Source organism: Opitutia bacterium ISCC 52 (assembly GCA_014529675.2).
Lineage (GTDB): Bacteria > Verrucomicrobiota > Verrucomicrobiia > Opitutales > UBA2995 > UBA2995.
The window spans coordinates 922,745-1,038,087 of sequence record CP076040.1 but is presented as its reverse complement, the minus strand read 5'-3'; the positions used below and the strand labels follow the sequence as shown (position 1 = coordinate 1,038,087).

Annotated in this window: 100 protein-coding genes and 1 pseudogene (2 of these 101 running past the window's edge); 43 read left to right on the top strand and 58 right to left on the bottom strand. The window is 49.8% G+C overall.

Going from position 1 to position 115,343, the window contains the following annotated elements:
• A protein-coding gene (locus tag GA003_04485) for a mandelate racemase/muconate lactonizing enzyme family protein (protein QXD29239.1) crosses the window boundary here: on the bottom strand, nucleotides 1-1,037 show its 5' portion. 205 nt of this gene lie to the left of the window's left edge; the window shows 1,037 of its 1,242 coding nt (coding positions 1-1,037); its start codon is at nucleotides 1,035-1,037; the stop codon falls past the left edge of the window.
• 151 nt (nucleotides 1,038-1,188) lie between these two features.
• Here GA003_04485 and GA003_04480 point away from each other — a divergent pair, with 151 nt between their 5' ends.
• On the top strand, nucleotides 1,189-1,602 hold the full coding sequence (locus GA003_04480; GenBank protein QXD29238.1) for a hypothetical protein: 414 nt from the start codon (nucleotides 1,189-1,191) through the stop codon (nucleotides 1,600-1,602).
• A 39-nt stretch (nucleotides 1,603-1,641) separates the two neighbouring features.
• On the opposite strand, the gene GA003_04475 is transcribed toward GA003_04480, so the two are convergent.
• A complete protein-coding gene (locus GA003_04475) occupies nucleotides 1,642-2,502 on the bottom strand; it encodes a bile acid:sodium symporter family protein (protein ID QXD29237.1) in 861 nt (286 codons plus the stop codon).
• Between the two features lie 195 nt (nucleotides 2,503-2,697).
• The gene (locus GA003_04470; protein ID QXD29236.1) at nucleotides 2,698-3,090 is read right to left on the bottom strand and encodes a hypothetical protein; all 393 of its coding nucleotides are present in this window, start codon (nucleotides 3,088-3,090) and stop codon (nucleotides 2,698-2,700) included.
• A gap of 135 nt (nucleotides 3,091-3,225) precedes the next feature.
• On the opposite strand from GA003_04470, the gene GA003_04465 reads away from it, so the two are divergent.
• Nucleotides 3,226-4,545, top strand: coding sequence for a sulfatase (locus tag GA003_04465; protein QXD29235.1), 1,320 nt, complete (start codon nucleotides 3,226-3,228; stop codon nucleotides 4,543-4,545).
• Nucleotides 4,546-4,572: 27 nt separating this feature from the next.
• Here the strand turns inward: GA003_04465 and GA003_04460 are convergent, their stop codons facing one another.
• On the bottom strand, nucleotides 4,573-5,769 hold the full coding sequence (locus GA003_04460) for an MFS transporter (protein QXD29234.1): 1,197 nt from the start codon (nucleotides 5,767-5,769) through the stop codon (nucleotides 4,573-4,575).
• 139 nt (nucleotides 5,770-5,908) lie between these two features.
• Between GA003_04460 and GA003_04455 the strand changes: the two genes are divergently transcribed.
• Both GA003_04455 and GA003_04450 read left to right on the top strand, forming a co-directional pair.
• On the top strand, nucleotides 5,909-6,442 hold the full coding sequence (locus tag GA003_04455; GenBank protein ID QXD29233.1) for a sigma-70 family RNA polymerase sigma factor: 534 nt from the start codon (nucleotides 5,909-5,911) through the stop codon (nucleotides 6,440-6,442).
• A gap of 6 nt (nucleotides 6,443-6,448) precedes the next feature.
• Nucleotides 6,449-7,993, top strand: a complete 1,545-nt coding sequence (locus GA003_04450; GenBank protein ID QXD29232.1) for a FecR domain-containing protein — start codon at nucleotides 6,449-6,451, stop codon at nucleotides 7,991-7,993.
• Nucleotides 7,994-8,240: 247 nt separating this feature from the next.
• On the opposite strand, the gene GA003_04445 is transcribed toward GA003_04450, so the two are convergent.
• From GA003_04445 to GA003_04430, 4 genes are all read right to left on the bottom strand, one after another.
• The gene (locus tag GA003_04445; GenBank protein ID QXD29231.1) at nucleotides 8,241-9,314 is read right to left on the bottom strand and encodes a LacI family transcriptional regulator; all 1,074 of its coding nucleotides are present in this window, start codon (nucleotides 9,312-9,314) and stop codon (nucleotides 8,241-8,243) included.
• 140 nt (nucleotides 9,315-9,454) lie between these two features.
• A complete protein-coding gene (locus GA003_04440; protein ID QXD29230.1) occupies nucleotides 9,455-10,738 on the bottom strand; it encodes a Gfo/Idh/MocA family oxidoreductase in 1,284 nt (427 codons plus the stop codon).
• 398 nt (nucleotides 10,739-11,136) lie between these two features.
• Nucleotides 11,137-12,624 (bottom strand): DUF1501 domain-containing protein, encoded by a 1,488-nt coding sequence (locus tag GA003_04435; GenBank protein QXD29229.1) that lies wholly within the window; start codon nucleotides 12,622-12,624, stop codon nucleotides 11,137-11,139.
• Nucleotides 12,624-15,500, bottom strand: coding sequence for a PSD1 and planctomycete cytochrome C domain-containing protein (locus GA003_04430; GenBank protein ID QXD29228.1), 2,877 nt, complete (start codon nucleotides 15,498-15,500; stop codon nucleotides 12,624-12,626). Before GA003_04430 ends, GA003_04435 begins: the two co-directional genes overlap by 1 nt.
• Before the next feature lie 336 nt (nucleotides 15,501-15,836).
• Here GA003_04430 and GA003_04425 point away from each other — a divergent pair, with 336 nt between their 5' ends.
• Entirely contained in the window at nucleotides 15,837-16,187 is a 351-nt protein-coding gene (locus GA003_04425) for a hypothetical protein (GenBank protein ID QXD29227.1), read from the top strand.
• A 124-nt stretch (nucleotides 16,188-16,311) separates the two neighbouring features.
• Entirely contained in the window at nucleotides 16,312-16,917 is a 606-nt protein-coding gene (locus GA003_04420) for an arylesterase (GenBank protein ID QXD29226.1), read from the top strand.
• Between the two features lie 76 nt (nucleotides 16,918-16,993).
• Here GA003_04420 and GA003_04415 read toward each other — a convergent pair whose 3' ends face one another.
• The 7 genes from GA003_04415 to GA003_04385 all read right to left on the bottom strand — a co-directional run bounded on the left by GA003_04415 (nucleotide 16,994) and on the right by GA003_04385 (nucleotide 28,538).
• Nucleotides 16,994-18,499, bottom strand: coding sequence for a sulfatase (locus GA003_04415; GenBank protein QXD29225.1), 1,506 nt, complete (start codon nucleotides 18,497-18,499; stop codon nucleotides 16,994-16,996).
• Between the two features lie 166 nt (nucleotides 18,500-18,665).
• Nucleotides 18,666-20,429 (bottom strand): Na+:solute symporter, encoded by a 1,764-nt coding sequence (locus GA003_04410; protein QXD29224.1) that lies wholly within the window; start codon nucleotides 20,427-20,429, stop codon nucleotides 18,666-18,668.
• A gap of 117 nt (nucleotides 20,430-20,546) precedes the next feature.
• Complete coding sequence (locus tag GA003_04405; protein QXD29223.1) at nucleotides 20,547-21,713, bottom strand: mandelate racemase/muconate lactonizing enzyme family protein; 1,167 nt, start codon at nucleotides 21,711-21,713, stop codon at nucleotides 20,547-20,549.
• The gene (locus GA003_04400; GenBank protein ID QXD29222.1) at nucleotides 21,710-22,639 is read right to left on the bottom strand and encodes a dihydrodipicolinate synthase family protein; all 930 of its coding nucleotides are present in this window, start codon (nucleotides 22,637-22,639) and stop codon (nucleotides 21,710-21,712) included. Before GA003_04400 ends, GA003_04405 begins: the two co-directional genes overlap by 4 nt.
• 50 nt (nucleotides 22,640-22,689) lie before the next feature.
• Entirely contained in the window at nucleotides 22,690-23,964 is a 1,275-nt protein-coding gene (locus tag GA003_04395) for a mandelate racemase/muconate lactonizing enzyme family protein (GenBank protein ID QXD29221.1), read from the bottom strand.
• A 165-nt stretch (nucleotides 23,965-24,129) separates the two neighbouring features.
• Nucleotides 24,130-27,372, bottom strand: coding sequence for a hypothetical protein (locus GA003_04390; protein ID QXD29220.1), 3,243 nt, complete (start codon nucleotides 27,370-27,372; stop codon nucleotides 24,130-24,132).
• A gap of 380 nt (nucleotides 27,373-27,752) precedes the next feature.
• Entirely contained in the window at nucleotides 27,753-28,538 is a 786-nt protein-coding gene (locus GA003_04385; GenBank protein QXD29219.1) for an SDR family oxidoreductase, read from the bottom strand.
• Nucleotides 28,539-28,680: 142 nt separating this feature from the next.
• Here GA003_04385 and GA003_04380 point away from each other — a divergent pair, with 142 nt between their 5' ends.
• From GA003_04380 to GA003_04365, 4 genes are read left to right on the top strand one after another with little or no spacing between them, the layout of a single operon-like run.
• Nucleotides 28,681-30,141 carry a sulfatase-like hydrolase/transferase gene (locus GA003_04380; GenBank protein QXD29218.1) on the top strand — a complete coding sequence of 487 codons (1,461 nt, stop codon included), beginning with the start codon at nucleotides 28,681-28,683 and terminating at the stop codon, nucleotides 30,139-30,141.
• Nucleotides 30,142-30,143: 2 nt separating this feature from the next.
• Nucleotides 30,144-31,127, top strand: coding sequence for a tripartite tricarboxylate transporter substrate binding protein (locus GA003_04375; GenBank protein ID QXD29217.1), 984 nt, complete (start codon nucleotides 30,144-30,146; stop codon nucleotides 31,125-31,127).
• 9 nt (nucleotides 31,128-31,136) lie between these two features.
• Complete coding sequence (locus tag GA003_04370; protein QXD29216.1) at nucleotides 31,137-32,654, top strand: tripartite tricarboxylate transporter permease; 1,518 nt, start codon at nucleotides 31,137-31,139, stop codon at nucleotides 32,652-32,654.
• Nucleotides 32,647-33,114 carry a tripartite tricarboxylate transporter TctB family protein gene (locus GA003_04365; GenBank protein ID QXD29215.1) on the top strand — a complete coding sequence of 156 codons (468 nt, stop codon included), beginning with the start codon at nucleotides 32,647-32,649 and terminating at the stop codon, nucleotides 33,112-33,114. The genes GA003_04370 and GA003_04365 overlap by 8 nt, the downstream gene beginning before the upstream one ends.
• 157 nt (nucleotides 33,115-33,271) lie before the next feature.
• On the opposite strand, the gene GA003_04360 is transcribed toward GA003_04365, so the two are convergent.
• On the bottom strand, nucleotides 33,272-34,090 hold the full coding sequence (locus GA003_04360) for a sugar phosphate isomerase/epimerase (protein ID QXD29214.1): 819 nt from the start codon (nucleotides 34,088-34,090) through the stop codon (nucleotides 33,272-33,274).
• A 102-nt stretch (nucleotides 34,091-34,192) separates the two neighbouring features.
• On the opposite strand from GA003_04360, the gene GA003_04355 reads away from it, so the two are divergent.
• A complete protein-coding gene (locus tag GA003_04355; protein QXD29213.1) occupies nucleotides 34,193-34,501 on the top strand; it encodes a hypothetical protein in 309 nt (102 codons plus the stop codon).
• A gap of 12 nt (nucleotides 34,502-34,513) precedes the next feature.
• Here the strand turns inward: GA003_04355 and GA003_04350 are convergent, their stop codons facing one another.
• Both GA003_04350 and GA003_04345 read right to left on the bottom strand, forming a co-directional pair.
• Nucleotides 34,514-35,914 (bottom strand): sulfatase, encoded by a 1,401-nt coding sequence (locus tag GA003_04350; GenBank protein QXD29212.1) that lies wholly within the window; start codon nucleotides 35,912-35,914, stop codon nucleotides 34,514-34,516.
• 60 nt (nucleotides 35,915-35,974) lie between these two features.
• Nucleotides 35,975-36,973, bottom strand: coding sequence for a hypothetical protein (locus tag GA003_04345; GenBank protein QXD29211.1), 999 nt, complete (start codon nucleotides 36,971-36,973; stop codon nucleotides 35,975-35,977).
• A 443-nt stretch (nucleotides 36,974-37,416) separates the two neighbouring features.
• Between GA003_04345 and GA003_04340 the strand changes: the two genes are divergently transcribed.
• A complete protein-coding gene (locus GA003_04340) occupies nucleotides 37,417-38,235 on the top strand; it encodes a DUF4159 domain-containing protein (protein ID QXD30338.1) in 819 nt (272 codons plus the stop codon).
• A gap of 262 nt (nucleotides 38,236-38,497) precedes the next feature.
• Here GA003_04340 and GA003_04335 read toward each other — a convergent pair whose 3' ends face one another.
• The 3 genes from GA003_04335 to GA003_04325 are packed head-to-tail and all read right to left on the bottom strand — an operon-like array spanning nucleotide 38,498 to nucleotide 40,419.
• Complete coding sequence (locus GA003_04335; protein ID QXD29210.1) at nucleotides 38,498-38,914, bottom strand: hypothetical protein; 417 nt, start codon at nucleotides 38,912-38,914, stop codon at nucleotides 38,498-38,500.
• A 39-nt stretch (nucleotides 38,915-38,953) separates the two neighbouring features.
• On the bottom strand, nucleotides 38,954-39,178 hold the full coding sequence (locus GA003_04330) for a hypothetical protein (GenBank protein ID QXD29209.1): 225 nt from the start codon (nucleotides 39,176-39,178) through the stop codon (nucleotides 38,954-38,956).
• 59 nt (nucleotides 39,179-39,237) lie between these two features.
• Complete coding sequence (locus GA003_04325) at nucleotides 39,238-40,419, bottom strand: aldo/keto reductase (protein QXD29208.1); 1,182 nt, start codon at nucleotides 40,417-40,419, stop codon at nucleotides 39,238-39,240.
• Nucleotides 40,420-40,552: 133 nt separating this feature from the next.
• Between GA003_04325 and GA003_04320 the strand changes: the two genes are divergently transcribed.
• The gene (locus GA003_04320) at nucleotides 40,553-41,755 is read left to right on the top strand and encodes a DUF1343 domain-containing protein (GenBank protein QXD29207.1); all 1,203 of its coding nucleotides are present in this window, start codon (nucleotides 40,553-40,555) and stop codon (nucleotides 41,753-41,755) included.
• On the opposite strand, the gene GA003_04315 is transcribed toward GA003_04320, so the two are convergent.
• Nucleotides 41,752-42,162, bottom strand: a complete 411-nt coding sequence (locus GA003_04315) for a cupin domain-containing protein (GenBank protein ID QXD29206.1) — start codon at nucleotides 42,160-42,162, stop codon at nucleotides 41,752-41,754. The two genes, GA003_04320 and GA003_04315, sit on opposite strands and share 4 nt — an antisense overlap.
• Nucleotides 42,163-42,322: 160 nt before the next feature.
• On the opposite strand from GA003_04315, the gene GA003_04310 reads away from it, so the two are divergent.
• From GA003_04310 to GA003_04270, 9 genes are all read left to right on the top strand, one after another.
• Nucleotides 42,323-45,061, top strand: coding sequence for a DUF1592 domain-containing protein (locus GA003_04310; GenBank protein QXD29205.1), 2,739 nt, complete (start codon nucleotides 42,323-42,325; stop codon nucleotides 45,059-45,061).
• Nucleotides 45,054-46,358 carry a DUF1552 domain-containing protein gene (locus tag GA003_04305; protein ID QXD29204.1) on the top strand — a complete coding sequence of 435 codons (1,305 nt, stop codon included), beginning with the start codon at nucleotides 45,054-45,056 and terminating at the stop codon, nucleotides 46,356-46,358. The genes GA003_04310 and GA003_04305 overlap by 8 nt, the downstream gene beginning before the upstream one ends.
• Nucleotides 46,359-46,954: 596 nt before the next feature.
• Nucleotides 46,955-47,653, top strand: coding sequence for a DUF2167 domain-containing protein (locus tag GA003_04300; protein QXD30337.1), 699 nt, complete (start codon nucleotides 46,955-46,957; stop codon nucleotides 47,651-47,653).
• Between the two features lie 26 nt (nucleotides 47,654-47,679).
• A complete protein-coding gene (locus GA003_04295) occupies nucleotides 47,680-48,744 on the top strand; it encodes a hypothetical protein (GenBank protein QXD29203.1) in 1,065 nt (354 codons plus the stop codon).
• Nucleotides 48,680-50,359, top strand: a complete 1,680-nt coding sequence (locus GA003_04290; protein QXD29202.1) for an arylsulfatase — start codon at nucleotides 48,680-48,682, stop codon at nucleotides 50,357-50,359. Before GA003_04295 ends, GA003_04290 begins: the two co-directional genes overlap by 65 nt.
• A gap of 32 nt (nucleotides 50,360-50,391) precedes the next feature.
• Nucleotides 50,392-51,861 carry a family 10 glycosylhydrolase gene (locus GA003_04285; GenBank protein QXD29201.1) on the top strand — a complete coding sequence of 490 codons (1,470 nt, stop codon included), beginning with the start codon at nucleotides 50,392-50,394 and terminating at the stop codon, nucleotides 51,859-51,861.
• Nucleotides 51,862-51,906: 45 nt separating this feature from the next.
• The gene (locus tag GA003_04280) at nucleotides 51,907-52,710 is read left to right on the top strand and encodes a sugar phosphate isomerase/epimerase (protein QXD29200.1); all 804 of its coding nucleotides are present in this window, start codon (nucleotides 51,907-51,909) and stop codon (nucleotides 52,708-52,710) included.
• Nucleotides 52,711-52,793: 83 nt separating this feature from the next.
• A complete protein-coding gene (locus GA003_04275) occupies nucleotides 52,794-53,174 on the top strand; it encodes a hypothetical protein (GenBank protein QXD29199.1) in 381 nt (126 codons plus the stop codon).
• 50 nt (nucleotides 53,175-53,224) lie between these two features.
• Nucleotides 53,225-54,190 carry a hypothetical protein gene (locus GA003_04270; GenBank protein QXD29198.1) on the top strand — a complete coding sequence of 322 codons (966 nt, stop codon included), beginning with the start codon at nucleotides 53,225-53,227 and terminating at the stop codon, nucleotides 54,188-54,190.
• On the opposite strand, the gene GA003_04265 is transcribed toward GA003_04270, so the two are convergent.
• Both GA003_04265 and GA003_04260 read right to left on the bottom strand, forming a co-directional pair.
• Nucleotides 54,173-56,290, bottom strand: coding sequence for a ferritin-like domain-containing protein (locus GA003_04265; protein ID QXD29197.1), 2,118 nt, complete (start codon nucleotides 56,288-56,290; stop codon nucleotides 54,173-54,175). The genes GA003_04270 and GA003_04265 overlap by 18 nt on opposite strands.
• Before the next feature lie 6 nt (nucleotides 56,291-56,296).
• A complete protein-coding gene (locus GA003_04260; GenBank protein QXD29196.1) occupies nucleotides 56,297-57,538 on the bottom strand; it encodes an FAD-dependent oxidoreductase in 1,242 nt (413 codons plus the stop codon).
• A gap of 33 nt (nucleotides 57,539-57,571) precedes the next feature.
• On the opposite strand from GA003_04260, the gene GA003_04255 reads away from it, so the two are divergent.
• Both GA003_04255 and GA003_04250 read left to right on the top strand, forming a co-directional pair.
• Nucleotides 57,572-57,892 (top strand): hypothetical protein, encoded by a 321-nt coding sequence (locus GA003_04255; protein ID QXD29195.1) that lies wholly within the window; start codon nucleotides 57,572-57,574, stop codon nucleotides 57,890-57,892.
• A gap of 191 nt (nucleotides 57,893-58,083) precedes the next feature.
• Entirely contained in the window at nucleotides 58,084-58,674 is a 591-nt protein-coding gene (locus GA003_04250; GenBank protein ID QXD29194.1) for a hypothetical protein, read from the top strand.
• Nucleotides 58,675-58,711: 37 nt separating this feature from the next.
• Here GA003_04250 and GA003_04245 read toward each other — a convergent pair whose 3' ends face one another.
• Both GA003_04245 and GA003_04240 read right to left on the bottom strand, forming a co-directional pair.
• The gene (locus GA003_04245; protein ID QXD29193.1) at nucleotides 58,712-59,620 is read right to left on the bottom strand and encodes an aldo/keto reductase; all 909 of its coding nucleotides are present in this window, start codon (nucleotides 59,618-59,620) and stop codon (nucleotides 58,712-58,714) included.
• Nucleotides 59,621-59,711: 91 nt separating this feature from the next.
• The gene (locus GA003_04240) at nucleotides 59,712-60,638 is read right to left on the bottom strand and encodes a ThuA domain-containing protein (GenBank protein ID QXD29192.1); all 927 of its coding nucleotides are present in this window, start codon (nucleotides 60,636-60,638) and stop codon (nucleotides 59,712-59,714) included.
• Nucleotides 60,639-60,840: 202 nt separating this feature from the next.
• Here GA003_04240 and GA003_04235 point away from each other — a divergent pair, with 202 nt between their 5' ends.
• Nucleotides 60,841-61,221, top strand: a complete 381-nt coding sequence (locus GA003_04235) for an STAS/SEC14 domain-containing protein (protein ID QXD29191.1) — start codon at nucleotides 60,841-60,843, stop codon at nucleotides 61,219-61,221.
• Between the two features lie 20 nt (nucleotides 61,222-61,241).
• Here GA003_04235 and GA003_04230 read toward each other — a convergent pair whose 3' ends face one another.
• From GA003_04230 to GA003_04220, 3 genes are all read right to left on the bottom strand, one after another.
• Nucleotides 61,242-62,534: a hypothetical protein gene (locus GA003_04230; protein ID QXD29190.1), complete on the bottom strand. Its 1,293-nt coding sequence runs from the start codon at nucleotides 62,532-62,534 to the stop codon at nucleotides 61,242-61,244.
• A gap of 231 nt (nucleotides 62,535-62,765) precedes the next feature.
• Entirely contained in the window at nucleotides 62,766-64,238 is a 1,473-nt protein-coding gene (locus GA003_04225; GenBank protein QXD29189.1) for a PQQ-dependent sugar dehydrogenase, read from the bottom strand.
• A 131-nt stretch (nucleotides 64,239-64,369) separates the two neighbouring features.
• Nucleotides 64,370-65,293 (bottom strand): ABC transporter substrate-binding protein, encoded by a 924-nt coding sequence (locus tag GA003_04220; protein QXD29188.1) that lies wholly within the window; start codon nucleotides 65,291-65,293, stop codon nucleotides 64,370-64,372.
• A 280-nt stretch (nucleotides 65,294-65,573) separates the two neighbouring features.
• Here GA003_04220 and GA003_04215 point away from each other — a divergent pair, with 280 nt between their 5' ends.
• Complete coding sequence (locus GA003_04215; GenBank protein QXD29187.1) at nucleotides 65,574-66,371, top strand: DUF1853 family protein; 798 nt, start codon at nucleotides 65,574-65,576, stop codon at nucleotides 66,369-66,371.
• Nucleotides 66,372-66,455: 84 nt separating this feature from the next.
• Here GA003_04215 and GA003_04210 read toward each other — a convergent pair whose 3' ends face one another.
• Both GA003_04210 and GA003_04205 read right to left on the bottom strand, forming a co-directional pair.
• Nucleotides 66,456-67,205 (bottom strand): hypothetical protein, encoded by a 750-nt coding sequence (locus tag GA003_04210; GenBank protein QXD29186.1) that lies wholly within the window; start codon nucleotides 67,203-67,205, stop codon nucleotides 66,456-66,458.
• A gap of 40 nt (nucleotides 67,206-67,245) precedes the next feature.
• Nucleotides 67,246-68,091: a GntR family transcriptional regulator gene (locus GA003_04205; GenBank protein QXD29185.1), complete on the bottom strand. Its 846-nt coding sequence runs from the start codon at nucleotides 68,089-68,091 to the stop codon at nucleotides 67,246-67,248.
• A gap of 331 nt (nucleotides 68,092-68,422) precedes the next feature.
• Here GA003_04205 and GA003_04200 point away from each other — a divergent pair, with 331 nt between their 5' ends.
• Together GA003_04200 and GA003_04195 are read left to right on the top strand one after the other, a co-directional pair.
• Entirely contained in the window at nucleotides 68,423-68,692 is a 270-nt protein-coding gene (locus tag GA003_04200) for a CDGSH iron-sulfur domain-containing protein (GenBank protein QXD29184.1), read from the top strand.
• 53 nt (nucleotides 68,693-68,745) lie between these two features.
• Complete coding sequence (locus GA003_04195) at nucleotides 68,746-69,597, top strand: 5'-methylthioadenosine/S-adenosylhomocysteine nucleosidase (GenBank protein ID QXD29183.1); 852 nt, start codon at nucleotides 68,746-68,748, stop codon at nucleotides 69,595-69,597.
• 93 nt (nucleotides 69,598-69,690) lie between these two features.
• Here GA003_04195 and GA003_04190 read toward each other — a convergent pair whose 3' ends face one another.
• On the bottom strand, nucleotides 69,691-69,852 hold the full coding sequence (locus GA003_04190; GenBank protein QXD29182.1) for a Rieske 2Fe-2S domain-containing protein: 162 nt from the start codon (nucleotides 69,850-69,852) through the stop codon (nucleotides 69,691-69,693).
• A 100-nt stretch (nucleotides 69,853-69,952) separates the two neighbouring features.
• Nucleotides 69,953-70,879, bottom strand: a pseudogene (locus GA003_04185) (amidohydrolase).
• Between the two features lie 208 nt (nucleotides 70,880-71,087).
• Between GA003_04185 and GA003_04180 the strand changes: the two are divergent.
• The gene (locus tag GA003_04180) at nucleotides 71,088-71,375 is read left to right on the top strand and encodes a hypothetical protein (protein ID QXD29181.1); all 288 of its coding nucleotides are present in this window, start codon (nucleotides 71,088-71,090) and stop codon (nucleotides 71,373-71,375) included.
• Between the two features lie 84 nt (nucleotides 71,376-71,459).
• Here the strand turns inward: GA003_04180 and GA003_04175 are convergent, their stop codons facing one another.
• The 3 genes from GA003_04175 to GA003_04165 all read right to left on the bottom strand — a co-directional run bounded on the left by GA003_04175 (nucleotide 71,460) and on the right by GA003_04165 (nucleotide 74,286).
• On the bottom strand, nucleotides 71,460-71,654 hold the full coding sequence (locus GA003_04175) for a hypothetical protein (GenBank protein QXD29180.1): 195 nt from the start codon (nucleotides 71,652-71,654) through the stop codon (nucleotides 71,460-71,462).
• A gap of 150 nt (nucleotides 71,655-71,804) precedes the next feature.
• The gene (locus GA003_04170) at nucleotides 71,805-73,313 is read right to left on the bottom strand and encodes an arylsulfatase (GenBank protein ID QXD29179.1); all 1,509 of its coding nucleotides are present in this window, start codon (nucleotides 73,311-73,313) and stop codon (nucleotides 71,805-71,807) included.
• Nucleotides 73,314-73,467: 154 nt separating this feature from the next.
• A complete protein-coding gene (locus tag GA003_04165) occupies nucleotides 73,468-74,286 on the bottom strand; it encodes a hypothetical protein (protein QXD29178.1) in 819 nt (272 codons plus the stop codon).
• 340 nt (nucleotides 74,287-74,626) lie between these two features.
• Here GA003_04165 and GA003_04160 point away from each other — a divergent pair, with 340 nt between their 5' ends.
• Both GA003_04160 and GA003_04155 read left to right on the top strand, forming a co-directional pair.
• Nucleotides 74,627-74,791 carry a hypothetical protein gene (locus GA003_04160; GenBank protein ID QXD29177.1) on the top strand — a complete coding sequence of 55 codons (165 nt, stop codon included), beginning with the start codon at nucleotides 74,627-74,629 and terminating at the stop codon, nucleotides 74,789-74,791.
• A gap of 214 nt (nucleotides 74,792-75,005) precedes the next feature.
• Nucleotides 75,006-76,340, top strand: a complete 1,335-nt coding sequence (locus GA003_04155) for a Gfo/Idh/MocA family oxidoreductase (protein ID QXD30336.1) — start codon at nucleotides 75,006-75,008, stop codon at nucleotides 76,338-76,340.
• 51 nt (nucleotides 76,341-76,391) lie between these two features.
• Here the strand turns inward: GA003_04155 and GA003_04150 are convergent, their stop codons facing one another.
• From GA003_04150 to GA003_04130, 5 genes are all read right to left on the bottom strand, one after another.
• A complete protein-coding gene (locus GA003_04150) occupies nucleotides 76,392-77,186 on the bottom strand; it encodes a phytanoyl-CoA dioxygenase family protein (GenBank protein ID QXD29176.1) in 795 nt (264 codons plus the stop codon).
• Nucleotides 77,187-77,427: 241 nt separating this feature from the next.
• Nucleotides 77,428-78,795: a sulfatase-like hydrolase/transferase gene (locus GA003_04145; GenBank protein QXD29175.1), complete on the bottom strand. Its 1,368-nt coding sequence runs from the start codon at nucleotides 78,793-78,795 to the stop codon at nucleotides 77,428-77,430.
• A gap of 565 nt (nucleotides 78,796-79,360) precedes the next feature.
• On the bottom strand, nucleotides 79,361-79,582 hold the full coding sequence (locus GA003_04140; protein QXD29174.1) for a hypothetical protein: 222 nt from the start codon (nucleotides 79,580-79,582) through the stop codon (nucleotides 79,361-79,363).
• Between the two features lie 312 nt (nucleotides 79,583-79,894).
• A complete protein-coding gene (gene arfB / locus GA003_04135; GenBank protein QXD30335.1) occupies nucleotides 79,895-80,311 on the bottom strand; it encodes an aminoacyl-tRNA hydrolase in 417 nt (138 codons plus the stop codon).
• Between the two features lie 14 nt (nucleotides 80,312-80,325).
• Nucleotides 80,326-81,066, bottom strand: coding sequence for a glycosyltransferase (locus GA003_04130; GenBank protein QXD29173.1), 741 nt, complete (start codon nucleotides 81,064-81,066; stop codon nucleotides 80,326-80,328).
• A gap of 43 nt (nucleotides 81,067-81,109) precedes the next feature.
• Between GA003_04130 and GA003_04125 the strand changes: the two genes are divergently transcribed.
• On the top strand, nucleotides 81,110-82,456 hold the full coding sequence (locus tag GA003_04125; protein QXD29172.1) for a sodium/solute symporter: 1,347 nt from the start codon (nucleotides 81,110-81,112) through the stop codon (nucleotides 82,454-82,456).
• A gap of 437 nt (nucleotides 82,457-82,893) precedes the next feature.
• Here GA003_04125 and GA003_04120 read toward each other — a convergent pair whose 3' ends face one another.
• The 3 genes from GA003_04120 to GA003_04110 form a co-directional block, all read right to left on the bottom strand.
• Nucleotides 82,894-86,298, bottom strand: a complete 3,405-nt coding sequence (locus GA003_04120; GenBank protein QXD29171.1) for a Plug domain-containing protein — start codon at nucleotides 86,296-86,298, stop codon at nucleotides 82,894-82,896.
• A gap of 292 nt (nucleotides 86,299-86,590) precedes the next feature.
• Nucleotides 86,591-87,577 carry a Gfo/Idh/MocA family oxidoreductase gene (locus GA003_04115; GenBank protein QXD29170.1) on the bottom strand — a complete coding sequence of 329 codons (987 nt, stop codon included), beginning with the start codon at nucleotides 87,575-87,577 and terminating at the stop codon, nucleotides 86,591-86,593.
• 87 nt (nucleotides 87,578-87,664) lie between these two features.
• Nucleotides 87,665-88,027: a hypothetical protein gene (locus GA003_04110; protein QXD29169.1), complete on the bottom strand. Its 363-nt coding sequence runs from the start codon at nucleotides 88,025-88,027 to the stop codon at nucleotides 87,665-87,667.
• Nucleotides 88,028-88,070: 43 nt separating this feature from the next.
• On the opposite strand from GA003_04110, the gene GA003_04105 reads away from it, so the two are divergent.
• The 5 genes from GA003_04105 (at nucleotide 88,071) to GA003_04085 (ending at nucleotide 97,004) form a co-directional block, all read left to right on the top strand.
• Entirely contained in the window at nucleotides 88,071-89,060 is a 990-nt protein-coding gene (locus tag GA003_04105) for a Gfo/Idh/MocA family oxidoreductase (protein ID QXD29168.1), read from the top strand.
• 494 nt (nucleotides 89,061-89,554) lie between these two features.
• The gene (locus GA003_04100) at nucleotides 89,555-92,539 is read left to right on the top strand and encodes a hypothetical protein (protein QXD29167.1); all 2,985 of its coding nucleotides are present in this window, start codon (nucleotides 89,555-89,557) and stop codon (nucleotides 92,537-92,539) included.
• 72 nt (nucleotides 92,540-92,611) lie between these two features.
• On the top strand, nucleotides 92,612-94,231 hold the full coding sequence (locus GA003_04095) for a PrsW family intramembrane metalloprotease (protein ID QXD29166.1): 1,620 nt from the start codon (nucleotides 92,612-92,614) through the stop codon (nucleotides 94,229-94,231).
• Nucleotides 94,232-94,351: 120 nt separating this feature from the next.
• Nucleotides 94,352-95,812 carry a Na+/H+ antiporter NhaC gene (gene nhaC, locus GA003_04090; GenBank protein ID QXD29165.1) on the top strand — a complete coding sequence of 487 codons (1,461 nt, stop codon included), beginning with the start codon at nucleotides 94,352-94,354 and terminating at the stop codon, nucleotides 95,810-95,812.
• On the top strand, nucleotides 95,796-97,004 hold the full coding sequence (locus GA003_04085; protein ID QXD29164.1) for a hypothetical protein: 1,209 nt from the start codon (nucleotides 95,796-95,798) through the stop codon (nucleotides 97,002-97,004). The genes nhaC and GA003_04085 overlap by 17 nt, the downstream gene beginning before the upstream one ends.
• A gap of 13 nt (nucleotides 97,005-97,017) precedes the next feature.
• On the opposite strand, the gene GA003_04080 is transcribed toward GA003_04085, so the two are convergent.
• The 3 genes from GA003_04080 to GA003_04070 are packed head-to-tail and all read right to left on the bottom strand — an operon-like array spanning nucleotide 97,018 to nucleotide 98,964.
• A complete protein-coding gene (locus GA003_04080; GenBank protein ID QXD29163.1) occupies nucleotides 97,018-97,410 on the bottom strand; it encodes a hypothetical protein in 393 nt (130 codons plus the stop codon).
• Complete coding sequence (locus GA003_04075; protein ID QXD29162.1) at nucleotides 97,337-97,705, bottom strand: DUF1080 domain-containing protein; 369 nt, start codon at nucleotides 97,703-97,705, stop codon at nucleotides 97,337-97,339. Before GA003_04075 ends, GA003_04080 begins: the two co-directional genes overlap by 74 nt.
• On the bottom strand, nucleotides 97,702-98,964 hold the full coding sequence (locus tag GA003_04070) for a hypothetical protein (GenBank protein ID QXD29161.1): 1,263 nt from the start codon (nucleotides 98,962-98,964) through the stop codon (nucleotides 97,702-97,704). Before GA003_04070 ends, GA003_04075 begins: the two co-directional genes overlap by 4 nt.
• 246 nt (nucleotides 98,965-99,210) lie before the next feature.
• Between GA003_04070 and GA003_04065 the strand changes: the two genes are divergently transcribed.
• The 3 genes from GA003_04065 (at nucleotide 99,211) to csiD (ending at nucleotide 104,256) form a co-directional block, all read left to right on the top strand.
• Nucleotides 99,211-100,479, top strand: a complete 1,269-nt coding sequence (locus tag GA003_04065; GenBank protein QXD29160.1) for a DUF1552 domain-containing protein — start codon at nucleotides 99,211-99,213, stop codon at nucleotides 100,477-100,479.
• Between the two features lie 22 nt (nucleotides 100,480-100,501).
• A complete protein-coding gene (locus GA003_04060; protein QXD29159.1) occupies nucleotides 100,502-102,910 on the top strand; it encodes a DUF1592 domain-containing protein in 2,409 nt (802 codons plus the stop codon).
• 431 nt (nucleotides 102,911-103,341) lie between these two features.
• Nucleotides 103,342-104,256: a carbon starvation induced protein CsiD gene (gene csiD, locus GA003_04055; protein ID QXD29158.1), complete on the top strand. Its 915-nt coding sequence runs from the start codon at nucleotides 103,342-103,344 to the stop codon at nucleotides 104,254-104,256.
• 271 nt (nucleotides 104,257-104,527) lie between these two features.
• Here the strand turns inward: csiD and GA003_04050 are convergent, their stop codons facing one another.
• The 7 genes from GA003_04050 to GA003_04020 all read right to left on the bottom strand — a co-directional run bounded on the left by GA003_04050 (nucleotide 104,528) and on the right by GA003_04020 (nucleotide 109,048).
• Nucleotides 104,528-105,028 (bottom strand): hypothetical protein, encoded by a 501-nt coding sequence (locus tag GA003_04050; protein ID QXD30497.1) that lies wholly within the window; start codon nucleotides 105,026-105,028, stop codon nucleotides 104,528-104,530.
• On the bottom strand, nucleotides 104,980-105,795 hold the full coding sequence (locus tag GA003_04045) for a hypothetical protein (GenBank protein ID QXD29157.1): 816 nt from the start codon (nucleotides 105,793-105,795) through the stop codon (nucleotides 104,980-104,982). Before GA003_04045 ends, GA003_04050 begins: the two co-directional genes overlap by 49 nt.
• 218 nt (nucleotides 105,796-106,013) lie before the next feature.
• The gene (locus GA003_04040) at nucleotides 106,014-107,330 is read right to left on the bottom strand and encodes a Gfo/Idh/MocA family oxidoreductase (protein ID QXD29156.1); all 1,317 of its coding nucleotides are present in this window, start codon (nucleotides 107,328-107,330) and stop codon (nucleotides 106,014-106,016) included.
• A gap of 54 nt (nucleotides 107,331-107,384) precedes the next feature.
• On the bottom strand, nucleotides 107,385-107,954 hold the full coding sequence (locus GA003_04035; GenBank protein QXD29155.1) for a hypothetical protein: 570 nt from the start codon (nucleotides 107,952-107,954) through the stop codon (nucleotides 107,385-107,387).
• Between the two features lie 42 nt (nucleotides 107,955-107,996).
• On the bottom strand, nucleotides 107,997-108,272 hold the full coding sequence (locus tag GA003_04030; GenBank protein QXD29154.1) for a hypothetical protein: 276 nt from the start codon (nucleotides 108,270-108,272) through the stop codon (nucleotides 107,997-107,999).
• A 69-nt stretch (nucleotides 108,273-108,341) separates the two neighbouring features.
• On the bottom strand, nucleotides 108,342-108,605 hold the full coding sequence (locus GA003_04025) for a hypothetical protein (protein QXD29153.1): 264 nt from the start codon (nucleotides 108,603-108,605) through the stop codon (nucleotides 108,342-108,344).
• A 92-nt stretch (nucleotides 108,606-108,697) separates the two neighbouring features.
• Nucleotides 108,698-109,048, bottom strand: a complete 351-nt coding sequence (locus GA003_04020) for a tetratricopeptide repeat protein (protein ID QXD29152.1) — start codon at nucleotides 109,046-109,048, stop codon at nucleotides 108,698-108,700.
• Between the two features lie 227 nt (nucleotides 109,049-109,275).
• Here GA003_04020 and GA003_04015 point away from each other — a divergent pair, with 227 nt between their 5' ends.
• The 3 genes from GA003_04015 to GA003_04005 all read left to right on the top strand — a co-directional run bounded on the left by GA003_04015 (nucleotide 109,276) and on the right by GA003_04005 (nucleotide 112,777).
• Entirely contained in the window at nucleotides 109,276-109,707 is a 432-nt protein-coding gene (locus tag GA003_04015) for a hypothetical protein (protein QXD29151.1), read from the top strand.
• Nucleotides 109,708-110,084: 377 nt separating this feature from the next.
• A complete protein-coding gene (locus GA003_04010) occupies nucleotides 110,085-111,314 on the top strand; it encodes a PQQ-binding-like beta-propeller repeat protein (protein QXD29150.1) in 1,230 nt (409 codons plus the stop codon).
• 122 nt (nucleotides 111,315-111,436) lie between these two features.
• Nucleotides 111,437-112,777 (top strand): phosphotriesterase, encoded by a 1,341-nt coding sequence (locus GA003_04005; GenBank protein QXD29149.1) that lies wholly within the window; start codon nucleotides 111,437-111,439, stop codon nucleotides 112,775-112,777.
• A 3-nt stretch (nucleotides 112,778-112,780) separates the two neighbouring features.
• Here the strand turns inward: GA003_04005 and GA003_04000 are convergent, their stop codons facing one another.
• The 4 genes from GA003_04000 to GA003_03985 all read right to left on the bottom strand — a co-directional run.
• The gene (locus GA003_04000) at nucleotides 112,781-113,500 is read right to left on the bottom strand and encodes an NnrS family protein (protein ID QXD29148.1); all 720 of its coding nucleotides are present in this window, start codon (nucleotides 113,498-113,500) and stop codon (nucleotides 112,781-112,783) included.
• Nucleotides 113,476-113,901, bottom strand: a complete 426-nt coding sequence (locus GA003_03995; protein ID QXD29147.1) for an NnrS family protein — start codon at nucleotides 113,899-113,901, stop codon at nucleotides 113,476-113,478. The genes GA003_04000 and GA003_03995 overlap by 25 nt, the downstream gene beginning before the upstream one ends.
• A 189-nt stretch (nucleotides 113,902-114,090) precedes the next feature.
• Nucleotides 114,091-115,254 carry a zinc-binding dehydrogenase gene (locus GA003_03990; GenBank protein QXD29146.1) on the bottom strand — a complete coding sequence of 388 codons (1,164 nt, stop codon included), beginning with the start codon at nucleotides 115,252-115,254 and terminating at the stop codon, nucleotides 114,091-114,093.
• 59 nt (nucleotides 115,255-115,313) lie between these two features.
• Nucleotides 115,314-115,343, bottom strand: the end of a protein-coding gene (locus GA003_03985) for a hypothetical protein (protein QXD29145.1). The gene runs 1,098 nt beyond the window's last position; 30 of the gene's 1,128 nt are visible here — the last part of the coding sequence; its start codon lies beyond the right edge, outside the window — the gene reads right to left on this strand; it ends in the stop codon at nucleotides 115,314-115,316.

Below are 115,343 nucleotides of genomic sequence, written 5' to 3'. Positions count from 1 at the left end.
AGCTCGGCCATGACAAATCCAGAGGACGAGGCCAATACATGCACCAAGGCCGCCGTGGAAATCGGGCCGGTGAAGTGAGGAATAATTCCTACATAATGGGTCTCACATAGGGCAGCGATTTTCTTCATCTCGGTAATACCACCCACGTTGGGTAAGGTCACCCTGGAATGATCAATAAGGTTTTCTTCAACCAGTTCGTTCAGATCCCAACGATCCCCAAAGTGCTCACCTACAGCAATAGGCACGTTGATGCGGTCACGCAGAGCGCGGTAGACCCCTGGATTCTCAGAGCGCACCAGATCCTCTACAAACACCGGTTTCAAATGCTCAATCATCCGAGCCATGGTCACTGCCTCGGCGGTATCAAAACGGGTATGAAAGTCTGTGCACCACTGTCCCTTTTCCCCGACCCCTTCCCGCACCTCTTCGTAGAAGCGCAAATTTTCGTCGAGGAACTTATGTGAATCATAGACCTCGCCGTCTGAGACGGTGCCAACTCGATAAGCATAGAAGCCAGCTTCCATGCAGGCCCGTGCGGTTTCCTTCGTAGAACCTTGGCTTGGGAAGCCTGTTGAGTAACAAGGAATGTGTTTTCGCGTTAGACCTCCGAGGAGTTCCCATACCGGCACTTTCAAATACTTCCCTTTAATATCCCAGAGGGCCATGTCGAGTGCCCCTCCAGCATGCAGTCGCTCACGTCCAGACGGATAAAAATACTGTCGATACACCTTCTGCCACAGGTGCTCAATGCGGAATGGATCTTCTCCAATGAGCATCTCCGCACAATTCTGCGTCATCTCCAGCGCACCGCCTTCACCAATACCCGAAATCCCCGCATCGGTCTCAACCACCACAATGTCACGGGCCTGTGCGAAAGTCGGTTTGGTGTAGTTCGGATCCTTATAGTGACGGATCTTAGTGATCTTAATCCCCGAAGAGATATCGGCATTCAGTGTGTGGCGCCCGGCAAGTAACGCACCCGCACCAAGCAAGCTATTTTTGAGGAAGTTTCTACGAGAATAATTGGGTGTAGGCATACATCTATGATCGACGTTGCTTCAGCCCCGACAAGCCAAAAGCCGAAAATCAAGAATAAGATTCCCTCTTGAATTGAATACAGGAGCACTTCAGATTCATTTTGGTTCCCTCCTGCTAGTATTCATCCTTCTTGGAAACAAACGAAATGAAATGAAATTATTCGAGAAACTGTTCAACAAAGACAAAAGCGCATCGAGCAGAGACGGTCTTTCCCAGGATGAACGCGAGGCAATCATTGATCTGCTCATCCTAGGGGCTTATACCGACAACCGATTGAGTTTGAGGGAGGAAAAAGCATTTGAGGCGTTAACCGAAACTTTGAGCTGGGAGTCAGAGACGGAGTTGTCGGATTTCATGAAGGACGCGATCGCGAAAGTAAGAAGTGTCCGGAGTAATCCATCCGCCAAAGAGGATCTACTAATTAAAGTCAAAGAACGACTCAACTCACTCACATCAGTTAAGAAAGCACTCAACCTGCTAAACAAGGTATTCATCTCCGATGGCAGGAGTTACGATGAAGCCAATTTCTATAGAGAAGTGGAAAGCCTGCTCAAAAAGAAATAAGCCCCGGGAAGGTCGGCTGGCTTGCTTTGGGGCTAATCTCTAACGAGCTATTCTTTGACGCCACAGAACGAATGGCACAGTAACGACATACATCACGATGCTATAAACCACCGACGGTAAGGTGGTCGGTGGCAGCAGCTCGGTTGCATTTAAGGCAATGAGTGCACCCACGGCAATTCCCAACGTACCATTCTGAACACCCGATTCGATTGAGATGGTCGACGCATCCTTGGAGTCCAGTTTCATTAAAGAGCTACTGATCAGGCCGAGAGCCAGCATGACCATATTTAGTAGCACCAAGGCCGGACCAAGCGTCGGAAGGTTTCCATAAAAAACATCCCAGTTTTTGACCAGCGCTGCCAAGATAATGAAGACGAAGAGCACATTCGCAGTTCGGGAAACACCTCGGGAGATTTTTTCGACCAACGCAGGTTTGATTGCCGTCAGGAGCATCCCGAGCAACACCGGCACGGCTGTAATGAGGAACATCGTGAAACCCAGTTTGGTGATGTTCACCTCTGCCCCATCCACGCCCATAAAGTGACCGACCGACAGAGCTACCAGAATCGGCACGGTGATCACAGATGCCAGACTGACAACGGCCGTCAATGAAATCGACAACGGTGTGTTTCCCTTGGCTATTTTGGTCAGCACATTGGAAGTTACTCCTCCCGGGCAAAAGGAAATGATCATAATCCCTACCGCTATTTCCGCGGTAAAGCCAAACACCTTGATAAGTCCAAACGCGATGAGCGGCAGCAATACCAGTTGATTGGTTATTCCAGTCGCAAATGTTTTGGGATAGGTGAGTACCCGGGCAAAGTCCAGTTTACGCAGGCCAAGGCCGAGCGAAAACATGATGAAGGCGAGAATGAGTGGAAGGAGTATTTGAACAATCATGGAGACGATGAGGAAACAAGATTAGACGGTTCGAAGCGTCAAGGGAGGATCAAATCCTTAACAAAGCATGCACTGCCAAAAAGTAACCATCCAGCTTCTTCGACTCCATCCTTCAGCTTTTGCAGAATTCCTTGACCATTACCACCTGGACTGAATGCGATCAAGATAGGAGGCGGAGGTGGCGTACCAAATTTCTCACAAATCCCAGTCGCGAGCCGGGATCGCGTCGGTGGAATTCTCGGGACCTTGTGGCGACGTCGGCGTGTTCCGGTAGGTGTACCACACATAGTATTTGCCATCGTGAAGAATGATTTTGGAGGGATCCCGTCGGGTAATCTTTCTATCACCTCCATTGTAATCAAACCCTTTCAACTCAGTGTATTTGAACTGGGTATAGAGCTCATTGTCTTCCGGTCGAGGCGCCAAATAGGCATCGTAGTTCCGTTCCATCGCCGCACTCAACGGATGGTCCGGTTTTGTATTGGGCATGTTCTGCGGAAAGGCAGGTCCTGCACTTCTCAGACTGATCCAAGGTCCGAGCGCCAATAAACAGATAAACAGGAGGAGACTGATTGGGGTATTCTTCATGAGCTGAATCGTTCTTCTACAAATACCCGAAAAAGGCAAAAAGTTAACAAGTGACTTTCCAAAAGAGGAAGAAAGTTTGAGCCTCAAGGACTGAACCTTGCCAGAAGTACTTTGATGGAATAAGTCTGATTACATATGAAACTCCGTCTACTTCTCGCTCTCCTATTCCTCAGCGCATCCTATCTCGGTGCTGCCGAAAGACCCAACATCATCCTCATCTTCGTCGACGACCTTGGTTACGGCGATCTGTCTTGCTACGGCAACGAAAGTATCAAGACCCCGAACATCGATCAGCTCGCCTCTGAAGGTCAGCGATGGACCACCTTTTACGCCTCGGGTCCCGCTTGTGTTACAAGCCGCACCGGATTGATGAGTGGGCGTCACTCTGCCCTCCTGGGTGAAGAGCCGCTCAGTAAGGATCGCTCGATTCTTCTGCCTGCAATGCTGAAACGTCAAGGTTATGCTACGGCCATCCTGGGAAAGTGGCACCTGGCTGGCTACCCCAAGGATTTTACCCAATCCCCTATGCATCCACTCGAATGCGGCTTTGATTACCACTATGGAACTCCGGGGTCTAACGATGCTCCCGGACCACCTAAGCAAACGCTCGAAGCCTTCAATAACGCGACCTCTACTACTTGGAAGATTCCGCTGATTCGCGGTCGCGATGTCGTTGAGCATCCTGCCGACCAATCGCTGTTTACACAGCGCTATACTAAAGAAGCCGTTCAGTGGATCGAAGATAAGAAAGATGAATCCTTCTTTCTCTACCTCGCCCACAACATGCCTCACATACCGATTTTCGCTTCAAAAAACTTCCAAAATAAAAGCGACGCAGGTATTTTCGGTGATGTGGTCGAAGAAATCGACTGGTCCGTTGGCGAAGTAAGAAAAGCAGTTAAAGCAGCAGGTATCGAAGATAATACCCTCATCATTTTCACAAGCGACAATGGACCCTGGACGGTCTTCGGCCCACGACATGGAGGAACGGCCAAACCCCTACGTGGTGAAAAAGGAACTTCCTGGGAAGGGGGTTACCGGGTACCGGGCATCTTTCATTGGCCGGGGAAGATCAAGCCTGGAACGGTTGATGGCATAGCAGCGAACCTCGATCTCTATGCTACCTTCGCCACCTTGACTGGCGCACAATCCCTGCCTGAAGAAAAACCCGGTTGGATGTCCACCGACTTAACGCCGGCTCTGCTAGAAGGAAAACCCAGCCCGCGCACGACCTGGTTCTACAACCCGGACGTTTATCGTTCAGGTAGTTTTAAAATCCATCGCACGACCAGGCAACCCACTAATCCCCATACTCGGGAGCGGTCACCTATAGACCGTCACGACCCGCCGCTACTTTACAACTTGGACGAGGACATTGGAGAACTGAACAACATTGCTGGAAGACATCCCGAAGTCGTGAGGCGATTGCTCAGCGAATTGAAGGCTGTTCAATAGTTCCAAAGATCAGCAGGTCTGACGCCTTTAGCCTGCTCTGTGTTTTTCAGCAGACTGAAATTTAGCATCCTTTATAGGTAGATGAATGATAGCTGCCGCGAATCCAAGAATGATAGCTCCGATCCAAACGAGATTATAGGAGCCTGAGGCATCGTAAATACGACCACCCAGCCATACTCCTAAAAAGCTTCCCAGCTGATGACTGAAGAAGACGATTCCGTACAAGGACGACAGGTGCCTTGAACCGAATATTTGAGCCACTGTTCCGCTCGTCAAAGGAACGGTCGCGAGCCATACGAAACCGATAAAGCAGGCGAAAATAAGGGCAGTGGCGTTGGTAACGGGAACGATAAGAAAACAACAGATGATTAATGCTCGGATTCCGTATAGGATGCTTAACAAATATTTTTTCCTGTACCGGTCACCCAGCCGGCCAAAAAGATAGGAACCACCCATATTGAATAGCCCAATAAGGGAGAGCGCAGTGGCAGCAATCATTTTGGGTAAGCCATGATCGGCCAGATAGGCCGGCAAATGAGTTGCGATGAATGCGACATGAAACCCACAGACAAAAAACCCAATATTGAGCAACAGGTAGCCCGAGTGAGTACAGGCATTCCGCAAAGATTTCCCAAGAGGTTCGGTATTTGACGGATCCGTATTCGAAAGAGTGCTACCGGATGGGTAACCAAGCGCGAAAAGTCCAATTATTCCGACCAAGACAGCTGCGTACCAGAGAGTCGATTCCCACCCAACAGCATTGATGAGCCATTGCATGCCAGGCACCACAGCGAACGTGCCAAACGATCCAGCTGCAGTAACAATCCCAAAGGCAGTGCTCCTTCGCTCGGCAGGGACTACTCTGGCAACCGCTCCCAACACAACCACATAGGAAGTTCCACTCAGAGCCAGTCCGACAAGCACTCCCATTCCAAAATACAAAGTAAACACCGATGAAGCCGCTGAGAGGATCGCAAATCCAGCCGCATACAAGACAGCACCTCCCACAACCACCCAACGAGGACCGATTTTGTCGGCGAGCATTCCGGCAAATGGCAATCCAAACAGGATGTTCTGAACTGCGATTGCCAAGCTGAAGGTTCCACGACCTGTTGAAAGCGACTCAGAGATAGGCTGAAGAAAAAGTCCAAGCGATTGACGAGCCCCCATACCAACACCTACGGACACAGCGCTGATAAGGATGATATAAAAAGCTCGAGACATGAGGATCGAAAAAGTGAGAGGACGAAGACTAAATGACAACTCCAATGTCTCAACCGTTGCCAAGCCCTAAAGGCCCCCAAGCAGGGTGTTGATGTCTATGTAACCCTATGGGAGAGTTCTGGAGTAATTAGTTAACACCATGGCCGAAGACAATACAGTGCAGCCTTTCCCGGACGACCAATTCATCCGTGCTTTTACCGAATCGCAATCCGCTTTGCGGGGCTTTTGTGCGGCCTCTATTAGCAATCATGAAGACGCCCGAGATGTGTTCCAGAAAGTCTGTTTGGTCTTGTGGAAAAAGGTAGGCGACTGGGATCCAAATACACCGTTTCTCAAATGGGCCTTTGCCGTGGCACGCTTTGAAATCCTGGCCTACGTGCGCGACAAGAGCCGTGACCGCCTGGTATTCGACGACGATGTGGTACTAGCGATGACCAATACCACTGAAAAGCTCTCGGCTAAACAAATTGATCGGCGCGATGCACTCGAACAATGCCTGACTAAACTCAAGCCCGATCACCGGGAAGCACTCACTGCTCATTACGCCAAAGGCTACAATTTCCAGGAAATCGCTGAGCAGCAAAACCGAGGCCTCAGCGCTATAAAAGTCATGATGATGCGTCTGCGCCAATCCCTGGGCAAATGCATCGAAAATCAATTAGCCGCCAGCTAACATCCCATGAGCAACGAACCACATTCTAAATCCAACAGCGACAAGCAGCTCAATCGTATCGCTGAGTTACTCATAGCTGCACGAGAAGGCAGCCGTTTCAATGATAGACACCGTACAGAGCTAAACGACCTTCTGCGCGAAAACGAAGACCATCGTGCATTCGCATCCCAGTTCCTGCTGGACGGCGAAACACTACAGGATCTCCTGGCCACGGAAGAAATTTCTGCCCTGACTTCCGGGCAAAGCCACACGGCGGCTGCAGCGAAACCCCGCTGGTATCAAATGCCAGTTCTTCAAGTGGCGGCTGCCATCGTCCTCATTGCCACCGTATTGTTCGCCTGGAACGGCCGGTCACCTGTCGCCGTTATCCAGGATGAAGCCAATGCGGTATTCGCAGAAGATACCACGCCCAAAGATGGAATCTTAAAAAGCCAAGCCTACTCTTTGATGCGTGGCATGATTTCCGTCGAATTTCGGAACGGCGTTTCCATGACGGTGAAGGCGCCGGCCGACTTTGAGATCGTGGATGCATTCCGCGTGCGATTAAGCCGAGGCAGCATTCGCGCGTTTGCCCCCGATAGTGGCCACGGCTTCGTCATCGAAACGCCCGATGTAGATATCCAGGATCTGGGTACAGAGTTCGGAGTATCGGTAGATGGATCATCCGGAGACAGTGAAGTGCACGTTTTTGATGGAGAAGTAAACGTGAATAAACACCGTGCCAAGGAAACCATCGCTTCACTCGAGGTGGGAGATTCGGCCAAGATCCATGATGGGCAAATCAATCCCAGCGAAGCACCAGCCCAGGATGTGTACCTGACTCCCGCAGACGTCAGCTACAATCGTTGGCTCTCGATGAGTAACGAGCTTCGAAACGACGAAGACGCCCTGCTCTACTTCTCTTTCAATTCCGCCAATGACAGTCAAACGACCCTCAAGGATGAATCCGCACACAGCCCATCCATCCACGGCACCATCGAAGGGGCCCGCTGGGTGACCGGTCGCTGGCCGGGCAAGCGCGCCTTATTATTTGACCAAGCGAATGACGCCGTTGAAATCAATATCCCAGGAGAGCTCAGACAATTTACCTTCGGTGCCTGGGTAAATGTGGATCGATTGGATGCACCAGTCACCTCAATTTTAAATTCGATGGATTACAAGGAAGGCTCTCTACACCTACAGATTTCCCGCAGCGGCGATACCCTCATTCCGGCAGTCTTTCCCCGTGTTCGCAAAGAAAAGACAGGTGCGTCCATTCCTACTGGTCAATGGGTTCTCCTCACTGCCGTCATCGATGTAGAAAACAAGGTGGGCCGTACGTGGATAAACGGACAACGAGCGGTTACGGGACGCTTTGATGAATCGACTTTCGTAACACCAGGTAATAGCCTACTGGGCTCATACCGAACAGAACTTCACGGTGAACGGACCAAAGAGTTTCGTGGTCGCATGGACGAAGTCTTTCTTCTGAATCGCACCCTGACTCAGGGTGAAATCCGCCGCATCTATAAACATGGACGGCCGAATGCTCAATTAGAGACCGACGCTTAATCGACAATCTCATCGTCTGGGCAGATCGCATGGAGGAATTGAGCAAAAGGAGGACCATGATCCGAAATGGAATGAGGCTCCTCTATTCGATTTAATCAACTGCAAGGATGTGGAAATGCGGGATAACCTCGATGAATGAAATCGGGGGTTTTAGGAATAACAAGGTAGGGATGGACCGCCGGACCGCCTGTTTCCCTAAAACTGATTAACGGACGCCTAGGCGATGAGTCCCTACCCATGGAGAACGTCACTTCACCAGTGTCACAGCGCCGTCCGAGTCGTGATAGGTTGCAGCTCGTATACGCACATCCAATGTTCGGCCTACCCGACGTAAGGTCGATCCTGTCTGATAGTGACTGTCGACTAAAACAACTTTCGGAGAATTCGGGATCCCTTTGGTATTCAAAGCTAAATCTGAGAGCACAAGCTTGAAGGCCTCACGCCCCACGACCTCATGCCGGTGATCAACACCTGATGCATCGTCCGGGCCCTTGGCTGTGTCGAGTGCAGCAAATCCAAGATCTTCGGAAATCTTGTACCCCAACTGGACTATAATATTGTATACCGAGCCGTCGCTAATGACTACATCCGGCTCATACTCTTTCATCCAGCTTTGTATGTTTTCAGGAGAAATTTCACTCTTAGGGAGAATGGGAATACGACGAGACTCTTCGATGAGGGATGTGTAATAAAGGAAAGAAGAGGCAAACAACTTATGCCCAATACCACCTCGAGGATATGTCATGACAAATCCGATACGTTTATATCCGAGACGACAGGCCTGCTCAATGAGTTCATCCATCATCTGCAAATAATTAGTGCAGGCTCTATTCACCATCGGATCGATAATGCTGTATCCGGCGGTTGAGATACAAAAGGTCTCGATGTCCAGATCCAAGGTTCCAACTCCACTCACCCAAGGCATCGCGATGACACCCTGGATCCCGCGAGAGATAAGAATATTCCTTAATCGCTTTGGGCTAGCTTTCAATTCCGGCAGATAAAACACATCCAACTCGTAACCACTATCGTGAGCCTGAGCCTCCATGCCACTCATCAATTTATGAGGGACGGGATAGGTAGTGAGTTGTGCTTTGGTAATTTCCGGAATCAATACCGCCAACTTGGAAAATTTGCGATCGGTGCGATTAGTCCGCAGGTGCTCCATCAACTCGGAAATGCGACCGTCTTTTACATAGCCCATGCGTTCCGCGATCTGAGTGATCTCGTCACGACGCTTTTTAGAGACTTTGGGACTGTTACGAAGGGCCAACGACACCGCGGAGACTGAGACACCCGCCTCCTTGGCGATATCGCGCATGCTTAATTTGTAGTTAGGGTTCGCCACAACTGATGGGGTAATACATCTAGAATTCAACGATTGCCTGTGTATGCCGATAGGTATTTAAGTCAACAGTTGACTGAAAATGGGAGTAATCTAAGACAAAGCAGTATCTGCAATTAGACCCAGGATCCGCGGCGTTTGCGGTATCGCAACTTATTGGCCTCGGAATCGTTGAACACTTCCTTATCCGGATCCCACTTCAGTGATCGACCCAATTCCATGGCGATGGCGCCAATATGCATGGAATTGCTTAATTTATGAAGGGCATGTGCAGAGTAGTTAGCCGGTTTTCCGTAGCGAATGATATCGAGAAAGTTTCGGTGCTCTGTGGGCGGCATTGGCCAGATCTTATTTTTAGACGGATCGTATTTTTTGCGATAGATATTCAAGTCACTCGCTTTGAGTTGTCCCTTCCAGCCTTCATTACCTACCCACCCTTTACTACCAACAAACCGTATAGAGGGCTTGTCAGACTTCACATGCATGGTCACCCCATTGGCGTAGGTGTAGTTGATCTCATAGGTCTGCGGAACGGAGTTTATCGAATCAGGTGGAATCGTCCCCCAACCCGAAACTTCAACCGGACCAGAATCCTCAGCGAAATTCGCCACCTGTGCCGTATCCATTAAGTGGGCACCCCAATCAGTTAACGAGCCTCCGGAAAAATCACGAATTTGACGCCAGGATTGAGCATCGGTTATACCAGGCCTGTACTCACGTTCTAGAGCGGGGCCCAGCCATAGATCGAAGTCCAGTCCGTCAGGGACCGGTGCCGGATCGAGGATGGGGAAAATGGGTTTTATAGGGAGACCCACACTGATGTAGCGCAGCTCACCAATCGCACCATTGCGAACGGCCTCAGCCATTTTGTGATAGTGGGTTACGGACCGATCTTCTAAACCCGTCGCAAAGACGGCATCATGATTCTTAACTGCCTTCAACAGTTCCTGTCCTTCACCAATCGTCAGGGTGGGTTTTTCGCAAAAGACCTTCTTCCCTGCCCTGATTCCCAAAATAGCCATCGTTACATGCCAATGGTCAGGTGCGGAAATAACGACCCCATCAATATCCTTGTCAGCCAGTAGGTCACGGAAATCAGAATAGGTCTTACAAGCCGTATCTCCGTTATGCTTGTCGACGATCTCTTTGGCCGCATGGAGGCGATCTTTCATTACATCGCAGATAGCCACTGCTCGGCAGTCGTCCTCCTGCAAGAAAGATGGTAGGTTGTAACTACTCCCATGTCCCCCCACTCCAATAAAACCCAGCGTGATTTTGTTCGAAGGAGCATCACTGCCAAACAAACGAGGCGAAACCACAAGCGGCGCGGCACTTGCAGCGAGCATGGACTTTAGAAAGGAACGACGAGGAGGCGTAGACGAAATCTTTGGGGCATTCATGATTAATAGAAAACTAAAGAGACAAATCGGAAAGAGGTCGAACCTTGATCATCAAAATCTATCTGACAGCCACGCTTGTCCCAAAACAGTAAGATAGCGAAAGTTCAGTGAGGATCCCAGCAGCTATTCAATACAACTGAAAAGGCAGGGCTCGATTGCCAGGCGAGTCGAAATCTAACCACTCCTAAAGAAAACAACTTGAACATAAGATAATGAAGGAAACGAAGAAATAATAAGCTAACTTGGATAGGTAGGGCCATCGCGTCCTCGCGATGCCGATTAAAATCTATAAAACAAAATGACTGTTCCGATCAGAAAATAAACTGCATTTACGTAACCCATTTTCATCGTCAAATAGCCCTGTGCTAACTTGGTTGCCTTCTGGCCCGATTTCCGACTCAGGCAATCAGATCATGGATGACCCGCGCATCTTTGACCCCCGTCAATCGACGATTCAATCCCTGGAAAGGAAAGTTGAGCTTCTTGTGCTCATAGCCGAGTAGATGAAGCATCGTAGCATGATAGTCTTCCAAAGGAACCGGATTCACGGCAGGACTGTAACCTACTTCATCGGTTTCACCATAGGTGATTCCTGGCTTAACTCCACCGCCAGCCATCCAAGCCGTAAAGGCGCCCGGATTGTGGTCACGTCCCACTAATTTCATTTCTACTCCACCGCGATTTTCACGCATGGGTGTTCGGCCAAACTCACCACTCCATACGACAAGCGTATCCTCAAGAAGTCCTCTGGCTTTTAGATCCTTTATCAAGGCAGCCATGGGTTGATCCATCTCGCGGCATTTGTCCTGAAATCCTCCATTGAGGGCTTCGGCCATGCCAGCTCCATGCGAGTCCCAACCCCAATCGAAAAGTTGGACATAGCGCACACCCCGTTCGACCAGTCGTCGGGCTAAGAGGCAGTTGTTGGCAAAACTCTCTTTGCCCGGCTCCGTGCCATAAAGCTCATGCACGTGGGCCGGTTCTTTCTCGATGTCCATGGAGTCCGGCACTGCCATTTGCATGCGAAAGGCCATCTCGTATTGAGCAATTCGGGTCAGGGTTTCCGGGTCGCCAAAATCTTCGTGCGTTTGCTCATTGAGCGTTTTCAGCGTATCCAAGGCAGACCTACGCACATCGCGAGAGATAGCCTCAGGATTGGCAACATTCAGCACGGGATCCCCAAACGAACGGCATTGCACCCCTTGATAAACAGAGGGCAGAAAACCAGAGCCCCAAAGCGCTTTACCCACACGAGGAATACGACCACCCGAAAGCAGCACGACAAAACCCGGAAGATCTGCGTTCTCTGTACCTAATCCCCACGTCGTCCAGGCACCAATAGATGGATGACCGATACGAGGTTGCCCGGAGTGAACCATCAGTTGAGCCGGTCCATGGTTAAACTGGTCCGTTTGCAGGGTCTTGATAAAACTCACATCATCGACCACTTCCGAAAAGTGCGGCAGCCGATCGGACACCCAGGCTCCCGAATCTCCATATTGCTGGAATGGGAACTGTGGGCCTAACATGTTGGGCGTGCCTTGAATGAAGGCGAAGTTCTTCCCGTCGAGGAACGATTGCGGGCAAGCCTGTCCGTCGAGTCGTTGCAAATCGGGTTTGTAGTCAAACAGCTCCAACTGACTCGGAGCACCAATCATATGAAGGTAAATAACACGCTTGGCCTTTCCCGGGAAATGCGGTTCCAGGGCGCTCAATGGATTCGATGGATCGTGGTGAGGCATCGAAGTTCCACCCGAGGCAGCTTGAGCCTGCCCAGCTAGAAACATAGCCCCAAGGCCCGTGGTGCACTGAGATAGAAACTGGCGGCGGGTTTGGCGTTTCAGAGAACGCAACCGGGCTTCATCAACTAGGGTTTCCAGATTCATTAGAAAGTAAGGGTTTCATCGAGATTGAGAAGCACTTGCGCGACCACTGTCCAGGCAGTTTCACCAGACTTCATATTCACCTCTTCATACAGTTGAGTCAATGCCGACAAACGTGCCTCGTTAGCAGCCCGTCCAGTGACCAGGCGGTAGCCCTGCGATAGCCCCAGCTCCGGAGCGTCAGAGAAACTGGACTCAAGCTTATGGCCTAGCGCTTCGGCGCATTCGACGAAAGTCTCGTCGTTCAGCGTCACCAGTGCTTGGAGCGGAGTATTAGAGGTTAGGCGACGGGGATTACAAAATTCACGCGACGGCGCGTCGAAAGAAGCAAAGCTCGGAAACGGAATGCTTCGTTTGATATAGGTGTAGATCGAACGGCGGTAACGGTCTTCTTTTCCACGCTCAGGCGTCTCCCACAAATCCCTGGAAAGAAACGGACGCCACACACCTTCCGGCAGTGGAGGATGAACCGGAGGACCTCCTAACTTGGGTGAAAGTAAACCACTCACGGCCAGGGCCTGGTCACGCACCATCTCAGCCGTTAGCCGGAGACGGGGTCCGCGAGCCAGGAGACGATTGTCAGGATCGCGAGCAACCAGATCGGGAGTGACACGGGAGGATTGTTGAAACGCATGACTGAGAACCATTTCCCGGAGAATGGCTTTAACACTCCAATCATGGTTCTTCTGAAAACGAACTGCCAGATAATCAAGCAATTCAGGATGGGTGGGTTTCTCTCCCGACGAACCAAAGTCTTCAAGCGTAGGCACTATCCCAACTCCATACAATTGCTCCCAGAGTCGGTTCACAAACACCCTTGATGTGAGTGGATGATTATCTGAGACCCACCACTCCGCCATGGAAAGTCGGTCCAGGGATTTGGGCGCTCGCGCCACTTTGGTGAGCGAATCCGGAAGCGCAGCAAATATCTGATCGCCCTTCTCCATCGCATTCCCTCGTTCAAAAATGTGAGTGGGACGGGCGAGCTCTTCAGGACGGTTGGCCATGATCGGGACCGTCGTTCCTGGAATATCATTAAGCCGATCCACTGCCTGGATCATTTCGCGCTGCAGCTTATACTCCTTGCTCTTCCAACTGCCAAAGCGGGTCCAACGCTTATCGGAGCTACTCGCCAGGTTCCCCCGCTGGATCGACATGGGATGGCTACCATGCCCTGTCTTATTACAATGAATGTGCAAGGAAACCGTATCACCCTTTTTAAGCTCCAGGGGCTGTTCCGGAACCAGGACCAGTTTGCGCGCATAGTGAATGCGTGAATCTGCTCCCCAACCGGCTCCGTTTTTACCAATCAACTTCATTGGCTCCGTCGGCATGTATGGCACATCGGGTACACTCCACTTAAAACAGAAATCCGTTACCGAACCATCCTCGCCAATGATCTTTGCAACTACGTCCTCGACAAGAAACCCCCACTCCGGGCTGTGGACAGCATTCTCAGGATCGTAGGGCAGCACCGTAAGCTGGAAGGCCGTGACGGGTTTCTCTCCGAAGCTAGCCTGGGGCACTTCAATGATGGTATGGGTTTTAGTCGCGACGGTACCTACGGTTTGGAATTCGTCGTGTATTGATTTTTCGACTACTTCGTAGGCGGTGTTATTATTCGCCTTAACAGAAAGCTGTTTCAGCCCCTGCCATTTGGTTTTGTCGCGCAAGCTGATACCGCGATCCCAAATACCCTCCTTAAGATTCAGGATCTGGTTGCGCAAGGCCATAACCTCTTCGTAGCGATCCCGCTCTTCAGGCACTTTCACAAACGGCTCGTCTTTCTGAAGATCCGAGTCCGCCGTGTTGTTATAGAAATCCATGAAGCTGTAGTAGTCAGCATTACGCAGAGGATCATAAGGATGATCGTGGCATTGGGCGCAGGCGAAGGTGACGGAGCCCCAGGTCTGCCAGGTCGTGTTGATACGATCGACAATGGCCTCGACGCGAAAAACCTCATCGTCAGTTCCGCCTTCATCATTCGTCTGGGTATTGCGCTGACAAGCGGTCGCGATCAGATCGTCCAAGCTCGGCTTGGGCAATAAATCGCCGGCGAGTTGTTTGATGGTAAATTGATCAAAAGGCAGATCGTCATTGAAAGCCTTCACCACCCAATCACGGTAGGCCCAAATGGTGCGTTTCTGGTCCTGCCCTAGCCCCCCCGAATCAGCATAACGCACCAGGTCCAACCACATCGTGGCCCAACGCTCACCAAAGGCGGGGCGACTCATCAAATCATCCACGGCATCTTCGACAGCCTGCTCCGGATCACTGGCGTAATCCCTCTCAAATACTTCCAGCTCCATCAGCTCAGGTGGCAAGCCGTTAAGACTTAGACTCAGGCGACGCAGCAAACGCCCGGGTGATTCAAGCGGACTTGGCTCCAGTCCTTCTTCTTCGAGCCTGCGAAACAGAAAGTGATCTAAGTCACCTTGAGCTTTGTCATCATATGCCGTTTCAGGAACCGGAGGTTTTCTGGGACGTTCAAACGCCCAGTGCTCACTCCACTTGGCTCCTTGTTCAATCCACTGTTTGATCAAGGCTACTTCATCGGCCGACAAAGACTCATGCTCATCGGGCGGCGGCATATGATCATCCTCATCATCCGTCGTGATCCGGAAAAACAATTCTGATTCTTCTAGGTTCCCCGGAACCACCACGGTGTAATCAGACTTCCCTTTGAAGTTAACCACCCGGTCTTCGTAGACAAAAGAAACATTGCCAGCGGCCTTCACACCTCCATGGCACTCCGTGCAATTCGCATTGAGTATCGGCCGAATGTCCCGGGCAAAATCAACCTGGCCGAATAAAGCCGGAGATACCGCAACCGAAACCACGGCTACAAGGATTGGAATAACTCTAGGGATAGACGTCATTTTGAGAACAAAACTAGATGGATCATCCAAACGGAATCATCAATCAAATAACCCCAGCATTCAAACAATTCCCTCATCAGAAGCCGAGGAGAATTCCCTTCAATTCCCCAAAGGACCGAATAACAGAAATAATCGATTGTTAACCTGTCTTTGGATCAGGAGCATTCAGGAACCCCTATTTTGCCTGAAATCCCGGATTAAATATCTCCCCCTTTTTCACCTTGCTCCGCCTGTATCCCCGGTGATTATTGGAGTTCCCTCAATGAATCCCCTCTTTGTTACCCTCCATCTCATCTTTGTTATCCGGCAAATAGTGCAGGATATTAGTACTTCTAGATGAAAAGTAATTCAGCCATAGCCCTCATCATCGGCTGCCTGATTTTCTCAGGTTGCAGCCAGTCGAAGCGTCCGCCAATAGACCTTTCGCCTGTTGATGGGATTCTTGAAGTCATTTCAGAGAACACTGAATCGGATCATCACAGGTCCAATGACAAGCTTGGTGACATTGAGATGGCTCCTACGGAATGGATAGAAATAAGAGTTATAAGTCCTGCTGAGTACTCAGGCGATGAATACAAAGCTTTCAGATTCAAGGGCGAGAAGGATCAGGAGATTTACTGGACCAATGTTGGAACTAGATTTGAATTTACGATGTTCCGCCAAGCATTAGAAGAAGAGAGAAAATAATTTCACTCTGCAGCAATCCAAACCTTCAGGAAGTTGAACAATGAATAGATCTAACCAGTCAGTTGGCCAATTCGCGAGCACCAGAGGTGCCGACGATTAGCACTATCGGCGTTCGATAAGACAGATGAAATCAGCAATCGCAGTTTTTGTAATTACAGGGCTCCTACTCCTACTGGGATGTTCTGGCGGCGCAGTTATAGAAAAAGTAGATCCAGACACTAAGATCATCGCGGTAGGTGATAGTCTCACAGCAGGGCTTGGCGTCAGTGAGAACGAAAGCTATCCAGCTGAATTATCCAAACTACTTAATTGTGAAATCACCAATTTTGGAGTTAACGGAGAAGACACTACAGCGGCATTACAACGTCTTCCAGCGATCTTGAAGAAAACAACACCAAATCTAGTCCTGCTGTGCTATGGCGGAAACGATATGCTTCAGAAGCAACCCAGAGAAAGAACCAAAAAGAATCTCGATGCGATGATCCAACTCATTAAGGAGACAGGAGCCGATATCGTTCTCATTGGAGTCCCACAACGAGGACTTACCTTATCCGTTCCAGATTTGTACGAAGATCTCGCTGACGAATATCGATTGCCCTTGGAGCAAAAATCAATCAGATCGATTCTTCGGAAGCCCTCGCTTAAAAGCGACATGATCCACCCCAATGCCGCAGGTTATAAACTCATGGCCGACAGCCTACATGAGCTCATTCTGAAATCCTCATCATAGGGGATAAAATATCAGTCGGTTTTTGAGACTATGATTTGCTTATAGATAGAAATCAGGGCGTAAAGCAGGCATTTGCCTACTTCCCTTCCCTAACCCATTGTTTGTAGAGCTCGGTGTGCTGCCGGTATTTTTCGCGCGTGTCCTTATTACCCGTGATACTCATTTGGTGCTCGGTTTCCATGACGTAGACTTCCGGTGACTCGGGTCCGGGATCGCCGGTACGTTCGACCCAATCATCCAAGTGGGCGCGGTGCGTCTTTAACACATCGGCAAACTTTGGATCTTCAGCCAGGTTTACGATCTGCCAGTTATCATCCTGGTATAAGAAAAGTTCTTCCGGAGGACGCGTCGGAGAGAAGAGCAGTTTCTCTGACAACGTGCTTAAGCTTCCTGCTTCATGCAGCTCACGTAGACGTTGGATGATAAACTTAGCTTCCTTGTACTGACTCGGCAACAGGTGGGGTCGTACAGGATAGAAGTGCTTGATATAAAGGTAACGATCGGTGCGAACGGACCTGACCCAATCCGCCGCTTCACCACAACGATCACGGGCTCCAAATACGGCCTTCTTCGCCACATGGTTGGATGCCAAGATATCCTGCCCTTCCATCCATTTTGGAATATCAATACCGGCGGCAGCCAATGACACAGCAGCCACATCAATGTGCTCTACCAGATCGGTACGTTTTGCACCCGCATCGATTCCAGGCCCACGAATAATGAGTGGAATGTGTGTTCCCTCATCATAAAGAAACTGCTTTCCGCGGGCGTGACTGATTCCGTGATCGGTAAAGAATATGACCAAGGTATTTTCAAGTAACTCCTCTTGTCTTAAACGATCCATCACACGACCGACATGCCAATCCGTGATGCGAACACTATCGAGGTAGGTGGACCAATCGCGCAGGATACCAGGATCACGCGGATAGTATGGAGGTAGCTGGACTCGATCCGGATCGGTGGCGCCTCCGAAATGTTTGTTCATCCGCTCGACCGTTTCCCAGTTCTTTGCCTCTGAGTCACCGCGGATCTTTCCACCGTTTAACTGAACCTGCATGAAGAACGGTTGATCGTCTCCACGCCCCGCCCAGTCGTTGCTGTCATACATGTCCAAATCGAAGTCGAAATTGTAATCCATCTTCCCCAGGCCATGGGTCGATGATGGCTCGCCGCGATGATCGAGCCCAGGGACTCCACTTCCAATACACGTCCAATAGCCAGCGTCTTTAAACAGCTCGGGAACTGGCCGCACGCCTTTGGGCAACTTAATGCGGTGCTCTCCTTGACCACTACGATGGTGATGAGCTCCAATCGAGTTTTGATACATGCCGGTGATCATGGCCGAGCGGAAAGTCGAACAGACGGAGGACGTGGCGTAGGCACGAGTAAACAAAACACCCTCGGAAGCTAACTGATCAACCTCAAGTGTTTCGATGGTGGTCTCACCATAGCATCCGAAGTTGGCGGACATGTCGTCGATGACGATCCAGAGGATGTTGGGACGTTCACCCGCGTGAGCGAGAGAAGTCCAGAGGCTGGCGAAAACCAGAGTGAAGGTGAGTCGTATTTTTGTTGGTGTCATGGGACTAGTAATAAAGGTTTCGGGTGTCAGGTGTCAGAAGAGGTAGGGCTCGATCGCCGAGCGATCGGGGCGTTACCGAGGAGCACTTTGCGACGACACCTCAACAAGCGTAGCGCAGTTTCGATCGAAGTGACACCAACATAACAAGCCCCTCCTACAGCTAGACTCAATCTACTCCGACAGTGCCGTCCTCAGCCTTTTGATCGGCCTTACTCAAAAAGTAAAAAAGCACACCCGCAATGCCCAACAGCACTAAAGTGAGGGTTAGCAAAATGGCTGCTTCGGCCCCGTTGAAGATGGCCAGACTAGCCATGAGCACGGCAATAACGACTAAGGAGATGGCCACCATCTTTCCGGGCAAGGTGTAAACCTGAGCAGCTGGTTGTTCATGGAAATCCTGCTTGGCTTTCTCGGCCCGTGCCCATCCAGGATATTCCTGTTTCGAAAATAATTCAAAGAAGAGCAGAATGATAAAGGGTAACAGGATGCCAACAATCAGGTCGGCGGTTCCTTTGTTTGCCTGTGCCCAATCAAGACTAGGGAGTAGCAATGGAAGTAGAAAAGACTCGTAGAGAGACCAGTTCGGCAGGAATCCATCTGATGGATGGCCGAACTTGAAAACGAAGGATACGGCAAAGCAGATACCGGTTGTTATCCATACCGCTTTGAGTGGGAGCTTTTTGGAAAACAGTCCCCATACGGTTGGCAAAAACAACGGCACATAAAGCAGTTTGTTTATATCGATAATGAAATCCGTGTAGCCGTACTTGGGAATCATCAAGGCACCGGCCATGACAAAAAATCCCAAGAGAATGGTGACTACGCGACCGACAAAAACCAGGCGTTTCTCAGAGGCATCCTTGATGAAGAATCGATGGAACGCTTCGGTAAAGGCTCCTGCATACACATTCAAACGCGTGGTCGCCATACTGGCTGTTGCTGAAGCCATTGCCGCAACCATCAAACCGAGCATACCCGCTGGAAGCACATACTTACAGGCCAGGATGTAGGCCTGCTCAGTATCAACGCCGGGCTGGATCACGCGGTAAAGCAGCGGCGGAATCATCCAGAATATAGGACTGACCAAGTAAAGCCCCCCAATAAGGTAGGCTGCTTTCTTCGCATCCTTCTCCGTAGGCACACAGACCCAACGCTGTACAAAGGCCCAATCACCCGCAAAAATGAAGAAGTTAATGATCATCCATCCGATCAAGAACCACCAGGAATATTGTGCGGCGACAGGAGCCAAAAACCCATCGGGAGCTTGCTCAACAAAGGAGCCGAATCCACCGACCTTTATCAAAATGAGTGGCACTACAAAAATCACTGACACCGTCAGAATGACGAACTGCAGCACATCAGTCATCAATACGGCCCACAAACCACCCACGAAGGTGATGATGATGACAATCAAACAGATCGCGATCGAGGTAAGCGGCACGGACAAATGTCCGGTTGCTGGGTCGGCGAGAAAATGGCCCGCCGGCAAAGGCATCAATGCAGTGACAATTTTTGACAAGGCATAGACCGCACCTCCGGTACTGAACAAGGTGAGGGATCCCTTAAACCAGGTATAAAATTGAACAATCGATCCTCCGTAACGTATCTGCAAAAATTCGGACGCAGAATCTACTCCCGCCCTTCTCCAGACTCCGGCCAACAGCCAACCCGTCAAAAGCGCAGATACACCATAGCATAGGTTAATGGCAATGGCGACGACCCCGTACTTATAAGCGATACCGCCCCACACGACGAAAGTGCCGGCCGAGAACATGGTCATAAACGCAGACAGTCCAGAGACCCACCACGGTGATTGACCTCCAGCAGCAAACATCTCCTTGGAGTTTTTCATCTTGCCCGCGAAGACCGCGCCTGCACCCACGATGCCAAGAACGTAGAGAATGATGACGATATAATCTACAGTTTGCATGAATCTATGGGGTGGTGTTAGTTTGCGAACGAAACTGTAGGAGGGGGTTTATCCCCCGATTGTTCGAATATCTACCAAGCGATCGGGGGATAAACCCCCTCCTACAGTTAATCTGCATCAGGCGGGCTCTAGTTGAGAAATCAATGCTTCCGTGGGCTCAATCCCGATTCCAGGTGAGTCAGCTACGGTATAGGCTCCTTCCGAACACTCAAGACCTTCAGTAATCAGGCCGGTGTTTCGATTGAAAATGGAATGTTGAAATTCATGGCCGATCAATCCCTCCATGGCCAAACCTGTTTGCAAACTGGCCGCGAGAAAAATCCCGGAACCAATGGTCGCGTGCGGCAATAGTGGAATCCCTCTCGAATGGGCTTCTCGAGCCATACGAGCAAACTCGGTGATACCGGTGTGCCCCATTTCAGGTTGAACGATGTGGACTGCATTTAAGTCGAATCGGTAATTCGCATCGTAAAGCGTTCGCCATTCCTCGCCCACCGCAATCGGAGTATCAACCGATTGGGCTATCTTAGCCAGGCCAGGCATGTCTTCAGTCACGATGGGAGCCTCAGCAAACCATAGGTCGTAAGGTTCCATGGCCTGAATGTTTTCAATGGCACTTTCCGGAGTATGAGCCCAATGCATGTCGCATGAGATCTTGGCATCCGCTCCGAGTGCGGCTCTCAATTCGGACATTTCCTTCACATTGCCATCATCCGCCACAGTAGCAGCGAACTTAAAACTGTTGTATCCTTTGGCCTGCCATTCCAAAGAGAAGGCCACGCGTTCTTCCAAGGTCGGTTTTGGCAAGCCAGAGACATAACAGGGAACGGTATCGTGCAATCGTCCTCCCAATAAATCGGCAACCGATTTGCCAGCCTCTTTGCCCGCAGCATCATAGAGCGCGATGTCTACAGCGGCCAACGCGTCTAAATAAAAACCGCCGCTGTATCCACGGACTCGCATCAAATCATAAAGAAAATCATGAATCTCAGCCGCCTCATAAGGATCTCGCCCAACTACAAAGTCAGCAAGCAGGTCAGAAATAATTTCTGTCGTCGCCCGTGGAGCTACGAGGCCGTAGGTTTCTCCCCAGCCAACCGCGCCTGATTCTGTTTCAACACGAACCAGAACGGTTCTATCCTTATCCAGGTAAACGGTTTTGTTTCCTTTGCGAACGAAGTAGCCTTTTTCATTTTTCTCCTCCCCTTTACGCAAAGCCCCTAGATAGGGAGTATCACGACCAATGGTAAGAATGAAGGGCTCTACTTTGACGACCCGGCTCATACTTCCACCGTGGTCAAAGGCGCTATTTCAAAAAGTTCAGACAAGGAATCCAACTGTGCTGAAAGTTCTTCGTCATCGAAAGCATCAAAATCCGGCAGGGATGCACGGACATCGCTGTTGTTAAAAATGCCACGCCGCATCAACACGTATTTGGTAAGTCGCATGCGGTATAGAAATTGGATAATTAGAAGCGGTAAGGACTTCTGGTATAATAGCCGAGCACCGTTTTCATCGCCTGAATGATAAGCGTTCCACATTTTCACATGTAAATCGGTAATCTCCGCAGCGGGCATCGCCCCAAGCGCACCGCGATTCATCTCATCAATCAGGTAACGAGCACCCCCTCCACCAATCACTCCGACCAAATGATCCGGAGCCGCATTCTGAATGGCGCTGATCCGAGGTCCAGATGGCAACGCTTCTTCCTTCACGTAGCGAATGGCTGGGCAAGCAGCTACAATTTGGCTGAGCTCAGTGGCTTCCATTCCGGCACCCACGGGAGCCGGCGCATTCTGCAAAATAATATCTACACCTGGAGCCAACTCTATCACCGATTGGATAAAAGCCAAAGCCCCCTCCACATCACCTGAGTACTGTTTGGGGATTAACACCATAGCAGCCACAACACCTAACTCATGAGCCTTGCGGATGTTGGCTCCGATGAATTCAGGATCTCCATGTCCGCCCCCGCAAATGATAGGTAGCCGGTTGTCGTTCACTTGGCTAATTGTTTTTAGCAGAAGCTGCTGCTCTTCCGAAGAGAGGTGATCAAATTCACTGGCTACTCCTGGAAAAACCAAGGCACTTGCTCCGGCGTCGATACAGAATTGAGTAACACGTTTCATTGCGGCGACATCTACCTTCCCCTCATCATCAAAGGGAGTTGGAAGGACCGGAAAGATGCCCTGTAATTTTGATAAATTCATATGCAAATGCTTACCTGTAAAATGGAAATAATGAGTGTACAATAGATGTATTAACCAACAATTATCTTCCCCAGTTCTTTTTCGTTAAATTCAATTCCCAGTCCTGGTTTCTCCGGCACGTATGCATAACCTGGCTCGAAGCGGATGGGTTCTTCTAAGAGTACATTGCCACGAGATCCGCCGATATCGGTCGCATCGTGGATATTTCCACCCTCCATAATTACGGCGTTGGGGGTAGCTACAGCTAAGTGAATAGAAGCTGCCACGTAGGGAGGCATGCCGATGCTTACATGAGGTGACCAAAGCACACCAAACGTCTCAGCCATGTCGGCGATACGTTTGCATTCTGTGATCCCTGCCGCGCGTCCCACATCGGGATTCACTACATCGGCACCTCGGTTTAAAAATAAGTCGCGAAATTGAAAGCGGTTCGAATAGGTCTCACCTACACAAACAGCGGTATCGAGTGCTTCAGCAAGCACAGCATAATTTGCGGTATCTTCCGGTAGCAGGGCATCTTCAAACCAGCCAATATTACCAAGCTCGTCTAACTTGCGCCCAACCTGAATGGCTTCGTGCAATTTGAACGCTCCCAGAGAATCGATCATGACTTGCCCACGGTCGCCAACGGCCTCAGAAACCGCAGCGATCTTCTCGAAGCCGTCACTGGAGGATTTGTTGAAACCCATCTTCAGTGCAGTGAATCCTTTCTCGATGGATTCATGAGCCGCTTCCGCAGTACCTCCACTCGTATAAGTGGGAATTCCATCTCGGTATTTACCACCGAGTAGTTGATATACGGGTACGCCCGAGAATTTTCCCAGGATATCCCAAAGTGCGATATCCACACCTGAGATAGATTCGGTGTAAACGCCGGTCGCATAACCGCGCATACGTTGCGTGGAATACATTTTGTCCCATAGCGGACCGATGTTTCTGGCATCTTCGCCAATGAGCAACGGAGCAAACAGATCTTTGATCATCTGTGCGTGTATAGTCGGTGCGACCATCGCGTGCGCTTCACCCCAACCAATGATACCTTGGTTGGTGGTAATCTTTACCAGCATGGTCATTCGATGCCCTTGTGTTCGAGCAGGGAATGAATGATTAAGTCGATCTCCAATACCGGCTCGACCGGTTGTCTCGCCTATGGGGACCATCTCAGTAAGCTCACCGATGGAAACATCCGGAACGGGTGTGCTTACGATAATGGGCTCAACTTTTGTAATCAAGAGTGGGCTGGTCCCGCGTTTGCTCTTTTCGACTTGTTGTGCGCCCATTTTAGAAAGTGGAATCAAGGAAGATGCCGCAAGTAGACCACCCATCTTGAGCAGTTGCCTACGCGATTGGGAATGACTTTTTGTGTGTTGAACTGCCACAGCGGATCCTCTCTTTATTTGGAAAGCTTTTAAAAAAAAAGCGGGCTGTCCATACTCCATGGACAGCCCGCCCAAACTACAAACTAGAACTACTTAAAGTTATACCTTGGATTAGAACGAGAACGTACTCGTGATACGGAAGTTCATTGGATTCACAATCCGCACACGGGTTGGAGTTCCGTCTCCGTCAACAGAGGTGAAGATCAAATCGTCATCATCCAATACATTACGTATATTGAGCTGAATTCTCCAATCCACCTTGTCATCAAAGATCTTACGTTTGTGAGTCACCCAAAGATCGAGATTATCCTCACTAGGACCAAAGATTGGCTTTGTCACATCAGATACGGCGACACCGTCAATACCTTGAATTCCAGTATCGCTAAAGAAGCCATCTTCATAACCAATCGCGACGTCATCCTGCCAGCGGTAAGCACCCCCGACTGACCAGCCCGCCAAAGGACCATCCAGGTCGAAATTGTAGTTACTGACAAAGTTGTAACGCCATTCACGGATTTCGTGACTACCTCTTCCATCTTGTGAAATCTCTCTTAGGAGACGTGGCCACTGAACCGTCCGAGTCCGTTGGTAAATGGTTTGTGGATTCTCGTTTTTATACGTGTTCGGACGAGCAACCAGGTCTCCCATGGCAATCCAATCAGGCTCGCGAGTGTCAAAATACTCCCGATACGATTGCAACACATTGGTCTTAACAACTTCCATTTGCGCGGCATTGAATGCGATGGTCCAGTTGTCCGTAGGATTCCAAACACCTTCGATTTCCAATCCTTCTGAAGCGAAGTCAGATACACCGGTCACGTTGGAGTTAGGGCTATCAGAAACCGAATTAGTTCCTCCTGGGCTTGGATCTGGATTAACTGGATTCCAAAATGCCTCACGCATTCCCAGTGGAGGCAACCGATAGGTATCTGCCCAGTTAATGTTATTAGGCCACAAGCGTGGATCATCAGCATCCCAAGTTTCATATTCTGAAGCCGGTACCGTAGCATCCCGAGGTTCCTTCTCCTGTAATGAATTGCGCACGTTGTTGTAGAACAGGCGCTCCCAGTTAGGAATACTCGCTGACCCCAGAGCACTGTCCGTCTGGTTCTGAGAAACGGTTTCATACCAGTTTACGCGGACGTAGAATTTGTTATTAGGAGCTTCGACGGAGAAACCATACTCGGTGGTTTCACCAGCTGGACTTGGGTGAGGTTGATTCAAGATGGTAATACGACCAGGTGAAGGCACAAAGTTTTCAGACTCGCCATAGTGACCACTAATGCCCCAGCCCCCGAGAAAATCTTCAGTGGGGAGGTGAGCTACAAGACCCCAAGTGAATACGTCACCTTTGACGTTATCGGTTGGATCCCCTAAACTGAGGGTATCCATAAGGGCAATGTTGTTCGCGCTTTGATCGGCCACGTCCCTCCAGGAAGTAGCGTCGTCTTCACGCCAACCGTAGGTAGCAATAATGTTATCATCCCAGAAATAACTCTGAGCGGTCAATGCAAGGGAATCAATTTCCTGCCTATCCAATGAACCTCTGGTGAGTGGATCAACAAGCACTGTGGCATTCACTTCGCGGTATGCGCCATTGTCTCCATCTCTAACAGCCGTAGCCTGGCTATCATACATCCAAGCATTGTACTCATTGAGTCTTGGAGTCCCATCGGTGAGAACTCGTTCGGCAAGGTGACCACTGGAAGGTATACCCGAGATCTTTGGGCCTAAGAAGCGTGTGCCAATAATGCGGCGGTCCCAGGAACTGGCCGTATATGTGCGGTTCCGGTTACCTTGGAGAACATCTCTGGCCTCACCTGTAATAACACTTCCGTAGTTATTTCCGGAACGTGTAATATCGAAGGCTTGATTGCTTGCCAAAGCAGTAAATACATGACGTCCCAGCCAGCCCATGTCACTATCTCTTAGATCAAGATCGTAGTAAGCAGTAGCACGCCAAGCTTCACGATCTGTAACCTCCTGTCGCATATTTTCAACACCCCAAACGTAAGGGCGACCTACATTTGGATTGATAGGATCAAAGACACCACCGTTCTCGAACTTATAATAAGGCAGAAAACTACTAGCATCCACAGCGATCGTGTTCTGAATTCGATCACGAGAAAACAGATCATAACTCTGTTCATCCCAAACAAGCTCAATACCCGCATTTTCGCCAAATTGGTGCTCTAATGACAAATTAAATGCATCGAAGGAATTAGCCTGCGTATTATCTAATCCAGAAAGAGATTTATTTCTGAAGTCGAAGACATAACCGGTTTCATCGGTCAATACACCCTGACTGAAAGTTCCACCGGAGGTCTCTTCACGGTTTGCAGCCGTATAGTGTTGTCTGCGAATTCCGTCAGGGCCTGAAGTTGCCGGCTGAGGATCAAATCCCACGGAAGGAGTCGTGGCATCCGGTTCACCGTAGATAAACTGTGGAGCACGGTTTCCCGTATAAGTTCCAAATCCACTTTGGCTAAAATTGCCTGTTGTCACTGGCATGCCATCAGCGATCCAAGTCGGAATGTTGGATGTAGGTGAACTGGTGTTGGGACGGCTCGCATCTCTGGAACCGGTCTCAAAGTTTGCCCGAATGGTAGTCTTTTCATACGGAGTGATCAGAAACGTTCCGTATAGACGACGTTCGTCTGAATATGATGGTTTCTGTTTGTACTTGATTTCGTTGTTCAGGCCAATGATCCGGAATGCAACCAAGTCTTCGATGAGCACACGATTGATATCGATGATCTCACGGTGTGCGCCCCAGCTACCATACTGAAGCTTAATCGAATTCGTTTCTTCAAAACGAGCCTGTTTCAAGTTGTTGTTCACGATACCAGCAGGACTACCAAGACCAAAGAGAATGGCATTCGGGCCCTTTGCAATCGCAACACGGTCAGTGTTGTAGGTATCGAAACCAATATTAGTCAGGAAGTAACCCCGGGTTCGGTCAGGATTTGCTAAACCACGAACACGAGTTACGTTGGGATCACGCCTTTCAGCACCACCACCACCATAGTTTCCATCAGGACCTGAGGCTTCTGTACTGGTTGTGTAAAGGAAGAGATCCTCTGTACTGGTTACGGCTGTATCTTCCAGAAATTCTTCGGTTACGATTTGAATAGGACCTGCAAGATCTTTCAGGTTAGATTTTAGTCGAGATCCAGCCAAGGTACTAGTAGCTGCGTATCCGGTATCTTCCTCACTGGTAATCGTGAAGGGAGATAGGTCGAAGACTTCATCTTCGTCCTCTTGCGCATTTACTTGCACAAAGCTTGTAGAGGAAAACATCAATGCCGCCAATAGCCAGGCACTTCGTTTTCGTATGAGTTCTTTTGTGTTCATAGCTAGGTACTTACTAAGTTGAGTATTTAATCAAATGAGATTGTTCAGAGTTCGGGGTGATTTTTAACAATAAAATGCATACTCTTCACTAGCTAACACAGACAAGGTGAATAGAAGTCGACCGTTGACCAAAAAGGTGTACACTTTCCGAGGAAGCTTGTAAAACCAGGCCCTTCAGCAGGAGTTAATGAAAACCTCTCTCTTACTCTTACTCTTTGTAATCTTCGAGAATTTAAAAACCTGGGCCTTCACATGAGCATCCTCCCTATGGATACATTCATAAATCTCAAAGATTAACCAGACATCAAGACTGCCTATGAATTGGCAGAAAGCAGGAGGAGGAGTATGAGGACGAGGAAGAAGAGATTTAGGAGAATAACCTACCCCAAATACGACCCACCGTTCACATGCATAGCCTGTCCAGTTACATGGTCTGCATCTTCAGAACACAGGAATGAAACCATCGCCGCGATATCCTTTACCTCTGCCAATCGCCCCTTGGGAATAGTCCCGACCAGTTCTTCAAAAAACTCCTCGGGGCTCGTACCGTCTCGTTGCTCCACGTGCTTGGCCGTGGCATCGAGCATGGGTGTCCTAATGTGCCCGGGGCAAATAGCATTCACATTGATATTATGTTTTCCAAACTCAACCGCCAAGGACCGAGTCAAACCAAGCAATCCAGCCTTCGCCGTGCAGTAGCCAACGTCTTCTCCGTAGGCGATGAACGCCATAACAGATGATATATTTACGATCCTCCCCCACCCATTCGCCTTCATATCTGGCGCCGTGGCTCGAGCACAAAGCAGCGAACCAGTCAGCATGACATCGAGACTCTTTTGCCAACCACTGAGGTCCTCACTTAACGCAGGTGTCGAAGCAAACAGGCCTGCATTATTTATAAGCACAGACACCGCTCCCATCTCCTGGTGCACCTTGGCTATTGCAGCCAGAACACTGACTTCCGAAGACACATCTGCCTGAACGGCTATAACCTTAGCCCCTCCGGTTTCGAGCTCATCAGCGGTTTCCAGAGCCGCTGCTTCATCCAGATCAGAGATGACAACACCAGCGCCATCAGCAATCAGACGCTCCGCAATACCACGCCCGATACCGCGAGCAGCGCCTGTAATGAATACAATGCGGTCCTGAAGGTCTCTATTACTCATGGAGAAGGACCCAATCGAAAGCCCACTCCAATGGCAAATGAATCAATGAAAGTATTCCCTAATAACTTAATCAGTTAAATAACCTTGCTGACACAGTTTGCCCATCCAGACTTTCTAACTACTCCCTGGCTTCTTTCCATTCATGAAACCCACCAACGTTCTCTTTTTCATGTCGGACCAGCATGCCCGACACATTACCGGCTGTTACGGAAACGACATCATTCGAACTCCACATATCGACAAGATCGCCGAGCGAGGGGCTCGCTACGATGCCGCCTATACGCCATGCCCCATCTGCGTACCAGCCAGAGCTTGTTTCGCAACCGGCCAATATACCCACAACAATAAATATTGGGACAATGCACACCCCTACGATGGCAAGGTCACTGGTTGGGGACATGAACTGATCGCCCGCGGACATCGGGTGGAATCGATTGGGAAACTTCATTATCAAGATGAGAAGAATGCGGACGGATTTTCTGAGCATCACATCCCACTCAACGTGGTGGATGGTACGGGCGATCCCCAGTCCAGCATCCGAGAAGACATACCTGTGCGCTCAGGCAATCATGAGGCCATCGCCGCGGCGGGCCCAGGCGATTCCAGTTACCTGGATTACGACCAGCAAATCGCGAACACGGCCTGCGACTGGCTCAAAGAGGCTGCCTCGAAAGACGACAAGCCATGGGTGCTCTTTGTATCTTTTGTCTGCCCGCACCCGCCTTACACCGCTCGACCTGAACACTTCGACTATTACCAGGAGCAGGACATGCCCTTCCCCTACCAAGGCTTGCAAGAAGAGTGGCCGGATAAACCGGCTCTTAACGAATTGAGGCGCGTTCTTGAAATCGATACACCCTTCAGCGTTGAAGAAACCAAACGTATCAGCTCTGCCTATTACGGCACCGTCAACAGTATGGACGATCGCATTGGCGAAGTCCTTAAAGCTCTGGAGCAGCATGGCTTCAATGACAGTACCCGGATCGTTTATACTTCAGACCACGGTGAGAGTCTTGGACAACGAGGACTGTATGGTAAGTTCACCATGCATGAAGACGCAGCTGCCATTCCGCTGGTTATGTCAGGGCCGGATATCCCCCAAGGATCGGTCGTGAATACACCCGTCACACTGGTTGATTTCCATTCCACTCTTTTGGAAATGGTTACCGGCGAGGAGGTATCCAAGGAAAACTCGGGCGATGGTCTCTCCTTAATGAAGATTCAAAATGGCGAGTCCACGGATCGATCCGTAATCAGTGAGTACCATGCCGTGGCCTCGAATTATGCCTGGTACCTGGTCCGAAAGGAAAACTACAAGCTCATCTGCTACCTGGATGCACCCAACGAGCTTTACGATGTCGTGAACGATCCGTTGGAATCAAACGATCTAGCCGAACTTCCGGAACATGCTGATCTGTTACAACCGATGGAAGGTGAGCTGCAGACATTCCTCGATCCTGAGGCCTGCGATGAAGAAGCAAAAGCAAGTCAGGCGGCCATCATCGAACGATTTGGAGGACGCGAGGCGGTAATGAATCGTGGTACATTCATCAACTCACCTGCACCGGGTGAAGACGCTGACTTCCTTCAGGAAGAGAAATAACCATGTTTACCCCACCCAAGCTTATCAGATTATGCGTCACGCTGGGCGTATTTATATTACTGATACTCGTAATCAAGCCCTTCACAGGCGACGGGAATCTCGAGGACAGCTACCCTGCAAAACCCATTAAGTTTATTGTGCCGTTCAAGCCCGGGGGCGGAAGTGATCGCATTGCCCGAGTCCTCGATAAGTTTACCGAAGCAGAATTTGGATCGGCGTTTATATTCGTCTACAAACCGGGAGGAGGCGGACACCTCGGGCTTCGTTTTCTGGCGAACTCGAAACCCGACGGCTACCTGCTCGCCACCTACAATACTCCCGACTTGGTGCTGGGGCACATGACGGGCATCGCCAACTACAATGGGGATGACCTCACCATTCTGGGGCAAGTGGCCTTCGACCCCAACGTATTTGCAACCAGCCTGGACAGTCCGTTTAATTCGATGAAGGAGTTTATGGACGAAGCCAGGCGGCAACCCGGTAAACTTCGTTTAGGCATTTCTCAACCCAAGGGCGGCAATCATCTGGCGACCCTGGCCATGCTTGAGGAACAGGAGATTGACGTCAGTGTGGTCATTTTCTCCGGTGGTACGGAAATGGCCAGCGCAGTGTTGGGTAAACAGGTGGATGCCGGCATTGGCGGATTGGCTCCTTTTCTCGGCTCCATGGAACAAACCAAATTTCTAGCGGTGTCCGGGGCCCAACGCATGAGCAAGATCCCAGATGTCCCCACCATGATCGAACAAGGCATTCCCATGAATTCGGGAACTGGTCGTGTCTTCCTCGCACCAGCGGGAATTGAAGCGTTCCAGGTTGAACGGCTCAAAGAAGGCCTGGAGAACATTTTCAACAACGAGGCATTTCAAGAGGAACTGAGAAAAATCGGAAACGCTCCGGCCTGGATGAGTGGCGAGGAAGTCACAGCCTACCTGAAGGATTTTGAAGTTAAGGCTCAACAGGTCTTGGAGAAGACCGGACTAAACTAAGTTGGTATTATGGATCTGCTCTTCTCCGGCTTTTTAGACATTCTCAACCTGCAGACGCTGTTGATTATGGGGCTAGCTATTGCCGGGGGCATTGTGGTGGGCACCCTACCGGGCCTCTCGTCCGTTATGGCCATCTCCCTCATGTTGCCGATTGCCTATGCCTTTGGACCGGTGACCGGTCTGGCCATGCTGGGAGCTATCTACACCGCCGCCTTATACGGAGGAGCCAATTCAGCCATACTTCTGAACACCCCGGGAACGCCATCTTCCTTACCCACGGCTTTTGATGGATTTCCACTTACACGCCAGGGCAAAGCGAACCGAGCACTCTATGCCGCCTTGTTTGCCTCCGTGCTGGGCGGACTCTTTGGGACTATAGTTCTGATTGTAGCCTTTGAACCTCTGGCAAATCTATCACTCAAGTTTGGTCCACCGGAGTTTTTCTGGCTGTCCTGCCTTGGGCTTTGCGCGGTTGCCGCTATATCGGAGGGGCAAGTATTGCGTGGGCTGCTAAGTGCTTGTCTTGGTTTGCTCATCGCTCTCATAGGACAAGATCCAGTTTCGGGGGATGTGCGTTTTACCTTCGGAATCTACCCACTGATTTCGGGGATCGAAGTCATCCCTGCCCTCCTCGGCTTATTTTCCTTATCTCAGGCCATGAAAATACTCGAGGCCAAGGGAAGCCACATTGCACCCTATCAGTCAGAGCCTCATTTGTTTAGTACACTCGTGACAAAATTCAGATCTGCATGGAGTGTCCTTTTGAGGAGTTCTATTGTGGGTAGTATCATCGGAATCCTCCCCGGCGCCGGTGGAGCGATCGCATCGATCATTGCTTATAACGAAGCACGCCGCATCTCGAAAGAGCCAGGCAAGTTCGGTAAAGGTGCTGTAGAAGGCATCATTGCATCTGAGTCAGCGAACAACTCTCAGGTATCCAGCAGTCTGGTTCCGATGATGGGCCTGGGCATTCCAGGGAATGTAAATGCGGCCGTCATCATGGGCGCACTGATGTCCTTCGGCATTCAGCCAGGCATGGGACTGCTCACAAACAGCTCAGATATCGCCTATGCCTTCATGGCTTCCCTCGTCGTATCCAACTTCTTATTACTAGGAATTGGTTACTACATGGTCAAGCTGACTGCACGCGTACTTTTGATTCCAAGTAACTACCTGGGGCCCGCAGTTATCGCTTTGTGTATCGTGGGTGCCTACGCGGCTACTTATGATATCTACGGAGTATGGGTGATGTTTGGAACGGGCCTACTAGGCTATGTCATGGTTCGGGTAGGTATACCAATCGGACCACTGGCTCTGGGGCTCGTCCTTGGACCCATTGCAGAAAAGGGGTTGGCCCAAAGCCTGCAAATGGCGGAAAGCGAAAGCAGCCTGCTCAGCTTTACGCTGTCCCGTCCGATCAGTGTAGCGCTTATTTTCTTATGTATTGCCGCCTTATTCGCGGCCCTATACGTGGAAAAGAAGACCCGACAGGCAGAAGGAAGAAAGGAGGAGCTAGCCAGTGACTAAACTTCACATTCATAGCAGTGATATCTTCATCGTTCTGGTGGGAGCAGCCGCATTGGCTTTTCGGAATCAAATAGCCGACATGCCCGCCCCCTTTGATGCCTACCCAAATCTCGTAACCGGTGCATTGATCCTCTTGGCCTTGGCCTGTCTGATTCAATCCCGCCTCAGTGAGGCTTCGGATGACAAGAAAAGCGAAAGCGCTTCACTACTAAAAGCGGTCCTTACGGTGGTCGGCATTGCCATCTACATTTTCGCTATCTCAAGGGTTGGCTATTTTGTTTCTTCGACCCTGTATCTGGTGATTCTGTTTCACCTTAAACGCTGGGGGAACTCAGACGAATTCCTCGAAACAAAACCGCTCATTGCTGATACCACGATCGCCATCGTGGTAGTCGTTAGTATCGCAATCGTTTTTAAACTGGCGCTGAATCTGGTGTTTCCGGAGGCGTGGCTGTTTTGATGACGGGTTGGACCCACCAGACTTCGACTGCCAAATAGAAAAGTAGAACAGGCTTCCAGCCTGTTTATCTTCAACAAGCCAAAATTAGCAGCCACATCAGACTGCTAATAGGAATTGCCTATCTCGGAACATACACAGGCAAGATGCCTGTGCTACTTTAATGCCCCATGTGCTCAGCGAAAAATGCCTTGGCACCTTCAACGAGCTCGGTCGGATCTTTTTGAAATTCTTTGCTATCGGTTTCGATCGCAATAACCCCCTTCCACGCTGTGCGTTTCATTTCGTCAAACAAGGGAACAAATCCAGCATGACCTTCGCCGATCAAGGTATCAATCGGAGTGAGTTTCCCATCCACTTCTTCGACCTTCTTGTCCTTGAAATGCATGTCTGCAACCCGGCCATTATAGCCCTTGTAGGTTTCCAACGGATTATGCCCCGCTGCTACTACCCAACCGATATCCATACATACGCCGATACGTTCATCACGCTCCGCTAAAACACCTCTAACCGTCGCCGGATCGCCATAGACAGTGCCGGTGCCGTGGTTATGAATGGCGAGCTTGATGTCGTACTCCTTTACCAGCTCCTCTAGATTGTCCCACTCATCCATATTCTTGGGTTCTACTATGACGACCTTCATGCCGAAAAGTTTGGCTACTTCGAAGAGCTTGCGGTTTTCTTCCTTGTCCATGGAGGTCCGACTAACACCGATGGAGTAAGCCACGACACCATGCTCCTCGAGAAAGGCTTTCTTCACCAGGTTCTCCGCTTCCGGAGCATTGGGATCGATATGACCTCGGAAAAATTCCACGTATTTGATGCCGCTCTTCTTCGCAAAAAGGACCGTCTCTTCGAAGGTCATATTGCGGCAAGTCCAGGACTGAAGCCCCAGTTTTACATCGGCTTGCTCAGCTTTTTCAGCAGCACACCCGATCAGTAGAATAGAAAGTAAAGAGAAGAGTAGGTAGTTTTTCATAAGGTAAAGAGAAGGAACAAAGACAACAGCTCCTGAGAGTGACAATCTAAAATATTTGGATCAGCCCTAGACAAAGCTGCACAACCCAGCGATAAGCATCTCATGAAAAAGACCTTTCCACTGGAAGCCCCCAACAAGAAAACCCCTCGCGTCATTGATTCGATCAAACATGAGGTGAACAAATACGTAAAGCGGGAGAGGAACAAAAAGCTACCAGAAGGCATGCACTATTGGGATTTTGACTGTCGGGTGGGCACAGATAGTGAGAGCGCTGAGACGACGCACATAAAAACGATCAGCAAGGCCATTGATAGTGTGACCGAAAGCCAATCAGGCTCTGTCTATGTGGAGGTTCAGGCAAAGGCTATGAAGCGAGGGCCAAAGAAAGTGCAGGGAGATAAAAAAGGATAGTCACCTCTTCCCCTACTTCTCCAAAATCATAGGCGTTGAAAACGTCAAGGTATAGGACTCACGCTGCTCAGATCCCTCGACTCCGTCGTTTCCGTACCGCTCGACGGCTTCAGCAGCCAGGCGTTGCATTTGTTTCAATACATCGGGATACTGGTCCGAAAGATCCGTTGTCTCCTGTAAATCGGACACCAAGTTTACCAGCTTGGCAGATCGTCCTTCAGAAAGGGGCACCGGAGTCGTCCAGTTCAAATGCGTCTCTCCCAATTCGAGATGGTATTTCCAATCCCCAGAACGCAAAGCCTGCAGTTGTCGACGACGGTAGTAGTAAAACACCTCATAAGGGGTAGATGCATTCTCGGCGCTATAGAGCAGCGGTTGGATGTCATACCCATCGATCGGAAGCGAAGGTCCTTCTGCTCCAGTGATGGCACAGAAAGTGGGAAGAAAATCCATCGTAGTTGCCAGCTCACTACAGCTACTTCCCGCAAGAATTTTACCGGGCCAGCGAATGATCATAGGGACTCGCATGCCTCCTTCCATTGTAGTTCCTTTTCTGCCAGCTAATGGGAGATTCGAACCTCCGTTGCGACCATTGGACCCATTATCGGACGTGAAGATCACAATCGTATCTTCAGCCAGGCTCAGACGATCAAGACAGTCGAGTATTTCGCCAGTCGACCAGTCAATCTCCTCGACCGAATCTCCATAGCGACCGTTGGCACTCTTATCCTTGAAAGCTGGGGATGCAAACAACGGCAAGTGCGGAAAGGTATGAGGCAGGTAGAGAAAGAACGGTTGATTTTGATTGGCCTCGATAAATTTTATCGTCTCTTCAGTGTAGCGCTTGGTGAGGGTGCTTTGATCGGCTGGCGCTTCGATCACCTTGTCGCCATGAACCAGTGGCAAAGGCGGATCCCCACGCTTGGCCTGCTGCATATCGTTTGAGTATGGAATACCATAGTAATAATCAAATCCATGCTTCGTCGGCAGATGCTCGGGCTGGTCGCCCAAGTGCCATTTACCAATACAGGCGGTCGCATAACCCTTTGTTTTCAGAGCTTCAGCGATCGTCAGCTCGTCATGGTGGAGACCGCGGCGACTACGAGGAATCAAAACCCAGTGGCCGGTAAAGTCTTCGTGCATATCCACTCGCCGGGCATAGCTGCCGGTCAACAAGCTGGCCCGAGATGGAGTACAGACAGGGCTGGAAGAATAAAACTCCGAGAACTGCATGCCTTCACTGGCCAGTCCATCAATACGAGGCGTTCGATTGACCTGAGATCCGTAGGTGCCCAAATCGCCATACCCCAGATCGTCACAAAAGATGAGAATAATGTTGGGCGTACTGGCTGATTGAAGAGGAACAACGGACGCAGCTATCAGGCAAAAGAAACAGAGAACTCGAAATAACATTCCCGAAGCAAAGCAGGCAGGAGTCGTTCGGGCAACTCCAAGGACAACTCATTTTTCCGATCAGCTATCGCCGGTTTCCTTTATTCGAAAAAATATTTGATCATAGCTTTCTGGGAGCTCCTCGCTTGTCTCTGTGGTTTCTCCCTGCGATTCGATACCGGCTTTCAACACAGACCAGTCTTTGAGATTTATCGAGCTCTCCACATCATAGAGACTGGCCAAGCGAGATTCCCATTTAAGGTAAAAGTCTAAGCGATTAAGGTTTAGATTAAACTCCTTTAATTTAGGTGCCTTCTCGGGAATTATAATGGGAAACAAATCGAGATCCTGCTCATCAAAATATTCCAAACGATTAGGAATGGTCGCCTCAATGGTCTCTTTTAATGAATCAGAAATTCGGTCCGGGCGATGACGTACCGCCAGCCAAACAAGAAACGTCTCAGCAACATCTTCTCGGGTAGAGTTATCCCGGGCATAGGTGGAAATAAAATCAGGATCCGCATTTTGAGTAGCTATCCACCCATCAGACTCGGCATGCTCCGCATCCAGTGATGTATGGGAAGCTTCATGAACCAGCGTTTCCTCCAGAATCCCATCGGAGATATAATCATCCGCCTGCTCGGTATGAATGAGCAGGTTGTTATTCCCTCCACCAAAGGGATTGTTTCCTTTGTGTATCCAAACGGTCTCCACATCTTTCAAAAGCACATTTGGCAAACGACCGATCACTGGCGCGAAGCGAAGCGCTTCCACCCGAGCAGCTTCTACCGTTTCAAACTCCGGGTTGACCTGAATTTCAATGGACTTGTCTCCTAAGTAATGGGCATTGAACAGAAAGGCATTGTAGGTAACAAAAGCCGCCGGCCGACGATCAAACATCAGGCGATCATCCTGCCCTGCATCTTCCAACTCGAGATAGGTGGTCGGATCACTCGGGAATATAATATCGGGATCTAGGAAGATAGTCCCCGTGAACGGGGGTGCCGCTGAAAGCCACGAACAGCTGATAACGAGACAGAGCAGAATTTGGATGGCGTGTTTCAATTTCGTAGTATTCAACACCTAGAAAGAGTTCTGGCAAACCCTGCTTATTCCTCGGAGCTCCCGTAATTTTACCCAAGTGTTTCAAAAAGCCGTTCCGAGCTTGCGGCATCAATCAATGTGATGAAAAGCAAGGCGCAGATTGCAAGTCCGTGCGGGAGCGTAGATAACTACGTGACCAAACGGATTGCAGGCTGGTTCCGAGGAGTGAAACGACGACAAGACCGGATCCGAAGGAGACCGGAACATCGCAGCATTTCGCGCATGTCGATTTTAGTCTTCGAAGGTGTGCTTATGTAAATTCACTTTGTGTGAGGCCGAGGAAAATAGAACTATATTTCGTAACTTATTGTATTTTAATATTATACATCTTGCACTTTTGAAGGCGATTGAAAGGTTTGGGGTTAGTCTTTTACCCGAAGCGGTATCTGCTGCTAAATGAGCCGTTCTTCAACATCTCCATGTTTTCGATTCGCAACGTATTATTGATACTAGGACTACTCCTGGTCCTGACCGGCATTATGCTGGCTCAGCGCCGTGGCGGTGGTGGCTTCCGACGGGGCTATCCAGACCGTAGCGAATTCCCCATGTGGGAGAATACTCCTGGATTTGAAGAGGATGTGTTCACTTTTGCTCGGATCAAGTACAGGCCTCACTATAGGCGGGGCTGGGATGGCGACTATCCTGAGGCCGACTGGAACATCTCTTACCGCTTACAGGAACTCACCTCACTGAAGACGAATCCGCATCCGGTCTACCTGGAGTTAACCGACCCTGATCTCGTCAAATATCCCTTTATATTCATCATCGCTCCTCGTTCGGTAGTCTTTACAGATGCAGAGGCCCAAGCACTGAGGAGCCATCTGCTCAATGGTGGCTTCCTCATGGTGGATGAATTCTGGGGAAGCGAACAATGGGACCACTTCTACCTCCAAATGAAGCGCGTGTTCCCTGAGCTGGAGCCGCGGGAACTAGATCTGGATCACCCGATATTTCACAATGTCTACGACCTGCGTCATAAACCGCAAACTGTGGCCATCCACATATGGCAACAAGGTCTAAGTTATCACCCGCTCGATGGAACGGAGAAAGATAACGCCCCCCACTACTATGGTTTCTTTGACAAGAGGGGTCGCATGATGGCCATCCTTTGCCACAACAATGACCTGGTTGACGGTTGGGAGCGAGAAGGTGAAGACATCGAGTATTTCAGGAAATACTCAGACAAGAATTCCTATCCTATGGGTATCAACATCATCTTCTACGCGATGACGCATTAGGACGGATCTCACTCTTCCCTCGGCTGCAGCTCTCCAAGAAACCCATACCCCTCAGGTCCATAACCAGGGACACTATAATAATCCCCTCGTCTTTGGTTGCTTCCACGACCACATTTGAATCGATTCGTCCAATAGAAATCTCCCATACCAGCAGGCATCTCTAGAGAGGAAACATCTGCATGCTCAAATAAGTTGTAATGAAATTCTCTAAGCCCTTCAAGTTCGAGATTGCCGAGCCCATCGAAATGGTAATTCCCCGGTCTTAAATCTCGTCCCAGCAATCGTCTCCAAACGAGAGCCTCATTCCTGGAGAGATTGCGACCATTGATAAAGAAACGAGAGTCCCCTTTTCAGCTACCCGCCAACATGGACCATACTGATGCCCTGGACGCAAATAGCCAAAGGCATCAAACCCCACCGCGCCGTATAGACCACTGACGGGGTCATACCAATAATTGCCTGGTAGCGGATAATGACGATATTGTTTAAAGAAATCTTCTAGCTGCTTTCGTTCTAAAAGCATCCCATTGAATACAACGGCCTGCGTGCCCCCGGGACCCGACTGCACGTAATTGGCTGCGGCAGAAGATGTTTCCCCCTGCATTTCCAAGGCGTAGGTTCTGGCCGTGGTAGGATCCGGCAAAGCACCCCAAGTGATGTTCACCAAACTCAATTCCATGTAAGGACCATTTCGAGCTACTGAAACACGTATCGGTTTTCACAGCACCTGCCCTTCAAGGAATCCACCCTGATCAAAACACTCTACCTGATACACTTCCCCTTCCACTCTCAAGGTGCCGGAATATAATCCATCTACTTCTTTGAGAGTAATCACAATCCCGTCGCGATTGTCGGGAGCGTAGAATGTTCCTAAGAATGCATGGCCCGTCAGACTGAAAAGCAAAATGACTAACACCGACATCTGGATGGCTCGACTTTTCATAGGACTAAAAAGTGAATTCATCTAGAGTAATCCTTAAAAAAAACTGACAACGCAACTACTCAGCCTCTGACTGCGTGTTTACTCTTTCCGGTCAACGCAGCATTGCTACGAATCATCGCTTCACTGGTCATGGCCGAAATACAGGCCGCAATGTGCGGATTTCGAAGTCCCCAAATATAAGCCTTTTCGGCGATGTGCATGTCGCCAGGTACCAGCTTATGCATCTTCTCAACCAACCCAGGCAAGGGATCCACCTCGCCTCCACGATCCGGGTGTGGAGCACGAGCAACTTTCATAGCGACAATCCCCAGGTCCTTTTCGTGAGCGTATTCCAATGCGGAGGTCATCCAGGCCTCATTGGAAATATTGTAGGCGACCATCGCCATATCGTAGTATTTTGAATCGGCGGCGGCACGCGCAATAAAAGCAGGATCATTGTGAGCTGAGACTCCAAGAAAGCGTACCTTGCCCTGTCGTTTAAGAATATCCACCGCTTCGAGAAGCTCGGGGCATTCAAGATGCTTGGCATGGGTTGCACCATGAGCGGCAAATAGAATATCCACATGGTCGGTGCCCATGTTCTTCAGGCTCGATTCAAGTTCGGTAATCAGTCCTTGCGTCATGCCGCGACGAATATCGTCTGTTAAACGATCACCATACCAATCTTCAAGCACGTCATCGCGCAACAGTTTCTCTGCTTCGGTGACTTGCCAGGTGCCGTAATTGCACAGGTAGTATTCTTCAAAAACGCCTCGCTCTTTGATTCGCGCTCCAATCTCAGAGCGAACACGTGCTTGTTCGCGAACATTCAAAGATTCCCAAATGGCCGTGTAGGGCTTTGCCCGAGCTTGCTTGAGCCACATACTGGTCTTTGAGGTCAGAAAGACGCGATCGCGCTTTGAAGAGGTATTGATCACATTGGCAACTCCTCGCTCACTGCCTCCGCGCCGGTAATTCGATGCTGTATCGATATAATTGATACCAAGATCGATTCCTGCTTCCAAAAACTCCCAGCGACCGGGCTGCTCATCCACCGCGAGACCTCCCACAACAATTTCCGATACCATCAATTCGGTTCTCCCAAGGCGCCGATAAGCCATAGAACTCTTCCTATTCTTCCACTCGAAATTGGGACCCGGTTCATTTGCCCGTGCATGGGACAATTTTCCGGTTGCGGCCACGGCCGCGGTGGCGCCGGCGGCAGCGATAAAGGTTCTTCGGTTTATTTTAGAGTCATTCATTGGTTTAGGGGTGGGCATAGTAAAATCGACATTCGAATAAGCAGTCCTATAAATATGGTGCTGGAATTCACCCTAGCAATTAAAATCAGAGCGACAACCAGCCATTAATCCTTAAACACTCAGCCATTTCCTAATGAATCCAGTGCGATCAGGAATCGAAGTTGCGATCAAGGAAGCGTTCACCTTTCTCGAAAACAGCAGCGTCGGCATTTTGTGCAATCAAGTCTCCGTTGATTCAAACGGTGAGCATCTGGTCGACCTTCTCTCCAGCTACCAGAACTGCAGATTGAAAAGGATCTTCACCCCCGAACATGGATTCCGAGGCACTGCCCAGGATATGGAGGCCGTCGAGGATGAACGGCAGGGCGACCTCGAGGTCGTAAGTCTGTACGGCAGTGGCCCCGAAAGCTTAAGTCCAGACCCAGAACAACTGAAGGGTTTGGACATACTGGTCGTCGATCTACCTGATATAGGTACCCGCTATTATACCTATTCCCAGACGATGGCCTACTGCATGCAGGTGGCAGACACAACAGATACAAAGCTAATGGTTCTGGACCGTCCGAATCCGATCAACGGAGTAACAATCGAGGGATCTCCCTTAAAAAGCCCCTATCGTTCCTTTTGCGGCATCGGCCCCATTGCCAACCGCCATGGAATGACGCTGGGTGAACTCGCACTTCTGTTTCAAAAAGGATTCGGAGGCGGGGATGAAGCGATTGCGCCTCACTCGTGTGACTTGGAGGTCATTCAAGTCGAGGGCTGGCAGCGTGAGCTATACCTGGATGAAACAAGTATTCCCTGGGTGAAGCCTTCACCCAATATGCCAAGCCTAGATGCGGCCACCGTCTACCCCGGGACCTGTTTATTTGAAGCGACCAACCTATCGGAAGGACGAGGAACCGACGAAGCCTTTCTCTTACTCGGTGCTCCCTTTGCCAATGGAGAAGATTGGCTAAGTGCCCTTTCAGAACTCGAGCTGCCTATGGAGGGTGTTTCCATTGAACCAAGTACCTTCATTCCTAAATACCAAAAACATGCAGGAGAGACGTGCCAGGGTATTCGAATCACAGTAGAAGATCGAACGCACCTTCGGAGTTATCGACTTGGCATTCTACTGTTAGTCGCTGCCGCCAGAGCCTTCCCCAATGAGTTCCAATGGAGAAAAGATCCCTACGAGTTCATCAAGGACGTTCCAGCAATCGACCTGCTTTATGGAGGATCAACGCTGAGGGACGTGATTGAAGGCCGGAGTTCGCTGGAGCAAGTATTTGAAGAATTGGAAACCTTCGAGGACTGGTATGGTGAAGCGCGGCAACCGTTCTTGATCTATTAAGATTTCGCCCGCTTACCCAAGGTCGGTTCCCAAATGCCTTCCACGTTTTCAACTGAGGCTTCACCCGACCAAGGTGGCATAGTCACTACAACCGCTTCCAGTGATTTCTCTCCTAAAGAGCGAAATTGAAAGATAGTGTTCTTAGGTATGGAAATACTGACACCCGGCTCAACTGAAACCAATTCTTCTCGGTCTCCCTGCTTCCGCCACATCTCACCCCTACCTGCAATAAAGTACCACATCTCTTCGAAGTCCGGGTGAATCTCAGCCGTGGAGGTCTCGCCAGCCGGTAACTCAAAGTGCGCCATATCACCGGAGCTCACGCGCAACAATTTCCTTACACGAGAACCGTCTGGTGCGAGTTCGTCCCAATCTTCAGGCAGCCGTTTAGTATCAAACTTGGACATCAGATAAATAAAGTAGCACAGGCAAGATGCCTGTGCTACTTTAGGGTAGGGTTAAATACCTTCTATTATTCAACTTGTTTAGCAGCTCGAACAGTTTTCGGTATTGTCACTTCCTTCGATCCCTCTAGCCTTCATCCGTCTTTCCTACCCTATTGTTATTATGCCAAAAGGCCTACCCCAGTTATTTAGATTGTTACTGACGCTATTTGGTTGCAGTGCCCCTTTATGGCTAACCCCAAGCCTCTCAGCCAAAACTGACCTAGCTTCCCTGAGCTACGAAAACGATATTCGTCCTATACTGGAAGAGTACTGCTACCGCTGTCACGGAGAGGAGAAACAAAAGGGTGACATCCAACTTTCCAGTTTTCACGACAAGCGGACTTTAATGAAAGAGCACAGGCTGTGGCAGGATGTGATCCATGTCGTCCGTGAAGAAGAAATGCCAGATGAGGAACCCCTGCCCTCGCCTGAAGAACGCCGCATGCTCGTCGAATGGTTGGAGCAAACGCTGAACGAAATCGACTGGAGCAAAATCAAAAATCCAGGCCACGTGACCATGCCCCGCCTGACCAAGGTGGAGTACAATAACACGATGCGCGATTTACTTGGTTTCGATTTTAATCCGGGCAACGTATTTAATCAGGATGGAGAGGGACAAAGCGGATTCACCAACGACCGCGACAATTTGTTTATTACACCTGTGCAAATGGAGAGGTACTTTGAGGCTGCGGAACGCTCGTTGGACGCGTTGCTATCCTTTGAAAAAGATCCGATCAATTACTACTATGAGTCGGAAGACATGTTCATGACTGAGACGCGGGAAACACCGAAAGTCATCGGGGACAATTTCAAAGGCTATGTCATCAATCGTGGACAAATGACGCTCTATGAATCCATGGATTTCCCCCATGATGGATTCTACAAATTTACCATTTGGGCGTTAAGCACGGAAGGTCCCACCGGTACGCGTTTGAGAATTAACGACGAAATCAAGGGCGACATCGAAATCTACAAGACCGAGCCGGACACTTACTCGATTACCGCATTTGTTCCCAAGGGCAGTCATCAAGTTGCCTGGAACATTCAGAAGCCAGCCGTTTTATATAAACCGAAATCAGAGCCAATAACGAATTACAAACAGCTCCCTACCAATGCAGGCAAACTTGTCCAAATCGGCATCAACGAAAACACACCTCTGTACCCACATTCTGACGACAACTCAAATAGCATCAGAAATTCCATCCGGCGCTTGAACGAACATGCCAAGTCTATGCAGCAGCGTTATGAGCAGCTTCGGCTACTCGGCACCCAGGGCGATCCGAATGAAATCATCAATTACAAGGACAATATCTTCCAACGGCTTGAACTGGTCAAAGATGCATCGGATGAATTGGCACGTAAGCTCAATCTTTCTATCGAGGACTTTAATGCCCAATACCGGAGTTTCAACGAAGAGAAGTTTGCTGGCAATGAGGGTATACTCGCTGCCATTGCGGATATCAAACCCGTGGAGGCAACCCCCCAACTACGCGCACAGAGTGTGGGTATTGACTGGGTAAAAGTACATGGACCGGTCCTACCTGAAGATGCAGGTGGAAAATCCGTGGTTTTTATTGCGGAACCGGGAAAAGGAACGTCAGAAACAAAAGCCGCCACCAAAATCATTGAACGCTTCACCGAACGCGCTTTCAGAAGAAAAGTATCTCGACGGGAAGTAGCCAAGTATGTGGACCTATTTAAGCTGGCTTCCAAAAACGGCGACCCTTTCAAAGAATCGGTTAAGCTGGCGCTGACAGGTGTGCTGGTTTCACCCCATTTTCTCTATCGTCCCGAACTGGCACCGTCGAACAAGGAAAAGGAGTATCAGCTTAACGACTACCAGTTGGCCTCTCGTCTTTCTTACTTTCTCTGGATGACTATGCCCGATGAAGAACTCTTCGAGCTAGCCAAGAAGAAACGGCTTCATCAACCCAGGATTCTAAAACAACAGGTCGACCGCATGTTGAAGGATCCACGGGCAGCCCGTTCCATGGAAACCTTCCTTGGTCAATGGCTGGGCTATGAATCACTTGGTATCAACGTGGTTCCGGATCCTCGTTCCTTCAAAGACTTCACTCCCCCTCTCATGGAAGCCATGAAGGCGGAAACCTCGATGATGTTTCAATCCCTGGTTCACGATGGAGGGAGCTTACTCCAGCTACTCGATTCGGAGGAGACTTACCTCAACGATGCACTCGCTATGCACTACGGCATCAAAGGCGTAGAGGGCAGTGACATGCGACTGGTAAAACTCGAAGACCGCAACCGCGGCGGACTGCTCGGGATGGGAAGCATTCTGACTGCTACTTCCAACCCAGTCCGCACGAATCCGGTCAGCCGCGGAAAGTGGGTACTCGAAACGCTCTTGGGCAATCGAATTCCGGAGCCGCCAGCGGACGCAGGTATCCTTCCAGAGAACGCGGGACAGAAAAAAGGCCAGACCTTGCGAGAAGAATTTGAAGAACATCGCCGCAATCCCAGCTGTGTCGATTGCCATGAGAAGATCGATCCCATTGGGTTTGGATTAGAGAACTTTGACGCTATCGGTCGTTTCCGTACCATGGAAAACGGAGTGTCGATCGACAGCTCCGGAATCATGCCGGACGGCCATGAATTCAGCGGTGCAGTGGAGTTAAAGGACTACCTACTCGCGAAAGAACAAGCTCCATTCATTCGCAACGTTGTCGAGCGCATGCTAGCTTACGGCCTCGGTAGAGACCTGAAACACTACGACGAAGCTGCCATTTTAAAAATTATTGCCGCCCTGGAAAAAGACAACTACAGTGCACGCACTTTAATATCAGAAGTCGCATTGAGCTACCCCTTCCAATTTCAACACCCCAATCCCGAAGATGAGTAAAAGTTGGCACATATCCCGCAGAAGTTTTCTCAAAGGCGTAGGCGCAAGCCTGGCCCTTCCCTACCTCGACATCATGGGGAGCACTTCGGCCAAAGCGGTCGCAACTCCACCGACTCGACTGGCCTGTATCTTTCAACCCAATGGTGTTTTTCCAGAAGCCTGGGACGTCACAGGGGTAGGCAAACAATTCGAGCTCTCCCCCATCCTAAAGCCCCTGCAAAATCTTAAGCGCGAGCTGACGGTTCTTTCAAACCTGGACAATACCGGAAAAGGTCACGTGCAGATGACCGGGGCATTCCTAACCGGAAAAACCATCGAAGGTGACAAGAACGCCGTCTCTCTCGACCAGATGGTCGCCCAAGCGATCGGCAAGGAAACCCCCTTCCCATCGGTCATATTAGGAACCGAACCCCCTCGCCAAGGTAATGCAGGCCGCAATCCCATTTCTTTTGCCAATACCGTTTCCTGGAGCTCTGAAACCACCCGGGTCTCTCCCGAAATAAATCCACGCGTGGCATTCGATCGAATGTTCCGTGACAACTCTGGACCGGAAGCTCAGCGCAAGGCGGCCTACCGCAAAAGTGTGGTAGACCTCGTCCTCGATGACGCCAAGAGCCTGCAGCGCAAAGCCAGTTACCAGGACAAGCACAAGATCGGTGAATACCTGGACAGCGTGCGCTCGGTCGAAGTGCAAATTGAAAATACTTTAAACCCACAAGAGCGTACCTGGAATCCCATTACGAAACCGGAGTATTTGCGCCCAGAGGCTGGAATCCCTCAGGATCGCGCCAGGCATTTAAGATTGATGATGGACCTGATGGTTCTCTCATTCTGGACGGACACCACACGGGTCGGAACCTTGATGACCGCCCACGGGTTTAGTCGCCAGAACTTCTCGTTCCTCGATGGAGTGACCTCCGATCACCATGGCATGTCCCACCACAAGTTCCAAGACCAGGCCGTTGACGAATACACTCGGGTCAGTCGCTGGTATGTGCAAAATTTGGCTTACATGCTTGAACGCATGAGCAATATCGACGAAGGCAATGGCAGCCTGCTGGACAACTCGACCATTCTATACGGATCGAGCATGAAGGACGGGAACGGACACAAGAAAGAGAACCTGCCGATTGTTGTGGTAGGTCGTGGAGGAGGAGCATTACAGCCTAAAGGACACGTCATCTGCGACGAGCATACCCCGCTGGCGAACCTGCACCTGACAATACTCCAAAAGTTCGGTGTTGAAAAAGACCATTTTAACAACGCCAGCACAGGAACGATCTCCCAATTGGGCTAGGTTTAGGACTTTGCCCAGAGCAGTCTCCTATTTGAAGGGTGGATAAGGTAAGGCGCTAACTTAAGCAATATTTGGCAAATCTAAAGTCGGCTTCCATTTGAGGGGGGTCAATCCTTGAATCGGTTGACTTCGCAAGCTTCGTCAAGATTGCAAGGAATGACCCCGTCGACGGTCTTGATACGATAATTCATCGATAACATGGCTTAAGTTAGTGCCATTGAGATCAGGCTCTATCCGATTATCATGGAGGCGCTGGAGTGATTTTTTCGTAAATCTCCATAAGACTGCGATGTTCCAAGGTTGCCCCAAACAGCAAATACTTCCAGGTTCCCTTCAAACCATTCAAGGCCATCTTATCCTATTCCTACGACCCTCAAACTCATTTCCACTCTGTAATCAGTTTCGATTACATAGGTAATAACCTCATCCTAATATAAGCTATGAAATCCCTCCACTCATATCTCATCATCGTAAGCCTGTTTACCACGACTGCCCTTCACGCCCAAGAGGCAGAAGCCGAACAAGAGCTCTCACCCTTCGAAATTGAGCTGCAAAACATGGACTGACAAACCGAAGGCACGGGCCAGCTAGACGACATTGCCACCATCGAAGTCCCCGCAGGATACAGTTTTATTCAAGCCAAGGATACGCGCCGCTTGATGGATATGTTTGGCAACATACCCACCAACATTGAAAACGGTCTTATTTGCCCATCCGACCTCAGCTGGTTTGTCGTCTTTGAATTCACAGACGATGGCTATGTAAACGACGATGAAAAGGATTCCCTCGATGCGGATGCTATCCTGAAGGATCTCAAAGCCGGGAACGCCGCCGGTAATGAACGACGTAAAGAAATGGGACTGGAGACACTCACCCTTCTAGGATGGGCCGTACCACCCAACTACAATCCACAAACCAACAACTTGGAATGGGCGACGAAATTGCAAGGAGAAGACGGTGGAGTCACCATTAACTTTTTCACTAAGTTACTGGGCCGTTACGGCATCATGAATGCGACCCTGGTCTGTAATCCGGATGCCCTGGATGCGATCCTTCCAGATTACCAGAACCTTTTGACCACCTACGAATACAATTCAGGTAACCGTTACTCCGAATTCAAAGAAGGTGACAAAATCGCAAAATACGGTCTGACAGGGCTCATCGCTGGCGGCGCTTTATTTGCAGCGGCCAAAACGGGCCTACTCGGAAAATTCCTGAAACCCATCCTAATTGGGTTGGCAGTCGTGGGAGCTGGGATTGCAAAATTCTTCAAGAAAGTAACAGGAAAAGCCTGAGTTAGTCAGAGCGACGACTTACCCTAATGAGTGACGGCCAGACATTCATACTCGTTCTCGCCGCCTTTTACTTATGGGAAAGCATCTATTGGGTACTCCCGCAGAGTGCAGGATGGATTCGTTGCCTCAAATACTGGAAACAGTCTAAAGCTCACGATCTTCTATATGGCCGCCAGAAGGCTATTCTCTTTAATCCTTGGCCAAGCATATGGTTTCCCCAATGCCTCGCAGCGGAACTCCCCTTTCATCTCACCAAAGATCGGTTGATCCTACCGGAGGGGCGCTACTTGGATTGGCAAGATGCAGAGCTACGACAGGAAGCTTCTGCCCTGTATTTGAGAAATGACTACAAGCTCAAGCTACCAAACGGCAAGTATGCAGCACATTTATTAGAACTCCTCCAAGAGCTAAAGGATGCCACCCTTACCCAACGGGAAAGGAGCATTGAGTTGTTTTATAAAACTCATCTTAGCCCAACGCGCGCTGCTCGTTTGGTCCACCGCGCCAAAGCGATTACCCAATGGCTGCGCTTTAACGGATTCATTCTCACATTGATATTTTTAGGGGCGATTCCACTCAGCTATATTTTGAGAAAAGAAACCGTCTTCCCATACGTGTTGTTCAGCGCTTTTGTCTTTGTCATATATCAATTATTCATAGCATTCTTCACCACCAAACGCTTGGACCCAAAGAGTAAAAAACAACGTTGGGTCGTAGCCCTGAGCTCATTGTTTCCGTGGCAGGCCATGCATGCCGGACAACAACTGATGAGCCAATCGCTGCCCCTTCAACATCCACTCGCTGTCTCGGCTGCATTGGATAATCGGAAGTCCCTCAAGCTGCAACTATCCATTTACCTCAGGCATCTAACATTCTCAATGAATGCTCCACCGCCCGAAACATTTCAAAGCGCTCTTGATCACTTCATTGCACAACAAGGATTCTCTAAGAAAGATCTGATCGCTCCCCCAAAGCAAGCAGACCAATCGACAGCGAGTTATTGCCCCTGCTGCCACGCGCAGTACCGTGAAAATTTCTCTAGCTGCTCAGATTGTCACGGCGTGGAGCTGGAACCATTTGAGAAACGCTAAAAACTTCTGTGCTTCATTATTTAATGCCTGGATTGATACGCTTGCACCCGGGGCCAACCTCATCGACAATGAGGCCATGATCCTAAGACATAGCCTACTCTTTCTCTACCTTCTGGTTGCCTCCTCCCTATTCTCAGCGGAAAAAGAATCGCCCAATGTGGTTCTGATACTCGCCGATGATCTGGGATACAACGATGTGGGAGCGTTCGGCGCAGAACTGATAGCTACGCCTCATATTGATCGCCTCGCCAAGGAAGGCATGAAGTTTACCAGGGCCTACACGCCCTCCTCCGTTTGTTCACCCACTCGCTACAGTATGCTGACGGGTCGCTATTACTGGCGAAGTGAGCAGCATCCTCCGACCAAGGTGATCCAGGATGGCCAGGGGTTGGCCATTGAGTTGGATCGCGAAACGCTGGGCACACTCTTTAAGAAAAAAGGCTACAAGACTGGCGTAATTGGTAAGTGGCACCTCGGATTCGGTGAGTTTAAGAATTTTGACCAATACTACGATTGGACAGCCGATAAAAAAATTGGTCCTGGCCCCCTCGAAGTTGGATTCGATTACTACTTTGGTATGGCAGCTAACGTGGCCAACCAGCCAAAGTTCTTCATTGAGAATCACGACTTCTATGATCGTAAGCCAGGAGACAAGGTGACCTCAGAAAAAGCAGTGATTCCTCCCGGTGCCCAATTCATGGTGACCAAACAAACCATCAGTGCCTGGGATCCCGCAGTCTATTGGAGCAATGAAAGCGTTGCCCAGACGATCACAGACAAAGCCGTAGAATTCATCCATCGAAACACAGGAGCCGACAAAGAGCCCTTCTTCCTTTATTACGCTCACAACATTCCCCACGGACCGGTTACCCCGGCAAAGAAATATCAAGGCACAAGCGACTGCGGCCTCTACGGGGATTTTGTCCAGGAATTGGATGCACAAGTGGGTGAAGTCCTTGCAGCAGTGGACAAAGCGCGTAAACACCGCGATACGCTGGTGATCTTCACCAGTGACAATGGAGGAGTCGCCGTTCAGTCAGAGTCGGACGAGCCTGCATTAGGACCTGCCGGAGATGCCCGAGACATGGGACATCTTCAGTGTGGTCACATGCGTGGAGGAAAGTGGAGCATCTACGAAGGGGGCTTTCGCGTTCCCTTTATTGTTCATTGGCCTGGTCAGATACAAAGTGGCCAAAGTAGCGATAAGCTCATTTCTCTCCTCGATATTTTTGCCAGTATGAGCGATTTGCTGGACGTGGATTACGGACACAATCAGGGCGAAGATAGTTTTAGCTTCTGGCCCCAAGTAATTGAAGATCCCACCGCACCTGCAGCTAGAGATCACGTCATTGTCCAATCTCCCCTGGGCGTACGTGCCATCGTCAGAGATGGCTGGAAGTATATTCGACCCTGGACAGCACCCGACTCCATACCTGAAGACAAGCTAGACTTTCTCGCTAGAGAAATCGCCAATCCACAAAGCCACAAACAACTCTACCATCTTGACCGAGACTTCGACGAATCTATCAACCTATTGGATGATTATCCGAGCATCGCAATACAACTTCGAGAAGAGCTAGTCCGGGCGGAGAAATCTGGTCGAACGACTCCTTAAGCAATCCCCATTTCTTTACCCACGTTGCTACATTGAAACAAGCTGCCACCTTACTCTTCCTCGGCACCCTCCTTTGTTCCTGCTCTAAAAAAGAAGCCATTCAGGTCCACGTCGAACCCGAGCTCCTGATCGTTGAAGCGGAGACCGAGATTCGCGCAGTCTGGGTCTCAGTTCTAGGAGAAGGATTGAAGTTGAGAACTGAGATTGAGGACCTCGTAGCAGCGGTAAGACAAGCGAATCTCAATACGATAGTGGCTCAGGTTCAACAGGAAGGAGCCACGATGTTTCCATCAACCTTCCAACCTCGTCATGCTTCCATCGCCAAGCAATCAGGCTTTGATCCTCTCGCTACCCTATTGGAGGTCGCTCGCGACACGAGTGGAGGCGGTAAAGCATTAAAGGTCCACGCATGGTTCAACGTATTTAGATTGGGAGAACAAAAAGCTTATCTAGAATCCTCCCCTCCACCGATCGCAAAAACACATCCAGAGTGGTACACACGAGACCATGCTGGAAAAGTCCAGCACGAGCTCGATCCCGGTGTTCCGGCCGTCCAAGATCACCTCATTGATGTCATTGAGGAATGCATTCAAAATTACGATGTAGATGGCATCAACCTGGACTACATTCGCTACTTCGGGGAGAACCGTGGGTACAATCCATGGGCGATGAAACGATTCTATCAACAAACCAGCATCGAAGGTCGCCCGGAAATCAAGGATCCAGCATGGAGCCAATTTAAGCGCGACCAGGTCAGCAACTTTGTCAGACGTTGTGCGATCACTGTCTGGACGGTTCGCCCCCAAGCCACATTCAGCGTAAATGCTGTTGGATGGGGAGCCGCACCCCGTAAGGATTTTTCCGATACGCAACCTTATTTTGAAGCCATGCAAGACTGGAACACATGGGTTAAAGCAGGCTGGGTGGATTCGGTATTACAAATGAGCTACAAGCGGGAATGGGAGCCCGATCAAAAACAACAGTATCGCAATTGGGCGGACTTTACGGAAAAACTCGTATCTCGGACCGAGGGCAGAATAGTCACCATGGGCATCGGCGGTTATTTCAATCCTCTAGAAGATGCGCTTAACCAATACCGCGAAGCTCAAGATCGAAACCTGGGCACAAGTCTGTTTGCTTATGATCGTCCCACTAAAGAAGCCGCTGAGGGCAAAGGTGACAAACAGGGTCCCGAGTCAAAAATCTGGGATCAGCTGAGAACAGAGATTTACCCGGAACCTATTCCAGCACCGACTCCGGAATGGCGTGAACACCTTTCTATGATTGCTGGTTACCTGTTGGATGACACCGGGGCTCCAATGGACCACATAGAAGTTTCTTTGGAGAACACGGGCTATTCGGCATACACCGACGGAGCTGGTTTTGTAGCTTTCTCAGGACTTCCTCCCGGGACCTATCGTATCAGTTGCCCGGACCATGCCATCGGAGGCTCGGAGATCGATGCCAAAGCTGGCGAAGTCACTTGGATTGCCCAAGAGTAATTTTCTAAGACGATTATCATGAATCTCTCTTGCTGTATATGGACCATGAACTTAGGGAAACGAGGCCTTATGCGCTTCATTCGAAAGCATCGGAATCGGGTCATCTCCGAAACAAGTATGATCAGGTCTATGGCGGAGCTAGGCTTCCGTCATATCGACATTCAGCCAAACATGCAGCATTCGGAGGAAGCGCAATCTATCCTCAAACACCATCAGTTAAAATTAGCCTGCATGTCCTTGTCATTCTTTGGCCCCAAAGATTGCACTCTGCACTCGAACGAACCCAAGGCTGTGGAAGCGTTATTGAGCTACTTTAAGAAAGGCATCGACCATAGCGCACAAGTTGGAATTGATCGTGCCTACGTCGTTCCCGGCAAAGCAAAAATCAAGATGCCCATCAAAGAAATCGCTTTGCACTACGCAGAGTTGGCAACCTATGGAGCGGAGAAAAATGTCAAGATTGGTATTGAACACTTTCCCGATACGGACTTCCCAAGTATCGAGGCAACTTTGGACTTCATCCGAGAAGTTGACCATCCCAACTTATACCTACTTTTCGATTTGGGTCATGCCCAAATCAGTAAGGAGGATCCCACCCAATGGTTGCCCGAAGCAGGAGACCGCTTGCTTTATGTTCACCTGGATGACAATGATGGCATAGGAGACTTACACTTGCCACTCACCAAAGGCATTCAAACGCGAGCTGAGCTGGAGGATCTATTCTCTGTTCTAAACACCATGAACTATTCTGGTCCTGTAAGCCTGGAATTACACCCGATGCTACCCAACCCATTTCATGCACTACGCCAGAGCAAACACTTGCTTGAATCCATTCAGGCGTTTGAATGAATCCATTGGGATTTCAAAAGCACTTTTCAATTAACTTCATCTTTGCCTTTCCCAGCTTCATAAAATCATTTCCGCCCCACTCAATGATTCCTGAACAAAAATCTCTAATCAGTTTTTCTCTTTATGGCACAGATCCAATGTATTCTGACGGAGCTATCCATTGCGCAGAATCAATGGCTGATTTCTATCCCGGCTGGACGGCACGATTCTATGTTTCCTCAAGCATCGACAATTCAATTCTTGAGAAACTAAAAGAAAATGGCGCAGAAGTAATCACCGTTAATCATTCAGGGGAAAATCTAGAAGGTATGTTTTGGAGATTTTCACCCATCAGCGATTCGCAGTACCAGTACGTCATTATTCGCGATACCGATAGTCATTTCACGGAGCGTGAAGTTGCAGCAGTGGACCATTGGATAAAAAGTGGAAAAACGCTCCACGTCAAACGACGAAAGTTATTCTAGAAGCAATCATTGAATAAATCCTTAAACTGGCACCTTCCATTTTCTTACCCATGCGATTCATATTTATCCTGACAGCCTTGGCTCTCACAGCCTGCACTCAACCTACGAAAGAGCCTGCATTGACCCTCGTGGTAGGGCCAGACACCGGTCTGATCAACCCCTTTGGCGTGGCGTTCGATGACAATGGCGCCATGCTCATCGCGGAATATGAAGGCGGTCGTCTCTGGAAGCATGAAGTGGGTAAACCATTGGAGCAATTTGGAGCAGATATTCCATTCAATGGAATGCACAATCTTGTCAGAACCCAGGATGGTCGCATTTATATCTCAGACACGCGCGCCAATTATGTTCGGATGATCGACGAGAAGACGGGAGAGGACACGATAGTCGCTGGCACAGGAGAAGGAGGATACAATGGCGATGGTATTCCCGCAACAGAAGCCCAATTGAATGACCCCATTTCCATCAGCTTAAGTCCCGATGAGAAGCGTCTATTGATAGCCGATATTAGAAATCGCCGTGTGCGTTTTGTCGACCTGGATACGGGTATGATTCATACCATAGCAGGGAACGGAACGACAGCCGTTCCGGAAGAAGGATCACTCGCAGCAGAAAGTCCACTCATAGACCCTCGTGGTATGGCCGAAGATTCCCAAGGCAATCTCTATATTCTTTCGCGAAGAGGTCATGCGCTTAGGGTCGTACGCCCAAACGGCCGAATTTACACGATTGCCGCAACGGGTGAAGCGCACGCCCAAAACGGCCCCGCCATGCAGGCTGGATTTAAAGGTCCGAAGCACCTTTGTATTGATACGGATGATACTGTAATCATCGCCGACGCAGAGAATCACTTAATCCGAAGGTATGATCCTGCCACGCAAATCGTTTCAACGTTACTCGACCATGGCCACGACGGCTCTCCCCTTGCACGTCCTCACGGAGTTTGGGTAACTCCGGATCGCACACTTTATATATGTGATAGCTACAACAACCGCATCTTAAAACTGAGACAATAATTTCTGAATCTCCTCCATGGAGGATCGTATGTGAAACAACGCCAGAAATCGCTGAGCCTGTTTTGGATCAGTCAACACAATCGAAACATCCGACAATCTTCCAGAACGCATATCCTGAGGACTGATCCCATCCCTAACGCCTAAGGTCTTTGCATAGTCTTCCAAGCTCAACCCCAAGGATTTTTTTATCTGCTTCCGTGAAACAATTTGAAAAAGACCAAAGGCTCCAGGCACCACGCGCTGACTCAGTTCATGGGCTACCCGCCCCATGGTGTATCTTGGATTGATTTCCACGACACTCTTCAACCTCAAGCTACCTGATCGAGTACGGTAAGCGAAGGCATCCACCCCAAGTGGTCCTGTGAATCCGATCTCTTTAAACGCCAGCTCCAATCTTGGTGCCAGTTTGCGTTGATACCAGTCATAGATCCTTGGTCGACCCGAGGAACGCTGCATCAAGAAACGAACCGCCTTATCACTCGCATCCTTGCCAAATCCATTGCAAATGATACCCTTGAATTGCCCCCTCGCATTATTCACCAAACGAGTGAAGGCCAACACCTTCAACTCATCCTCATGCATTTCAAATTGTACCGAAAAATCGTAGACGCGCTCCAGCCACGGCTCCACGATCACCTCACCTTGCTCCCGAATTATCGACTCTAACCATTCGCTCATCCGGCTATCCAAAACGTCATCTTTCATCAGGCAGCGATTTCCTCCGGCAGCCGTCCCAAAGGGTGCTTTGCAGACAACGTTCTCATATCCGTTACCCTGCCATTCGCTTCGAAGCCGTTCCACTTCGTCGATCGATGTCGCCAACTTTCCATAAACCTCCTCCGAAGCATTCCAGTCGTCGGCGAAGGCCGACACGTCAAATACACGACCCCACTCTATGCTCCAACGTTTAGAAAAAAGATGCCTTCGATTTTTATTCCATATCGTATCCAATTTATAAGGACGCGTTAATGAGCCAAAAGCATCCTCAAAGAAACGCACACTGTCTGGCGTCCATGCCCATGGACGCAAGGCACCGATTTTCCGGTCGAGCTTTAGCGAGGCCTTCCCGCTCGCCACAAGAATTTCGGGCAGCTGAATGCCGGCTTGTTGAAGTTGACTCAGAAACTCAGCACCCAGTCGTTTCTGCAGTACCAGCATATCATCCTTCCGCGAAAGATAGGCAGGAAGAAACTCGAGGTCTTTTTGAACCAGGGATGATTCACTTGGGTAATCAGCCGCTGAGTTTCGTGCGGCAAAGTGCTCCGCATCTGGATTGAACCAGAATACAGAAGGAGTGCGTCCTCGCGATTGCTGAAAGAGCTGCAATTGATCAATAAATGCACTTTCCAAGCCAGCCTCAAGGCGCCCTTCCCGATTGAACTGATTTCCTTTCGCCCGCGACGGTGAAAGTGGAAATGCCAAGCGTTCTCGAAAGGCTTCCCAGTCCGATTTACCTGATGTTTTCCATCTGCGAAACCATTTGAGCCCAAATCCAACATGACCAATCTCATCGCGATAGATTTTGTCCAGGATGGCAGCGGTGGATGCATCTCCAGCCGCTTGGAACTGATACGCATAATCACGAGAGTAATCGAGGTTGGCTTGTTCAAAGGTCAGTGATAGCCGTGTCACATAGTCCAAGGGATCTTCCATTGATGATACACTCTTCCAAAAATAGTCACTCAATGGAAGCTCTCCGAATTCCACGCCACACTGCTTCATGCGATGGATGTAGAGTTTGGTATGTATCTGCTCCTCTTTAAGTGTCTCTAGAATACCTTGGCGAAAACTAGCCGGTGCATCCGGAAACTTTAAAAGGACCAACGCCATCAACTCGGTCGCCAGGAGCTCGTGATTGCAGAAAAAATGGAGTAATCGTCCCCGCTCCTTTTCATCGATTAACTTGGATCCCCGAGGAGCGGCCACGCGCTGATCTTCAGCACGCAGTATCAATTCTTTAGGTCGTGACAATTGTCCTGGCGTCTTGATGGCAGATCCTGGCTGGGTATCGATCATTTCTTCCCGCGGAAAATTTAATTTATCCTCCAAGGTGGTAGCGAACAATACTTGCTCAGCAAACGCGCGTAGTTGAAGTGCCATGCCTTCTTAATTTTGGGACAATTGTTCAGCCACCAATGCGCCAACCCTTCGACCGGATTGCATGGCACCTTCCGTTGAACTGGAGAAACAGTAGTCTCCGCAAAGCCAGACTCCATTTTCAAGATAAGGCATAGCACCTCCATAGGTATTGTCCCCCGGCGACTGTCTGGGAAGGGATTGCGGAATCATGTAGCTCCTGATCTCAGACCAATCATCGACGACGGAACCAAACCAGCTCTTCAGCTCAATCTGCACCACCCTTGGTTCAACGGTCGAATAGGTCGAAACACAGATAAGCGACTTACCTTCTGGCGCATAACCTGGACTGACATCACTTGGAACGGCGATGTTGTTGATACACCCTTTTCCCATGCCGTTCAGAGCAATCATTGGAGACGATAAAGGACTCTCATCAGCTGAAAAGTAATAACACTGGCTAGCATTCCAACCGCGGTCCACCACCAACCCTCCCGTAAGTTGAGAAGCCGCGCTGATATCAGTTGCCAGCACGACCGCACGAGCATTTACAGACGATCCACTTTCCATGTGCGCGACATCTGATGTGATACGCACAACCGGTGCATCAAAACGCACGGTGTTTGGATGTAAACGCTTGAGAAGCTGATTAGGAATCGCCTGCATGCCTCCAGTTGGTAAGGCAGCATAGCCCTTGCCAAACATTTTAAAAACAAATTCAAACATCGAATTCGCCGTATTAAGATCCTTCTCCAGAAAGATGCCTGAATAAAATGGTCTAAAAAAGGTCTCAATAAAGGAGTTGGTGAATCCTAAGGACTCGAGATAAGCCATCGTAGTGGATTCATCACCTCGGTAAAGCTCTTCAATGGACGTTCTGGACAAACGATTCCTCAAGCACGCCACCTTCCACTTATCCTTGAACGTTCCAACAGGGCTCAAAGCTGCCTGCAAAGCCTGTGCAGGGCGTCGCCAGGGATCAATCACCTTGGCAAGTTTGGAACCCGTCCAAATCCAGGCACCGGGCTCGAATATACCTAAATTCAAGCGCTCATAGTCCAACACACGAGCGCATTCCGGGTAGGCCGTTAGGATAACTTGGAATCCTCGATCTAGTTGAAAACCATCGATGGTATCCGTGCGAATGCGTCCGCCCACCTCATCACCAGCCTCCAATACCATTACCTTGAAACCACAGTCTTGCAGCTCCATCGCACAGCGCAATCCGGCTATGCCCGCACCAACAATACATACATCGGCTTCATAATTCATTTTTGGAACCTAGCATTCCCCGTCACCAATTCAATGTCCGAGTACGTCGCCTATTTTCGCAAAGATGGCAGGTCCATGCTCGGACCTCAACAGGAGCTCTGTGAAAACTTTGCTGTTGTTGCAAATGAAGTAGAGAACCCTGCTGAACTGTACCTCGCTGGAAAATCGATCTTGTCTGGAAGAAATTGGGGAGGTGGCACACTCATTTCAGGTTACATTTCAAACGCGAAAAAGCTGCCGGCATCTCTCTACCTAAGTGAAAAACCCCAGTTCCTGGATCGCTGGCCTCTGCATGAGCCAAAGCAATTCCACCCAGTATCAATCACTTACAAAACAACTTTTAGAATTTGGTAAAAGCAGGGCCAAAAACGACTCACGATTTGCTGATCAGGACGGTTTAAAAGATGGCCCTTAATAGTTTGTAGTTTGTTCTAGTTTATAGCCTCAAGAGGTTAGGGGTAGCCTCTTGAGGCTGTTTCATGTACGGACTCCTAATACGGCATCTACGCTTGTCTAACCTATAAGAATTAGACAGCATTAAAGCGATGATCCGAATCCCCTTTCTTTTCCTACTGCTCATTCCAACAGCCATCACACACGCCGCTGTTTTAATTGACGAGTTTTCTGGCTCCAAGCATGAGAGCCGCCAGGCCCTTCGTGGTGAGTGGATCTACCAAGATGGAGTCGCCAGCTGCCTTTCCGATCCCGAACTCTACAAGGAGTTTAAGAACCATGGCCCTATTCTCCGCTGGCCAGCGAAATTTACGAACGGCACGGTTGAATTTGAGTTCAAACCTAAAGATTGCCAACGTGTGGTGATCACTCTCAACGAAGAGGGTCACGTGTTTCGCATGTCTCTTAGGGAACCGGAAAGAACCAGTATCTTTGGCTGGATAGGCCGCTCCTCCAAAGAAAACAAATCCAAGCAAATCGTCAAAGAGGGCGTCCCATCACTCAATCAATTAGATGGTAAATGGACCCAGGTCAAAATGAGGTTTAAGGGCAATCAGGCTACGATCCAGATAGGAGATTATGAGGAAGCATTAACTCATGCTTCCATCGACCGCAAGAAAGGGGAATTTACTTTCAGCTTCGCCTTTGGCTCGTGCTCGGTTCGAAACGTAAGAGTGAAATAATTATTGTCCAGCCGACGGACCAGCAGCAGAACGTTTCTTAAGGAACTCCATTCCCTTTAGCCGCCGCCCACAAGACATACCAGTCTTCTCGATCCAGTTGAATCTTCACCGACTCGGCAGCGCTGTCGATTCGCTCAAGGCGATTCGTTCCAATCACTGGCAACGGCTTGCTCGGGTGAGCTATGATCCAAGCATAAGCCAATTGCTCCAAGGTGGCTCCATTGTATTTTTCGGAAAGACCGCTTGCTGCTTCAGCCAGGCGTTGGGCAGCCTCATTACTAGAGTCAAATAATCGTCCTCCAGCCATGGGGCTCCATGCCATCGGCTTAACTCGCAACTCCTGACATTGGTCAAACGTGCCGTCGTAGATGGGATCCATGCCTAGCAAATGGAACTCAACCTGGTTGGTTACCAAGGGCTGTTCCATACGACTATTCAGGGCCTGAAACTGTGAAGGCGTGTAATTAGAAACTCCAGCAGATCGAATCTTACCAGCAGCGACCAACTCATTCAATCCTGAGGCCGTCTCGTCGATCGAGGTCAACCAATCGGGACGATGTATCAGAAAGAGTTCCAGACGATCCGTATTCAAGAATCGCAACGATTTCTCCAAACTCTTTCCCAACCGCTCACGGGTGGCGTTATAGAAGGCAACCTTTCGATCAGGATGAAAACCACAAGGCACATAAATGCCCGCCTTCGTTACAATCTCAAGCTGGTCACGTAATTGCGGTGACAAAGCCAGGGCCTTCCCAACAGCTTCCTCAACCTCATATGCCCCATAAATCTCCGCGGTATCGATCGTCGTAATACCTAGTTCAACGCACCGGTTCAAACGTGCATTGATATCCTGTATCGACAGGTCACCACTAAGTATCCGCCAAGTGCCATAGGCCAGTTGCGAAAATTCAGGGGCATTAGAGGACAATTGAATTCGATTCATCATAGTTGTATACAAAACCGGTAGTGAAATCACCGAACAGGTCTCTTAGCAAGACTAGCTTGGCGAGTTAAGCTAATGAGACTGAACAGTATCCTTATCTGGGGTCTTTCTTATCCAAGTTCAAATACAACTCCTCCTTAGTCACCTTCGAACGAATCCCATTCTTTGGGATCTTATTCTTCGATACCCAATTCAGCGTATTCAAAACTACCTTACGGAAATTTTCATCGGCCCAGTTAAGGTGATAGTGACCACCTGTAAAACCGAAGCCTCGCCCTCCATCCGGACGCTCGACCACCCAGAGCATGGCTTCATCCCGACCACTGTTTGCGATGATGTGATCATAGGGGCCTTTCGGATGTACATAGGGACCGTCTCGCACATCATTCGAAGGCTTGGCGACCAGGATGGGAGTAAATTTGATCCCCTGTTCCTGGTGAGCCTGATTTCCGGAGATACCCCCAAAAAACCTAATATTGAAGTACCACTCATCGCTGATCGAAAAAGGCAACACCCCTTGAGTAACTGGATGCTCGGGTAAAGTATCAAAGCGCGGGGCCCAGATTGGATTACAGGAAAAGCTGTTCTCATAGTGACCGCCGATCCATGCCTGAAATTCTTCATTCGCTTCACCGGGTGGCACTTCAACGCCATAGTGCATCGCTCCAAATCCCACACCCCGATCTATCAGTTTTTGTAGCGTCTTTAGGTTGTTACCTTGCAGAGCAGGATGTTTCTTTCCGCCATCGGCAAAGATGACCACCGCATCTGCATCGTCAAAAGTAGCCTCATCCTTGACCCAGCCATTATCGTGAACTTCAACCTTCAGACCTTTCACATCCTGGAGACATTTCTCCAATAGAAGAGCACCTGCTCTAAATTCATGCATCATGGGAGGGTGACTTGGTTTGCCTGCAATGAGGACCAACTTTTTATCCTTCCCGACAGCGGCGGTGTTCACTAAGCACCCGAGAAGTAGAATTGAAACAAGGTATTTAATACTACGTAAAAACAAAGTCATACCACAGCAAGTCGACTCAACAAGGAAGAGTCAATACGTGGAGCACGCCTCCCATTTTTTCTAGGGTCACCGATTTGCAATTGCCGTCGATTCGCATACACTGTACTAAGCTTTAATATATACCCAATTACTCAACAGGTTTCTGCAAAAGGAAAGGACCCTAGAAAAGTAAAACTGCTTCATAGCACAAACCCCAATCTTCATGTCGCTAACAGTAACACCCATCCACAATGGACCGGTTTACGAGGTCGTGGTAACCAACAAACTGCACAAGGTCGATTACAACGTATTTTTGCCCGTACTTCGAACAGGCATCATTCACCATGGAAAAATTCGACTCCTCATCCAGCTGCACAATTTTCATGGATGGGATGCCGGTGCCTTCTGGGAAGACCTGAAGTTTGGCATCAAGGATTTCAATCATTTTGATCGTATTGCTATGGTTGGGGAAAACAAATGGGAAAAAACCATGACCATCCTCGCGAAACCGTTCATCCCCGCTACGGTCAAGTATTTCGACTACACAGACAGAGAGATCGCAAGAAGCTGGTTACTCGAAGAAGAAGAAGCTCCTGCAGAGTAATTCCAATTCTTCGCTGTAGTCTAATTCAAGCGATGCGGTATCTTGTTACGCCTATCCTTCCACCGCTCCATCACACCCGATACCTTTCCTTCCTCGTCCAATAGGAACTCGATCGTCATATCGCCTTCCTCATTCACAAGTAATGCATCTCCTGCAGGATAAAACAGCCGGGGATCCCGCTCCAGATACTGCCAGTAGGTCAATCCACCTTTGAGGAAAAATCTGTGAGTCGCCTTCTTCCGCTTCGCATACTTGCCTTCAAACGTTTCGTAGAAATCTAAATCAAACTGGTCCAACGGCTTGGGTGCGACAAACGGATGGGCAGCCAGATAAGCATTCTCAGCTTTTTGCGTTTCGATTTTTTGCAAAACAAATGCCCGTTCTGTTTGCCCACGCTTTCTTCCATCAAATTTGAGGGCCTGAATGTAAGTTTCCATAAGCGCATCAATATCGCTTTCGGAGAAGTCGCTTTGTGACCGGAGCACCGTCATGAAAAGCATTCCTTTTCGTATGCGCTCAAAAGCCCCCTTTATCAACGGCTTGAAAGCAAATACCGCAGCTCGCATGGCGGCCGCTTGAAAGATGTTCACTTTCGTTTGCTCCATGTATTGGGGAAGCACCTCACCGATGACCTCACTCAATGCCCCTTTGTGGGGGAGAAAAAACACCCAGTCGTATGCAGACAATTCATCGCTCTCCAACTCTGCGACAGTCAGGGCTTCCAGCCGCTGTTTTACTTGAGCCTCATCGAATGACTCCACCCAAGCAATCTGATAGAGTTTGGAAGCTACCCCCTCGAGAGGTAAAGGAATCGCAGGAATCAGTGTCTCAAATTCGAAATCGAAATCATCGTCACCAGCACCGTCGTCTTCATCAATCTCAATTTTTTCTTCCCACTCTTTTATCATGGCATCCAGTTCGTCTGCTGCCGGCTGAAGCGCTGGATGAATTCGTTTCTCCTGGGCCATTTCCAAAAACATTTGAAACACAAACATCGGATGCGGCTCTCGTTTGTCTCCTACAATCACCAGTCCATAGCCGGTTGACTTCTCCAAGGTTCCAAAAACATGGTCCACCACTTCCTCGGCAAAACGCACTGCATACTTGCGGTCCCCTCGCGACCGGGCAAAGACCGAGATCGATAGTTGCTCATCTGCCACCTCATAGGGCGCCAACTCTACGAGCTCTTGAAAGTCGGACTGGATGTCTCGTTGGTCAGTGGCTAAGGCCGAAGCAGCCGTCAGAAAGAGCCCAAACAGAGATGCAAAAACCCTAAGACCAAAGGTCTGAGAAATGTTGAAAGAATGATTCAAGAGTAAGAATAGGCGTGATTCCCAGTTATACACCTATCCTTAAGCCTTAGTTTCAATCTCTTTCTTTTAGTTAGCTCAACTCCACCGTAATCAGTGGAACCGAAAGATGCTTATAAAAGGTCCGGTAATTGGCTAAGCGATTATGGAATCCGGCAGGATTAAAGTAACAAGTGATAGCCCATAGCTTACTCATCAAATCCGGTCAGCACTCTCCTTATCTACTAACAACTCTTACTCAGCCGGTACAAGCTTGCGCACCCAGCCATCTCCTTTGGTTAGCAAGTAAATCTCGCCGTCTTCATCCGTTCCCAGACGTAAATCAGCACGCGGACCATCGCGGAACGTATTTGGATAACCTACCACATCGATCAATTCCTGCTCACTCCCATCGACAAAGAGACGCAGCTCCTTGATCTCGGCAGGGTTTCCAGGTTCCAGGTTTTGCATATCAATATAAAAGATGCGTCCGCGAACCAGATCAGCAAAAACATACTTTCCCTTCAGTTCAGGTATTTCGCTTCCCTCATAGGCATAGCCGCTACCGATCGCCCTACCCTCGTCGTGGTCATATTGGGCAACCGGATCTACGAATCCCTGAGAAGGCTCAGCCGGTATATCGTAGAGAGGTCCCACAAAAATTCCTTCCACTCCGGAACCACTCGAAAACGTTCCTTCACGGAGTCGCCAGCCATAATTCGCTCCAGCAACTCCCAGGTTCACTTCTTCCATTTGGTTCTGACCGATATCTCCGATGAACATGCGACCTTGCTTATCCCACGAAAAGTGCTGCGGATGCCGCAAACCATAAGCCCAGATCTCAGGCGCAACCTCCGGCTGAGATACAAAAGGATTGTCATGGGGAATCTGATACGCAGCGTCGCCCGATGGGTGCGGATTGATCCTGAGAATCGAACCATGGGGACTGGCTAGTGATTGACCATAATCCATCGGATCAAAGGCAGCTCCTCCATCGCCTAGGCAGAAATACAAATTCCCATAATCCGGGCTGCCTGGTTTTGCCGTCGGGTTGAAGGCTACCGTTCCGATATTATGATTGGGTGCAAATTGCCCGATACGAAACAACTCACGATAGCTTCCTTTAAAGGGAATGGCACTGGGATCATCCGCCGTCCATTCGACCAGTACACTTTCATGACTCTCTGCATCGTCCTTCAGGTAATCAGCTTCACCCGATCCGGTGGTAGTACTGATGCCGGTGTAAAATTTGCCATACCCTGGTTTTCCTTTTTGAGAAAACTCCGGATGAAAGGCCCAGCCACCCAATCCCGTTTCATTCGGCATCATGGTGGCATCGAAAGACAAATCGTATGAGCGGAGATCCAGGTAGAGCTGAAGAGAATCACTCCCCTGGTCTACCAGGTAAAGAGGGCCTCGCAAATCGCCAACCGCCAGACGACCAGACCCATCACCGATGGGCATCATATACTGAACACGCGCATAGGCTGTGGTGGCTCTTCCCTTCTGGCTTCCATCCTCCGTCTTTGGAAGGCGAAACTGTTTCACAACTGCTGCTACAATATCCCCTTTCTGAATCTTCTCCGGAATGGGATCCATAAGCCCCACCGGAAGCTCCTTTGATCCACCCTGAGCATGACTGGCACCATAGGACAGACCGGGAACGGCGAAAATCAAAACGAGAAGGCAACAAAGGAAGCGAACAGAATGGGGCGAAGAATGTTTCATAAGCTTAAAAAGATCCGATTGAGCGAGGAGTATAAAAAACAATGAGAATACAAGCAAGCCTCACAATCCAACCATCGCTCCTTCTGAGTTACAAGCGACTTTTGCCCAAAGCTCTCTATCATCCCCTGATTTTAGTCTCCATAGAGGGCATCGATAAATCCGCTTTCATCTAATTCGCGAATCAGGCTATCATCGTAAAAATCGGACGACTGGTATTGGCGCATCTCGTGTGAATCGTGGATCCGCATGGTATTGATGATACCTTCTCTGCAAGGGTAAGGCTTACGCGGCACATAATCCGCACGTTGAATGCGACCTTCAGCCGTAGCTCGATCCGGAATGCCATACCAGCGAAGGGCCACATCTACTGCCAAATCCGGATCTTGATGAAAGATGGCTAATCCTTCCAAAGCCGCCTTAAGGAACTGGAGGGCTTGTTCACGATTATCGCCTTCCTCTAACCAGCCGACATCAACCATAGCACTATTGCCTGACAATTCATCGCCCCAATCACGAGTATCTTCGAGTATAGGGTATCCCAGTCGCAGGGCTTCTTCATAGGTTTCGTCACCCCCTATAACGACATCCACTAATCCCTTTTCTATGTCGGCTACCTGTCTACCATCCTCGAGGATGGATACGTCAAACCTGGGATCCCAACCCATCCGTTCGATCAGACGAAAGGCGGCAAAGGCGGATGTCGTACCCGGGCTATTGATACCAATCCGTTTACCTTTAATATCCTCCAGGCTTTGGATATCCGATCGCGCTACTACGTAATAGCGTACCGAACAATCCGTCGTGGCAATGGCGATACGTTTTGAGCGCTGTGCATTCCTTGTTTGTCCATACATGGCCGGGGTATGTCCACTCACCGTGATCTCGGTTTCCGGATAAGATTCGAATCCGAGTTTCCTAACGACTCTTCGCCAGAACTTTGCATGCGGATCGCGAGCTCCTTCAAACTCTGGAGTCCCCATCAAGAGCTCAACATCTAGTCCATACTTTTCATAGAGCCCCTGATCATAGGCTATGACGAATGGCAGCTTGCTCATACTTCGTCCGCCTATCTTGATCTGCAATACATCCGGTTCCTTCTTTGGACTGCAGGAAACCAAGAGTAATGCCACACATCCGAAGCATATGCTCGTTGATATTTTCATCAATGATCGGCGAAACGTCATAAGCCGGCCTACACATAATCGAGAATCCATAAGCAGTAATCCTCCCATAGAAGCAAACATCAGAAAAGAGAATTCACAACTTAAGCTGTAAGAGTTTCACTGAGTTTTGTTTCGCTCCTCGATCTATAGAAGGTATGTTTCCATCAAATAGATGAACACCATTTCACAAGCCCTACTGCAGAGTTTTATTGATGGACCCCTCCTCATTGGAGACCTGCCCGAAGCCCCGACTTTCCCCTATCAGCAACTTGCTCTTCCAATTAATTCCCCAGAGCTCAACACCAAACAAAAGCTGGGACACCTCTGTGAAGATGCATTTGCATTACTCATTGCCGCATCCACTAAGTATGAATTGCTGGAACAAAACCTCCAACTTCAGAAAGATGTCCACACTACGGTCGGCGAACTCGATTTTCTCCTTAGGGAAAAATCAAGCGGCCAACTCATTCATCTGGAACTCGCCACCAAGTTCTACTTATCCGTTGAAACTGAGGACGACTTAAAACTCCCGGGACCCGACCCACGTGACAACTTTTTCAAAAAGCTTGAACACCTCCGCAGTCACCAACTTGTTCTCTCTACCAAGTTTCGGAGCGCACTACCCGAAGTCTATCGAAAAGAGCCCATCCAATCTCAACAACTCATGTATGGGTGCCTGTTTGATCACGTCACAAGCCAACAAGCTGCCAGTGCGTCGTTTATTAATCCATTGTGCCGACGAGGACGGTGGTTAGGCATCGACGAATGCGAAGCTCATTTTTCGCCACAAACGCAGTTTCAGAGAATCCCCAAATCTCTCTGGCCAGCGTCTCCGTCAGAGCTGGCCGATGAAGACCTCGAACCATGGACTCCACAATGCGCTGTTGATCGATGCGTCATGGTTCGTATCATTCACGAGCCGATCCCCTATTTCATAACACCAAGCAACTGGCCTATTGGGCATTCCTAGCCAGATGTGCGGAACCCATCGATGAATCGTTCGCGTTACTTCTGACCACCGCCTCCTGGGGGCCATCCATCTTCCAAATCCGAGTCAGAGCTTATTTCTTTTCTTCTTAATCTTTTGACTGATTGCCAAGCCCAAGGCGCGGTGCCCTTTGTTATTTAAGTGTATCCCATCTGGCCCAATGCCATCGGGAAAAAGCAGCTTGCCATCAATCAATTCAAGCTGGTCTTGCTCGCCTAACGACAGGAAGGCCGCTGACAATTGTTGCGACTCCGCTTGCCCAACCTGAAACAATCCTTTGAGAGGACTATTAGATAGATCTCCTAACGCGGGAGGCACGACGACCATGACATCAGGAGCAGGGTAATTGGCATACAATAGATTCTCCGATTGAGTAACAAGCTGGGCCAGTTCCCCTACTGCATCGCTAATCTCTTGAGCGCTGCGTTCCGCTCCTGCCTGTAAGTCATTCGTTCCAAGAAAAAGAATGACCAGATCAACAGGAGCATTCCGGGCAATGGCTGCTGGCAGCGTCTTCGCTCCGTTAAGAAATACTCCGTCGACCAACCCAGCCGTCATGCCATCCAGATTCGTTCGTCGAGCGACCAGGCCATCACTGATGACCGTGTATTCACTCCCTAACTCGTTTTGAAGAACACCTGTCCATCGCTCTGCATCCGGGTATCGCGTCCCGCTTCCATTAGGAACCCATCCCCAGGTATTGGAATCTCCGAATGCCAGAATCCGATAGTTGCCCAATACACTACTAACAACTCCAACGAGCAGGAACCACGCGACGAATAAAGTGAGTCTCAATCGATTTCTTCTATGACTCATAGTTTTCTCCAGTCCATTCAAACTTGCTCTTCTATAACGCTCAACCCGTCGTATCGCTGAGCACAATTCCGTCCTCTTTAATACGTATCCTCTTCTGCTTATAAAGCGTACCTATAGCTCGCTTGAAAGCCTGCTTACTTACATCAAATTCAGCCCGAATGGATTCTGGCGACGACTTATCATTGAATGGGAGCACGCCCTCATTCGCGTTGAGCGCCTCCAGGATCTGTTCTGCGATCGGCTCCAAACGCTTGTAACCGGAACGGTCACGACGAAGGTCAATCTTTCCATCCTCCCTTACCTGTGAAACATAACCGACGATCCATTGCCCATACTCAAGTGGCTCCGAGAGATCACTGTGGTAGAGTAAACCTAAATGTTTATCATTGATGATCGCCTTGTAGCCCAGAGGCGTTTCATCGATCACGAGAAGATCGACCTCTTCTTCACTTTCATAGGCAGACGGTTCCTGATCTACAAATTCAGTCAGCCGCTCACTGGCAATGATTCGTCCACTCAGCTCATCGACCAGAATATAAACCACACAATAGTCACCCTCCATGGGATCGCTTTTATGTTCCCGGAATGGCAGGAGCAGATCCTTGCTCAATCCCCAATCCAGGAATGCACCCACTTTCGGATTCGCACTCAATACTTCCAGCGTGGCGAATTGTCCGACCATCGCTTTCGGCGTTTCAGTAGTCGCAACCAAACGATCTTCTGAATCCTTATAAACAAACACCGAAATGCTCTCCGCCTGCCGCAGCTCCTCCGTCATAAACTTTTTCGGCAGCAAAATCTCCCCCAGCTCACCACCGTCCAGGTAGCATCCGCTAGCGGAGTCTCGCACGGGTTTCAGTGAATTTTGTTTTCCTAGCTCAACCATTAGGGACCCAAACTGGCTTTGGGGCTACCACAGCGCAAGCCCACGAAACAATAATTAGTAGAGATTATGAAAAGCACCGGAGATATGGCCCTGAGCTATGGCATACGCCAAAGGGGTCTCCCTCTTTACAACTGGCACGAGCGCTTCCTCGACTGGATGACACAGCAAAACGTCCACCATGAACAGTGATGTTCAGGCAACGATTTCATCAATCTGAGTGCACTGACACTGGCTCCAACTACCTTGGCGCTACCTTTTGAATCATTTCTCACGAACGGTCATCATTCTAAGGCTTTGACCCAAGGCCGCAATTAGTGAATTATCCTATTCCATGAGCAAACCTATCATCGCCGCCAACACACCAACACCCGTCGAACTCGAGGCCGGTAAATCCTACGCCTTCTGCACCTGTGGTCATTCTGATAATCAGCCGTTCTGTGATGGTAAGCACGCGGGTTCGGGCATGGCTCCAAAAATCTTCAAAGCCGACAAAGACGGCAAAGCCTGGCTCTGTCAGTGCAAGGCTACACAAAATGCACCATTTTGTGATGGGAGCCACAAACCTTTCGGCGACGATCAGGTAGGTAAAGAAGTTTCATAGAGCCGAATCATCGGCTCCCCAGCAGCTGGCATGAGGCTTGCAGCTTGGCTACTATGAAATCCTGCCTGCACTGCCCACTCTGCACCGCCTTTGCTTTCTTCTTAACTATCACCGGTCTCGTGGCCGACTCTCATACAGAGCCGCCAACCACCCTAATTCTTGGGGCAGTTCCGTGGGAAATGACCCCGATTCTAGAGGAGTTGACCGAAGCAGAGTCCGGTGATCTCTACAACATCCCCTATACCACGGGGAAACTCTATGGGATGCCAGTAGTGGTTGCCTTAACCGGGGTGAGCAAAACCAACACCGGAATGACAAGCGGAGCCCTCATTACCACCTTCAAACCAAGCCGAGTCATATTCAGTGGAACTGGGGCAAGGGTCAAAACGGAGATAAAGGCTGGCTACGTTTTCATCATTGAAGAAACTACCTTTCATGATGCAGGAAACCTAACGGAAGAAGGTATGGAGGTCCGCCCCGTTATTGGACCCACACCCAACCTGCGAAGGGAGCCCCTGTTCCATCCGGACCCCGATTTATTTTCCCTGGCCAGGCAAGTTGCCCGAAACTACTCGTCTCCCGAACCGATCAAAGTGGATGGCCTCAGCTACAATACCGTGGTGTCACCGGGATCCATCGTCACCGGCGATCTATTTAGTATTAATCAGTGGAAGTACGAAGAAATCGTAAACAAGTTCGGCACTGATCTCTTCGCTATGGAGACCGCCGCACTGGGCCAGGTTTGCACGTTCATGGATATGCCCTGGATCGCTTTTCGTGGTGGCAGCGATCTGATTCAGGCCGGCGACGCTTCGGAGGATTATAAAGTATACGGACCCATCGCAGCCAGGCAGGCCGCCTTATTTACGCTGGCCTTCCTCAAGGAACTCGCAGGACAAGACTAATCAACCCGAGCGTCAAAGCTCAAACCGTACCCGTACTTCGACTACACTTGCTTTGTAGACCTTTACTCGAACGCGATCAGGGTGAACAACGGACTACCCCGTGGTGAGATCAAATTCCCACCCATGCCACGGACAAGTAATAATCTCTCCTTTCCGGCAAAATCCGACCGGCTCATCGGGATGGGTTCCTTGCACCAACCCGCTCACCCGTCCTTCCGAAAACCGAGCACCGGCATGGGGACACACATCACGCATTGCGTAAAACTAATTCCCATTTCTCACCACCACCAGAGGCTTTTTTTCTACCTCAATAGCCTTGGGCACACCTGACTCAAAGTCGTCAATAGAACCTATATCATGCACGGTCGAAGTCATAGATCGCCTCCGCATTCTCTGAAAACAGTTTTTGCTTCAACGCTTCTGGCACCGTAGATGGAAAGGCCCGGTCCGGCGCGTCAAATTCCCAATGTGGATAGTCCGAAGCAAACATGAAAAAATCATCCCGTCCGATCATGTCGAAGATCTGCATGAGATACTCAGGCTTGGGTGGCTCCTCCATCGGCTGCGTCGTAGATCGAAAGTGATCGAGCAGATATTCACTGGGTAATTTATTGAGCCAGGGAACCTCACTCCGAAGTCCCACATAGTCCTTATCCAGACGCCACATCAGGGCCGGTATCCAGGCAAATCCACCCTCCATGAGCACGACTCGCAAATCAGGGTAGCGATCAAACACACCTTCACAAATCAGGCTCACAATCTGCGTTTGAAAGGCCTGAGTCATATGTGTGTGATCTTCGAGGTAGAAGGAAGGCCAGCCACAGGGCGTGATGGGGAGTCCGCTATAGCCCCCAAAGTGGATGCCAATCGGTAGCCCAACTTCAGCCGCCGCCTTGAAAATCGGATCGTATTGACGACAGCCATAAGGCTGTGGAGATCGACAGAGCAAAAGAATCTGCACATAGCGAGGATCGAGGGCCGCTCGCCTGATCTCCTTCGCCGACCATTCCGGGTCCTTAATATTCACCAGCATCGAAGCTCGCCAGCGAGGGTCACGTTCCAACCACTCCGCGACCTGCCAGTCATTAACTGCACGGGTCAAAGCGTTCCCAAAATCCTGGTTATGCAAATAGGAGGTGCCGTAAAGAGGGTTGAGTATAGCGCAGTCAATTTTCCAGGCATCGAGCAGTTGCTTCGCTGCAAATTCGGGATCGCTTCCCGAATTGCCACCTCTCGGAGGCCAGGCATCTCTGCGGGCCGCTTGTTCAAATCCCTTGGGATAAACCGACGCGGACTCCGATTACGAAGCACTCTTTTCATACGGAACCAGGTCTTTCACCATCTGGGACGAGGAAGGTAATCTGATTTTCGATAGTGGCGACGACTTCGAACAAATCACAGCGCTGACTTACCCCGACAACTTCAACGCCAACAATGACGAAAACGATCCTGAAGGGCGTAGCGACAATAAAGGCCCAGAACCCGAAGCAGTGACCGTCGGTAAACTTGGCGGCAAGGTCTATGCGTTTATCGGATTGGAACGTATCGGAGGCATCATGATTTACGACGTCACCAACCCCAAAGCCGTGAACTTTGAAAGCTACACCAATAACCGCGACTTCAATGAAGATATAACAAGCTCCGCTGCCGGCGACCTCGGTCGGGAAGGATTGAAGTTTATCTCAGCAAAAGATAGCCCCAATGGAGAGCCTCTGCTTGTTGTAGCCAATGAAGTCAGTGATACTACAACCCTCTTCCAGATTGTAGAATTAGATTAATCTGTCGGCCCAGAAATTTTAGCCTCAAGCAAGGAAAAGACCCGTCGTTCTGGCGGGTCTTTTTTTATTGGATGAAAGTTACAGTCAGATCCCTCGTTTCTTGGGCATCTTCTTGGCAGGTCTCTTAACTTTTTTCTTGGCCGCCTTCTTCGCACGCTTATTAAGCTGCGTCTGCTTGGGCTTCCGCTCCGGTGGCCACTTTGCACGTTTTTTGGCAGTCTTCTTTTTTAAAGGCTTTCGTTCCGTCCGCTTACTGGAAGATCTTTTCTTAGATCGCATGTCTTAAATTTTTAAAAGAATCGGTATGTATTCTTATCAGCCGCATGTCAAAACAAGGCCATTCTAACCGCGAAGATAAAGAGAGGGTTTACTACTACGATTCGAATCCCTAAACATCTACCTCGTGAAAATCGACTTAAGCCTCCTCCCCTACCGACTCAGCTCCCGGGAATCGGGTGTATTCCGAATGGTTCTGAGCAGCGTGACCATCTCGCTGACACGTTCAGGCTCAGATTCGTAGAGATTGTTCAATTCCTGCAGGTCTTCCTTTAAGTGATAGAGTTGTCCGTTGGGCAGATCGCGATCATTGTCGAAAGGATCCCAGCCGATGCCCCCTCCTCCCTGAATCATCAAGAGCTTCCAGTCGTCCACACGGATGCCATAACCTCCACGGTAATTTTCATGCACCAGCACCCGTCTGGTAGCTTGGGATGGTTCCTGATCGAGGAGCGCTCCCAGGAAGCTGCAGCTGTCCGGAGCAGCTGCGTCCGGCAATTCACTTTCCATCAGCTCTGCCAACGTGGCCATCGTATCGGTTAGGGCCACCAGATCATCCGAGGTCGATCCAGCTGGGATTTGACCAGGCCAGCGGGCGAGCAAAGGAACGCGATGACCACCTTCGAGCGATTCAGTTTTTTGTCCGCGCAGAGGGCCGTTGGTCATGTGTCCATTGTGGTTCACATAGTCGGTCGGCCTGTGCCCCATTTGCACGCCCCCATTATCGCTCGCGAAAAACACCAAAGTATCATCGACTGTGCCTAGCGAATCCAGTGTGTCGAGAATCTGCCCCACCGACCAATCCAGTTCGAGCAGGAAGTCGCCATAGACACCGATCTCACTTTTGCCGACAAAACGTTCATGAGGCGCATAGGGCCCATGCACATTGCGGTGAGCAAAGTAGAGGAAGAAGGGTTCCTCTTTGTTCCGGGCAGTTTCTTTGAGCCAGTCCACCGCTTTTTCAGTCAGCTTGAGAGCCAAATCCTCCTGCCGGTATTTGGCACCTTCCCCACCCTCGAAATGATGACGGGGTGGATACATGTGCCGCTCCAGGTAGGACGATCGATGCAACCAGCGATCATCCATAACCAGCTCAAGCGGCGACTCGGGAGTCAGCCCGACCACGTGATGATTCTCGATAAAGACATGCGGCTGCTGCCCGACGTGGGGAACACCAAAGTAATAATCAAACCCTGCCTCCAACGGCCCGGGGGCAATTTTCCCATTGTAGTCGATCCCCTTCACATCGTCCCAGCCCGGAGCTCCGGGACGCCCATAACTCAAATGCCATTTCCCCACCAGCGCCGTTTGGTAACCAGCATCCCCGAGCAACTTGGGCAAGGTATACTGATCGTCATCAATCAGCATAGGATCCGTCGACCAGACGTTGGCCGTCTTGGCCCAGGTTCGCCAACTGTAACGCCCGGTCATCAGACTGTAGCGGGTAGGTGTGCAAACCGGATGTGGCGAATGGGCATCCGTAAATTTACGCCCCTCGATCGCCAAGCGATCGATATTCGGGGTTTCAACCAGAGTCGCTCCATAAGAACTGAGGTCCCCGTACCCGAGATCGTCTGCCAAGATGAAAACGATGTTCGGTCTGGTCTCAGCCACCAACGAAAGGCTACAGCCTAGAAGTAAGAAAAGAATAAGTCGGGTCATAGTGTTTACACCAAGCCTCCAATCAAGCTCACCACCCCACCCGATGCCAACCAAATTTAGTTTTTAGAAGTTTATAACACTAGGCCGGCAATGCGGTAGCCTTGAGACGAAATGACCGCCAAAACAGGAAGCAGCAACATAGGCTTTTGTGTGTTCAGAGCTTGTAGGTCCGCCTTCGGATCACAATCAGGATTACCAGAAGCAATACACTGAAGACACCGTAGGTGGAAGGTTCAGGAGCAATGCTCCCTTGGGAGCTTCCAAAAATCCGGTAGGCCCGCGAAGTCCCCGCATCCGAATTCGATGCCAGCCAGCCCCAATCTGATTCCAGTGGTGTAAGGTCGCTTAGCAGAGTCTGGGCGATGATAGTGTCCCCCGGTCCTTCTCCATTCCACCAATACATGTAGCCCCAATCCTCAGAGGCGGCAGCAAACCCCAGGAAATAGCTTTGGCCTGCTTGCAAAAGCGTTGTATTAGAAAACTCTGCTTCCGAAAATGGCAGATAATCAAAATCAGGAACACTGGGATATCCAAGCAATTGCTCCCATGGGAAAGTGGTTACGCTTTCCACTTGGGTCTTCTCCAACAATTTCCCGACTTGACCTCCAGCGTTTTCAAAAACGCCGACTTCGTAGCTACTACTGTTTTCGTATTGGTAAGCATCCCCAAATGGCCATAACGAATCCGGAAAGTCCGGATTCGATTTGTTGGTGAAAAGGACCTGCGTCAGGGGTAGTTGAACTTTGTCCAAATAGGCAGTCGTATCTGCCACGAATAAAGTTGCGCCCTTTTGACCGGAAACCGCCAGGCTCACACCATCGTCGGCATACAGTCGGTTTCCGACACGTATGGAATCATTCAGGGGCCAATCCATGTTCTCCATGTTGCTGGAGAGCAGTAATTGAGCAGAAGAAACAGTGGCAAATATAGTGCAGGCACTCAGGAGAAGGGAAAAAATATATAGGGGCTTCATGGTTCGAACCGGGTTCATTTATACCAAGGATACCTGGCTAGGGACCTTATCCCCGCATGCTGTCACTGTCAACGTAGGCAGGCCTGTCTCCTATCTAGAATTAACTAGGGTAACCCCTTGTAGAAGCTCAGCTGAAAACCGTGCCCCAAATGACCCAGTTTCGAGATTTAAGAGCGACTTGCAGGATCTCGGCGAGATCGAATGCAAGTTCTGGAATATCGTAGATATCCATCAAAATTAGCTGAGAACGCTACCAACCCATATGTAACAATCCTCTGAAAGAAAGCCTCCGATCCCAAGGTGGATTGATTCCGCAAGTAAAGTAACGATCTCTTCTCTCATGAACAAATTGTGCGTCCTGGTAGGAATGACAATCGGAGGCTACCTGGGCTGGTGGCTCGGTGGTGGTTTTGATAACCTCTATAGCGCCTTCCCACTCAGTGCACTCGGCAATTTTGTCGGCATTTACTTCGGCTTGCGCGTCAACCGCGATTACCTGAGTTAAATTCAAGTTTCGAGCAAGGCGACACCCACATCCAGGAGCGACTCCTTTTTACGCCCCCTCGATGCGGTAGATATTTCGCAGAAACAGTGGTAGCATGGGCTCCATCCTTATCACCGATATCCTCCCCCAATAACAAACTCCTTGCTCCTACCAATTCCTGTTGCGCCATCCACATCGGTCCATTATACAAAAAGGCATCTTGAACCCTACACCTATGAATCGACGTTCTTTTCTCAAAACCACGGCGGCAGCCGGAGTAGCTGCTACTATCGGCGCACCCGCCATCCTGCGGGGCCACAACCTGAATGAGCGACTGGATATCGCGGTGATCGGTCTCGGAAATCGGGGCCAGCGCAACGCCGGCTATTTCCAGGATGAAAATATCGTCGCGCTCTGCGATGTGAATGCGGAGAAGACGGGCCTCGCCTCGAAGTTTTTTCCCAAAGCCCGGAGAGCGACCGACTTCCGCAGACTGTTTGATCACGAAAAGGAGTTTGATGCGGTGGTGATTTCTACGCCCGAGCATACTCACGCCTTTGCTACCCTACCCGCACTGCAGCTGGGTAAACACGTCTACTGCGAAAAACCGCTTACCTACAACATCGAGGAGGCACGTATCATTCGCATGGCGGCACGAAATGCCAACGTCGTTACCCAGATGGGAACCCAGAACCACGCCAACGATAACTACCGTCGCGTAGTAGAGCTGATTCAGTCCGGTGCCATCGGCAAAGTGTGTGAAGCCCATGTCTGGAATTCCCGTGCCTGGGGATGGCACACAAGCGAGGCCGCCGCACGCGCGGCCAAGGACCGCTATATCGTGATCGATACGCCGAAAGAAACCCAGCCCATCCCTGATTATTTAAACTGGGATCTGTGGGTCGGTCCGGCACCCGACAAGCCCTTTCACCACAATTACTTTGAAGGACCTCTCTGGTACCGCTGGTGGAATTTTGGCAACGGCACCATGTCCGATCTGGGCAGCCACTGGATAGACCTTCCCTTCTGGGCCCTGGAGCTGGATGCTCCTTTGACCGTGGAAGCCAAAGGCCCCAAGCCGCATCCCGACATGGCCCCGGCATCCATGCAGGCCATTTATGAATACGGAGCGCGTGGTAATAGACCGCCCGTAAAACTCACCTGGTATCAAGGCCTGGAAAAACCGCAGATCTGGAAAGACCAGGGCATTCCCCAGTGGGGCAGCGGGCATTTGTTCGTCGGCGATAAAGGTATGCTCCTGTCCGACTACAAACAACACTTTCTCCTCCCCAAAGACAAATTCACCGACTTCAAAGGCCCCGATCCGTTTATACCGCGCTCCTCCGCCGGTCATCACCAGGATTGGGTCGAAGCCTGCAAAGGCGGACCCGCCACGATGTGCGACTTTGAATACTCCGGCCTCCTCACCGAAGCCAACCACCTCGGCAACGTCGCCTACCGCGCCGGCAAAAAACTTCATTGGGACGCCAAGAACATGCGCGCCACCAACGTCCCCGAAGCAGAACCCTTCATTCGCCGCGACTACCGCAAAGGCTGGAGTTTGACGTGACCTATCTGAAAAAGTAATATACGTATTTAGCAATCGGATACATATAAAGTATCACGAATGACCGATAGTGAAATCATTTGCGCCGGTGACATCTTTTCCGCGCAACAACCACAAAGGTCTCGTTGCGAAGTCCACCCGAAAACCGGAATTCTCAAAGACCTGGCTACGGTCAAACAACGACGTAGCGGGCATGTATCGGATAGCAAGCCCAGCTCTCCGACGCGTGGAGCGATTGGGGTTCGAGCCGTGAATCAAATAGACATCGTGCAAGGACAATTGCCCGGCTTCGAGTTCCACGTCGACGGCCGTGGATTCATCAAACAAGGCATCCTCCACCCGCTGGTTTAAAACAATATCAGTCCGGTCCTCTTTCAGGTGACTATAGAGTGTATGTTCAGTGTGTGATTCCGGGATCACCCGCAGACAACCGTTCTCGGCAACACTATCATCGATGGCGATCCAAACCGTGCAAGTTGCCAACGGTCGTATCGGCCAGTATTGACCATCCTGATGCCAGGGAACTTCCATGCCATCGCCAGGTGGTTTACAAAATGCCTGGCAGCCCCAGAGAATAATGTCCGGGCCGATCAACTGTTCGACCAGATCCAAGATCCCCTCGTCCCGAGCAATTTCCAAGAAGACATCATCACCCGATACGCCTTCTCCGCTATCCTGCTTCAAGTGAACACTCACGAGCTTTTCGGGCCTGGTGTCCGGATTCGCGGATATCACCCGATCGAGCGCCTGCTTTAATTGGGCCAAACGATCCGCAGACAATCGAAACTCCGGAACCACAAAACCCAACTTATTGTACGCTTCGACTTCACACTCACTTAATCGCACCATGATCACACGCTAGTCTATCTCCCCAAAACCTCAAGGCCGTAGCCATCCATTCACGTTTCGATTACCGCGACACCAACATCCAGGACCGACCGTTTTTTCACACGCATTGTCCAGCGTCACCGTGGCCTTCATTTTATCTCGCCGCATTAAACAGGAGGCGGAAGCCTTGAGGCGACGTTGGAAGACATGACCCCGTATGTTCTCCTGCGATAAACAAGTACGCCGCAACGCCCAGTCCAGTTTACTGGACACTCTGTAAGTACTTCCTATTCTGCTCCGAGCTCCGATGAGGCGCCCCTTTCTCCACCCATGGAGGCATGGACGCTAGGGCCTCCCGAAGCACCTTCATCGTTGATGACGCGCCCGGGATTCTCACGAAGGATTGAAGATCGTTTTGCTCCCATGGATCGTTCGCCACGTCGTAAAAACGGCCATCCTCATACAGTTTAAAGCGCTGATTCCGTGCCCAACGACCCGCGTGCAACTGGAACCCGCCAAAAGGGACGTTCGGATCGTAGTGGCAAAACACCCATTGACGAGGGCCACCCTTTTCGCCCCTGATTTGCGGCAAAAAGCTTCGCCCATCCAGCTCCTCACCAATCGCATCCAACCTGCCACCCGCCTCTAATAGGGTGGGAAGGAAATCGGTAAAATCGACAAGGTCCTCGAAAACCAACCCTCGGGCGCCTACCCCTTTCCAGGAGGCGATCAAAGGAACCCGCGTGCCGGTATCCGACATGGTTCCTTTACCGCCATGTATCGTTGAACCGTTTTGCAGCTCGCTCGAAACGCTCACATGCGTACCATTGTCTCCCGTAAACAGGATTAGCGTTTCTTCCAATAGGCCGCGCTTTTCTAGCCGTTCGACAATGCGGCCTACTAGCTTGTCGGCGTAGCGTACCATTTCCGCAAAATGGCGGCTATCCTTACTATCTCGCTGCAGGGGATCATTCCATTCAAGGGAATCGGGAGTCGGCACGAAAGGCGTGTGCACGAGGACCATCGGGTAATAAGCGAAAAAGGGTCTATCCTGGTTCGCATCAATAAATTCCAGAAGGTAGTCGCAAAATAGGTCCGGACCGTAGGCATCTTGAATGCGTTCCCCCGGAAGATATCGCCCATCCTGTTGGATTAGAGGGTGAGCAAAGCGGCCCTTTGCCTCCTTGTCGGGTATCTCTTCCAGGCCTCCTAAATGGGACACACAATACTGGTCGAATCCGAAGTGACCAGGAGTCTTATTATCGCCCCCCAATTGCCATTTACCCGCAATACAAGTAGCGTAACCACTATCCTTGAGATGATTGGCGAATGTCACCTGATCCAAAGGTAAGGTTCCAAAGTCGACGTAGTTGCGAAATCCATACTTGCCTGTCATGATCTGCACGCGGGAGGGGGTGCAAAGCGGTGTGGAGTAGCAGTGCTCGAATCGAACGCCGTTCTCTGCCAAGCGGTCCAGATTCGGCGTCTCGTAAGCCGCGCTCCCGTAGCTCCCCAAGCATTCTATTCCCATATCATCCGCCATAATAAGGACGAGGTTGGGCAGACCCACTCTCGACAGAGCAGAGGAAAGCGGTAGGAAAACCGCAAGAAGCAAAAAGAGTATTTTCATGTGAAATGAATCCAAATTAGCGGTGCTCGATGGAATCCTAAGCCCGCATAAAAGCCAATAGAAATTTTAAACCGCTTGTGCTACTGGGGCATTTGACAAACGTACTTTGGAGGAGAAAACCGCGAAAAACTACCGCGACCGAAAGAGAAAAGGCGGATTCGAAAAATCCTGCTAAGAAATGATTGATCGCCCCGGATACCCGCCGAGCAATACTCTTCGACTGAGGCGTCACGATTGAACGGTTCCGGTCAGGACCGATATGCTCCATTCAAGTTTCGAACTACGTGACACCAACATCAAGGAATGGCCATTTCGGGTTTTACCCTTGTTAAGTGTCACCGTGTCCATCCTAGCCTTTAGGCGAGGTTGGAAGGCATGACTCCGTATGGTGCACCCTTGTCAAGAGTCAAGACATGACCCCGTTTGTTGGCCCCAACTGAGCTGTAACCACAACTGTTAGAAAAAGTAGTAGCCTGTTTACTGTGTCTGATGACATTAGCCGGACTACTAGCTACGGTTACAGCTCAACTGAGAGCCTAGGCGCGTTAATAAGTAAAAGAATTACTTATTTCTTAGCTAATATGTAATAGAGGACAGCTGCTGCAATTAGGCCTACTAATCCACCTTCTCCAAGATTTTGGATTATGCCAGTGAGGTTTCCAATTACATCAACGCCAATAAAAGCAACTGGAGTGCCGAAGATAACTTGCAGAACTACAGCTAACGCTATGAGTGCTACACCCACATCAGTTGCACGTTTAATAAAACCAATAATACTATCTATCATTTTGAGCTTTTTTTGGGGTTATTGAGACATTTAAAGATCCTTTATTTAGGCGATATAATAAAATGTCGAGAAAAACTGGCCAATAATCAAAATTCTTGAAAAAACTGTTGGTTGCTTTTACGTTACAGAGGCTATTTTTGATGGAGGCGAGTCTGGGCAAGTTGATATATTTCCTGACGCTATTGCTGAGGAATATACGGGTCCCTGCGCAGTTGGGGCAAAGACTTTTGAGAATGACACTGCCCAAATGCTGGCGCCCGCCGGTAGCCAGGGAAGTATCACTTCCAAGCGCTCAGGTTTAACGGGCGTTTTTTAAATTGGATTTACCCGGCGCCGTAGGTTCTTGCTCTTGCTTCGACGTTTTTTTGAATTCAGCCGTTTTTCTATAGTTCCTCTGGAAGGCTTGGAGGGTCGCCTCTTTTTTGGTTGAATCAAAACTGAGCGAATTATTTCGGCCAATCTTTGTCGGGCCTCCTCTTCATTCTTTCCTTGGCTACGGAAAGACTGGGCCTTGATTACGATAACTCCTTTAGCAGTTATGCGGTTGTCCTTCAATTTTAACAATCGCTCCTTGAGCTCCTCCCGCAGACTCGACAGAGGAATATTGAAAAACAGCTGGACAGCCGAGGAAACTTTATCGACGTTCTGCCCGCCTGGACCCTGTGACCGAATTGCGTGGTATTTGAATTCGATTTCTGGGATGAAGACTGTTTTTGAAATCCTCACGATTTCAATTTTTAGGATTATTCTTCCTTGTCCAGACGATACTTCAAACGCAGCAGATCTTTGAACAGACTGATTGAATTTCTAAAGCTCATATGGCCACCTTTGATATCGTTCCAGGTTACGGGGACTTCCTTTAAGTTAATATTAGCTTGTTGTGCGCGGTAGAGGAGCTCGATGTCGGAGGCGAAGCCTGGTTCGATCAGTTTTTCGCGGTTTTCTGTGAAGAATGCATTTGGCACTACTTTAAATCCGCATTGCGTGTCCTGAATTGGTAAGGAAAACAGCTGCTTCCTTAGCCAGCGAAAGGTCAAACCGCCGATGTTGCGAATGGCTCGCCTGTTTACTTCCGAGGTTTCGTTTTTAATCCGGCTGGCTACATAAAGCGTGTTAGCTGTCTCCGGATTTTCATTCACCATTTTCAGAACTCGGACGACTTCTTCAGGTCCAACAGCCCCATCCGCATCTGCGAAAACCAACATATCCGCAGATTTTGCCTGATCCCAGCCCGCGTAGACTGTACGGCCTTTCCCTTGGTTAAAATCTAGGGTCAAAGTATCCCTTAAAAATGAAAAAGCAGGGCGAAGCAGTTTCAAAAGGCTTCGGTAGTGCCCCTGATGGTAAAATTCTGAGCCATCATCGACAATCTGAACCTCGACCGATAAACCGGATTTCAGAATAGCCTTACACAAGGAAGGCAGAAAATCAGCCAAACGGGCTCCTTCATTGTAGCAGGGCAGGCTTGCGGGCGTGTTAGCCATGGGGTGTTGGTTCGCGCGCAAAAGCGGCAAACCCGAGGGATTCATGGCGGCGGGACGATCGCTGCCGGGATGGGCGGTCGGGTTTTCGATTTTCGGTACCTATGTCAGCAGCATCGGGTTTCTAGGCAACACCGGCAAGGCCTATGGTGGAACGTGGAATTCATGGGTACTTGGATTGTCACTACCGATCGCGGCGGTCATCGCCGTCCGTTGGTTCATCCCGCTTTACAGGGGCAGCTCCGAGGTTTCCGCCTACTATCATCTAGAAAAGCGCTTCGGACCCTGGGCGCGAACTTATGCCTTGGCCTGCTACCTTCTGTCCCAGCTTGCCCGCATCGGAACGATTCTTTATCTCGTTGCCTTGGCCCTCTCGCCGCTCACAGGCTGGGACGTTAAGATTATCATCCTAGTGACCGGCGTTCTCGTGACCGCTTGCACTTTGCTCGGGGGAATCGAGGCCGTAATCTGGACGGATGTCGTGCAAAGTTTTGTCCTAATAGCGGGCGCCTTTCTCTGCGCGGGATTGATTCTCACCGGAATGCCCGAGGGCTCTGGCCAATTGTTCGAGATCGCTAAAGAAAACGGCAAATTCAGCCTGGGAAGCTTCAGCCTCAGCCCCGAGTCTTTCACCCTGCCGCAGCCCACTTTCTGGATTGTTCTACTCTACGGCGTGTTCATCAATATCCAGAACTTCGGAATCGATCAAAGCTTCGTGCAGCGTTACGCCACCGCGAAGTCCGATCGCGCCGCGAAGTCCAGCGTCTGGCTCGCCGCTTTGCTGTTCCCCGTCATGTCGGCCCTGTTTTTCTTCATCGGAACGGGATTGTTTAGTCTCTATGAAGCGAATCCTGAAATGCTGAATGAAGTGAGGACACAGGTTGTGGTTACCCAATTGGCCCAGGACGGGCTTACGGCAACCAATGACCTAATCGCCGCCAAAGCCGCCGCTCTTACGGCCGCCGACGTCGGTGACAAAGTCGTGCCTCACTTTATCGTCAATAAACTGCCCATCGGACTCGCGGGCCTGCTGATCGCCGCGATTTTTGCAGCCGCGATGAGCAGCATGGACACCAGCTTGAACAGCTCCGCGACCCTTTATCTTTGCGACATCCACAAGCGCTACTTCCGCCCCGAAGCCGGCGACTGGGAATCGATGCGCGTCCTGCATGGGGCGACGTTGATTGTCGGCATTTCCGGCACGCTGACCGCCTTGGCGATGTTGCGCGTCAAGAGCGCGCTAGACGCCTGGTGGGAACCTCCAGGGCATCTTCACCGGCAGCATGCTCGGGCTGTTTCTTCTCGGCCTGATCTCGCGAAAGGCCCGAAATCCGCATGCCATTATTTCCGTCGTCGTTGGGGCGCTGTTGATCCTCTGGCTGTCGCTTTCTAAAACCGGACTTTGGCCGGACAGAATATCCGGTTGGGCGAATCCGCTTCACTCCTTCATGACAATCATTTTGGGCACCAGTTCGATCGTGCTGCTCGGCGCGCTGGTAGGCCATTTTGCCGATAAGCGAACAGGTAGCTCCAAGCCCCATGAAGATCCAAATCTCAAATAAATTCCAATTCCCAAGCGCCACGAAGCGAGGTCACTTTAACGATTCCCTATCGCGTTCCTTTTATAGTAAAGCCGCCCATCCTCTGCCCCAACCAACAGATCCGGAATTCCATTTTTATCCCAATCCACTACGGTCGGACTTGTGGTATGTCCGGATATTTTTCGCGTATCCACATTACCCGTATTTAGGAGCAAGGTCTTATGGTTTTAAACAAAAAGAGAGTGCCTACAGAATGTAGGCACTCTCTTTTTAAAGGTCTAAAGCTAGATTAGAAGCTGAAGGTGCTAGTCAAGAATATATCTCGTGGGTTAGAATTTCTGTATGCTATTATCCTACCGTCAGGATTTGCAGATACGGGAATAAGGTCATCATCTCCAAGTAAGTTTCTTATATTTAATTGAAGCTTCATATCAATCTTGTCAGTCAAAGGTCTTTTATAGCTAATCCACATGTCTCCATTCCACATAGTGGGCCCCATATGCGGGTTATCGATAACTGGTACAACCAAGCCATCTGGACTTATCATATTTTCATATCCTATTGCTACCTCAGATTGATAACGGTATGATCCTCCAATTCCAAAACCTTTCAGGGCTCCTTCAGTGAAATTGTAATTAGTAGCAAAGTTTATCCTCCATTTGCGCTGTTCTAAAGAAACAGTTCCATCCCTAGCCTGTGCTGCTGCTATTGGTATCAAGGTAGCTCCATTGAATCTACTGCCGAATGTAGAATCCGCATCGTTGTCCGGAGCATCTTGGTGACCCCAAAGACCTTCTCTTTTATAGCCTTCTAACACCTCATTAGCTACTTCGGCTAAAACCGGTACCGAGTTAGCTGTAATAGTTTCTTGCTGACCAACATTTAAGGCTACACGCCAATTATTGGTTAAGTTTCCGACTAATTCAATTTCAGTGCCTTCGGAAGTAAATGATCTTGTTGCAGCTGCACCAACAATTCGATCGTACTCATAATCACCGTCTGCGTTGTACCGCCCATTAATTAAAGATTCAATATCTCGTGGGAGATAATTCCCCAATGCTGTAAATAGTTCGTCGTAGCTATTAAAATGTTTAGCATCTGGGAATCGATTACGGTCGTCATACATGACGTCATAGACATCTTGCCATGGTGCTCCATCTGCCTCCATCATTCCCCACCTGACTCTACCAAGTGGAGCTAGGACGCCATTAATAGGACCAGTCATGTAGGCATCTGCATAATCCATGGTCATCTCATACTTACTAATCCTAAGAGAAACTGCTCCATCTAGGAATTCCATTCCAATTCCAATTTCTTCTGTTTCGCCTGAAGGTGATGGTATAACATTCCCTTTGATATTCCGTCGAGTAGCTTCAGGTGAAAAGTTCTCGGAGGAATTGTAATGAGCACTTATGCTTGTCGATCCAAGCTTTATGGGCGAGTGAACTACGAGACTTTGGGTTAAAGTGCTACCTTCAACCACTTCAGAGATATCTGATAGTTCTTGTTGTCCAGGAAGAGGATTACCATCGCTATCCTTGTCAACGGAAGCTTGTCCAGTATTGATTGATTCATCAGTTCTCCATCCTAATAGACCTACTACGTTATCATTTAGAAATTTGCTTTGCCAGCTAAGAGCTTCTGAATTGATAACTTGTTCGTTTCTATATGCAGACATAAGCTGTTTATGCGCTGTGAACGTATCGTAGTAGGAAGGATCCCCGGTGCCAGCCACATATGCTTCAGGATCAGCTGGTACATTTACCCCATTTGGGTTCGCACTTGGTGTGGGGTGGTCATTCCATGAAAGAAAATACGTGTCGCCTTCTTGAGGTAATCGAGGAGTGATATAATCTGTTATTTTAACATCACTTAATTGTTTTCCAACTAAGTTATCAGTCAGGTAGTGATAATGCCACATTCTGCGCCTTCCACCGGTTTGATTACCTGTAAAGATATCAGATGCCACTTTGTAAGCGCTGCCATCATTCCATATCATTCTATAGCTTCTATTTAGCTGGTCGATTGTTTGTTTATTATACAGCCCGGTAAATACATGCTTCCCAAGATAACCTCCAATGCCTTCCAAGTCTGTGAAATCGAATTCGTAAAAAATAGTAGCTCTTTCTGCTTCTCTGGCGGTTGAGAAATATTGCGGATCATTTCCTCCCCAGCCAAGTATTCTGCCGACGTTGGGGTTAGGTTGGTCGTTTGTTAAATGAGAGCTAACATCAATCCGCCAATCGTTTTGGCTACCGCTGTAGTCATCAAAAGGTATGGAAACATTTCTCTCATACATTTGTTCATCAACCACTATCTCAATTCCACCTTTACCGTTAAATAAACTTTGTTCTAAGGAAATGTTTTTAACGTCAAAGTCGTGTCGCACATTAGAAGTTGTCCCAGTCCATAATAAGGTTTCATTATCCAACATCGATTGCGGTATGCGTGGGCTCGAAAAGCCAGGAACACTATTATACCAAAAATCATTAATGTGCATTGGAGTCTCAAATCTTCCGCGGCCGTATTGTGGGGCCTTATTCCAAATAACCCGCCCCAATACTCCTGCGACTTCAGGTTGTCCAGGCAAGCCAGTTGATGGAACAACTTGCCCAATGTGATTCCAAGTAAGGGGTATATTTACCCACGCAGATAATCTGGCGTTCATTCCAGCTTGTCTACCTGAGGGAACTCCGGGGATAGTGTTTATTATGGTATGTGGAACAAATGGCCCATATGAGTCTTCAAAGGAATTATCTATGTATCCAGGAAGTGTGATTCCTGACATCCGTTCGATAACCTCTCGATGACCTTTATTTTGTTGTTCAAACCAGCCGGTCACACTATCTGCAGGCGGAACTACCATAGCGGGTGTTCCATCAATGGTGCCATCTTCCCAATTTCCTTTGAAAACAGTTTTCCCAAATATGTCTGAGCCTTCATTTTCAAACAAAACAGCTTCAAGTGAGAAATGAAGGCGCTGATCTGTTTCATACGCAGGTTCTTGTTTGAATCTTATATCTTCATTTACCCCTACGATTCTGATGGCCAAGCGATCCTTTATTAGAACTTTGTCTAGATCGATTTCTTGCCGATTGCCTCCACGTTCTCCAAGTCGAAATTTAATTGTAGCGAAATCATCTCCTGTGGTGGCTAGTTTTACCTGATTATTTATGACTCCTCCTGGGTTCGCTACGCCAAATAGTAGTGAATTTGGCCCCCGATTTATTGTGATTCTGGTCGTATTATAGGAATCAAAAGGAATGTCTGTAAGAAAATAACCTCTGGTTAGGGAAGCGGGTGAAATACCACGAACACGTTGTCCGTTAACTGCTGGGTTACTACGGTCATCACCAGTTTCCACACCACCTGCGAAATTTCCCTGTTCCCCTGACACCTCTGTATTCAGGCTGTAAGACAAAACAGAGGCAGCGTCCACAGCACCTACATCTTCTAAAAATTCAGGAGTTATTATGGAGATAGCCGCACCCGTGTCCCTAAGCGCAGTTTTAATTCTGGTACCAGCTAATGTGGATAAAGCTTGGTAGCCTATCGATTCATCCTCTTGGATTGTGAATGGCGAAAGTTCAAATATACTTTCATCTTTGTTTTCTTCATCTTCGCTTACCTGGGCTTTAATGAAGGCAGTCGGTAAAAGTACAGAAGCTATGCATAAGGTTATGATCTTTTTCATATTTGCAGTTGTTTGCGTGAGGCGTTGTCCTATGATATTGTGGGGTTTAAACTAAGGAACTATATAGGCTAGATCTCCTAAAACTCAGTTTATTTGGATAGTAAGAATCTAAGTAATAAAGAATAATTCAGGCGACACAACAGATAAATTGAGTTTTGATCATGTTAATAATCTAATAAGTAGTTTCCATTTAAATATAGTAGAATAATAATCTCAGTCTCGAATAGATATCAGTTTTATTTTTCAAGATATTTATCAGCGAATAATTTGGGTTACGACGGCTGGTTTCAACTCACAGATCAATTTCGCGGCGTTCAGCGATGGATTGTTCGCTGGCTTCGATGATGCGCTGAGCGGTGATGGCGTCGTCGATGGTGGATAGTGGCGCGGTGCCTTTGCTAAGGCATTCTTCAATGAAGTGGCGGACTTCTTCCCGGATGTGCCAGCCGTAGGCGGACCAGGTGTGTGAGTGAACGACGCCTGGTTTGTTTTCGACCCAGTCGCGGTAGCTGAAGCGGGTCGCACCGTCGGTGCCGATGACTTTCACAACAAAGGTCCAGGGGTCGGCGGAATGATCGTCGGCGGCAAAGTCGGCACAGAAGTGGGCGATGGCTCCGGAATTCAATCGCAGGTTGAGTATGGCCAGGTCTTCGCCCTCAAAGTCGTCGTAGTGGATAACCGACTTCATCGCGGACACGGCCACCGGAGCATGGTAGGGCTCGCCCAGGTAACTCAGCAGGTAGCTATGATGAGTAAGGATGTGCCTAATGACACCCGGATAGCGGCGCGCCACTTCCTCGGGATGATGAATGTGGTAGTGAATATAAACGGCGACCAGTTTGCCAAGTCGACCGCTGTGGAGCAGCTCACGGGTACGGTGCAATGATGGCTCGTGGATGTAGTTGTGTCCCGGGCACAAGACGACCCCGTTTTTCTCGGCGCAGGCTTTGAGTTGCTCCAGCTCGGAAATGGTCGGTGCCAGAGGCTTTTCGATCAGCACGGCTTTCCCGGCATTCATTGCGAGGGTGGCGTACTGAGTGTGTGTCTCGAGATTAGTCAGAATGAAGACGGCATCGACTGACGGATCTGCCACCAGGTCTTCTGCCGATTCATAAATGGGACATCTATAGCGCTCGGCTTTTTCCTGATTCAGCTCGACATCGATCGACCATAAGCCTGCCAGTTCTGCACTCGGACAGGCGGCAATGGCTTCAGCATGAAGGAGCGAGATGTCACCCGCTCCGATAAAGGCGATGCGCTTTGGTTGGGAATTCGTCATAGCCTCTGATCATCGGGGACGCTTGGCGAATGAGTCAACGTCGAGCTGATGCAATGGATGAAATGAAAGCCGATTGGGTCTAAGACTCTAACGCTTATTCTGCGTTTTATGGACCGGAGCAATAACGGGTTCCAATCCAGCCGCACAAGCTCGGGCGATGGCCTTTTCAGAGGCCCGCTTCAAGGCCACCTCGGCTCCAATGAAATCAGGATCGTTGAGTGGCTGCACGCGACGGGGCTTCTTTTCTGGCGCTTGGTATTGGCTGTAATCTTCCATGAGCTGTTGCGGGGAATGGTTTTCACCGGTTTCCAATAAGGCCGGTGGCTGTGATGAACCATCGTAAATCGCCCACTCATCTACAATCCTCGAGGAGGAAAAAGACAAAGAAAGATTAAACGCAGAAGGACCGAGTCTCAACGCTTTGTATGAAGGTTCGGTAACTTCGTTCACATTAAAGTTTGTTTGGAAAAGGATGATCCGCTAAATCGGGAGCATGAATAAAGTCAGATGGGGAGTCCTCAGTACAGCTAATTTTGCCCGGACACGGTTTCTGCCGGGGTTTATGCAATCGGAATGGGTCGACGTGGTGGCGGTTGCTTCACGTAACCTCGAGGGGGCTCAGGCCTTCGCAACCGAAATGGGGATTCCCAAAGCCTATGGCAGCTATGAGGAGTTACTGGCCGCGGATGACATCCATGCCATTTATAACCCCCTGCCCAATCACTTGCATGTCGACTGGTCTATTAAAGTCCTGGAGGCGGGGAAGCATGTGCTCTGTGAAAAACCACTGGGCCTGAATGCACTGGATGCCCAGCGCCTGGTCGACGTGGCAGCACGCTATCCCAAGCTGAATGCGATGGAGGCCTTCATGTTTCGCTTTCACCCCCAATGGGTCACCGCCAAAGCCTGGACCGACGCGGGCAAGATTGGCGACCTGCGGACCATTCAATCCTTCTTTTCCTACTACAACGTGGATCCCACCAATATCCGCAACCAAGCCGACATCGGCGGGGGAGCCATGCTCGACATCGGCTGTTACTGCACCTCGTTGACTCGCTTCATTTTCGATGCGGAACCCAAACGGGTCATGGGTATCGTCGAACGCGATCCGGTCACTAAGATAGATCGGAAATGCTCAGGGATCATGGAGTTTGAGAACGGAACCGGTAGCTTTACCACTTCCACTCAGATCTCCCCTTACCAGCGTGTCCATATCGTGGGTACGACCGGGCGGATAGAAATCGAAATCCCTTTTAATGCCCCACCCGACGTGGAGACGCGCATGTGGTTGGAAACGGATGACGGTATTGAGGAAACGACCTTCCCCATCTGCAATCAATACACCCTGGAGGGTGACGTGGTCTCACAGGCCATTCTCAACGGTGACCCTAGCCCAACGCCCTTGAGTGACGCCATAGGTAACATGAAGGTGATCGACGCGATTTTTGAAAGCCACGAACAGGATGGCTGGGTGGAGATGTAGAAACCCTTGAACGACCTCAGGGTAACCGGGGAGTTGAAGTGAGTGGCAGATAATAGGCGGTTTGCCTAGCATATACCCCAAAAAGCAATAAAATGGTCTAAGAATTACTCACAGGAGAAATTCCGGTAAAAAGAAACAATGCTAAGACTTTTTAATAAAATACCACGATTGCGTATATTGAGTGCATGAGTCTATCCTGCACCCACAATATTGAACAAGTGTGATGTTAAGAATCCTATTAGTCCTGACCCTGGCAGCCGCTCAAGAACCAGGTGTCCATGCATCTGAAATGGAGTTGAAAGCTATGAGCTTTAATGTGCGCTGGGATGGTCTCGATAAGGGAACATACGCGTGGGAAAACAGGAAATCTTTGGTTCTAAAACTTATACTGGCACATTCGCCGGATATAATTGGTCTCCAGGAGCCATCAACAATTCAAACACAAGATCTGAAATAATTTGTGAAAAGCCAGTGAGCTGCAGCTTGAATCAGGAATGAGAGTAGACAATCCGCAGTCCGTATTATTGATTTTCAGAGTGACTCGACTTCTCATCCTTTTTGGGTTCATCGGACTCTCGGTTTCGCTATATGCACAGCCTCAGCATATTGCACCTACCGAGGCACAAAGCCCGGAAGCCCAACAACTGCAATTTCATCTTCCTCCCGGATTTGAAATCCAGCTGGTGTTGTCGGAACCACACATCGGTCAGCCCATGAACCTGAACTTCGACGCTCAGGGTCGCCTATGGGTAACGAGTTCGGTTGAGTATCCTTTCCCTGCGCAAACGGAAGGGCTGGATCCACGGATAGAAAGACTTCCGCAATTGGGAGACGATTCTCCAAGCGATTGGGTCACGGTTGCATCCAACATTGGTCCGGATGGAAAACCCGGGCAGGTGCAACGTTTCGCTGAAGGACTAAATATCCCCATCGGACAAACCCCCATCGGGGACGGAAGCAGCGCCATTGTTTACAGCATACCTGATATTTCCCGTCACACAGATTCAGACGGCGATGGTGTGGCTGACACCGACACAGTCCTCTACAGCCATTTCGGAAATATCGACACCCATGGAATGGCCAGTAGCTTTCGTCGATGGATCGATGGATGGATCTACGGCTGTCATGGATTTCGAAATACGACTTTTGTAGTCGATAGCCAGGGTCGGGAAACGGATTTGTATTCAGGTCACACCTACCGATTCCGACCGGACGGTTCACAATTTGAGATCTACACCCGTGGACAAGTAAATCCATTTGGCTTGGCGATCGACCCCCTGGGCAATGTCTTCAGTGCCGACTGCCACTCGCTCCCCCTTTACCAACTCTTACCAGGAGCGGCCTACTTCCGCCCCAGCTGGGGAAACCCCATCAACGAACCCCTGGGACTAGGGCCTGAAATGATTGATCACGATCATGGCTCTACCTCTATCAGCGGACCTGCCTACTATGCCGCGGATCATTTCCCGGAAGAGTACCGGGATAATCTGTTTCTTTGCAACTCGGTCACCCGACGAGTACACCGAGACAAACTGCTTCAGTACGGCTCCACACTCATAGCGGACACCCAACCCGATTTTATCACCTGCGATGATCCTTGGTTCCGCCCGGTAGATATCACGGTGGGCCCAGACGGAGCGCTCTACATCGCCGATTTTTATAACGCCATTATCGGGCATTATGAAGTACCGCTGGATCACCCCAAACGTGACAGAACTCATGGTCGAGTCTGGCGGGTCGTTTACAAGGGAGCTCCCGGCCCGGCTCCAGATCTAACCACCAGGAATGTTGAAGAGCTTATCCAAACTCTGAATAAGAATAACGAAACGTTAAGAGTGCTGGCTAATCACCAGATAATTGATCGCTGGCAAGAGGGTCATGAGGCGCATATCATCTCAGCTTATCCCGGTGCTTCTCCCAATGCTCAGGCACACATGCTTTGGATATTGGAACAAAAGGGCCTCCTCGATACTGTTTATTCAGAACCCATCATCACCAGCACCAGCCACATCGTCCAAGTGCACGCCATGAAGCTATTGGCCGAACGGGCGAAGTGGGGAGAGATCGAACAATACTCTGCGCTACAAGCACTCAAGGCAAAGAACGCCTTTGTTCGTCGCGCAGCGGCAGACGGAATGCGGCGTCATCCCCATCCAGGTTTTTTAGATCCTTTACTATCCACATGGAAGCGCACGGATGAGGAAGATACCCATCTTATTCATGTGCTCCGAATGGCTATACGGGAACAACTCATCCACTCAGAAAACTGGTCGAGTAATAAAGCAGAAGATCTCCATTTAGTGGAAATCGCTGCAGCCACTCAGACAGCGGAGGCCGCTCGCTTTGTATTGCTGGAGACGGATCCCCAAAATGAAGTGTTTAACACCTCACTCGATGTAAATGCAGGGCAGTTGTCAGCGTCTGAACTGGAACAACTCATTGAACGGCTGAACAACACACGATTCGATCAGGAATGGGGCATTAAGCAGCTTGCCGCACTCGTGCTTGGCATCCAAACCGACCCTTCGACCGCCCTACTCGATTGGGCACGCAAATCTATTCGAGCCATACTTCAAAACCCTTCTGAGGTTGAACGCCCGATCCTCGATCTAGCACTCGGCCTGACCACTCATCTTGAGCTCAAGCAACTGACCGGGCTCATACTCGATTTGTCCAAGGACGGAGATCTGGGAGCGAGCGAGGCACTGATCAGTCTACAGCCAGAGTCGGCCTACGACATTCTTTTAGAGCAGCTCTCTCTGGCACCTGCTTCACGTCAAACAGCGTTGGCCCAAATCCTATGTTCCTCTTCAGAGGGAACCGAACGCCTGCTGGAGGCCATCGAATCCGGTAAAGCCTCAGCCCTACTCCTACGCGACTCCATCATACGCCAACAAATCGGAGAGGACCACCCACGACTTACGGCACTTCTGGATCGATTACCCGATCCATCGACGGAACTCCCAGGATTAATCGCTGCGCGACAGGAAGGTTTCCACCAAGCGGATCGATCCACCGACCGCGGCCAGGGGGTGTTTCAAAGCCAGTGCGCCGTCTGCCACAGCATCAACCGCGAGGACGGGAAGCTCGGACCAAACCTGGACGGCATTCAGGTTCGTGGGGTGGAGCGAATCCTGGAAGACATCCTTGATCCCAACCGCAATGTGGACCCGGCCTTCATGCTCACCACCATTCGGACCCAGGATGGCAACAATGTGTCGGGCATCAGCGCCCGCTCTGAGGATGGCTTTGTCATCCTGACTGATCCAAGCGGACAGACACATCGCATTCCCGAAGACACTATTTCCGAACAAATCCCCTCCCATTTCTCCATGATGCCAGCCGCCTACGGTGCGCTCATTCCGGAAAATGACCTATACGATCTTGTGGAGTTTCTGCTTAAGGATGGGAAAACCGAAGCAACGCAGGTAAGAAGCCCGTCACGCAGAGGCTCTGGACGAAGACCAAATCGAAGGTAGCCAGAGTTTTATAGTCCTCACTACCATTCCACTCCTTGACCTTGAAGTAGAATTGTCAGAATTTCGCTGACAGTGAAAAACCTCAGGAATCAACTCTACACCTTGTCACGCAGTCGGTCGTTTCTCTGGAGACTGGGTACTGCTACGATTGTTACGGGGCTAGTCCTGGCGTACTTCGCCCGATTCGTGCCTGCTAGTAGCGACTTGAGCATTCAGGGAAGGATCAGCAGCCGATTGACTGCGAACCCCACGGACCTGGGTTTGATCATCGTTCAAAACAGTCAGGTTACAGACATTGTGTTTGAGGAAGTAGAGAAGGCTCTAAAGTCAGGCCACTCTACGACCGAGGATGTATTGATTGATACACCGTTCATTCAGCTAAGGCTTTCATCCAATGATTGGCCTCGCTATGAAAAACTGCTGACCGACTATCTACCCCAGATAGAAGTCGATCTGGTGATGCTGTTTATGAGATCGCTGGGAACCGATCTGGAAGGTGCAACCGAACAGTTGGAAATGATGGCCGCCCAAGAACCACCTACCCGCTTTGCCAACCAGATCCTCGGGCAGATGGCCAGCGGAGAAAATCTATTCAACAAAGCCTATCCCCATTTTACCAAGGAGGGAGAATTCCCGGACGCTCATTGGGCGAGAGAACAAGCCGTAATTAATCGCGATCATGTAGGAGATCTGAATACACTGAAAGAGCTGGCTGACAATCCACTCTACGCAGATGCATTCAGTCCTTGGATAGGTGCGGATCTGGCAGCCCGACAACAAGATTGGCCTCAACTGGTAAAGTCGGTGTTCCTAGCACAGGTGGACCGAACCCAAACGAGCAGCTTTGTCCTGGCAACCATTGCAATGGTGGTTTGGGGAATCATTCTTTTGCAGCTATGCCAGGTTACACGCTTTGATAAATGGACTCCGGTCCTCTGCATCATCGGGCTGGTTCTGGGGGTTTTGAGCACCACTCCCACCTTGATCTGGGTCATGCTGGAGGATCTTCATCTTCCCATCGACGAAGGGACAGAAGTCGTCCATGCGATGGTCTATTACATTGCGACGGTTGGCTTGCGGGAAGAAGTGTGCAAACTACTGATGTTTCTACCGCTGGTATTCATTCTGATAAAGCGGGGATATCATTTGGAATTTTTATTGGTCGCCAGTTTTGTCGGACTGGGTTTCGCCTACTCAGAAAACTTTGGATACCTGAGTGGCTCTATGGGCACGGCAGCTGCACCTCGCTTTCTGACGGCCAATTTTCTGCACATTTCATTGACTGGAATGAGCGGTCTTTACCTCTGCCGAGGTTTGGGAACCCGGGCTTATTCGCTGAATGACTTTTTCTACATTTTCGGCATAGCGATCGTAGCGCATGGTTTGTACGATGCTTTCCTCGTCCGACCACCCCTCGACGATCAAGGCTTCGTAGCCATGATCTTGTTCATCCTGTTTTCCCGTTACTACTTTAAAGAAGCTCGCGAACTCCGGGAACGAATGGAACCCGTGGTCAGCTTGTCGGCAACGATGTCCTTTGGCATTTGCCTGCTTACCTCCGTGCTTCTCGTCTACCTCGGGACGCAATTTAATCTGGGACAAGCCATGGAGCTGGGGCTCGGTAGTTTCCTGGGTAGTGCCATTATCCTTTTTATGTTCTTCCGCGAGTTTGGGGATACCCTGACACGCTGAGATGGATCAAAAAGCGACCTTAGGTTTTAGCCCTTCACATTTGAGGGTGCGGCAGTCACATTGATGGAATAAGGTCTGTGATGAGTGGACCGCCAAACTCGATCTTCTCCAAACGACTCTATGACCCGTGAAGCCCATAAACCAGTTACTTTTCTACAAGCTCTGTTCCCAGTGGCCGGGCTCATTATTTTACTGGTTTACGGTCTGATCATTCGCCCCATGGTGCAATGGCTTCAGGCCTTTCCTTTAGAGATCGTATTTCTTTCGGCTGCCGTCTTAGCCATTTCTCAACTGGGTTATCTCGGCTACTCCTGGTTGGAAATTCAGGATTCGATCGTGAAAAAACTCGCCCGGGCTTTTCCGACCATCCTCATACTCTTTTCGATCGGGATGATCATCGGGAGTTGGATCGCGGCGGGGACGATACCGATGTTGGTCTACTATGGCATCAAGATCATCCATCCGGATTTTCTGTATGTGATCGCATTTGTCGTGGCTGCGATTTTTTCGACCATGACCGGGACGTCCTGGGGATCGGCCGGAACGGTCGGTTTGGTTTTGATGGGCGTAGCTATTACGGTGGATGCCAATTTGGCGATTACGGCAGGCGCGGTTATTGGAGGCGCATTTTTTGGGGATAAGATGTCGCCCCTTTCCGATACAACGAACGTGGCCGCACTAGCGGTGGAAGTGCCGTTGTTTGAACACATTCACGCGATGATGTTTACGACGATTCCCTCGGCGTTGATGGCTGGCAGTCTTTATTTTGTGCTGGGGTTTGTATACCCGGTGGAATCGTCCCCGGAAGCCATTGCTCAAACTGCCGTGATCCTGGGAGGCATTAAGGAGATGTTTAACTTTAACATCCTTCTACTGTTACCCGTGTTCATTGTCCTCTATGGATCGATCAAAAGGAAAGCGACTCTGCCGACCTTAGCAGGCTCGTCCTTTGTCGCCTGCATCCTGGCGGTACTGCTCCAACAGACCACCATGGCCGATGCGGTTCAGTCGCTCTACAAAGGATTCGATACCTCCATGGCAGTTTGGATGACAAACGTGCCAGAGGATATGAATACGCTCTTCAACCGAGGTGGACTTTACGAACTCAACGAACCGATTGTTATCTCCATCATTGTTTTCATCTATGTAGGTTCGATTGATAAAATCGACGCGATGCCCATCATCGTAAAACGCGTGTTCAGTTTCGCAAAGTCTCGAGCAGCCACCATTCTTTCATCACTGGCGTCCACGACTTTGATCAACTCAATCACCTCCAATCAAATGGCAGCAAGTTTTGTCGTGGGTGAGGCATTCCAATCGACCTACAAAGAAAAAGGCATCCCCAAGAAAGTGTTATCACGCTCACTTGAAGATGCAGGCACGATGATTGAGCCGCTTGTGCCCTGGCATACGACAGCGATTTACATGGGGGCCACACTCGGTGTTCCTGTAGCGCAATACTGGCATTGGCAGTTTTTGTCCCTGATCAATATAGTGGTGGCAATTACCCTGGCGATTACAGGGATTGGGTGTTTTTATGGGTCGAGCAAGCAGGTAGGAAAAGATGAAAACGAAAAGTAAGAACATCATAACAGGGGTACTGTTTCTTGCAGTGCTGCCGTTTTCGGTAGTCGCCTATAATTTCATGGAGGTTGATGGCTTACCCGTTCAACCAGAGATGCCGGATCCGTTCATCATGGAGGACGGGAGTCGCGTGAAGACACTCGAAGACTGGAAAGAACAAAAGAAGTACATTCGGGCGATGCTTGAACACTACCTTTACGGAACCGTTCCTCCCCTGCCCCAAAAGATCGAAGTAAAGAAGCATGATTCAAAATCGGTGTTTGATGGGAAAGGACTGCGAGAGACTTACACACTCACGATTCGGCGCAACGGTCTCACTGCCAGTTGTAAACTGGTGGTCGTAAGACCTAAAGCCAACAAACGCTATCCAACCGTCATCAAAAACGACCGGGTCGCCTTTGATGAGGAGCTGGATGAGAACACTGAATTTGCAGGAGAAGAAGCCATCCGACGAGGCTACCTGCTTTGCCGATTCGAAAGAGAAGCCCTCGCGACGGATGCACGAGGCATCGATCGAAGTGCTGGTGTGTACCCACTCTACCCAGAATATACTTGGCGAGCTCTGGCCGTATGGGGCTGGGCCCACGGTGTGGTACTCGATGCACTGGATCAATTTGACTTGGTCGATATGAATAAGGTGGTTGCCACGGGACATTCTCGTGGTGGCAAAGCTGCCTTGTGTGCTGGTATTTTTGATGAACGAGTCACCATCACAGCACCCAATTCATCAGGCACAGGTGGAACAGGCAGCTACCGTTATTTTGAAGAAGGCCAACGCCCTCAGAGTATTAAGAGTCACATTGGAAAAAATGAACGTTGGTTTGCTCCCGGATATTTTCCCTTCGCCGATAAAGAAGAGCGCCTGCCTTTTGACTCTCACTTCTCACGCGTCTTGGTAGCTCCCAGAGCTTTTCTAAACTGTCACGCCCGGCAAGATTATCATGCCAATCCTTATGGCACTGAGCTCACCCATCACGCGACGGAAGTCGTCTACGAATGGATGGACGCCGAAGACAAAATCGCCCTTCATTGGCGCGAAGGTGGCCATGCTCAAAACATCGAAGATTGGTCCACGCTGTTCGACTTTGTAGATCTTCAGTTTCACGGAAAGCCCTCACCTAACCCATTCAATAACTGGGCCTACCCGAACGCGGAACTCCCCTTCAGCTGGAAGGCACCAAAAAAATGACCGATAGGAGTTTCTAGTTTTCTAAAAAGCCATTTACCTGCAGCCAGTCTTCCATACGATCGGTCCAAGTGGTCACCGGCTGATCCGTGCGGCGTAGGCCGTAGCCGTGTCCGCCTTCGCTGTAGATATGCATCTCGGCAGAAATGTTGGCTTTCTTTAGAGCGATATAGAGTTCGGCCACGGAGATAGACCGGTCCTTATCGTCGTGCGCAATCACCATGAAGAAAGGAGGAGCAGATTCCGACAGATTGTAGTCATCCGCTGGGCGTCCGGAATAGATAGGAGCCGCAAAGGCGGGCCGATAACCTACCTTGTCGTATTCATCCAACGCCTCATAAAGTCGTTCGGCAATTAAAGAAGTGGCCAAAACGGGCGTGCCCCCGGCTACGATCAGCGCCGTATCCATAGGTATGTTCTCCCCACTTATATTCTAGTACCAGATGGTAGTCGCGGTATTTGGTTTTGGTTCTAATGAACCCCCATGCTTTACCCGTTCCATGCAAGATCCCCTCCTGATTAATCGACCAAAGCTCTTCACGCTTAGTCGAAAGCGAACGTTCAGGATGCAACTGCGTCGTAAAATCCTTAAATGAAGGATCACCGAGAAGGTTGATGGGGCTTGACGGAGTTAGGGACGTTTGGTCTACAGCTACTCCCGCAAAGAGAAGGGGAAGCAGAAGAGCTTTCAGAGGAAATTTCATGAGTCCCCTTGCAGCTGCTTCAGTACGGTATTCAAAACCTTAATATGCGTTTTACGTGTCTCCTCGGTCCGGACCGGCCAGGGTGATCCGTCATCTTTCAAGTAGGTCCGTTTCATGCGTCCTTCAGGAAACTTGCTGTCGTTTCCGTGACTGCCGATGAGCTGGCATTTGAAATTGCCTATAATGTAAGGCTGGTCAAACGAATCGATGAGGAACTGATTCGTTTCCTCGGTTGCTTCCGCCTCGGATTTGATCATCGCTATGTCCACTTCGTAAGGATGATCGAGACTGAACGGTGCAGCCCAATCGATGATCATAATGGGGCGACCTGTTACCTTGTATTCATGTTTCCAGGCATCCGCTTGAAAGAGCTGCCATTCGGGAGGACGTTGGGGTGATCGGATCAGGGCTTGCGTGCAAAACACATCCACATATTTTCCAACGGCCGCAACGACCGGGTCAGACAAATTGCTACGCAGTTGAAAGCGTTCGCCGAAAAACAGGTGATTGGGAGCTGCATGGTCAACTGCACCACTGACGATTCGATAAAGGGTGTCGGCTACGAGCCCCAGAAATTGTTCTTCTGTTTTTTGGTTCCTGGATTTGGGCCGGTTCTTGGCCAGCTCTTTTTGACGGTTTGGGAAATACCGATCGAAAATCAATCGTCCCGGAGATCCCTCGGGTAAGTTCTCATAATAGTCGGCTCGCTTTGCATCCCACAGGGGCAAATCCGGGCAGGCGATTCCCAATAGAAAAGGATCATCCTTAACCGGCCGAACCTGCTCAACCACACTGTCCCAAAACGCGCGCTTCACCTTGGGATCGAAAATATCAAACTGCACCTTGCCCTTCGCCGGGAAAGTCACGTTCAAAACATAGGGCATGCGCTTGGCTAAGCGAGGATCGATAGGCGCATAGGCTTCACCCGCGTTCAGAGCCAGGTCTCGTACCGCCTGAAAGAGAAATTCGGCGGCCTTTTCCTCGTCTCCTTTAAAGCGCGCCAGGAGTTCGCTATTTTGCGAATCGTCCTGTAGAAACTTTCCGATGTGGTTGGCACCTAGCGCAATATAGGGATGACCGTCCGGGGTTACGAAGCAGTGACGACCCTTCACCTTATCGACGCGGAAGAATCCGGTCGCCTTGAGCTGGATATCTTTGAAACCGCCGCAACGGTCCAGCTCAGGAAGTTGGTTTCCGCAGACCGAAGCCGTAAGGAAGAATAACAAAAAGGGAATGAGGAAAATAGACTTAGGGTTCATCGACTCATTCAATCTAGCGGTTTGAAGTTCGAAAGGTCTAGCCGCAATTGTACGAATCCGAGCACAAATCTCAATAGGTAGGGCAAGAACGTCCCTCGAAGTGTGAATAAGGTCTAGCCCGCAATTGCAGAAATTCGGGTAAATTCCGAGTGAAACGACCCTTTTTTACCTAGTTTGGAATATGTTTTCATATCCGATAAGGTAATGGTAAGGTAAAGCCTGTTAGAATATTTTCAAGGATCTCTAATGAGAAATCTACTCTACTTCAATAGACGTCAGTTCCTGCGCAATGCGGGAGGCTTGATGGCACTTCCATTTCTGAATTCACTGCCCATGCCTTTGGCAGCGGCCAAGTCGATTGCAGAACCTAGAAAACGCCTGGTCACTGTGGGCACTTTCCTGGGCATGTATCCAGGTGAGTGGCATCCGACCAAAGACGGCAACCGTGTTCCGAAGCTACTCGAACCCATGATGAAGCACCGGAGCGACTTCAGCGTCGTTTCGGGAGTCGACCATGGCATTCAGGGTGGCCACAAAGGAACGCCTTCTTTCCTGTCTGGGGTCTATCAACCGGAATACATTGGCGAGTCAGTCATGGTTCGCAACACGATCACGCTCGATCAATTGGCCGCGAAGCATCTAAGTAAGGATAGCCGCTTTCATTCACTGCAATTAGGAGCATCCGAAGGTAAACCCACTCAAACCCTTTCCTGGGACCAAAACGGCGTTCCCCTTTTGCCAGAAGCGGATCCCACCAAAGTTTTCGAAAGACTCTTTGTGAGCGACCTCAATCCGAAGGAAGCGAGCAAGGCGATGGACCTAAAACGCAGCGTCCTCGACATCGTTGCTCAAGACGCCAAGTCGCTTCAAAAGGAAATCGGCTACGAGGACCGCGAAAAGGTCGATTCCTATTTCACATCGATTCGCGATGTTGAAAAACGCATCAAGCGCCAACAGCAATGGGTGAATACACCGAAGCCTGGTGTTCCACCACTGACCGAACGCCCAACGACTTTCCACGAGAACCTGCAACTCATGTTCGAACTGGCAGCATTGGCACTTCAACATGACTCGACTCGAGTGGTGTCTTTTGAATTACCCGCAGGTGGACTCCCCATCATTCTCAATGGCGAACAGCTGTCTGGTTATCACGGTCAGTCTCACCACGGTAAAGATCCGAACGTCTTAGAAGAGTTGATCAAGATCGAGCAGATGCACATGACTTGTGTGTCCAATTTCATCGACCGCCTAAAGGGTATTGATGATGGCGGGGCCTCATTGTTTGACCGAACACAAATCCTATTTGGAAGCGGACTCGGAAACGGAAGCTCCCACTCCAACAAGAATCTGCCCATCATGGTCGCCGGTGGCGGACTCAACCACGGCAAGGATCTCATCTACAAAGAAGACACAGTGCCATTGTGTAATCTTTATGTCACCATGCTACAACAAGCAGGTATCGACATCAACCAATTCGCAAACAGCACCGGCAATCTCAATCACGAGTTGGCGTAATTAACATCTGAAAACTTTGACGATGCCGACGACTATTAAGTCCTGGATTTCTTTGGGAATTGGAGCACTTACGCTCGGGATAACCCACGGTCTCTCGGCCAACGAAGACTTTAAATCCTCAGCCACTCACTTTCTGCAAGAGCATTGTTATAAATGCCACGATGATAAAAAGCAGAAAGGTGACATTCGACTGGATACACTGAGCTTCGACTTCGAAGATGCCGAAGTCGCAGTAATGTGGCAGGATGTGACCGACATTCTCAAACTGGGCGACATGCCTCCCGAAGAGGAACCCCGCCCACCCATTGAAGATATTTCTGCATTGATTGACTCGATCGATGGTGAACTCCGAAAAGCAGCGGAAAAGATGCAAGGTGGAGGACGAATCGCCATTCGACGATTAAGCCATAGCGCTTTGGACAATGCCGTTGAGGATTTACTGGGGATTGACCAGTTGCTCTCGACCAATCTCCCGCCCGATGCGGAAATTGATGGCTTTGATAGCTTGGCAGTCACACTGGATGCTAATCCTGAGATGGTACTCAACCTACAGGACAATGCTCAAAAGGTAGCTAAACATACGATTGCAACCAGCGATGATATTCGTTCAAAGCGTAGTTATACTTTGGATACTATAGGACACGGATATAACGTCGAGGAACGTGGCGACCTGATCGTAACCGCTTCAAGCCGTGACCGAAAATACGTCATGTGGCCTAAGGACTGGGTCGTGCCCCAAGATGGCACCTACCGCGTAACAGTAAAATCATTTGCTCACGATTTTAGAACCGTTCTGGAGGACGAAGGTGTCGAATATGAATACCTGAGCGAGTCCTACCAAAAGAACATGAAGACTCGGGATCGCATCCCCAATGATGAGCCGCGACTCGTCTCCATAGTCAGCATCCAGGCATCAGAAGCTCGCCACATGGACGCTGCCTCTGTTCCCGGCCGACGTGTAGGGCACTTTTACACCGGTGCTGAAATGCAAACCGATGAAGTGGTCGTGCGACTGACAAAAGGTGAGAACATCATGATTCATTATGCATCGGCAGCAGTACTAAATCGTTCTCCTAAAGCCAAGGTTGGAGACGAGGAACGCAACGTTGCCGACCTACTCTACGTTAAGGAGATCGAAGTAGAGGGGCCCCTCATCCCAAGCTGGCCACCTAAGGCTCACCAAGACTTGTTATCCTCAAATGACTCCGTTGAGAGCAGGATATCGGATTTCCTTTTTAAAGCATTCCGTCGTCCCGTCCCCGAATCCACCCTGGCAAGTTTTATCGAGCTTTACCAAGTGGGCCTTGAGCGCGGATTCACACCAGAGGAATCCATGCGCAACGTAGTCGAGGGCGTTCTAGTTTCTCCCCGTTTTCTATTCAGCTATGATTCAGGTGACGGCAGCGATGTCTGGGCACTGGCCAGTCGACTCTCGTTCTTTCTCTGGAATTCCATACCCGACGAAACCTTACTTGAGCTGGCAAAATCAGGGGAGCTGCTAAAGCCACGCGTTCTGCGTAAACAAGTCTTACGTATGCTGGCCGATGATAAGGCGGAGCGATTCGTCCAGGACTTTACCGAACAATGGTTGGGACTGAGACACATAGAGCTCATGCGTCCCGACCCCAAGTTATATCCGGACTATGATCCTTTACTGGAGCAACTGATGCAAAAGGAGAGCGAAGCTTTCTTTGAACGTGTTCTAACAAAGAACCTGCCCGTATCCAATTTTCTCGATTCCAAGTTTGTCATGATCAATGAACGATTGGCCTCTCACTACGGAATTCAAGGCGTGAAGGGTGACGAGTTCCGTCCGGTTAAAATACCTCGTAACATACCACGCGGTGGCTTGCTGGGTCAGGCTAGTATTCTGAAGATCACATCGAACGGCACCCGCACCTCACCGGTGATTCGCGGAGTTTGGATTCTGGAAAAGTTATTAGGCAATCCGCCATCTCCGCCCCCACCCGATGTAGAACCGATCGACCCGGATGTGCGCGGCAGCACCACCATTCCTGAAATGCTGGCGAAGCACCGCGAAGTAGAGACCTGCAATGATTGTCACCAGAAGATCGATCCCTGGGGTCTCAGCCTGGAGCACTTCGATGCGGTAGGAAAATTTCGAGACCTCTATAGAAACAAACAGCTCATTGATGCACGTGGAGCGATCCCAGGCCATCAATTCGATGGGGCCGAGGAAATGAAACAAATCCTCGTGGACCGCACGGATCAATTTACAAGAGCCCTAACAGAGAAGCTATTCACCTACGCGCTTGGCTATCCGCTCACTTTTCGTGAACGGTTTGCTGCCGACGATATTGCCGAAGCCAACTTCAAAAGTAAGGACGGCTTCAAAGAACTCATCGTGGATATCTGCACGAGCCCACTTTTCCGTGGAGAGCTAGGAAACAAGGATTTGGCTCAGAACTAGTGATCGGTTTTGAATTAGCTTTGTAGGAGGTGGCTTGCTGCCGATTCGAACCCTCTGGGACATGCATTCGGCAGCAAGCCACCTCCTACAATCAAATTTACATCCTCCGTTTTAACGTCTTCTTTGTTTACGCCGCTCTTGCTGAGCCTCCTGCCGAGTAAATACCTGGGCACCATTTGAAAAAATAAAGTGCTTCGTTGCTTTAACTCCGGGGTAAGAAGAACCAATGACTTCGATATAGTGCAACTTGGTCCACTCGTTGGCTTTTAAATCGGGAAGTTCATTCAGGAAGAATTGAGATTTACCATCTTTCGGAGTGGAAGCGAGCAGACACTCCCTCGAGAATAATCCAGTTTTCGGGCCTCATCCGGGCGAAGACCGAACAAAGAAATTATTGAACAATTTCAACGAGCCTCAGTAACATTGCAATCATGGAGACCTGTGAATCAAACATGCAGTGCACGATCATTCCGCATCCGATGCATCATCGCATGTTTCAAATAACTTTGGATGAGAATGCAGTGGAACGATTTCTCGACGCGACAAGCGACCTTAGCGAGGAAAGCCTCTCCTACATACCCTATCTGAGATCGTTTGCCGCCGATTGTTTACAGGATGCCGTTGGCACCGCTTTCGCTCAACGGATCCACGACATCATCCATGATCGTGAAACGGGCGCCTTTACCTTAAAGATGACACGGCCGCTTGAATCGATACACCAACAGGTCGCTCTTGGAACTGCTATTTCCCATCTCATCGGACTGCCGAACTTCGATGACATGACAAATAATTTCTACGCCTGCTTCACCGTTAAGGACACCGATGAAAGTGACTCTTATCTACGGCAAGCTTACCGAACATTCACCCTGCATACCGACGGCACCTACGTAAAGGAACCCACCGACTGGATACTCATGATGAAGATGGATGAGCAGTATGCCGAAGGCGGTGATTCGCGATTGCTGCACCTGGATGACTGGAATGAGCTCGATCGCTTTCTACAGGACCCGGTGGCTTCGGTCCCTATCTCCTACAAATCTCCTCCCAGTAAGAACTACCCCATCACCGTCAAGAAACCTATTTTCTACGAACGAGAGGGAAAGCCCTGCGTGTGCTTCATCGACCAATTTGTTTACCCTGACACGCTTCAACAAGGTCGCTTTCTGAAAGACCTTTGTGATTCAATGGAGACCTCTTCGTCAGTAGTGTCACTTCCCTTACCCACCGATCAGTTAGTCGTTCTCAATAATCACTTCTGGCTGCATGGTCGCGCACCGTTCGAAAAACACCCAGGCCTACACCGGGTTATGATGCGCCAGCGGGGTTATTTTCGGGGGGAAGGTTAGTAGGCTTCTCAAAGGTAGGGCCAAGGCGATAGAACACCTTCGCAAGGCCGTCAAAACTGTTACCCATGTCTCCGAACACTTGTTACCTTTGTCACAGGTCTGTACACGCCGAGGGCGCCGTTCAGAACTGTACGCAGACGGCCCGGCGGTCCGTCCCTGCCCTATTAAACAAAAATCCAAACTTCGACCGCGTTTCCACGGTCGCTACTCGGCATGTCTGTCAATTCCACCAGAGCAAACTGTTAGCTAAGTGGAGGAGGAAGAAACAAACTCAATCCCACCAATCCTCGCCATCGACCAGGTATTTACCTTTGATAAGTTCCTCGTTGAGTTCGATACCAAATCCGGGGCGATCGCTGAGCTGGATGTGTCCATTTTTGGTCATGGGTTTGTCGTAACCCAGTACGTCCGGATCACCGTTGACCCCTTCACCACGTTGATTCTTCTCTGACCGGAGAAATACTTCGTGGTCGAGAAACTTCCGCACCGACGCAGCAAAGTTAGCCGAGCAAATGGTTGCGATCGGTCCTGCCACATTGTGGGTGGCGACAGGGATAAAGTAGGTCTCGGCCAGGTCGGCAATCTTCTTGGCTTCCAACAATCCACCCGACATGGCCACATCGATTTCGATCATGTGCACTCCACCGTGCACGATAAAGGGACGGAAGTCGGCTCGACCATATAAATTTTCACCACACAGAATGGGTGTTGGGGATTGCTCGGTCAGCCGCACCCATTGCTCATTGAATTCAATGGGTAACGGATCTTCCATCCACCATGCCCGAATAGGCTCAACGGCACGTGCCAGCCGCAGGGCGGAATCAAAATCAAATTCCCAATGACAATGAACAGCGATATCAAAGTCGCGACCCACCGCTCACGCACATTGGCGTAGCCTTCCTCATTCTCGTCCAGCTCCCTGTTGGAGATGCGACGATTATCTAACTGGTTCCATCTTTGATCGCGGGTGATACCTATCTTACCGGCTGTCCACCCACCGGAGTGCATCCGATCAGCATATTCCGCGCAGTCATCCTTGTTCAATTTATCCCTGGGGCCACCGGAAACATAGGCTCGAACCTGATCTACGTGCGAACCACCACCGAGTAATTTATGAACGGGTTGCCCTGTGACCTTTCCGATAATATCCCACATGGCGAATTCGACGCCAGTAATCGCATGCGTAGCCACCCCGTGGTTTCCTCCGTAGTAGGACGTTCGTGTCGACATTTTGAATACAAGCCGCTCGAGATCGAATGGATCCTGCCCTAGGAGAATCGGTTTACAGACATTCAGCACGATATCCTTAGCGCCCAAGACATTTTTGTCGTGGTGACATTCACCATAACCCACAATCCCTGCATCGGTCTCAATTTTCACCAAGGGACTGACCCGGAAGTTCAGCATGGTCAGGACACATTTCACATCTGTGATTTTCACCGATTTAGCCTCCTTGGCCGCCAGTGATGTAAAGTGAGGTAATACGGCGGCCGTCGGAACAGTGTAGGCAAGATTGCGAAGAAAGGTACGTCTATTCATGGGATTGATATTCGGGGTAATTCTTGGAGGTAAGCAGTTTAAACGCATTTGCGAAAATCCGTCAACAGCCTAAGCTCAGGGACAAGGCCCACAGTGTTGTCACTGTGGCGGCTACCCAGTTAGTAGCGACGCTGGTGACAGCGTCGACCGTTGTTTTAGAATTTCCACAGTCTTACGACCGTGGCTACATTTTATAATGGTGGAAAACCGACTTTCGCCTAGGCGCGTTTCCAGTCGTCGTGAAACTTCACAGTCAGCTTCGAGTTCGCCTCCTTGTCATTCTTGAAGCGCTCTTTTTTGGGATCCCATGTGAGGCCTCGTCCCAAATCAGCGGCGATGACTCCCATATGCAGGGTCGTGCTGAGTTGGTGCAAGGTTTCTGCTGGGTAGGTGGGGTCTTCTCCCGAACGAATACAGGCCAGAAAATTCGGATGTTCCCGAGCGGGTAACGGAACGTGTTTGTTTAATTTTTCGGGATACCTCTTCCGAAGTAAGTTCTCGTCGCTGGCACCAAACTGGCCGCGCCAGCCGGTTACCGATACCCAACCTTTAGATCCATAAAATCTCACGTAGACGTTGGCGGCCAATCCTTCTTCTTTGGAAACATTGTGCAGCTGCATAGTAATGCCATTCGAATAACGATAATGAAGATCGTAATTAGCAGGGATATTCGATTGCGCCTTTTCCGGGGAGGGCACCGCGGATCCTTTTACTTCTATAGCACATTTGTGCGGGTCATTGGCTGCAAACTGTGCGGTGTCTACCAGGTGAGCGCCCCAATCCGTTATGATACCCGTGGAGTAGTCGCGGATGTAACGCCAGTGCATAGGCTCCGTCCGTGTAGCCGTATATGGATGATAAGGTGCGGGTCCGAGCCATAGCTTCCAGTTGAGATCATCCGGAATAGCCTCCTCTTCCTCATAAGGATGAATGGCTCCCTCAGGAACGCCCACATCCATGTGATGCAAATCTCCGATGGCACCATTCCTAACCCACTCCACCATTCGGTGATAATGAATGAGGGACCGGTCTTCCAAGCCCGTGGAAAACATCTTCCCGCTCTTTTTCACCGCATCGGCAAGCACTCGACCTTCCCCGATCGAGTAGGTAGGCTTTTCGCAAAAGACATGCTTACCAGCCTCAAGAGCCATGAGCGACATAGTGGTGTGCCAATGGTCGGGCGTAGAGATGACAACCGCATCAATCTTCGGATCGTCAATGATTTCCCGAAAGTCCTGGACCGCCTTGCAGTCTTCGTTCCCATACTGCTTATCCACCAGTTTTTTGGCGGACTCGGCACGACTCATGTAGGCATCGCAAACGGTCATGCATACGCAATCGTCTTCTGCGAGAAACGAGTTTAAGTTAAGGTCTACCCCTTGCCAACCCACGCCAATAAAACCCAAAGTAATTTTATTAGAAGGTGCATCACTCCCTAAAAGTCCAGACGGCAATACTATCGGAGCCACCCCGGCCGCTAAGATACCTTTGAGAAATGAACGACGATTGGAAGTAACTGAGGTTTGGGTATTCATGGGAAGAAGAAAGGACGTTTATATCAACCGAATCTTCCTCTTCTCAATACAAAACTAAATATTCTGAATACACTCGCAACTGGTTGTAGTCGCCGCATCCGCATCTGACCAACAATTCTGATAGTCGAGCAGGGCTTGTTTGGCTTCGGCAGTCTTACCTTGCGCTTCGAGTGCTCGGCTCAACCCGAAGAGCGACCATCCATTGCCCTTCCACTTCTTCAGATCTTTTCGGTAAGTGGCTTCGGCTTTGGCAAATTGGCCCGCCTTCATGTAAACAGCTCCCAGGGTATGACGGGATGGCTGAAGGTACTGTGGAGGCTCACCATAAGATAAGGTATCTTCTACTGAAGCAGCCTTCTCAAGCCACTCGCTCGCGCCTTCCCAGTCTTCTTTCTGCAAAGCGATTTCTCCAGCAATAAAGTGTTCGCTCACATCTAGAACTTTGCGTGCCATATCGCGACCGAAGGGACTGTCTTCAGGTAAAGCTGATTTGGCTTTTAAAAACTCCGCTTGTTCATTTTCGGCACCCACAAAATCTTTTTGGGCGGCACAGGCAATCGCCCGGTGAGCGCGCCACTGTGCGGTGGTAATTTTCAGAAAGGCAGGAGGTGCCGGCTCAGCCAATATATCATCCCAACGACCAAAGCGTTTTTGAACATCGTAGACCTAGCTCATCCAGCGATCGACAAAGGGAGCGACTCCTTCGAGTACTTCCGGTGGAATAATCGTCCACATTTTTCGGGCCGCGTTCATGGCATCAGCTTCACGCCCCACCATCATGGCTGAAAAGGCCAACATATGCGCGTTGTGCACCATATACATATTCTGAATGGTTTGCTCAGGTGACAACACGCGATAGTGATCGTCCTGTTTTAAAGCCTTGTCGTTCTGAACCACCGACCGATCCCAATGCCCTGTCTGAACATAAATATGAGAAGGCATATGTAACATGTGTCCTGCCCCTGGCATCAAGTTCCTCAGATGATCGGCTGCAGCGAGTGCCCGTGCCGGCTACGAGCCAGGTTCCACGGCATGCACATACAAATGAAAAACACCCGGATGCCCGGGGTCCATTTCCATCACTCGTTCAAGAACGGATAAAATCTTTGGTGTGTCCCCGATTGATTCTCGGTTGATATCATATAGCTTCCAGGGCCTTTGAATCATCAAGGATTCAGCATACATAGCACCCACATCAGAGTTGTCGGGATAATCAGCCCACACTTCAGCCATAGCATCGGCGTAAGCTTGTTCCAAATGTGTTCTCTCCGCCAAGGATCGGCGTAACGGTGCGACAAAGCCTCAATCAAATCCCGCTCCAGACTTGATGCACCGTCCATTCTAGCCATCGCTTCCTGAAGGGCACCTCAGGCATTTTTTGAACGCTCGTCATCCATCACGGGGGCATTGTAATTTGGACCTTCACTCAAAGAGATCCCCCACCAGGCCATAGAGCATTCCGGATCCAGCTGGGCAGCCCGAGCAAAGGATCGGATCGCCTCATCGTGATTAAATGCATGCATCCAGGCTAGCCCCTGGTTAAAATAATCCTGCGCTTCCGCGGAATGGGTGGTGATCGCCATGGTGTGGGAGCCCATGCCTTCAAACAGTTGAGCTTTCGGGGCATCGGTTTTCAGGTGATCCGTATCAGCAGAACACCAGTGATGGTAGGCAAAGAGAGATATTAAGAAGAGAAGCGTCGTTTTATTTAAATGCATTTGAGTAATGGGATGGGAGAAGCAGGAATACTCTCTCTTTAAAGGGCATCGCTGTAAACCATTAAAAAAAATCAAACCTACATCACATCACCCGTACCCATATTTCGGACACAGCAATGTAACACAAAGCGATTTCAAATAAATGTAACCACATCATCCTGAAGGCAGTTCTCATTACATACCGCAAATAACAAAACCTAATACCAACATATCGGAGGAAAAACAACATGAAGACTACCATAGTCCTACTCATTTTAACCGCAGGGATATCATCCCTGGCAGCTCAAGATCGTGAACGTCCAGAACGCCCACAGCGTCCCGATCCCGCTCAAATATTCGCACAAGCCGACACCAACGAAGATGGCTTCCTAGACCTTAAAGAAATCACAGCATTTCGCGACAACATGCCCGGCCGTGGCAGAGGTGGACGAGGAGGTCCCCCAGCAGCCAACGCGGACAACGATGCACCTGCTCCACAAGCAGGTGAAGGGCAACGCGGACGAGGAGGAAGAGGGATGCCAACGGCCGAAGATATGCTCGAACAAATGGACAAGAACGAGGACGGAAAAATAGCACCCGATGAATTCACAATGGGCAACCGTCGCGGACGAGGGGGTCCTGGAGGTGGCGAAGGACGTCGTGCAAGAACCCCAAAATAATTTCATATAGTCAGAGTAAAACACGCACGCGGATAGTAGTTGATCCGCGTGACGGAAGAGAGAAATTGAGTCAGTCTCGTGGGGAGACTTACTCGATTTGTCTTAAGAGATAAACACCAACCAATGGAGAAACAATCGGTGTTAAATGTTGGAAATATCCGGCCGATAGCAGCAGCGAACTTGTTCGCGACCTGAACCTCAACAGACTTACAGATCGCAAATCACCGAGGCTTTAGCAGACAGCGAAGAGAACAACCATTTGCTCCTACAGTTTGAATTAGGACCTCTGCTTTTAAAACACACTAAGGCTTGTTTGAGAGCAGATAGACCTCTAGCTTATATCCCCTACCCGCCAATTAGCTAGTCACATCTATCTTATGAAACAGATCTTCCTTCCCCTAATATTTTTGTTATCCTTCTCCTTCCTGGCAGCAAAACAAAGCTCCAACCGTTTTCGTGGGCCCGACGGAGCAGGCATCTACTCCGCACCCGAACTTCCAGCTAGTTGGTCCGAGGATGATTATAAGTGGACGATCGAGCTCCCAGGAGACGGTCACTCATCGCCCATCATTTGGGATGACCAGCTCTACGTGACCAGTAGCGATGGAGGGCAGCCTGACTCATTACTCTTATGCCTCAATAAAGAAACCGGCAAAGAGCTCTGGTCATTACAGTTTGAAGCATCCGATAGAAAGCTGCACCAATTCAATACCTTTGCGTCAGCCACTCCAGCGGTGGACGAACACCATGTCTACATCGCCTGGAGTGATGCCGATCGTTTCCAAATCGCTGCGGTCAACCACGATGGGAAAGGCGCATGGCAACGCGACTTGGGCAAACACAATACTCAACATGGCGGAGGTATCTCACCCATCGTATTCGAGAATATGGTACTGATAGGAAATGATTGTCGCGGCCCCAGCGCATTGCATGCACTCGACCGCATGACTGGCGAAACGATCTGGTCGGTCGACCGGCCTTGGGACCCAAAAGGTAAGACCTCCTACAGCACTCCCCTCCTCTACACTGGGTATGATGGAGAAACACAAGTCATTTTCAACTCTGCATCCAGCGGCATGACGGCGCTGGATCCCAGAACCGGGAAACTGTTATGGCAAGTGCCAGACTTGTTTCCGCAAAGAACCATTAGTTCACCCATGCTTGCAGGAGGTTTAATCTTCGCCAGTTGTGGTGCTGGAAATGCTGCTCACTCATTCGTTGCAGTTCGACCCCCTTCAGGTCCGAATCAAGAAGCGGAGGTGGCATACAAAATTCGCAAATCCGCACCCTACGTCCCCACACCTGTGGCAAAAGGGGATCAACTTTTCCTAGTCAGCGACGGTGGCATAGCCACCTGTATCGATGCCCCCACCGGAAATGAGATCTGGAAAGGAAATCTTCGCGACACGTTTTTCAGCTCCCCCATCCAGATTGACGATCGCATTCTCGCAGTCTCGCGCAGGGCAGATGTAGTAACCTTCAAGGTGGATGATTCTTTTGAGATCCTCGGACGCACGCTGATCAATCAACCAACCCACGCAACACCGATCGTGGATAATGAGCGGCTCTATCTCAGAACAGTTTCGCATCTGTATTGCTTGGAATAGAAGTCGCGATTATACCGGGGCCCTGCCAAGTACGAAGCGAAAAACAATTGCTCCTGCAAAAACCACTATTGAAACTGTAGGAGCAATTTTAATCGCGGCCCGATTCGTTAAGCTACCCTGACATGAAGAAGATTATATACCATACTCTAAGCACCTCGCTGCTATTTTGTTCCTATCTCACTGCCGGAACGGTCATGACTGTTCGAGGTCCGATCGACTCCTCTGAACTCGGGCGAACCTTGGAACATGAACATATTCTGGTAGACTTTATCGGAGCCGAGGAAACCGGCTATCACCGTTGGGACAGAAATGAAGTCAGTGAGAAAGTCCTGCCATATTTGGAAGAAGCAAAAGCATTAGGCTTCCAATCGATCGTGGAATGCACACCGGCATTTCTCGGTAGAGATCCTCGTTTGCTCAAATCGCTGTCGAAAAAAACGGGACTTCATATTGTCACTAACACCGGCTATTACGGAGCTCGTGAGAACCAATTCATACCGACGGACGTTCAAAAACTATCTGCAGATGAACTAGCGGCGCGGTGGATCAATGAATTTGAAAACGGCATCGAAGATACCGGCATCAAGCCCGGGTTTATAAAAATAGGAGTCGACCGTGGAGATACCCTGTCCCCCATGCATGAAAAGCTGGTTCGTGCTGCTTGCCGCACACACTTGAAAACAGGTTTAACGATTGCCTGTCATACAGGGCCGACCCAAGCGATTTTCCAGATGGTTGAGATCCTGCAAGAGGAAGGCGTATCGCCAGAAGCTTTGATTTGGGTACACGCAACGCAAGCAGATCAGGAAAGCCAACTAAAGGCGGCCAAGCTTGGCCTTTGGGTCTCCATCGACAACGTCAACCCTACTCCCGAGCGCATCGACTTCGTGTCCAGAGCATTGGTCCGTCTGAAAAATGCTGGGCTACAGAATCGAGTTTTACTCTCCCATGACGCTGGATGGTATCGACCCGGTGAAGAAGACGGGGGTAAGTTTCGTGATTACACTGCCCTATCGAAATATCTTGTTCCTCAGATATTGAGGATGGGATTCAACACGACCTACGCTGACCAATTTTTAATCGACAATCCACAAAGAGCTTTTGAATTGGGAGTACATTCCGCAGCAGACCACACCAGTGCTTTTATTGGTTCCGGATTACAGGTTAATAAGGTAACTAGCGACTCAGTCACCATCCGAACTCAGATCACAAAGTATTCCGAAGATCACAAATCAGCAAAGCTGGGCGTCCCCGGCCAAGTCCGCCTGTCCCATCAAAGCGAGATCGGCCATATGGGCATGACGGATTGGGTTACCGTATCAGCCGGCAACGACTTCACTCATGATTTTTCGATTAGTGGTCTAAGAAAGAATACGGAGTATACATTTACCGCCGAAGCGAGACGAGACTCCACAGCACCTGTCACCGACACACTCTCTGCATCTATCAAAACAGAGCGTTAGTCCTTATTCTTCGTCATCAGCGATGAATACGTCTGGCAGAATCTTGAACGCCCAAATACCGGCGGCGACAATCCAAATGACAGCGGCGTAGATATGGTGTGTGAGCATGACCTGAGGGAACACATCCGCACTGATTCGAGTGGCCAGGGATAAAACGATCAGTCCCATAGCAATGGTCAAAGGACGGATCTTGGTTTTCAGTCGATGCGTTTGCCCACTGTGTCCCAAGACCACTCGGGTCGCCACCGTCATGGTCAATAGACCGAACCCACCCATGAGGACGATATGGTTCACGCTCTTGGCGTATTGAGGGAAAAGAGACTGACAAAGCATGCCAGTCATCAGGAGCAGAAGAGCCGTCCCAAGACACACCCCCAACGTTCCATGATTTTTTAAACTACGGAAAAAGGGAACTTCACGACCAAAGTATATCGCGGCTCCCAGTAAGCGAAGTAGTGGTCCAAGTTGAATCTTTCCCATCGCTTCTACCACGAATCCAGCCTTGACCAGCAATCCGCAGACACCGGCAAGCAGCGCTTTCTGGATCCACCCTGGGGGCAACGACCGCGATTCATCAAAGTCATGCAGATTAGGCAGTCCAAAAAAACGCGGAAAAAGAAAAGCCCCAATTCCTAGAATAGGAAACAAGAGAAACCCTTGAAACAGAAGGAGGTTGGCTAATTGATACCAGAAAGCGTCTAATAGAATGAAGGGGGAAACCAAAAGTACGACGTACCCACTACGGCGGAAAGCCACCCTAACAAGACCAACAGGAACCCAGGAGGAGGAACATCCTTCCTCGCCAAGAAACGTGGCAGCATAATAGTCGGGAAGCTCAGGAGAAGCAGAAGAAACATACCGTCGCCCACCTCAGAGTAGCCCAAGACATGACTTACACCAAGCACACAGAGTAGCACGATGATGCAGCATACTTCAGCAGCGCGCAATTTCGGAGCATCCAACATCCTCGGCATAGCCGTTCCCAGAAACCCAAATACAAAAGCCCCAAAGAACCCTTGAATCATGAGGTGAGCATGGTGAGGCACTGGATAAGGTAAGCCAAACCCACCAGAGTAGTATAAAGGCCAGAGGGCTATGCCTAGCATCCCGAGAAGAATGCCCAAGGGAAACAATATGCGATAGGGTTCACCCCAGGTGAGAGAAAGCCATTCTCAGGCGCTTAAAGAGGACTGAACATCACTGCTAGTATTCATTCGTAGGTATCGATGTATGGCTACGCGACCGCAGCATCAGTCGAAACAATAACACAGTTCAAAAACACTTCCTTGATCTAGGTCAGGTATGCAGAGCCATTAAACCGTCATCAACCCCTTCATGTAGTCCTGATCACGCATATGCCCCAACGTATCCAGAACGCCCTCTACATCACAATGATGAGTGAACAATTTCGTGAAGGGAATCTTCTGGTGACGCTTTAGCAAATGAAAGGCCTTATCAAAAGCCCCAGGATGATTGGCACTCATTCCAAGGATACGCGCATGCTTCAAGCAAATATGTTTGGTAGGATCGATAGTTACCTCGCTGCCCTGGTTTACCATGTTGCCCGTTTCGACCAAGGTGCCCAGTCGACGAATCATTTCCAGACCCTCCACAAAAGCACTGGTAACATTGGCGCATTGAATCACCACATCGGCTCCACCACCGGTGATGTCTTTTACGCGCTGGATTCGATCAGTAGCATCCATTTCGTGAATATCGATCACTTCATCTACTTCGGCCACTTCTCTGGATAGACGCAGGCGTGTTTCGCGCGCACCGATCATAATGATTTTTTCGACACCCATCATACGACAGACTAGAGCCGTCAACACACCTACGGGGCCAGCTCCCATGACCACCACCTGCGAACTGGTGTTGAAAGCTTCCTCATGAACACCGGGAGCAGTTTGAGCCAGCTCGACCGAACGAACGGCCACGGCCAACGGATCTAACAACCCTGCAACTTCACTCGGCATGTCATCGGGTAACTTCCACACATAGGTATCGGGAAAAACATACACATACTCAGCGAAACCGCCTTTGAAGTACGGAGCCTCATCGACTCTGGAGCTGATGATCTCATCTCCTTCAAGGCCAAGTTTTGGGAAGGGAATTCCGTATACGAATGAATCATTGGTCACGGTACAGGTGCCGGGACCATGTTTGAGACAGCCCTCAGATCGCGGATTCATGATCCAAGGATAAAGGGCTATTCGATCTCCTACTTCCAATGGCCCTCCGTAAACATTGAGCGTCTCATTAGCTCGAACCCCCATTTCGACAATCTTGCCACAGATCTCGTGACACATGATCGCCGGATAAGGCGGGTCACCTTCGATCAAATGACCATCGGTGCCACAAACGCCGGATGCTTCGGTTCTTATGAGCAAGCCATCCTCTTGCACATCTGGGATTGGGATAGATCTAGTTTCTATTAAATACTTGGCGAGCCAAACGGCAGCTTTTCCGGTCTCCATATCGGATTTATATTCCTGATACCGAACCCGAAGGGCAAGGGATAAGGACTTTGGTAGCTCTAAAAGCTGCGACTGAAGTCAATACGGTA

Bases quoted from the DNA above. Each gene is read 5' to 3' on its own strand.
- GA003_04470 (QXD29236.1), bottom strand. From the start codon at position 3,090: ATGAAGAATACCCCAATCAGTCTCCTCCTGTTTATCTGTTTATTGGCG.
- GA003_04240 (QXD29192.1), bottom strand. From the start codon at position 60,638: ATGACTTTGTTTTTACGTAGTATTAAATACCTTGTTTCAATTCTACTT.
- GA003_04145 (QXD29175.1), bottom strand. From the start codon at position 78,795: ATGAAAATACTCTTTTTGCTTCTTGCGGTTTTCCTACCGCTTTCCTCT.
- nhaC (QXD29165.1), top strand. From the start codon at position 94,352: ATGACCCGTGAAGCCCATAAACCAGTTACTTTTCTACAAGCTCTGTTC.
- GA003_04405 (QXD29223.1), bottom strand. From the start codon at position 21,713: ATGAGCCGGGTCGTCAAAGTAGAGCCCTTCATTCTTACCATTGGTCGT.
- GA003_04115 (QXD29170.1), bottom strand. From the start codon at position 87,577: ATGACGAATTCCCAACCAAAGCGCATCGCCTTTATCGGAGCGGGTGAC.
- GA003_04295 (QXD29203.1), top strand. From the start codon at position 47,680: ATGAGTGACGGCCAGACATTCATACTCGTTCTCGCCGCCTTTTACTTA.
- GA003_04150 (QXD29176.1), bottom strand. From the start codon at position 77,186: ATGGTGCGATTAAGTGAGTGTGAAGTCGAAGCGTACAATAAGTTGGGT.
- GA003_04170 (QXD29179.1), bottom strand. From the start codon at position 73,313: ATGACCCGACTTATTCTTTTCTTACTTCTAGGCTGTAGCCTTTCGTTG.
- GA003_04435 (QXD29229.1), bottom strand. From the start codon at position 12,624: ATGAATCTGGAAACCCTAGTTGATGAAGCCCGGTTGCGTTCTCTGAAA.
- GA003_04120 (QXD29171.1), bottom strand. From the start codon at position 86,298: ATGAAAAAGATCATAACCTTATGCATAGCTTCTGTACTTTTACCGACT.
- GA003_04105 (QXD29168.1), top strand. From the start codon at position 88,071: ATGAATAAAGTCAGATGGGGAGTCCTCAGTACAGCTAATTTTGCCCGG.
- GA003_04390 (QXD29220.1), bottom strand. From the start codon at position 27,372: ATGAACACAAAAGAACTCATACGAAAACGAAGTGCCTGGCTATTGGCG.
- GA003_04305 (QXD29204.1), top strand. From the start codon at position 45,054: ATGAGTAAAAGTTGGCACATATCCCGCAGAAGTTTTCTCAAAGGCGTA.
- GA003_04260 (QXD29196.1), bottom strand. From the start codon at position 57,538: ATGAATTATGAAGCCGATGTATGTATTGTTGGTGCGGGCATAGCCGGA.
- csiD (QXD29158.1), top strand. From the start codon at position 103,342: ATGGAGACCTGTGAATCAAACATGCAGTGCACGATCATTCCGCATCCG.
- GA003_04235 (QXD29191.1), top strand. From the start codon at position 60,841: ATGTCGCTAACAGTAACACCCATCCACAATGGACCGGTTTACGAGGTC.
- GA003_04045 (QXD29157.1), bottom strand. From the start codon at position 105,795: ATGAATAGACGTACCTTTCTTCGCAATCTTGCCTACACTGTTCCGACG.
- GA003_04250 (QXD29194.1), top strand. From the start codon at position 58,084: ATGATCCGAATCCCCTTTCTTTTCCTACTGCTCATTCCAACAGCCATC.
- GA003_04205 (QXD29185.1), bottom strand. From the start codon at position 68,091: ATGGTTGAGCTAGGAAAACAAAATTCACTGAAACCCGTGCGAGACTCC.
- GA003_04320 (QXD29207.1), top strand. From the start codon at position 40,553: ATGAATCCAGTGCGATCAGGAATCGAAGTTGCGATCAAGGAAGCGTTC.
- GA003_04275 (QXD29199.1), top strand. From the start codon at position 52,794: ATGATTCCTGAACAAAAATCTCTAATCAGTTTTTCTCTTTATGGCACA.
- GA003_04080 (QXD29163.1), bottom strand. From the start codon at position 97,410: ATGGATACGGCGCTGATCGTAGCCGGGGGCACGCCCGTTTTGGCCACT.
- GA003_04005 (QXD29149.1), top strand. From the start codon at position 111,437: ATGAAGAAGATTATATACCATACTCTAAGCACCTCGCTGCTATTTTGT.
- GA003_04175 (QXD29180.1), bottom strand. From the start codon at position 71,654: ATGCGATCTAAGAAAAGATCTTCCAGTAAGCGGACGGAACGAAAGCCT.
- GA003_04395 (QXD29221.1), bottom strand. From the start codon at position 23,964: ATGGGTGGTCTACTTGCGGCATCTTCCTTGATTCCACTTTCTAAAATG.
- GA003_04360 (QXD29214.1), bottom strand. From the start codon at position 34,090: ATGAAAAACTACCTACTCTTCTCTTTACTTTCTATTCTACTGATCGGG.
- GA003_04415 (QXD29225.1), bottom strand. From the start codon at position 18,499: ATGACACCAACAAAAATACGACTCACCTTCACTCTGGTTTTCGCCAGC.
- GA003_04265 (QXD29197.1), bottom strand. From the start codon at position 56,290: ATGGCACTTCAACTACGCGCGTTTGCTGAGCAAGTATTGTTCGCTACC.
- GA003_04085 (QXD29164.1), top strand. From the start codon at position 95,796: ATGAAAACGAAAAGTAAGAACATCATAACAGGGGTACTGTTTCTTGCA.
- GA003_04330 (QXD29209.1), bottom strand. From the start codon at position 39,178: ATGAAAAGTCGAGCCATCCAGATGTCGGTGTTAGTCATTTTGCTTTTC.
- GA003_04220 (QXD29188.1), bottom strand. From the start codon at position 65,293: ATGAGCAAGCTGCCATTCGTCATAGCCTATGATCAGGGGCTCTATGAA.
- GA003_04030 (QXD29154.1), bottom strand. From the start codon at position 108,272: ATGCCTTCTCATATTTATGTTCAGACAGGGCATTGGGATCGGTCGGTG.
- GA003_04130 (QXD29173.1), bottom strand. From the start codon at position 81,066: ATGGCTAACACGCCCGCAAGCCTGCCCTGCTACAATGAAGGAGCCCGT.
- GA003_04270 (QXD29198.1), top strand. From the start codon at position 53,225: ATGCGATTCATATTTATCCTGACAGCCTTGGCTCTCACAGCCTGCACT.
- GA003_04315 (QXD29206.1), bottom strand. From the start codon at position 42,162: ATGTCCAAGTTTGATACTAAACGGCTGCCTGAAGATTGGGACGAACTC.
- GA003_04410 (QXD29224.1), bottom strand. From the start codon at position 20,429: ATGCAAACTGTAGATTATATCGTCATCATTCTCTACGTTCTTGGCATC.
- GA003_04125 (QXD29172.1), top strand. From the start codon at position 81,110: ATGGCGGCGGGACGATCGCTGCCGGGATGGGCGGTCGGGTTTTCGATT.
- GA003_04010 (QXD29150.1), top strand. From the start codon at position 110,085: ATGAAACAGATCTTCCTTCCCCTAATATTTTTGTTATCCTTCTCCTTC.
- GA003_04400 (QXD29222.1), bottom strand. From the start codon at position 22,639: ATGAATTTATCAAAATTACAGGGCATCTTTCCGGTCCTTCCAACTCCC.
- GA003_04070 (QXD29161.1), bottom strand. From the start codon at position 98,964: ATGAACCCTAAGTCTATTTTCCTCATTCCCTTTTTGTTATTCTTCCTT.
- GA003_04245 (QXD29193.1), bottom strand. From the start codon at position 59,620: ATGATGAATCGAATTCAATTGTCCTCTAATGCCCCTGAATTTTCGCAA.
- GA003_04225 (QXD29189.1), bottom strand. From the start codon at position 64,238: ATGAAACATTCTTCGCCCCATTCTGTTCGCTTCCTTTGTTGCCTTCTC.
- GA003_04040 (QXD29156.1), bottom strand. From the start codon at position 107,330: ATGAATACCCAAACCTCAGTTACTTCCAATCGTCGTTCATTTCTCAAA.
- GA003_04325 (QXD29208.1), bottom strand. From the start codon at position 40,419: ATGAATGACTCTAAAATAAACCGAAGAACCTTTATCGCTGCCGCCGGC.
- GA003_04335 (QXD29210.1), bottom strand. From the start codon at position 38,914: ATGGAATTGAGTTTGGTGAACATCACTTGGGGTGCTTTGCCGGATCCT.
- GA003_04280 (QXD29200.1), top strand. From the start codon at position 51,907: ATGAACTTAGGGAAACGAGGCCTTATGCGCTTCATTCGAAAGCATCGG.
- GA003_04375 (QXD29217.1), top strand. From the start codon at position 30,144: ATGTTTACCCCACCCAAGCTTATCAGATTATGCGTCACGCTGGGCGTA.
- GA003_04450 (QXD29232.1), top strand. From the start codon at position 6,449: ATGAGCAACGAACCACATTCTAAATCCAACAGCGACAAGCAGCTCAAT.
- GA003_04425 (QXD29227.1), top strand. From the start codon at position 15,837: ATGAAAAGTAATTCAGCCATAGCCCTCATCATCGGCTGCCTGATTTTC.
- GA003_04060 (QXD29159.1), top strand. From the start codon at position 100,502: ATGCCGACGACTATTAAGTCCTGGATTTCTTTGGGAATTGGAGCACTT.
- GA003_04020 (QXD29152.1), bottom strand. From the start codon at position 109,048: ATGCATTTAAATAAAACGACGCTTCTCTTCTTAATATCTCTCTTTGCC.
- GA003_04065 (QXD29160.1), top strand. From the start codon at position 99,211: ATGAGAAATCTACTCTACTTCAATAGACGTCAGTTCCTGCGCAATGCG.
- GA003_04165 (QXD29178.1), bottom strand. From the start codon at position 74,286: ATGAAGCCCCTATATATTTTTTCCCTTCTCCTGAGTGCCTGCACTATA.
- GA003_04480 (QXD29238.1), top strand. From the start codon at position 1,189: ATGAAATTATTCGAGAAACTGTTCAACAAAGACAAAAGCGCATCGAGC.
- GA003_04050 (QXD30497.1), bottom strand. From the start codon at position 105,028: ATGGAAGATCCGTTACCCATTGAATTCAATGAGCAATGGGTGCGGCTG.
- GA003_04370 (QXD29216.1), top strand. From the start codon at position 31,137: ATGGATCTGCTCTTCTCCGGCTTTTTAGACATTCTCAACCTGCAGACG.
- GA003_04210 (QXD29186.1), bottom strand. From the start codon at position 67,205: ATGAGTCATAGAAGAAATCGATTGAGACTCACTTTATTCGTCGCGTGG.
- GA003_04475 (QXD29237.1), bottom strand. From the start codon at position 2,502: ATGATTGTTCAAATACTCCTTCCACTCATTCTCGCCTTCATCATGTTT.
- GA003_04155 (QXD30336.1), top strand. From the start codon at position 75,006: ATGAATCGACGTTCTTTTCTCAAAACCACGGCGGCAGCCGGAGTAGCT.
- GA003_04440 (QXD29230.1), bottom strand. From the start codon at position 10,738: ATGAATGCCCCAAAGATTTCGTCTACGCCTCCTCGTCGTTCCTTTCTA.
- GA003_04465 (QXD29235.1), top strand. From the start codon at position 3,226: ATGAAACTCCGTCTACTTCTCGCTCTCCTATTCCTCAGCGCATCCTAT.
- GA003_04190 (QXD29182.1), bottom strand. From the start codon at position 69,852: ATGCGTGATGTGTGTCCCCATGCCGGTGCTCGGTTTTCGGAAGGACGG.
- GA003_04215 (QXD29187.1), top strand. From the start codon at position 65,574: ATGAACACCATTTCACAAGCCCTACTGCAGAGTTTTATTGATGGACCC.
- GA003_04455 (QXD29233.1), top strand. From the start codon at position 5,909: ATGGCCGAAGACAATACAGTGCAGCCTTTCCCGGACGACCAATTCATC.
- GA003_04355 (QXD29213.1), top strand. From the start codon at position 34,193: ATGAAAAAGACCTTTCCACTGGAAGCCCCCAACAAGAAAACCCCTCGC.
- GA003_04340 (QXD30338.1), top strand. From the start codon at position 37,417: ATGTTTTCGATTCGCAACGTATTATTGATACTAGGACTACTCCTGGTC.
- GA003_04350 (QXD29212.1), bottom strand. From the start codon at position 35,914: ATGTTATTTCGAGTTCTCTGTTTCTTTTGCCTGATAGCTGCGTCCGTT.
- GA003_04430 (QXD29228.1), bottom strand. From the start codon at position 15,500: ATGACGTCTATCCCTAGAGTTATTCCAATCCTTGTAGCCGTGGTTTCG.
- GA003_04195 (QXD29183.1), top strand. From the start codon at position 68,746: ATGAAATCCTGCCTGCACTGCCCACTCTGCACCGCCTTTGCTTTCTTC.
- GA003_04200 (QXD29184.1), top strand. From the start codon at position 68,423: ATGAGCAAACCTATCATCGCCGCCAACACACCAACACCCGTCGAACTC.
- GA003_04310 (QXD29205.1), top strand. From the start codon at position 42,323: ATGCCAAAAGGCCTACCCCAGTTATTTAGATTGTTACTGACGCTATTT.
- GA003_04160 (QXD29177.1), top strand. From the start codon at position 74,627: ATGAACAAATTGTGCGTCCTGGTAGGAATGACAATCGGAGGCTACCTG.
- GA003_03990 (QXD29146.1), bottom strand. From the start codon at position 115,254: ATGGAGACCGGAAAAGCTGCCGTTTGGCTCGCCAAGTATTTAATAGAA.
- GA003_04420 (QXD29226.1), top strand. From the start codon at position 16,312: ATGAAATCAGCAATCGCAGTTTTTGTAATTACAGGGCTCCTACTCCTA.
- GA003_04255 (QXD29195.1), top strand. From the start codon at position 57,572: ATGTCCGAGTACGTCGCCTATTTTCGCAAAGATGGCAGGTCCATGCTC.
- GA003_04460 (QXD29234.1), bottom strand. From the start codon at position 5,769: ATGTCTCGAGCTTTTTATATCATCCTTATCAGCGCTGTGTCCGTAGGT.
- GA003_04100 (QXD29167.1), top strand. From the start codon at position 89,555: ATGAGAGTAGACAATCCGCAGTCCGTATTATTGATTTTCAGAGTGACT.
- GA003_04140 (QXD29174.1), bottom strand. From the start codon at position 79,582: ATGATAGATAGTATTATTGGTTTTATTAAACGTGCAACTGATGTGGGT.
- GA003_04380 (QXD29218.1), top strand. From the start codon at position 28,681: ATGAAACCCACCAACGTTCTCTTTTTCATGTCGGACCAGCATGCCCGA.
- GA003_04385 (QXD29219.1), bottom strand. From the start codon at position 28,538: ATGAGTAATAGAGACCTTCAGGACCGCATTGTATTCATTACAGGCGCT.
- GA003_04445 (QXD29231.1), bottom strand. From the start codon at position 9,314: ATGCGCGATATCGCCAAGGAGGCGGGTGTCTCAGTCTCCGCGGTGTCG.
- GA003_04075 (QXD29162.1), bottom strand. From the start codon at position 97,705: ATGAAATTTCCTCTGAAAGCTCTTCTGCTTCCCCTTCTCTTTGCGGGA.
- GA003_04015 (QXD29151.1), top strand. From the start codon at position 109,276: ATGAAGACTACCATAGTCCTACTCATTTTAACCGCAGGGATATCATCC.